At 63.3% G+C, this 105,706-nt stretch carries 103 protein-coding genes and 2 pseudogenes; 68 read left to right on the forward strand and 37 right to left on the reverse strand.

Annotation, left to right across the window (positions count from 1 at the left end; translation table 11 throughout):
- Positions 1–87 precede the first annotated feature (87 nt).
- Both ACFE72_RS08640 and ACFE72_RS08645 read left to right on the forward strand, forming a co-directional pair.
- Positions 88–357 (forward strand): hypothetical protein, encoded by a 270-nt coding sequence (locus ACFE72_RS08640; protein ID WP_375412671.1) that lies wholly within the window; start codon positions 88–90, stop codon positions 355–357.
- Between the two features lie 132 nt (positions 358–489).
- On the forward strand, positions 490–696 hold the full coding sequence (locus ACFE72_RS08645; RefSeq protein WP_375412672.1) for a DUF6494 family protein: 207 nt from the start codon (positions 490–492) through the stop codon (positions 694–696).
- 157 nt (positions 697–853) lie between these two features.
- Here ACFE72_RS08645 and ACFE72_RS08650 read toward each other — a convergent pair whose 3' ends face one another.
- Entirely contained in the window at positions 854–1,546 is a 693-nt protein-coding gene (locus ACFE72_RS08650; protein ID WP_375412673.1) for a DUF1013 domain-containing protein, read from the reverse strand.
- A 201-nt stretch (positions 1,547–1,747) separates the two neighbouring features.
- On the opposite strand from ACFE72_RS08650, the gene ispH reads away from it, so the two are divergent.
- Genes ispH through rnhA form a run of 3 tightly spaced genes read left to right on the forward strand, consistent with a single transcriptional unit; the run spans position 1,748 to position 4,139 of the window.
- Complete coding sequence (gene ispH / locus ACFE72_RS08655) at positions 1,748–2,710, forward strand: 4-hydroxy-3-methylbut-2-enyl diphosphate reductase (RefSeq protein ID WP_375412674.1); 963 nt, start codon at positions 1,748–1,750, stop codon at positions 2,708–2,710.
- Positions 2,711–2,715: 5 nt separating this feature from the next.
- Positions 2,716–3,699: a homoserine kinase gene (locus ACFE72_RS08660; RefSeq protein WP_375412675.1), complete on the forward strand. Its 984-nt coding sequence runs from the start codon at positions 2,716–2,718 to the stop codon at positions 3,697–3,699.
- Positions 3,696–4,139, forward strand: coding sequence for a ribonuclease HI (gene rnhA, locus ACFE72_RS08665; protein ID WP_375412676.1), 444 nt, complete (start codon positions 3,696–3,698; stop codon positions 4,137–4,139). The genes ACFE72_RS08660 and rnhA overlap by 4 nt, the downstream gene beginning before the upstream one ends.
- A 14-nt stretch (positions 4,140–4,153) precedes the next feature.
- Here rnhA and ACFE72_RS08670 read toward each other — a convergent pair whose 3' ends face one another.
- Entirely contained in the window at positions 4,154–5,923 is a 1,770-nt protein-coding gene (locus ACFE72_RS08670; protein ID WP_375412677.1) for a flavin-containing monooxygenase, read from the reverse strand.
- A gap of 34 nt (positions 5,924–5,957) precedes the next feature.
- Positions 5,958–6,620 carry a DNA-3-methyladenine glycosylase family protein gene (locus ACFE72_RS08675; protein ID WP_375412678.1) on the reverse strand — a complete coding sequence of 221 codons (663 nt, stop codon included), beginning with the start codon at positions 6,618–6,620 and terminating at the stop codon, positions 5,958–5,960.
- Between the two features lie 282 nt (positions 6,621–6,902).
- On the opposite strand from ACFE72_RS08675, the gene gluQRS reads away from it, so the two are divergent.
- Positions 6,903–7,775 carry a tRNA glutamyl-Q(34) synthetase GluQRS gene (gene gluQRS / locus ACFE72_RS08680; RefSeq protein WP_375412679.1) on the forward strand — a complete coding sequence of 291 codons (873 nt, stop codon included), beginning with the start codon at positions 6,903–6,905 and terminating at the stop codon, positions 7,773–7,775.
- A 106-nt stretch (positions 7,776–7,881) separates the two neighbouring features.
- A complete protein-coding gene (locus ACFE72_RS08685; RefSeq protein WP_375412680.1) occupies positions 7,882–9,120 on the forward strand; it encodes an ATP-binding protein in 1,239 nt (412 codons plus the stop codon).
- Here the strand turns inward: ACFE72_RS08685 and ACFE72_RS08690 are convergent.
- On the reverse strand, positions 9,047–9,907 hold the full coding sequence (locus ACFE72_RS08690; protein ID WP_375412768.1) for a YihY/virulence factor BrkB family protein: 861 nt from the start codon (positions 9,905–9,907) through the stop codon (positions 9,047–9,049). The two genes, ACFE72_RS08685 and ACFE72_RS08690, sit on opposite strands and share 74 nt — an antisense overlap.
- Positions 9,908–10,076: 169 nt before the next feature.
- Here ACFE72_RS08690 and ACFE72_RS08695 point away from each other — a divergent pair, with 169 nt between their 5' ends.
- The 6 genes from ACFE72_RS08695 (at position 10,077) to ACFE72_RS08720 (ending at position 14,326) form a co-directional block, all read left to right on the forward strand.
- Positions 10,077–10,271, forward strand: coding sequence for a twin transmembrane helix small protein (locus ACFE72_RS08695; protein WP_375412681.1), 195 nt, complete (start codon positions 10,077–10,079; stop codon positions 10,269–10,271).
- A gap of 111 nt (positions 10,272–10,382) precedes the next feature.
- The gene (locus ACFE72_RS08700) at positions 10,383–10,955 is read left to right on the forward strand and encodes a cob(I)yrinic acid a,c-diamide adenosyltransferase (protein ID WP_375412682.1); all 573 of its coding nucleotides are present in this window, start codon (positions 10,383–10,385) and stop codon (positions 10,953–10,955) included.
- Positions 10,956–11,281: 326 nt separating this feature from the next.
- Positions 11,282–12,031, forward strand: coding sequence for an electron transfer flavoprotein subunit beta/FixA family protein (locus ACFE72_RS08705; RefSeq protein WP_375412683.1), 750 nt, complete (start codon positions 11,282–11,284; stop codon positions 12,029–12,031).
- Complete coding sequence (locus ACFE72_RS08710; RefSeq protein WP_375412684.1) at positions 12,032–12,982, forward strand: electron transfer flavoprotein subunit alpha/FixB family protein; 951 nt, start codon at positions 12,032–12,034, stop codon at positions 12,980–12,982.
- A 104-nt stretch (positions 12,983–13,086) separates the two neighbouring features.
- Positions 13,087–13,968: a 3-hydroxybutyryl-CoA dehydrogenase gene (locus ACFE72_RS08715; RefSeq protein ID WP_375412685.1), complete on the forward strand. Its 882-nt coding sequence runs from the start codon at positions 13,087–13,089 to the stop codon at positions 13,966–13,968.
- A 163-nt stretch (positions 13,969–14,131) separates the two neighbouring features.
- Positions 14,132–14,326, forward strand: a complete 195-nt coding sequence (locus ACFE72_RS08720; RefSeq protein ID WP_375412686.1) for a hypothetical protein — start codon at positions 14,132–14,134, stop codon at positions 14,324–14,326.
- 45 nt (positions 14,327–14,371) lie between these two features.
- Here ACFE72_RS08720 and ACFE72_RS08725 read toward each other — a convergent pair whose 3' ends face one another.
- Complete coding sequence (locus ACFE72_RS08725) at positions 14,372–15,046, reverse strand: TlpA family protein disulfide reductase (protein WP_375412687.1); 675 nt, start codon at positions 15,044–15,046, stop codon at positions 14,372–14,374.
- A 94-nt stretch (positions 15,047–15,140) separates the two neighbouring features.
- Here ACFE72_RS08725 and argH point away from each other — a divergent pair, with 94 nt between their 5' ends.
- The 3 genes from argH (at position 15,141) to lysA (ending at position 18,174) form a co-directional block, all read left to right on the forward strand.
- Positions 15,141–16,538, forward strand: a complete 1,398-nt coding sequence (gene argH / locus ACFE72_RS08730) for an argininosuccinate lyase (RefSeq protein WP_375412688.1) — start codon at positions 15,141–15,143, stop codon at positions 16,536–16,538.
- A 90-nt stretch (positions 16,539–16,628) separates the two neighbouring features.
- The gene (locus ACFE72_RS08735) at positions 16,629–16,901 is read left to right on the forward strand and encodes a lipoprotein (RefSeq protein WP_375412689.1); all 273 of its coding nucleotides are present in this window, start codon (positions 16,629–16,631) and stop codon (positions 16,899–16,901) included.
- Positions 16,902–16,908: 7 nt separating this feature from the next.
- Positions 16,909–18,174, forward strand: coding sequence for a diaminopimelate decarboxylase (gene lysA, locus ACFE72_RS08740; protein WP_375412690.1), 1,266 nt, complete (start codon positions 16,909–16,911; stop codon positions 18,172–18,174).
- A gap of 351 nt (positions 18,175–18,525) precedes the next feature.
- On the opposite strand, the gene ACFE72_RS08745 is transcribed toward lysA, so the two are convergent.
- Complete coding sequence (locus tag ACFE72_RS08745) at positions 18,526–19,497, reverse strand: NAD(P)-dependent oxidoreductase (protein ID WP_375412691.1); 972 nt, start codon at positions 19,495–19,497, stop codon at positions 18,526–18,528.
- A gap of 131 nt (positions 19,498–19,628) precedes the next feature.
- The gene (locus ACFE72_RS08750) at positions 19,629–20,009 is read right to left on the reverse strand and encodes a carboxymuconolactone decarboxylase family protein (RefSeq protein ID WP_375412692.1); all 381 of its coding nucleotides are present in this window, start codon (positions 20,007–20,009) and stop codon (positions 19,629–19,631) included.
- Positions 20,010–20,169: 160 nt separating this feature from the next.
- Between ACFE72_RS08750 and ACFE72_RS08755 the strand changes: the two genes are divergently transcribed.
- Together ACFE72_RS08755 and ACFE72_RS08760 are read left to right on the forward strand one after the other, a co-directional pair.
- Positions 20,170–22,743, forward strand: coding sequence for a TIGR02302 family protein (locus ACFE72_RS08755; RefSeq protein ID WP_375412693.1), 2,574 nt, complete (start codon positions 20,170–20,172; stop codon positions 22,741–22,743).
- A gap of 113 nt (positions 22,744–22,856) precedes the next feature.
- Positions 22,857–23,486, forward strand: a complete 630-nt coding sequence (locus tag ACFE72_RS08760; protein WP_375412694.1) for a glutathione S-transferase family protein — start codon at positions 22,857–22,859, stop codon at positions 23,484–23,486.
- Here the strand turns inward: ACFE72_RS08760 and metH are convergent.
- Positions 23,483–27,352 (reverse strand): methionine synthase, encoded by a 3,870-nt coding sequence (gene metH, locus ACFE72_RS08765; protein ID WP_375412695.1) that lies wholly within the window; start codon positions 27,350–27,352, stop codon positions 23,483–23,485. The two genes, ACFE72_RS08760 and metH, sit on opposite strands and share 4 nt — an antisense overlap.
- Before the next feature lie 6 nt (positions 27,353–27,358).
- On the reverse strand, positions 27,359–28,279 hold the full coding sequence (gene metF, locus ACFE72_RS08770; RefSeq protein ID WP_375412696.1) for a methylenetetrahydrofolate reductase [NAD(P)H]: 921 nt from the start codon (positions 28,277–28,279) through the stop codon (positions 27,359–27,361).
- Between the two features lie 414 nt (positions 28,280–28,693).
- On the opposite strand from metF, the gene ACFE72_RS08775 reads away from it, so the two are divergent.
- Positions 28,694–29,713: an LLM class flavin-dependent oxidoreductase gene (locus ACFE72_RS08775; RefSeq protein ID WP_375412697.1), complete on the forward strand. Its 1,020-nt coding sequence runs from the start codon at positions 28,694–28,696 to the stop codon at positions 29,711–29,713.
- Between the two features lie 157 nt (positions 29,714–29,870).
- Here ACFE72_RS08775 and ACFE72_RS08780 read toward each other — a convergent pair whose 3' ends face one another.
- Both ACFE72_RS08780 and ACFE72_RS08785 read right to left on the reverse strand, forming a co-directional pair.
- Positions 29,871–30,731, reverse strand: a complete 861-nt coding sequence (locus ACFE72_RS08780; protein ID WP_375412698.1) for a prephenate dehydratase — start codon at positions 30,729–30,731, stop codon at positions 29,871–29,873.
- Positions 30,732–30,750: 19 nt separating this feature from the next.
- Complete coding sequence (locus tag ACFE72_RS08785; RefSeq protein WP_375412699.1) at positions 30,751–31,491, reverse strand: 3-deoxy-manno-octulosonate cytidylyltransferase; 741 nt, start codon at positions 31,489–31,491, stop codon at positions 30,751–30,753.
- Positions 31,492–31,691: 200 nt separating this feature from the next.
- Here ACFE72_RS08785 and ACFE72_RS08790 point away from each other — a divergent pair, with 200 nt between their 5' ends.
- From ACFE72_RS08790 to ACFE72_RS08825, 8 genes are all read left to right on the forward strand, one after another.
- A complete protein-coding gene (locus ACFE72_RS08790; protein WP_375412700.1) occupies positions 31,692–32,243 on the forward strand; it encodes a c-type cytochrome in 552 nt (183 codons plus the stop codon).
- 213 nt (positions 32,244–32,456) lie between these two features.
- Complete coding sequence (locus ACFE72_RS08795; protein WP_375412701.1) at positions 32,457–34,355, forward strand: extracellular solute-binding protein; 1,899 nt, start codon at positions 32,457–32,459, stop codon at positions 34,353–34,355.
- A 14-nt stretch (positions 34,356–34,369) separates the two neighbouring features.
- Positions 34,370–36,247: an extracellular solute-binding protein gene (locus tag ACFE72_RS08800; protein WP_375412769.1), complete on the forward strand. Its 1,878-nt coding sequence runs from the start codon at positions 34,370–34,372 to the stop codon at positions 36,245–36,247.
- A gap of 1 nt (position 36,248) precedes the next feature.
- Positions 36,249–37,358 (forward strand): microcin C ABC transporter permease YejB, encoded by a 1,110-nt coding sequence (locus ACFE72_RS08805; RefSeq protein WP_375412702.1) that lies wholly within the window; start codon positions 36,249–36,251, stop codon positions 37,356–37,358.
- Positions 37,358–38,536, forward strand: a complete 1,179-nt coding sequence (locus ACFE72_RS08810) for an ABC transporter permease (RefSeq protein ID WP_375412703.1) — start codon at positions 37,358–37,360, stop codon at positions 38,534–38,536. The genes ACFE72_RS08805 and ACFE72_RS08810 overlap by 1 nt, the downstream gene beginning before the upstream one ends.
- A 35-nt stretch (positions 38,537–38,571) precedes the next feature.
- Positions 38,572–38,799 carry a hypothetical protein gene (locus tag ACFE72_RS08815; RefSeq protein WP_375412704.1) on the forward strand — a complete coding sequence of 76 codons (228 nt, stop codon included), beginning with the start codon at positions 38,572–38,574 and terminating at the stop codon, positions 38,797–38,799.
- A complete protein-coding gene (locus ACFE72_RS08820; RefSeq protein WP_375412705.1) occupies positions 38,792–39,265 on the forward strand; it encodes a type II toxin-antitoxin system VapC family toxin in 474 nt (157 codons plus the stop codon). The genes ACFE72_RS08815 and ACFE72_RS08820 overlap by 8 nt, the downstream gene beginning before the upstream one ends.
- The gene (locus ACFE72_RS08825) at positions 39,265–40,899 is read left to right on the forward strand and encodes an ABC transporter ATP-binding protein (protein ID WP_375412706.1); all 1,635 of its coding nucleotides are present in this window, start codon (positions 39,265–39,267) and stop codon (positions 40,897–40,899) included. The genes ACFE72_RS08820 and ACFE72_RS08825 overlap by 1 nt, the downstream gene beginning before the upstream one ends.
- A 27-nt stretch (positions 40,900–40,926) precedes the next feature.
- On the opposite strand, the gene ACFE72_RS08830 is transcribed toward ACFE72_RS08825, so the two are convergent.
- Both ACFE72_RS08830 and ACFE72_RS08835 read right to left on the reverse strand, forming a co-directional pair.
- Positions 40,927–41,769, reverse strand: a complete 843-nt coding sequence (locus ACFE72_RS08830) for a C40 family peptidase (RefSeq protein WP_375412707.1) — start codon at positions 41,767–41,769, stop codon at positions 40,927–40,929.
- Positions 41,762–43,144 (reverse strand): M17 family metallopeptidase, encoded by a 1,383-nt coding sequence (locus tag ACFE72_RS08835; protein ID WP_375412708.1) that lies wholly within the window; start codon positions 43,142–43,144, stop codon positions 41,762–41,764. Before ACFE72_RS08835 ends, ACFE72_RS08830 begins: the two co-directional genes overlap by 8 nt.
- A gap of 130 nt (positions 43,145–43,274) precedes the next feature.
- Between ACFE72_RS08835 and ACFE72_RS08840 the strand changes: the two genes are divergently transcribed.
- Positions 43,275–44,084: a tetratricopeptide repeat protein gene (locus ACFE72_RS08840; protein WP_375412709.1), complete on the forward strand. Its 810-nt coding sequence runs from the start codon at positions 43,275–43,277 to the stop codon at positions 44,082–44,084.
- 418 nt (positions 44,085–44,502) lie between these two features.
- On the opposite strand, the gene ACFE72_RS08845 is transcribed toward ACFE72_RS08840, so the two are convergent.
- The 10 genes from ACFE72_RS08845 to ACFE72_RS08890 form a co-directional block, all read right to left on the reverse strand.
- A complete protein-coding gene (locus ACFE72_RS08845) occupies positions 44,503–45,477 on the reverse strand; it encodes a type II secretion system F family protein (protein ID WP_375412710.1) in 975 nt (324 codons plus the stop codon).
- 9 nt (positions 45,478–45,486) lie between these two features.
- Positions 45,487–46,461 carry a type II secretion system F family protein gene (locus ACFE72_RS08850; RefSeq protein WP_375412711.1) on the reverse strand — a complete coding sequence of 325 codons (975 nt, stop codon included), beginning with the start codon at positions 46,459–46,461 and terminating at the stop codon, positions 45,487–45,489.
- Between the two features lie 11 nt (positions 46,462–46,472).
- On the reverse strand, positions 46,473–47,930 hold the full coding sequence (locus tag ACFE72_RS08855; protein ID WP_375412712.1) for a CpaF family protein: 1,458 nt from the start codon (positions 47,928–47,930) through the stop codon (positions 46,473–46,475).
- Positions 47,931–47,951: 21 nt separating this feature from the next.
- Entirely contained in the window at positions 47,952–49,220 is a 1,269-nt protein-coding gene (locus ACFE72_RS08860; RefSeq protein ID WP_375412713.1) for a CpaE family protein, read from the reverse strand.
- A complete protein-coding gene (locus ACFE72_RS08865; RefSeq protein WP_375412714.1) occupies positions 49,217–49,960 on the reverse strand; it encodes a CpaD family pilus assembly protein in 744 nt (247 codons plus the stop codon). Before ACFE72_RS08865 ends, ACFE72_RS08860 begins: the two co-directional genes overlap by 4 nt.
- Positions 49,961–49,980: 20 nt before the next feature.
- Positions 49,981–51,462 carry a type II and III secretion system protein family protein gene (locus tag ACFE72_RS08870; protein WP_375412715.1) on the reverse strand — a complete coding sequence of 494 codons (1,482 nt, stop codon included), beginning with the start codon at positions 51,460–51,462 and terminating at the stop codon, positions 49,981–49,983.
- Between the two features lie 14 nt (positions 51,463–51,476).
- A complete protein-coding gene (cpaB, locus tag ACFE72_RS08875) occupies positions 51,477–52,265 on the reverse strand; it encodes a Flp pilus assembly protein CpaB (protein ID WP_375412716.1) in 789 nt (262 codons plus the stop codon).
- A 128-nt stretch (positions 52,266–52,393) separates the two neighbouring features.
- Positions 52,394–52,918, reverse strand: a complete 525-nt coding sequence (locus ACFE72_RS08880; RefSeq protein ID WP_375412717.1) for a prepilin peptidase — start codon at positions 52,916–52,918, stop codon at positions 52,394–52,396.
- 87 nt (positions 52,919–53,005) lie between these two features.
- On the reverse strand, positions 53,006–53,149 hold the full coding sequence (locus ACFE72_RS08885; RefSeq protein ID WP_375412718.1) for a hypothetical protein: 144 nt from the start codon (positions 53,147–53,149) through the stop codon (positions 53,006–53,008).
- Positions 53,150–53,222: 73 nt separating this feature from the next.
- Entirely contained in the window at positions 53,223–53,387 is a 165-nt protein-coding gene (locus ACFE72_RS08890; RefSeq protein ID WP_375412719.1) for a Flp family type IVb pilin, read from the reverse strand.
- A gap of 289 nt (positions 53,388–53,676) precedes the next feature.
- Between ACFE72_RS08890 and ACFE72_RS08895 the strand changes: the two genes are divergently transcribed.
- The 4 genes from ACFE72_RS08895 (at position 53,677) to ACFE72_RS08910 (ending at position 56,472) form a co-directional block, all read left to right on the forward strand.
- A complete protein-coding gene (locus ACFE72_RS08895; protein ID WP_375412720.1) occupies positions 53,677–54,504 on the forward strand; it encodes a sterol desaturase family protein in 828 nt (275 codons plus the stop codon).
- 130 nt (positions 54,505–54,634) lie between these two features.
- Positions 54,635–55,135 (forward strand): pilus assembly protein N-terminal domain-containing protein, encoded by a 501-nt coding sequence (locus tag ACFE72_RS08900; RefSeq protein ID WP_375412721.1) that lies wholly within the window; start codon positions 54,635–54,637, stop codon positions 55,133–55,135.
- 165 nt (positions 55,136–55,300) lie between these two features.
- Complete coding sequence (locus ACFE72_RS08905; RefSeq protein WP_375412722.1) at positions 55,301–55,843, forward strand: TadE/TadG family type IV pilus assembly protein; 543 nt, start codon at positions 55,301–55,303, stop codon at positions 55,841–55,843.
- Between the two features lie 17 nt (positions 55,844–55,860).
- Positions 55,861–56,472 carry a TadE/TadG family type IV pilus assembly protein gene (locus ACFE72_RS08910; RefSeq protein ID WP_375412723.1) on the forward strand — a complete coding sequence of 204 codons (612 nt, stop codon included), beginning with the start codon at positions 55,861–55,863 and terminating at the stop codon, positions 56,470–56,472.
- A 122-nt stretch (positions 56,473–56,594) separates the two neighbouring features.
- Here ACFE72_RS08910 and ACFE72_RS08915 read toward each other — a convergent pair whose 3' ends face one another.
- From ACFE72_RS08915 to ACFE72_RS08925, 3 genes are all read right to left on the reverse strand, one after another.
- Positions 56,595–56,807 carry a cold-shock protein gene (locus ACFE72_RS08915; RefSeq protein WP_011474122.1) on the reverse strand — a complete coding sequence of 71 codons (213 nt, stop codon included), beginning with the start codon at positions 56,805–56,807 and terminating at the stop codon, positions 56,595–56,597.
- 268 nt (positions 56,808–57,075) lie between these two features.
- Positions 57,076–57,357: a translation initiation factor IF-1 gene (gene infA, locus ACFE72_RS08920; protein ID WP_143575210.1), complete on the reverse strand. Its 282-nt coding sequence runs from the start codon at positions 57,355–57,357 to the stop codon at positions 57,076–57,078.
- Between the two features lie 24 nt (positions 57,358–57,381).
- Positions 57,382–58,872, reverse strand: a complete 1,491-nt coding sequence (locus tag ACFE72_RS08925) for a DEAD/DEAH box helicase (protein ID WP_375412724.1) — start codon at positions 58,870–58,872, stop codon at positions 57,382–57,384.
- Positions 58,873–59,370: 498 nt separating this feature from the next.
- Between ACFE72_RS08925 and urtA the strand changes: the two genes are divergently transcribed.
- The 14 genes from urtA to ACFE72_RS08995 all read left to right on the forward strand — a co-directional run bounded on the left by urtA (position 59,371) and on the right by ACFE72_RS08995 (position 73,326).
- A complete protein-coding gene (gene urtA / locus ACFE72_RS08930) occupies positions 59,371–60,693 on the forward strand; it encodes an urea ABC transporter substrate-binding protein (RefSeq protein ID WP_375412725.1) in 1,323 nt (440 codons plus the stop codon).
- 151 nt (positions 60,694–60,844) lie between these two features.
- Positions 60,845–62,458 (forward strand): urea ABC transporter permease subunit UrtB, encoded by a 1,614-nt coding sequence (urtB, locus tag ACFE72_RS08935; protein WP_375412726.1) that lies wholly within the window; start codon positions 60,845–60,847, stop codon positions 62,456–62,458.
- 196 nt (positions 62,459–62,654) lie between these two features.
- The gene (gene urtC / locus ACFE72_RS08940; RefSeq protein WP_375412727.1) at positions 62,655–63,824 is read left to right on the forward strand and encodes an urea ABC transporter permease subunit UrtC; all 1,170 of its coding nucleotides are present in this window, start codon (positions 62,655–62,657) and stop codon (positions 63,822–63,824) included.
- A gap of 4 nt (positions 63,825–63,828) precedes the next feature.
- Positions 63,829–64,590: an urea ABC transporter ATP-binding protein UrtD gene (gene urtD / locus ACFE72_RS08945; RefSeq protein WP_375412728.1), complete on the forward strand. Its 762-nt coding sequence runs from the start codon at positions 63,829–63,831 to the stop codon at positions 64,588–64,590.
- Positions 64,591–64,669: 79 nt separating this feature from the next.
- Positions 64,670–65,365 (forward strand): urea ABC transporter ATP-binding subunit UrtE, encoded by a 696-nt coding sequence (gene urtE, locus ACFE72_RS08950; protein WP_375412729.1) that lies wholly within the window; start codon positions 64,670–64,672, stop codon positions 65,363–65,365.
- A gap of 121 nt (positions 65,366–65,486) precedes the next feature.
- Positions 65,487–66,308 (forward strand): urease accessory protein UreD, encoded by an 822-nt coding sequence (locus tag ACFE72_RS08955; RefSeq protein WP_375412730.1) that lies wholly within the window; start codon positions 65,487–65,489, stop codon positions 66,306–66,308.
- A gap of 24 nt (positions 66,309–66,332) precedes the next feature.
- Complete coding sequence (locus tag ACFE72_RS08960) at positions 66,333–66,635, forward strand: urease subunit gamma (protein ID WP_375412731.1); 303 nt, start codon at positions 66,333–66,335, stop codon at positions 66,633–66,635.
- Between the two features lie 130 nt (positions 66,636–66,765).
- Positions 66,766–67,071, forward strand: a complete 306-nt coding sequence (locus tag ACFE72_RS08965) for an urease subunit beta (RefSeq protein WP_375412732.1) — start codon at positions 66,766–66,768, stop codon at positions 67,069–67,071.
- A complete protein-coding gene (ureC, locus tag ACFE72_RS08970; RefSeq protein WP_375412733.1) occupies positions 67,071–68,786 on the forward strand; it encodes an urease subunit alpha in 1,716 nt (571 codons plus the stop codon). The genes ACFE72_RS08965 and ureC overlap by 1 nt, the downstream gene beginning before the upstream one ends.
- Before the next feature lie 229 nt (positions 68,787–69,015).
- Entirely contained in the window at positions 69,016–69,315 is a 300-nt protein-coding gene (locus ACFE72_RS08975) for a putative quinol monooxygenase (RefSeq protein WP_375412734.1), read from the forward strand.
- A gap of 28 nt (positions 69,316–69,343) precedes the next feature.
- A complete protein-coding gene (locus tag ACFE72_RS08980) occupies positions 69,344–69,874 on the forward strand; it encodes an urease accessory protein UreE (RefSeq protein WP_375412735.1) in 531 nt (176 codons plus the stop codon).
- Entirely contained in the window at positions 69,861–70,604 is a 744-nt protein-coding gene (locus tag ACFE72_RS08985; RefSeq protein ID WP_375412736.1) for an urease accessory protein UreF, read from the forward strand. Before ACFE72_RS08980 ends, ACFE72_RS08985 begins: the two co-directional genes overlap by 14 nt.
- Before the next feature lie 156 nt (positions 70,605–70,760).
- Complete coding sequence (ureG, locus tag ACFE72_RS08990) at positions 70,761–71,390, forward strand: urease accessory protein UreG (protein ID WP_375412737.1); 630 nt, start codon at positions 70,761–70,763, stop codon at positions 71,388–71,390.
- A gap of 277 nt (positions 71,391–71,667) precedes the next feature.
- Positions 71,668–73,326 carry an HWE histidine kinase domain-containing protein gene (locus tag ACFE72_RS08995; protein ID WP_375412738.1) on the forward strand — a complete coding sequence of 553 codons (1,659 nt, stop codon included), beginning with the start codon at positions 71,668–71,670 and terminating at the stop codon, positions 73,324–73,326.
- 109 nt (positions 73,327–73,435) lie between these two features.
- Here the strand turns inward: ACFE72_RS08995 and ACFE72_RS09000 are convergent, their stop codons facing one another.
- On the reverse strand, positions 73,436–73,984 hold the full coding sequence (locus ACFE72_RS09000; protein WP_375412739.1) for a sigma-70 family RNA polymerase sigma factor: 549 nt from the start codon (positions 73,982–73,984) through the stop codon (positions 73,436–73,438).
- Positions 73,984–74,202 (reverse strand): NepR family anti-sigma factor, encoded by a 219-nt coding sequence (locus tag ACFE72_RS09005; RefSeq protein WP_375412740.1) that lies wholly within the window; start codon positions 74,200–74,202, stop codon positions 73,984–73,986. The genes ACFE72_RS09000 and ACFE72_RS09005 overlap by 1 nt, the downstream gene beginning before the upstream one ends.
- A 217-nt stretch (positions 74,203–74,419) precedes the next feature.
- Here ACFE72_RS09005 and ACFE72_RS09010 point away from each other — a divergent pair, with 217 nt between their 5' ends.
- Together ACFE72_RS09010 and ACFE72_RS09015 are read left to right on the forward strand one after the other, a co-directional pair.
- Positions 74,420–75,226, forward strand: a complete 807-nt coding sequence (locus ACFE72_RS09010) for a response regulator (protein ID WP_375412741.1) — start codon at positions 74,420–74,422, stop codon at positions 75,224–75,226.
- Positions 75,227–75,608: 382 nt separating this feature from the next.
- Complete coding sequence (locus tag ACFE72_RS09015; protein WP_375412742.1) at positions 75,609–75,926, forward strand: hypothetical protein; 318 nt, start codon at positions 75,609–75,611, stop codon at positions 75,924–75,926.
- Positions 75,927–75,961: 35 nt separating this feature from the next.
- On the opposite strand, the pseudogene ACFE72_RS09020 reads toward ACFE72_RS09015, so the two are convergent.
- Positions 75,962–76,498 (reverse strand): annotated as a pseudogene (locus tag ACFE72_RS09020) (AI-2E family transporter); the annotation flags it as partial.
- An 86-nt stretch (positions 76,499–76,584) separates the two neighbouring features.
- Here ACFE72_RS09020 and ACFE72_RS09025 point away from each other — a divergent pair.
- The 3 genes from ACFE72_RS09025 to ACFE72_RS09035 all read left to right on the forward strand — a co-directional run bounded on the left by ACFE72_RS09025 (position 76,585) and on the right by ACFE72_RS09035 (position 78,377).
- Entirely contained in the window at positions 76,585–77,331 is a 747-nt protein-coding gene (locus ACFE72_RS09025; protein ID WP_375412743.1) for a L,D-transpeptidase, read from the forward strand.
- A 24-nt stretch (positions 77,332–77,355) separates the two neighbouring features.
- Complete coding sequence (locus ACFE72_RS09030; RefSeq protein ID WP_375412744.1) at positions 77,356–78,030, forward strand: DUF2865 domain-containing protein; 675 nt, start codon at positions 77,356–77,358, stop codon at positions 78,028–78,030.
- 191 nt (positions 78,031–78,221) lie between these two features.
- Complete coding sequence (locus ACFE72_RS09035) at positions 78,222–78,377, forward strand: Thivi_2564 family membrane protein (protein ID WP_375412745.1); 156 nt, start codon at positions 78,222–78,224, stop codon at positions 78,375–78,377.
- Positions 78,378–78,421: 44 nt separating this feature from the next.
- Here ACFE72_RS09035 and ACFE72_RS09040 read toward each other — a convergent pair whose 3' ends face one another.
- The 3 genes from ACFE72_RS09040 to cysD all read right to left on the reverse strand — a co-directional run bounded on the left by ACFE72_RS09040 (position 78,422) and on the right by cysD (position 83,711).
- Entirely contained in the window at positions 78,422–80,584 is a 2,163-nt protein-coding gene (locus tag ACFE72_RS09040; protein ID WP_375412746.1) for a malate synthase G, read from the reverse strand.
- A 231-nt stretch (positions 80,585–80,815) separates the two neighbouring features.
- A complete protein-coding gene (gene cysC / locus ACFE72_RS09045) occupies positions 80,816–82,732 on the reverse strand; it encodes an adenylyl-sulfate kinase (protein WP_375412747.1) in 1,917 nt (638 codons plus the stop codon).
- A 151-nt stretch (positions 82,733–82,883) separates the two neighbouring features.
- Positions 82,884–83,711, reverse strand: a complete 828-nt coding sequence (gene cysD, locus ACFE72_RS09050; RefSeq protein WP_375412770.1) for a sulfate adenylyltransferase subunit CysD — start codon at positions 83,709–83,711, stop codon at positions 82,884–82,886.
- Positions 83,712–83,926: 215 nt separating this feature from the next.
- On the opposite strand from cysD, the gene cysG reads away from it, so the two are divergent.
- The 12 genes from cysG to ACFE72_RS09110 all read left to right on the forward strand — a co-directional run bounded on the left by cysG (position 83,927) and on the right by ACFE72_RS09110 (position 95,307).
- The gene (gene cysG, locus ACFE72_RS09055; protein ID WP_375412748.1) at positions 83,927–85,360 is read left to right on the forward strand and encodes a siroheme synthase CysG; all 1,434 of its coding nucleotides are present in this window, start codon (positions 83,927–83,929) and stop codon (positions 85,358–85,360) included.
- Positions 85,357–85,671, forward strand: coding sequence for a DUF2849 domain-containing protein (locus tag ACFE72_RS09060; RefSeq protein ID WP_375412749.1), 315 nt, complete (start codon positions 85,357–85,359; stop codon positions 85,669–85,671). Before cysG ends, ACFE72_RS09060 begins: the two co-directional genes overlap by 4 nt.
- An 11-nt stretch (positions 85,672–85,682) precedes the next feature.
- Complete coding sequence (locus tag ACFE72_RS09065) at positions 85,683–87,338, forward strand: nitrite/sulfite reductase (RefSeq protein WP_375412750.1); 1,656 nt, start codon at positions 85,683–85,685, stop codon at positions 87,336–87,338.
- Entirely contained in the window at positions 87,325–87,840 is a 516-nt protein-coding gene (locus tag ACFE72_RS09070) for a DUF934 domain-containing protein (RefSeq protein ID WP_375412751.1), read from the forward strand. Before ACFE72_RS09065 ends, ACFE72_RS09070 begins: the two co-directional genes overlap by 14 nt.
- Entirely contained in the window at positions 87,837–88,577 is a 741-nt protein-coding gene (locus tag ACFE72_RS09075) for a phosphoadenylyl-sulfate reductase (protein WP_375412752.1), read from the forward strand. The genes ACFE72_RS09070 and ACFE72_RS09075 overlap by 4 nt, the downstream gene beginning before the upstream one ends.
- A gap of 115 nt (positions 88,578–88,692) precedes the next feature.
- Positions 88,693–89,682, forward strand: coding sequence for a sulfate ABC transporter substrate-binding protein (locus ACFE72_RS09080; RefSeq protein ID WP_375412753.1), 990 nt, complete (start codon positions 88,693–88,695; stop codon positions 89,680–89,682).
- Between the two features lie 56 nt (positions 89,683–89,738).
- Entirely contained in the window at positions 89,739–90,545 is an 807-nt protein-coding gene (cysT, locus tag ACFE72_RS09085) for a sulfate ABC transporter permease subunit CysT (protein ID WP_375412771.1), read from the forward strand.
- Between the two features lie 148 nt (positions 90,546–90,693).
- Positions 90,694–91,557 carry a sulfate ABC transporter permease subunit CysW gene (cysW, locus tag ACFE72_RS09090; RefSeq protein ID WP_375412754.1) on the forward strand — a complete coding sequence of 288 codons (864 nt, stop codon included), beginning with the start codon at positions 90,694–90,696 and terminating at the stop codon, positions 91,555–91,557.
- Positions 91,550–92,590, forward strand: coding sequence for a sulfate/molybdate ABC transporter ATP-binding protein (locus tag ACFE72_RS09095; protein WP_375412755.1), 1,041 nt, complete (start codon positions 91,550–91,552; stop codon positions 92,588–92,590). Before cysW ends, ACFE72_RS09095 begins: the two co-directional genes overlap by 8 nt.
- Before the next feature lie 180 nt (positions 92,591–92,770).
- Positions 92,771–93,274, forward strand: coding sequence for a CAP domain-containing protein (locus tag ACFE72_RS09100; protein ID WP_375412756.1), 504 nt, complete (start codon positions 92,771–92,773; stop codon positions 93,272–93,274).
- Positions 93,275–93,345: 71 nt separating this feature from the next.
- Positions 93,346–94,500, forward strand: a complete 1,155-nt coding sequence (locus ACFE72_RS09105) for a patatin-like phospholipase family protein (RefSeq protein WP_375412757.1) — start codon at positions 93,346–93,348, stop codon at positions 94,498–94,500.
- An 18-nt stretch (positions 94,501–94,518) separates the two neighbouring features.
- Complete coding sequence (locus ACFE72_RS09110) at positions 94,519–95,307, forward strand: 3-hydroxybutyrate dehydrogenase (protein WP_375412758.1); 789 nt, start codon at positions 94,519–94,521, stop codon at positions 95,305–95,307.
- A 68-nt stretch (positions 95,308–95,375) separates the two neighbouring features.
- Here ACFE72_RS09110 and ACFE72_RS09115 read toward each other — a convergent pair whose 3' ends face one another.
- On the reverse strand, positions 95,376–96,764 hold the full coding sequence (locus ACFE72_RS09115) for a lipopolysaccharide biosynthesis protein (protein WP_375412759.1): 1,389 nt from the start codon (positions 96,762–96,764) through the stop codon (positions 95,376–95,378).
- A 192-nt stretch (positions 96,765–96,956) separates the two neighbouring features.
- Positions 96,957–97,793, reverse strand: coding sequence for a protein-disulfide reductase DsbD domain-containing protein (locus ACFE72_RS09120; RefSeq protein WP_375412760.1), 837 nt, complete (start codon positions 97,791–97,793; stop codon positions 96,957–96,959).
- A gap of 131 nt (positions 97,794–97,924) precedes the next feature.
- On the opposite strand from ACFE72_RS09120, the gene ACFE72_RS09125 reads away from it, so the two are divergent.
- Positions 97,925–98,575: a YqgE/AlgH family protein gene (locus tag ACFE72_RS09125; protein WP_375412761.1), complete on the forward strand. Its 651-nt coding sequence runs from the start codon at positions 97,925–97,927 to the stop codon at positions 98,573–98,575.
- Positions 98,576–98,732: 157 nt separating this feature from the next.
- Here the strand turns inward: ACFE72_RS09125 and ACFE72_RS09130 are convergent, their stop codons facing one another.
- Entirely contained in the window at positions 98,733–101,606 is a 2,874-nt protein-coding gene (locus tag ACFE72_RS09130) for an EAL domain-containing protein (RefSeq protein WP_375412762.1), read from the reverse strand.
- 117 nt (positions 101,607–101,723) lie between these two features.
- Entirely contained in the window at positions 101,724–102,722 is a 999-nt protein-coding gene (locus ACFE72_RS09135) for an NAD(P)H-quinone oxidoreductase (RefSeq protein ID WP_375412763.1), read from the reverse strand.
- A gap of 77 nt (positions 102,723–102,799) precedes the next feature.
- Between ACFE72_RS09135 and ACFE72_RS09140 the strand changes: the two genes are divergently transcribed.
- The 3 genes from ACFE72_RS09140 (at position 102,800) to ACFE72_RS09150 (ending at position 104,945) form a co-directional block, all read left to right on the forward strand.
- Positions 102,800–102,991, forward strand: coding sequence for a DUF1192 domain-containing protein (locus ACFE72_RS09140; RefSeq protein WP_375412764.1), 192 nt, complete (start codon positions 102,800–102,802; stop codon positions 102,989–102,991).
- Positions 102,992–103,420: 429 nt separating this feature from the next.
- Positions 103,421–103,930 carry a DUF1465 family protein gene (locus tag ACFE72_RS09145; RefSeq protein ID WP_375412765.1) on the forward strand — a complete coding sequence of 170 codons (510 nt, stop codon included), beginning with the start codon at positions 103,421–103,423 and terminating at the stop codon, positions 103,928–103,930.
- 181 nt (positions 103,931–104,111) lie between these two features.
- The gene (locus ACFE72_RS09150) at positions 104,112–104,945 is read left to right on the forward strand and encodes an EamA family transporter (RefSeq protein ID WP_375412766.1); all 834 of its coding nucleotides are present in this window, start codon (positions 104,112–104,114) and stop codon (positions 104,943–104,945) included.
- Positions 104,946–105,025: 80 nt separating this feature from the next.
- Here the strand turns inward: ACFE72_RS09150 and rpmE are convergent, their stop codons facing one another.
- Entirely contained in the window at positions 105,026–105,253 is a 228-nt protein-coding gene (rpmE, locus tag ACFE72_RS09155) for a 50S ribosomal protein L31 (protein ID WP_375412767.1), read from the reverse strand.
- A 162-nt stretch (positions 105,254–105,415) separates the two neighbouring features.
- Between rpmE and ACFE72_RS09160 the strand changes: the two are divergent.
- Positions 105,416–105,706 (forward strand): annotated as a pseudogene (locus ACFE72_RS09160) (ABC transporter); the annotation flags it as partial.

A 105,706-nucleotide genomic window follows, 5' to 3' on the forward strand; every position in this document is an offset into this window, starting at 1 on the left:
TGCCATGCGCTACGTCCACTTAAATCGAACCGGACAGCCGTGGGTCAAGCCCGGCAATGACGAACTTAGAACGAACGGAAACTACCAATGCAGCCGAAGTCTGCGATACGCTATATTGCCCTCACACTCGCCGCGCTCGCGCTCGGCGCGTGCGCTTCCCGCAACGAAGTCCCCGTCTCGAGCCTGGGCGAGGACGACGACGCCATCTGCCGCGCCAACAACGTCGCGGCCGGCTCGTCCGAATACGTGGCCTGCCGCAAGAACCGCGACGTGCAGCGCGGCAACGCGGCTGCAAAGGCCGATCGCACCCAGCGGAACATGAGCGAGACCATGATCAACACGCCGTACAAGCCGTAGCCGGAAAGGGCGCGTATTTTCCGAAGCTCGTCATGCCCGGGCTTGTCCCGGGCATCCACGTCTTAATATCATCAGGCAAGAAAGACGTGGATGGCCGGGACAAGCCCGGCCATGACGGATAGGGAGCCCATCATGAATGAAGACACCTTCAACAGCAGCCTGCGCGGATTCTTGAAAAAAGTCGGCATCACCTCGCAGCGCGAGATCGAAAAAGCGGTGCGCGACGCCTTGGCCTCCGGCCGCCTCAAGGGCCACGAAAAACTCCCCGCCAAGATGGTGCTAACGCTCGGCGGGGTGGACCTCACGCATGAGATCACGGCGGAGATAGAACTCGGCTAGAAGACTGCTCGATCATCGCCATCTTCGCAAAAAGCCGTCATTGCCGGGCTTGACCCGCGTATGATGAAATGTGTGAATCCAGTAGGGCTTGACCCGGCAATCCACGTCTTCATGCTTAAGGGAAGCCGGGACGTCGATGCCCGGCACGACAGGAGCGCTATTCCTCGTTCTTCTTGCCGCCAATCGTCTTCAGCTTGGCGAACACCGCGTCGACATTGAGGTCGTCGCGCTGTTTTTCGGTCGGCTCGAATTCTACCTCCTTGCGCGCGGTGGTTTCGGAGGCCGGCAGCAACGTCGCGCCGCCATAGGCCTGGTCGGTCGGCTTTTCCTTGGCCGCGCGCTGCACTTCGAAATCGAGTTCGATCTGCGAGCACAGGCCGAGGGTCACCGGGTCCATCGGCGTCAGCGTCGAGGCATTCCAGTGGGTGCGGTCGCGCACGCTGGCGATGGTGGTCTTGGTGGTGCCGACCAGCCGCATGATCTGGCTGTCCTTCAATTCCGGATGGTTGCGCACCAGCCACAGGATCGCGCTCGGCCGCTCGTGGCGGCGCGACACCGGCGTATAGCGCGGACCTTTCTTCTTGGCCGCGGGCGGCAGCGCCACCTTGCTCTCGCCCAGCCTCAAACGGTAGTTCGGATCCTTTTCGCCCTTTTCGATCTCGTCGCGGGTGAGCTGCCCGGTCGAAATCGGGTCCATGCCCTTGATGCCCTGGGCCGCATCGCCATCGGCGATGGCGCGGATTTCCAAGGGGTGCATTTTGGTGAAATCGGCAACCTGGTCGAATGACAGCGCGGTATTGTCGACCAGCCACACGGCCGTCGCCTTCGGCATCAGCGGTGCATTGCTCATGGCAAATCTCCTTTGCGCTTCGCCCGCCTGTTTTCAGGCGAAGCCGGTATTTTCGTCGGTAAAGACGGGAATTGCGCTCTATATAAGCCGTCCCGGCCGGGCGGCGCAATGGTTTGCTGCTCGGCCTTGACAGCGCCCAAAAGCCGTCCCAAGTCCTTAATTATTGCCCTTATTCGGGGTAATCCGGCCCGGAATTCCCCAATGTCAGTCAAACCGTCCCTTAAAATCGTGCTTTGCTCGCCGCGCGGCTTCTGTGCCGGCGTGGTGCGGGCGATCGACACCGTGGAGCGCGCGCTCACGATCTACGGCGCTCCGGTCTATGTCCGTCACGAAATAGTTCATAACAAATATGTGGTGGACAGTTTGCGGACCAAGGGCGCGATTTTCGTCGAGGAACTGGCTGAAATTCCTGACAATACCAACGCCCCGGTGGTGTTTTCCGCCCATGGGGTTCCCAAGTCGGTTCCTGCCGACGCCCGCGCCCGCAATTTCTTCTCGCTGGACGCCACCTGCCCCCTGGTCACCAAGGTTCACCGCGAGGCCGCGATCCATTTCAAGCGCGGCCGCGAAATCCTGCTGATCGGGCATTCGCATCACCCGGAGGTGGTCGGCACGCTCGGGCAACTGCCCCCCGGCACCGTGACGCTGATCGAAACCGCGCATGACGCCGCGACCTTCACGCCGAAGGATCCGAACAACCTTGCCTTTGTCACCCAGACCACCCTGTCGATCGACGATACCGCCGAGATCGTGGCGATGCTGAAGGAGCGTTTTCCGAATATCTCCGGGCCGCACAAGGAAGACATCTGCTACGCCACCACCAACCGCCAGCTCGCGGTGAAAAAGGTGGCCCCGGTGGTCGATGCCTTGATCGTGGTCGGCGCGCCGAATTCGTCGAATTCGCAGCGCCTGCGCGAAGTCGCCGAGCGCGAAGGCTGCCCGGTTTCGGTGTTGGCGCAGCGCGCTTCCGATCTCGACTGGTCGAGGTTCGAAGGCATCAAGACGCTCGGCATCACCGCGGGGGCGTCGGCGCCGGAAGTGATCGTCGAGGAGATCATGGGTGCGTTCGCCGAGCGTTATGAACTGCATGTGGAGACGGTCTCGGCCGCGGAAGAGAATGAATTCTTTCCGCTGCCGCGCTCGCTGCGGCCCGACGCGGCATAACCGCCATGGCGGTGTATACCGACGTCACCGCCGACGAGCTTGCGGAATTCCTCGAAGGTTACGATATCGGCGAGCTGCTGTCCTACAAGGGCATTGCCGAAGGCGTCGAGAATTCCAATTTCCTGCTGCATACCCGCGCGGGAACTTTCATTCTCACACTGTACGAAAAGCGCGTCGCCAAAGGCGACCTGCCGTTTTTTTTGAAGCTGATGACCCATCTGGCGGCGCACGGAATTGATTGTCCGCAGCCGCTAAAGGACAATTCCGGCAAGACGCTGGGCATGCTGGCCGGGCGGCCTGCGGCGATCATCAACTTCCTGGAAGGCGTCTGGCCGCGCAAACCCAATGCCGCGCACTGCGCGGGCGTCGGGCAGGCGCTTGCGAAAATGCACCTTGCCGGGCGCGATTTTCCGATGTCGCGCGCCAACGCCTTATCGGTGGCGGGCTGGCGGCCGCTGTTCGATTCCGCCGCATCGCGTGCCGACGAACTGCAGCACGGACTGCGCGCGTTTCTCGGCGCCGAGCTCGACCATCTGGAAAGCAATATCTGGCCGGAGAATCTCCCGCAGGGCATTATCCATGCCGATCTCTTCCCCGACAACGTGTTCTTTCTCGGCGAAAAGCTGTCGGGCATCATCGATTTCACCTTCGCCTGCAATGATATGCTGGCCTACGACGTCGCGATCTGTCTCAACGCCTGGTGCTTCGAAAGCGATCATTCCTTCAACGTCACGAAGGCCCGCGCATTTCTCAATGCCTATTCGCGCGAGCGCGAACTCTCCGCCGCCGAGCGGGAGGCGCTGCCGTTGCTGGCCCGTGGTGCGGCGATGCGGTTCCTGCTGACGCGGCTGGTGGACGTCCTCAACGTTCCGCCAGGTGCGCTGGTGCGGCCGAAGGATCCGCTGGAATATGTCCGCAAGCTGCGCTTCCAGCAGGGCGTCGCCAGCATCCGCGATTACGGCGTCGAAGCCTCGGGACTGGTGGCGTGAGTTCGTCCCCGTCCGTTATCATCCATACCGACGGCGCGTGCTCGGGCAATCCGGGGCCGGGCGGCTGGGGCGCGATCCTGAAATCCGGCGGCGTCGAGAAGGAGCTCAAGGGCGGCGAGGCGCATACTACCAACAACCGCATGGAGCTGATGGCGGCGATTTCCGCGCTGGAGGCGCTGAAGAAGCCGTGCAGCGTCGATCTCTACACCGACAGCCAGTATGTCCGACAGGGCATCACCGGCTGGATTCACGGCTGGAAGAAAAACGGCTGGCGCACCTCGGACAAGAAGCCGGTCAAGAATGTCGACCTGTGGCAGCGGCTGGATGCGGCGCTGCATCAGCATCAGGTGCGATGGCACTGGGTCAGGGGCCACGCCGGCCATGACGAAAACGAACGCGCCGACCAACTGGCGCGGGATGGACTGGCGGCGGTCAGGTAGAACCGCGCCCGTGCTTAAAGCAATCCTTCCTCGACGGCCTTGATCTGCAGCGCAAGGTATTTCGAATTGATCCGGCACTGCGCCAGGCTGCCGGCGATGAACCACAGGCCAGGCTGCGCGGTGCGGGTGTACATGTTGCGCAGTTCCTGGTTGTCGCCGAAATTCCAGATCGGGCCGACGCGCTCGGCAACCTCGTCGCCGAACAGCTTGCGCACCAGATGCTGCTGGCCTTTGTAGCCGGTTGCCAGAACGACCAGATCGGCGGGCAAGGTTTCGCCATCCTTCATTCTGGCGCCTTCGGCGACAAATCCGTCGATGTCGGAAAACTGCGCCAGTTTTATTTCGCCGCTGACGACCAGATCGGAACACCCGACATTGAAATAGTAGCCGCCACCGCGGGTGAGATATTTGAACTGCCAGCCGGTGCCGTCCTCGCCGTAGTCGAGCTTGAAGCCCTTGGCCCGCAAGCCGTCGAGCAGATCCTTGTCGAGTTCCTTCGAGCGGTCGGTAATCGACTGATGGCTTTTCCGCGCAAGGGATAACGGCATCGAGGTCGCGATCAGGTCGTTATCCTCCAGCGTTCCCTGGTTGTAAGCCTCGTAGGCCAGTTGTGCCGACGGTTCGATGTTGGTGACCAGCGTGGGACTGCGTTGAACCAGCGTGACCTCGACGCCGCTCGAATAAAGATCCTGCGCGATGTCGTGGCCGCTGTTGCCGGTTCCGATCACCAGCGCGCGCCTGCCCTTCCAGTTCTCGCCGTCGTCGTACTGGCTGGAATGCAGGATCGTTCCGGAAAAGTTTTTCAGCGAAGGAATCTCGGGCAGGTTCGGGATGCCGCTGACGCCGGTAGCCAGCACGACGTGCTTTGGATGCAGGGTGCGCGCGGTGCCGTCGCTCCGGCGCAGCGCCACCGACCAGCGCTGTTTTTCCTGGTCCCAGGCGCCGCTCACCAGTTCGGTCGAGGTCCAGTAGTTGAGCTCCATGCTTTCCACATAGGCCTCGAACCAGTTGGCGAGCTTGTCCTTGGGGATGTAGGTCGGCCAGTTCGGCGGAAACGGCATATAGGGAAGGTGGTTGACCTGGACCTGGTTGTGCAGCGTCAGTGCGTGGTAGCGATTGCGCCAGTTGTCGCCGATGCGCGCCCCGCGATCGACGATCAGCGCGTCGATTTGCAACTGCCTGCATCGTGCGGCGATGGTCAGCCCGGCCTGTCCGCCGCCGACCACCAGCACGGCCGGATCGCGATCGGCATAGCCGGCGGCGGATTTTCGCAAGTCGAGCCAGTTGGGTCCGCGAAAATCGCGCGAATAGGACCGGCCGCGCGGCCGCGCGGTTCCGAGCTGCTCCTCGAAGCCCTTTAACTCGTCCAGCGTCGTCAGCAGCGTCCACGCCTTCAGCGCGCCGCCGTCGTTGGCGTCCGGGATCAGCCGCACGATGCCGCTGCCGCGGCCCTGCGCGGTCTCGAATTTGAAGATCGCCTCGATCGACGGCGTGCCCGCGCGGCTCACGCGGCGCGGCGCGGCGCGGTTCGGATCGATCCGCAAACCGGTTGGCCGGGCGGCGCCGGTCCGCGCGCTCAACTCGCGCAGGATCGGACCGGCGCCGGTAACCGTTCGCAATTCCCACGTCAGCGCCAGTACATCGCGCCAGTGACTGTCTGGATGGAACAGGGTTTTCAGTTCGCCGTCGCCGCGCTTTGCGAGTGCGCTTTCGAACCGTGCCAGCCAGTCATTCGCGGCCGCAACCAGATCTTCGGCCGCGACGTCTTTTGTTCTATCCAGCATTTGCGCCCTCGCGCCGGCGTTTCCCTGGCGAAACCTATACCTTTTTTTCGGTCCCCGCGATCACGCCGTCGCGTCGTTTCAATACTTTATAATAGGCCCACCACAGATGCGCGGCGGCACCCCGCAGCGGACGCCACGGCTCGGCTAGCTCCGCCATCTGTTTTGCGGTCGGCCGGGTCTTGAGGCCGAGCCCCGTTTTGACCGCTTCCTGCACGGCGAGGTCGCCCGCGGGCCATGCGTCGCCATGTCCTAGGCAAAACAGCAGATAGACGTCGGCGGTCCACGGCCCAATGCCATGCAACCGTGTCAGCGTCGCATGCGCGGCGTCGGCGTCCTCCTCCGCCAGCACCTCGAGATTGAGACGCTCGGCGGCAAGCTCGCGCGCCAGATTTTTCAGCGTCTTGATCTTGGCGGCCGACAGTCCGAGACGGCCAAGACGATCGGCGCGGGCGCGGCGCAGCGCATCGTGATGAAACGGATCGAACGCCGCCGAGACCCGGCCCCAGATCGCGGCGGCGCTCGCGGTGGAGAGTTGCTGGCCGCAGACGATCGCGGCCAGTCCGGCAAAACCCGGCTGGCGCTGTCGCAGCGCCGGCATGCCCGCGCGTTCGAGTATCGGCTGCAATCGCGGATCCTGCCCGACCAAAGCATGGATGGCGTTGTCGAGGTCGGCCTGGCTGTTGAGGTGGACGGTCATGTAGCCTTCTGCGTCATGCCCGGGCTCGACCCGATCCAAGCGTCCTGCGCGGGCTTGACCCGCGCATCCATCTACTGTCGTAAAGACTCTTTCGAGAAGATAGGTTGCCGGGTCAAGCCCTACTGGATGCACACATCTCGCCGTCATTGCCGGGCTTGACCCGGCAACCCATCCCCTTCGAAACGACTCTTCCGAAGATGGATGGATACGCGGGTCAAGCCCGCGTATGACGGGATGTGTGAATCCAGCAGGGTCAAGCCCGGCCATGACGAGTTCCGGTCGATGCCGACACCCGTTTTTCGTTTTGCGCCCAGCCCGAATGGCTATCTTCACCTCGGCCATGCACTCTCGGCGCTGTTGAATTTCGATGCCGCGCGGAGCTGCGGCGGCACTTTCCTGTTGCGGATCGAGGATATCGACGCGACGCGATGCCGGCCGGAATTCGAGGCTGCGATTGCCGAAGACCTCGCCTGGCTCGGCATCGCGTGGCAGGCGCCGGCGCGGCGGCAGTCCGAGCACCTGGCTGACTATCGGGATGCGATACAGCGGCTTGCCGCCCAGGACCTGGTCTATCCCAGTTTCGAAAGCCGCGCCGAGATTGCCCGGCTGGTGGCGCAAAGGGAAGCAAACGGACGCTGGCCGCGCGATCCGGATGGCGCGCCGCTCTATCCCGGCACGGCAAAATTGTTGTCGGCGGGGGAGCGTCCGGGGCTGCCCGAGTCGGGCGCGCCCTACGCACTGCGGCTCGACATGGCTGCGGCGCGCGCGCGGGCCGGCGAACTCGCCTGGATCGAGCAGGGCGAAGGTCCGAATCGCGAAACCGGCACGGTGGCCGCGAATCCGCAAGCCTGGGGCGATATCGTCCTCGCGCGCAAGGAGACACCGACCAGTTATCACCTTTCGGTGGTGATCGACGACGCGCTGCAGGGCGTCACCGATGTGATGCGCGGGCAGGACTTGTTCTGGTCGACCTCTGTCCATCGCCTGCTCCAGCAACTGCTCGATTTGCCGCAGCCGGTTTACCGGCACCACCGGCTGATGCGCGATTCCGGCGGGCGGAAGCTTTCGAAGTCGACGGCGGCCACCGGATTGCGGGAACTCCGCGCCCGCGGCGTGACCCCGGCCGAGATCCGCCGGCTCGTCGGCCTGGCTTGATTTTCCTGAACTCTGACGCAGCCGGATCGCAAGCCGAAAGGCGCCTGTGCGTGACTCTTCCGGGCTGGCCGTGGCATGCTGGAGCCGGGACGGGGGTGGAAGGATCATGGCGCGCAAATCGCGTTCACCGCGCAGCGCAGGATTGCCAAAAAAGCGCACGCCGAAACGCGGGGCGAAGGCCGCGCGTCGGCGGCGGGCGAACCGCGGCGCGTCGAATATGGTCGAGACGGCGCTGGCCGCCTTCGCGCACGAGGTGCGCACGCCGCTCACCGGAATTCTGGCCGTCAGCGATCTTCTGGCAACATCCGGTCTCGACGAGCGTGAGCGGCGCTGGGTCGACACCATCAAGGCCGGCGCCGAACATCTGGCGAGGCTTGCGACCTTGTTCGTCGATGCCGCGCGAAGCGGCAACTCCGGGCTCGGTGTGCGGCAGGACTTTTTCGATTTGCACGCCCTGGCGCGCAACGCCGGCGATTCGCTCGCGGGGCGCGCCGCCGCCAGGGGCCTGCAATCGTCGGTCGTAATTTCAAAGAAACTCCCGGCCTTCGTGATCGGCGACCCGGTCGGGCTGCGCGCGGCGCTGGAAAACCTCGTCGACAACGCGGTGAAATTCACCGAAGCGGGCAGCGTCGCGTTGAAGGTCGCGCCGGCACCGGCGCCGAAGGGTAAGGCCGGCGTCGCCTTCGCGGTATCCGACAGCGGCATCGGTCTGTCGCTGACCGAAATCAAGCGCCTGTTCCGGCCGTTCTCACAGGCCAATGTCAGTATCGCGTCGCGCTTCGGCGGCGCCGGTCTTGGATTGTCCTCGGTCAAGCACCTGGCGCGCGCGATGGGCGGCGATATCGTGGTCAAGCAGCGGCGCGGCGGCGGCACCACTTTTGCGCTGACGGTGGTTCTGTCGCGCGCCCAGGGTCCGGTGACCATCATGTCCGGCGCCGGCGCCGACGAATCGCCGGTTCAAATGCAGGCCTTGCGCATCCTCAGCGTCGAGGACAATCCGTTCGGCCGCGTGGTGCTGAACGCCATCCTCACCGAGCTCGGCCATAGCGCGGAATTCGTCGGACGCGGCGAGGCTGCAACGGCGCGCATCCGCGAAGGCGCCTTCGACGCGGTGCTGATGGACATGGTGCTGCCCGGCATCGACGGCATCGAGGCGATCAAGCGGATTCGCGCGCTTGATGCGCCGCTCGGGCGCATCGCGATCATCGGCATTTCGGGACGCGGCGATGACGAAGCGGCCTCGCGCGCCGCCGGCGCCGATACCTTTCTGGTCAAGCCTGTTTCTCCGCGGGCGCTAGCGACTGCGCTGCTTGAAGCGACACGCCGTGCGGCAGCCGCGACTTGATGATGGCCGCGTTCAATTCGCCGCCATACACGAAGATCGCGGCGATGAAATACAGAAACACCAGCGCGATGATGACGGACGCCAGCCCGGCATACATGGTGACGTAGTTGTTGGCGAAGCGCGCCAGATATTGTCCGAACACGATGCCCGATACCAGCGATCCCACCACCGTGAAGACGATGCCGGGCAGGATCTGCAGGAAGCTGCGGCGTCCCGCCGGAAGCCAGGCGTGCAGAACGAACAGCGCGATGACCAGTGCGGCAATGGTAACGCCGTAACGCGTGACGTTGACAAAATGTTCGTTGGTTTCCACGATCAGCGGAATGTGGCGCCGCGCCGCTTCCAGCATCAACGGCCCGAGCACGATCAGCAGCGCCATCGCCAGCGACGTGAACGCCGCGATCAGCGTATAGCCGATCGATTCCAGCCGCAGCCAGTACCAGCGCCGCGGCTCGATCACGGCATAGGCGCGATTGAGCGCAACCCTCAGGCTCTCGACGCCGTTGGAGGCAAAGTACACCGCAAGCAGGACGCCGATGGTCAACGCATCGCCGCGCGTGGTGGTGAGGACGTCATGGATCTCGCCGGACAGCGCGTCGGCGACCTGGAGTGGCCAGACCTGCAGCATCAGGCCTGCGGCCTGGTCGGCAAGGTCCTTGGAACCGAAAAATCCGGCCAGCGACGTCAGCACGATCAGAAACGGGAACAGCGCCATCAGCGTGGACAGCGCGATATGGCTGGCGATTGCCCAGCCGTCATCGGCAAGAAACGTATAAAAGGCGTCCATGACCACCAGATAGACGGTGCGAATCTGTCTCACATTTCACCTTGCCTCGGAGCGGCAGAGGCTCGGCCTCCGATGAGCCTACCATCTGATATTACTGGACAAAAAGCCAGATCGTTGCACCTGAATGTGGGCGATGGCGCGAGCCCGCGCACGATGTTATGTACCGCCGATGGCAACATTCTTAAGCTCGATTCTCCTGCCTGTCGCGGCCGGCGCCGTGGCGCTGGTGCTGCTGCTCGGCCTGCTCAACATGATGCGCGGCGGATCGCCGAACCGGTCGCAGAAACTGATGCGGCTGCGCGTGCTGCTGCAATTCGTCGCAATCGTCATCACCATGCTCGCGGTCTGGGCGATGGGGCGGTGATTCGTGAGGCGGGTTAGGCGCGAAAGCGCCGTAACCCACCAAAACGAGTTGCGATATGGAAACACGGTGGGTGACGCCCCTTCGGCGCTAACCCAGCTACGGGGGTGAGCCATGGTCGTTCTCAATCGAATCTACACCCGCACCGGCGACGACGGCACCACGGCGCTCGGCAGCGGCGAACGCCGGAAAAAGTATGATCGCCGCGTCGATGCCTATGGCACGCTCGACGAGGTCAACGCCACCATCGGTCTGGTGCGCCTGCACACCGCGGACGATGCGGCGCTGGATCCGGTGCTGGGCCGCATCCAGAACGACCTGTTCGACGTCGAGGCGGACCTCTGTCTGGCCGAGAAGGGGCCGGGCGGCGCACGGTTGACCGTCACCGACGCCCAGGTCGACTGGCTTGAAGGCGAGATTGACCGGTTTAATGTCGAATTAGAGCCGCTGCGCTCCTTCATCCTGCCGGGAGGCAGTCCGGGGGCGGCCTATCTGCATCTGGCACGTACGGTGTGCCGGCGTGCCGAGCGCATCATGGTGGAACTGGCGGACCAGCCCGGCGAGCATGTCACGCCGCCTTCGCTGAAATACGTCAACCGGCTGTCCGATTTTCTGTTCGTTGCCGGCCGCTACGCCAACGGCAAGGGCGCGCGGGACGTGCTCTGGGCGCCGGGCCAGAACCGCTGAAAACAGGCAGTTTCGTCATGCGCGGGCTTGACCCGCGTATCCATCAGGAACGAAAGAATCTCCAAGAAGATGGATTGCGGGCTCAACCGCTACCATATGCACACATCTCGGCCGTCATTGCCGGGCTTGATCCGGCAATCCGTCCTTTAAAAGAGTCTTCCAAAGGTGATGGATACGCGGGCCAAGCCCGCGTATGACGAGATGTGTGAATCCACCGGGGTCAAGCCCGGCAATGACGGTGAATTCGCGCGTTGACCCCGCATGTCCGGAGCTTTAGGTTCCGCGGCCACATGAGATAAACCCAAGCTGATGACGAAAGAGGATCGATGAAGGTTCTGGTGCCGGTAAAGCGGGTGGTCGATTACAACGTCAAGGTCCGCGTCAAGAGCGACGGAACCGGCGTTGAACTCAATAACGTCAAAATGTCGATGAATCCGTTTGACGAAATCGCCGTCGAGGAAGCTTTGCGCCTGCGCGAGGCCGGCAAGGCGACCGAGGTGGTGGTGGTGTCGATCGGCGCCGCCCAGGCGTCGGAAACCATCCGCACCGGTCTGGCCATGGGCGCCGACCGCGGCATCCTGGTCAAGGCCGAGGGCAATGTCGAGCCGCTGGCGGTGGCAAAGATCCTGAAAGCCATCGTGGATGAAGAAAAGCCCGGCCTGGTCATCCTCGGCAAGCAGGCGATCGATGACGACAGCAACCAGACCGGCCAGATGCTGGCGGCGCTGCTGGGATGGTCGCAGGCGACCTTCGCGTCCAAACTCGAAGTCGATGGTTCCGATTTCAATGTGACGCGCGAAGTGGACGGCGGGCTGCAGACGCTGAAACTGAAGGGACCGGCCATCGTAACGACCGACTTGCGGCTGAACGAGCCGCGCTACGCCAGCCTGCCCAACATCATGAAGGCGAAGAAGAAGCCGATCGCCGACAAGAATGCCTCCGATTACGGCGTCGATCTCGCGCCGCATCTGGAGATTCTCAAAACATCCGAACCGCCCGGCCGCAAGGGAGGCGTCAAGGTCAAGGACGTCGCCGAACTGGTATCGAAGCTCAAGAATGAAGCCGGGGTTCTCTAGATGACCACGCTGTTGATTGCCGAACACGACCACGAGTCCTTGAAGGACGCCACCAACAAGGCGCTGACCGCTGCAAGCGAACTTGGCGCCGAAGTCCACATCCTCGTCGCCGGCGGCGGCGAGGGTACCAAGGCCGCGGCCGAGGCTGCATCGAAGCTCAAGGGGGTGACAAAAGTTCTGCTGGCCGAAGGCCCCGCCTACGCCCACGACCTTGCCGAGCCGCTGGCCGCGCTGATTGTGGCACTTGCCCCCGGTTATGATGCATTCGTCGCGCCTGCAACCTCGCGCTTCAAAAACGTAATGCCCCGCGTCGCCGCGCTGCTCGACGTGATGCAGGTGTCGGAGATCATCAAGGTGGTTTCGCCCGACACGTTCGAGCGGCCGATCTATGCCGGCAACGCGATCCAGACCGTCAAATCCAAGGACGCCAAGAAGGTCATCACCGTCCGGACCTCCACCTTCGCCGCGGCCGGGGAGGGCGGCAGCGCATCGGTCGAGAACGCGGCATCAGCGGACGATCCCGGCCTTTCCAGTTTCGTCGGCGAGGAAGTCGCCAAGAGCGATCGTCCCGAACTGACCTCGGCGAAGATCATCGTGTCCGGTGGCCGCGCCATGCAGAGCCGCGAAAATTTCGCCAAATATATCGAACCGCTGGCCGACAGGCTCGGCGCCGGCGTCGGCGCCTCGCGCGCCGCGGTGGATGCCGGCTACGCGCCGAACGACTGGCAGGTCGGGCAGACCGGCAAGGTGGTGGCGCCGGAACTTTATGTGGCGGTCGGCATATCGGGTGCGATCCAGCATCTGGCCGGCATGAAGGACTCGAAGGTGATCGTCGCCATTAACAAGGACGAGGACGCGCCGATTTTTCAGATCGCCGATTACGGTTTGGTCGCCGACCTCTATCAGGCGGTCCCCGAACTGACCGAAGCGCTGGCGAAATTGGGAAAGTAGCGGAGAGACAGACATCGGCAGGATGAAGGGATGCCAGCCGGTGTTGTTATGCGAAGACAGAGCCGTCCGCGATCTGCGCGGCGTCGGCATTTCGGTGGGATGAAATGGCGGGTATGATCAAGAAGGTCGGTGTGATCGGTTCGGGCCAGATGGGCAACGGCATCGCGCATGTGGCGGCGCTGGCCGGCTTCCGCGTGGTGCTCAACGACGTCTCCGCCGACCGCCTGAAGTCGGGGATGGCCACCATCAACGGCAATTTGTCGCGCCAGGTATCGAAGAAGATCATCACCGAGGACGCGAAAAAGCAGGCGCTGGACAACATCGTGTCGGCGGGGTCGATGGACGGGCTTGCCGATTGCGATCTGGTGATCGAGAGCGCGGTCGAAAAGGAAGAAACCAAGCGCAAGATTTTTCATGATGTGTGCGCGGTGTTGAAAGCCGACGCCATCATCGCCTCCAACACCTCTTCGATCCCCATTACGCGGCTGGCCGCGGCTACCGACCGTCCGGAAAAATTCATCGGCATTCACTTCATGAATCCGGTGCCGCTGATGGAGCTGGTCGAACTGATCCGCGGCATCAACACCGACGACGCGACCTTCGAGGCGACCAAGGAATTCGTCAACCGGCTCGGCAAGACCATTGCGGTTTCCGAGGATTTCCCGGCCTTCATCGTCAACCGCATCCTGCTGCCGATGATCAACGAAGCGATCTACACGCTGTATGAAGGCGTCGGCAATGTCGAGGCGATCGACGCCGCCATGAAGCTCGGCGCGCACCATCCGATGGGGCCGCTCGAGCTGGCCGATTTCATCGGCCTCGATACCTGCCTGTCGATCATGCAGGTGCTGCACGAGGGGCTGGCGGATTCCAAATATCGGCCGTGTCCGCTGCTGGTGAAATATGTCGAGGCCGGCTGGCTGGGGCGCAAGACCCAGCGCGGCTTCTACGACTACCGCGGCGAAAAACCGGTGCCGACGAGGTAGGTTTTGCGCCAGCCGTAACATCGCAGCGCGGTTAGCCGATCCCGTGCGCCTTTGCTCGTTGCGCCGCCGCGGACGGGCCCGTTAAGCCGCCCTGCAAATTCCTGCGAATTGCGTTTTTTTTAACCCTCGCTACCTATTCTGCGCGGCGACGGAGAGTTTGCTGATGGACATGAGTTTGGTAAGCGCGGCGCTGACCGCGCAGGCGGGCAACACCCAGATGCAGATTGCCGCGACCATCATGAAGAACAACGCCGATGCGGAGAAATCTGCGGTCCTGACGCTATTGGGCGCAGGCGAGCCATCGTCGCAGGCCAATCTCGCCGCCGGCGTCGGAGGCAATCTCGACATTTCGGTTTGAGCGCTATCGGGATTCGGACGCGGTGCGGCGTTCATCGTGCCGGCGCTACCCCGCCGTCGCCGCGTTGATCAGCTTGAGCGCATCCTCGCTGTCCCATTCGGCGGGACCGGCGATGTTGCCGATTTCGCAGCCTTGGCCGTCGATGAGCACCGAGGTGGGCATGCCCAGCGCGAGGCCGATGCTCTTAAGGTCCTGAAATACCTTGGCTTTCGAATCGGTATAATAGCCGAGCCTGGTCAGGTTGCCGTCCTGCAGAAATGCCTTCGGCTTCTCGGGATTGCGGGTGTCGATGTTGACCGCGACCACCGCGAACTTCTCGCCGCCGAGCTTGCCCTGCAGATTGTCCAGCGCAGGCATCTCCTTCCGGCACGGCACGCACCAGGTTGCCCAAAGGTTCAACAGCACCGTGCGTCCCTTCCAATCCGACAGCTTCTTCGGCTGGCCGTTGCCGTCCGTGAACGTCAGATCCGGCATCTGCAGCGGTTTTGTCGCCATGGCGAGTGCGGCGACCTCGCCTTTGGCCAGCGGCGCGATCTTCTTCGACAGCTCGACCGCGGAGGCGCAGGGCGCATCTGCCAGCGCCGCGCGCTTCAGCCCGGTAATGCCGTAGACGCCGGCGAAGCCGATCGCGCAGCCGACGGAAATCGCGCCGAGCGCAATGGGAATACGCCGGAAAATGGAGCGGCCTGGCGGGAAAGCGTCGGGCATATCGTTTGTCATCCAGTATAAGATACGGCTATGCAAGGATTGGGTGCAGCCGGTTGCGCGCCCGACTGAATCCCCTGACGGCAAGCATGATCATGAGCGGCACAGCATGAGCAACAAGATGTGGGGCGGTCGGTTTTCCGAGCGTCCCGACGCGATCATGGAGGAAATCAACGTCTCCATCGACGTTGACCGCCACCTGTACGCCCAGGACATTGCCGCGTCCAAAGCGCACGCCGCCATGCTGGCCGCGCAGGGCATACTCACGGCGAACGATGCGAAAAATATTACGCGCGGTCTAGACACGATTTTGTCAGAAATCGCCAGGGGGTCGTTCGATTTCAAGCGCGCGCTCGAAGATATTCATATGAACGTCGAAAGCCGACTCGGCGAACTGATCGGACCCGCCGCGGGAAGGCTGCATACCGCGCGCTCGCGCAACGATCAGGTGGCGACCGACTTCCGGCTCTATGTGCGCGACACGATCGACGAGACCGACGCGGCGCTGGCGGTGTTCCAGCGCGCGCTGGTGCAACGGGCGCTCGAACATGCCGACACCGTGATGCCGGGATTCACGCATTTACAGACCGCGCAGCCGGTGACGTTCGGCCATCATCTCCTCGCCTATGTCGAGATGGCGGCGCGGGATCGCGGCCGCCTTGCCGATGCGCGCAAGCGGCTGAACGAATCGCCGCTCGGGGCGGCGGCGCTGGCCGGCACCTCGTTTCCGATCGATCGCGATGCTACCGCACGCGCGCTCGGCTTCGACCGGCCGATGGCCAACTCGCTCGACGCGGTGTCGGATCGCGACTTCGTGCTGGAAACATTGTCGGCGGCCGCGATCGCCTCGGTGCATCTGTCGCGGTTCGCCGAGGAGATCGTGATCTGGACGTCGCCGCTGGTCGGGCTGGTGCGCCTGTCGGACAAATTCACCACCGGCTCATCGATCATGCCGCAAAAGCGCAACCCCGACGCCGCCGAACTGGTGCGCGCCAAGACCGGCCGCGTCATCGGCGCGCTCACGGCGCTGTTGATCGTGATGAAGGGTCTGCCGTTGGCCTACCAAAAAGACATGCAGGAAGACAAACAAGGCGCCATGGAAGCGTTCGGCGCGCTGTCGCTGGCGATCCGGGCCATGGCCGGCATGGTCATGGATCTCGTGCCGGACGAGGCGCGGATGAAATTGGCCGCCGGTGAGGGATATGCTACCGCCACGGATCTGGCCGACTGGCTGGTGCGGACGCTGAAAATGCCGTTCCGCGACGCCCATCATGTGACCGGGCGGATCGTCGCGGCGGCCTCGAAAGACGGTGTGGCGCTGCATCAACTGCCGCTCAAGGCGATGCAGGCGATCGAGCCGAAAATCACCGCCGAGGCGCTGGCGGTGCTGTCGGTGGAGGCTTCGGTGAAAAGCCGCACTTCTTACGGCGGCACCGCACCGAAAAACGTCCGGATCCAGGCCAAGGCGTGGCTCAAGCGGCTGGAAAAAGAGCGAAAATTGGGCTGAGCGGCGAAATTCGCTGATCTTTCATCCAGCTTCAGGCCTCGCCAGAACCGGTCAATCTTTGTATGGTGTCGCCAAATTGGGGATATCGCCGTGAATCGCGTTTCAGGCCCGGGACCTTCAAGGTGGGCAGTCATTCTGTTGGCCACCGCAGTGCTGGCGCTGGCCGGCTGCGGCCGCAAGGGCCCGCTCGATCCGCCGCCGGGCGCGGCGGCGCTTTCGGCTGCGCCGGAGATCGATACCGAGGAGCGTGCGGCGGCCAAGGGAAGTGTATTCGATCCGTCCTATGGGGCCGATGCGCCGCCGAAAGCCCCCAAGGGCACCAAACGATCGTTCGTCCTCGACCCCCTGCTGAATTCCGACTGAGCCCGTCATGAACCACTTCGACTATCGCAACGGCGTGCTGCACGCCGAGGCGGTCAATCTTTCGACCCTGGCGGACGCCGTCGGCACGCCGTTCTATTGCTATTCGACCGCGACCCTGGAGCGCCACTACAGGGTCTTCGCCGATTCCTTCGCGGACGTGGAGTCGCTGGTCTGCTACTCGCTGAAGGCGAACTCGAACCAGTCGGTGCTGCGCACGCTGGCAGGGCTCGGCGCCGGCGCCGACGTGGTTTCGGGCGGCGAACTCAAGCGCGCGCGTGCCGCCGGCATTCCGGCCGACAAGATCGTGTTTTCCGGAGTAGGCAAAACCGAAGCCGAACTGCGTCAGGCGCTGGCGGAAGACGTCCTCTGCATCAATGTCGAATCCGAGCCCGAGCTCGAGCTGCTGTCGCGGCTGGCGGTCGAAACCGGCCGCACCGCGCGGGTGTCGATAAGGGTCAATCCCGACGTTGATTCCGGTACGCATGCAAAAATCTCGACCGGAAAATCCGAGAACAAGTTCGGCATTCCGCTTGCGCAGGCGCGCGCGGTCTATGCGCGCGCCGCGAGGCTGCCGGGCATCGAGATCACCGGTGTCGACGTGCATATCGGCAGCCAGATCACCGACCTCGCCCCGCTGGAAGCCGCGTTCAGAATTCTCAGCCAGTTCGTGAACACGCTGCGCGCCGAGGGCCACACCATCTCGCATATCGATTTCGGCGGCGGGCTCGGGATTCCCTATCATCTCGACCGGACGGCGCCGCCGGCGCCCGCGGCCTATGCCGAAATGGTCAAACGCCTCACCCACAATCTCGGCTGCACGCTGATGTTCGAGCCGGGACGGATGATCGTCGGCAATGCCGGGATTCTCGTCAGCCGCGTGATCCACGTCAAGCATGGCGACGCGAAAAATTTCGTCGTCATCGATGCGGCCATGAACGACCTGATCCGCCCGACGCTGTATGAGGCGCATCACGACGTCCTGCCGGTGCGCCAGGCGGCAGGCAACGCGTCCATGATCATCGCCGACGTGGTCGGACCGGTCTGCGAAACCGGCGATTACCTGGCACTGGGACGAACCATGCCCGAGCCGAAGTCCGGCGACCTGCTTGCGATCATGACCGCGGGCGCCTATGGCGCGGTGCAGTCCGGCACCTACAACACCCGCGCGCTTGTGCCGGAAGTGCTGGTCAAGGACGATCAGTACGCGGTGGTCCGCCCCCGCGTCGAGATCGATGCGATCATTGCGATGGATAAAGTGGCGCCGTGGTTGTGACGCGTGTCCCGGACGCGGCATTCTTGATGCCGCTCCCGCAGAGCGGGGACCGTCACCCGCGCCGGCGTCTGGTATGGTCCATGACGGCGCGGTCTACGTCATGCTCGGCACAAGGCCGGGCAGCATGTTCTACGTCATGGCCGGGCTTGTCCCGGCCATCCACGTCTTTGCCCCACATCGGAAAGAAAGACGTGGATGCCCGGCACACGGCCGGGCATGACGGCGTGTTGGCGTCGTAGCGCTGCGCAGCGCCGCATCACGCCGGGACATGAGAGGCCCGTCATTGCCGGGCCTGATCCGGCATCCATCCCGCTAGGCAAAAACCTTTTCGAAGAGTGATGGATACGCGGGTCAGGCCCGCGTATGACGCGGCGGGGTATGGGGTGCGATGGATACGCGGGTCGAGCCCGCGGTTGGCTCCTCCGCCGCCCGTGCTTTCGTCCCTCCCACCACGACGCCCGCGGCCTGTTCGATCGGCTTGATCGCCGACGTAAAGTCCGACTCCGCTCCCATGTCGCCGATTACCACTTCCCATAGCCGCCCGACCGCTTCGGCGACTTCCATCGACAGCCCCAGCGATTTCATCTCGTCAAGGCAGAGCCGGACGTCCTTCACCATCAACCCCGTCGCGAAACCGAAATCGAAGCTGCGCGGCAGGACCGAACGCGGGAATTTGTCGCGGCTCGCCGTGTTCATGCCCGATCCCGCATTGATCACGTCGATCATGACGGCCGGGTCGAGGCCCGCCTTGACGCCCATCACCACGGCTTCGCAGGTGGCGACCAGGGCGGTGGCCGACAAAAGGTTGTTCGCAAGCTTCATGGTCTGCGCCGAGCCGGGTTTTTCGCCGATGAAGAATACGCGGCCGATCACCTCCAGCGCCGGTTTTGCCGCTTCGTAATCTGCGTGCGGACCCGATACCATCACCGCCAGCGTGCCCTTCTCGGCGCCGCCGACGCCGCCGCTGACCGGGCTGTCGAGCTGTGCGATGCTGCGCTTCGCCAGCAGGCCATGAATCCGTACCGCCATCTGCGAGCCGACGGTGGAGAGATCGACGAAGCGCTTGACGCGCGCGCCTTCGATCACGCCGTTCGCGCCGGTTGCGACCTCGAGCGAGGCCTGCAGCGACGGCAGGCTTGCCAGCACGGTTTCGGCGCGGTCGGCGACGTCCTTTGGCGAGGACGCCGCCGCGGCGCCGAGCGCAATTATTTGATCAGCGGCCTCCCTGCGCTGGTCGTACACGACAAGTCCGTGCCCAGCCTCGATGAGGCGCCGAGCCATGGGGAAACCCATCTTGCCGAGTCCGACGAATCCGATGTCCATGATGATGTGTCCTGGCAGGGTGGGCAAAGGCGCGTCAGCGCCGGGCCGACCATCGTAAAAATAAACTCGGAACGGTGGGTAGGCTTTGCTTTGCCCACCCCGCGCGCGACCCCTCGCAAGGAGGGTTCACCTCAGTTCTTCTCCATTTCCGCAAATACCTCGCGCGCGATTCTAAAACTGTCGACGCCGGCGGGAATGCCGGCGTAGCAGGCGACCTGCATGAAGACCTCGCGGATTTCGTCCTTGCTGACGCCGTTGACCAGCGCGCCCTTGATGTGCACGCGCAATTCATGCGGCCGGTTCAGGATCGAGATCATGGCGAGGTTGAGCATGCTGCGGGTCTTGCGCGGCAATTCCTCGCGGCCCCAGATCGCGCCCCAGCAAAATTCGGTGACCAGTTCCTGGAACGGCTTGTTGAAATCGTCGGCGTTCTTCAGGGCGTTCGAGACGTAGGCCTCGCCCAGCACCGCCTTGCGAATCTCCAGCCCCTTGTCGTGTGTTTTCTGGTCCATGACGTTTCCTTTTGTTGGGTCATGACCGACGTTATGAGGTTGAACGGCTTCCGTCACGCCTTCGTGTTATGCGCGTTTTGGGGTGTGGGTTGTGCGTTGCGACACGTGCCTCATTGCCGCCGCTGTGCTAGGGTGCTGTTTCGGCAACCCGGAGAGTTTGTTGAACGGCGCGACCCCCGACCCGACAAAGCCAGCCCGCGACGCCGATGCCGAGTCCCGGCTGCGGCTGACGCAGGCGCTGCGGCGGTCAGAATTCGCCATCGCGTGGGAGCGGATCTGGCCGCATCTGGCGCGGCTTTTGACCGTCGCCGGGCTGTTTCTGGTGCTGTCTTGGTGCGGATTGTGGCTGGCGCTGCCGGCGACGGGGCGGGCCATCGGGCTCGGGCTGTTTGCGGTGCTGGCGCTGGCCGCGCTGTTTCCCCTGTTTAAGTTCCGCTGGCCCGGCCGCGAAGAGGCCTTAAGCCGGCTCGACCGCGGCACCGGCATCCGTCACAGGCCCGCAACCGCGCTGACCGATACGCTGGCGACCCAGGATCCGGTGTCGCAAGCGCTGTGGCGGGTGCAGCGCGAGCGCACCCTGGCCTCGATCAAACGCATCCGGGCCGGCCGGCCATCGCCGCGACTGACGATCCACGATCCCTGGGCGCTGCGCGCCCTGATCGCGGTGATGATGGTTGCAACCTTCGTTGCGGCGGGTGACGAGCGCGCCAGCCGCGTCGCCGCGGGGTTCAATTGGGACGGCGTGCTGGCGCCTGCCAACATCCGGATCGACGCCTGGGTGACGCCGCCGGTCTATACCGGCAAGCCGCCGGTGATCCTGTCGGCCAACAAGGAGGCCGCAGCGCCGGACGCCGGACCATTGCCGGTGCCGGCGGGCTCGACGCTGATCGTGCGCTCCAGCGGCGGCAATCTCGATGTGGTGGCGGGCGGCGGTCTGACCGAGGCCGCGCCGACCGAGCAGGCGCCCAAGGGCACCAATGAGCGGCATTTCACGATTGCCGGCGACGGCACCGCGCACGTCCGGGCGCCCTCGGGCCGGCCGCAATGGAAGTTCAGCGCGATTCCAGACCGCGCGCCGATCATCGCGCTGGCGAAAGATCCCGAGCGTCAGGCGCGCGGCTCGTTGCAGATGTCCTACAAAATCGAGGACGACTACGGCGTCACCGAAGCGCAGGCGCGCTTCACTGTCCGGACCGGCGAAGCCGGGAAGGGCAGCGCTGCCCGGCCGCTGTTCGATCCGCCGACCTTCGCGCTGGTGCTGCCGAACGCGCGAACCCGCAACGGCATCGGCCAAACCGTCAAGGATCTCAGCGAGGACCCCTACGCCGGCGCCGACGTTACCTTGGCGCTCACGGCAAAGGACGAGGCCGGCAACGAGGGCAAGAGCGAGCCTTTCAACATGCGGCTGCCGGAGCGTCTGTTCACCAAGCCGTTGGCGCGGGCGCTGATCGAGCAGCGCCGCACCCTGGCGCTCGATGCCAACCAGAATTCGCAGGTCTATACCGCGCTCGACGCGCTGATGATCGCGCCTGAATTGTTCACACCCGAGGCCGGGCAATATCTCGGCCTCTTTAGCGTCGCAAGGCAGCTTGATGCCGCCCGTACCGATGACGCGCTGCGTGCGGTCGTCGCCAGTCTGTGGTCGCTGGCGGTCACCATCGAGGACGGCAACATCAGCGACGTCGACAAGGCGTTGCGCGCGGCTCAGGAAGCGCTCAAGCAGGCGCTGGAGCGCGGCGCCAGCGACGAGGAGATCAAGAAGCTCACCGAGAACCTTCGCGCCGCGCTCGACAAGTTCCTGCAACAGCTTGCGGAGCAGATGCGTAACAATCCCCAGCAACTGGCGCGGCCGCTCGATCCCAACACCAGGACGCTCAGTCAGCAGGATCTGAAGAACATGCTCGATCGCATGGAGCGGCTGTCGCGCTCCGGCGACAAGGACGCCGCCAAGCAGCTGCTCGAACAGCTTCAGCAGATGCTGGAAAACCTGCAGATGGCGCAGCCGGGCCAGAACGACGGCGACATGGAGCAGGCGCTGAACGAACTCGGCGACATGATTCGCAAGCAGCAGCAGTTGCGCGACAAGACGTTCAAGCAGGGCCAGGATTCCCGGCGCGACCGCATGCGCGGCAACAAGCAGGGTGACCAGAGCATGAGCGACCTGCAGCAGGATCAGCAGGGCCTGCGCGATCGGCTGAAGAAGTTGCAGCAAGAGCTGGCCAAGCGCGGCATGGGACAGAAGGGTCAGCAGGGCCAGAAAGGTCAGCAGGGCCAGAAAGGTCAGCAAGGTCAGGACGGCGACCAGGGGCCGGGCGATCAGGGCGACGGCGAGGACAATCTCGGCGACGCTGATTCTGCCATGGGCGATGCCGATGGCCGGCTCGGCGAAGGCAACGCCGACGGTGCCGTGGGCTCGCAAGGCAAGGCGCTGGAGGCGTTGCGCAAGGGCGCCCAGGATCTCGCACAGGCGATGCAGCAGGGTGACGGCGAGGGACAGGACGACGGTCCCGGCAACCGCGCCGGCCGCCAGCAGAGCGGCGGCCGTGACAGCGATCCCCTGGGACGGCCGCTGCACGGGCGCGATTTCGGCGACGATCTGACGGTGAAGATCCCCGGCGAAATCGACGTCCAGCGGGTGCGCCGCATCCTCGAAGAACTGCGCCGCCGCCTTGGCGATCCGCAGCGCCCGCAGATCGAACTCGATTACATCGAGCGGCTGCTGAAGGATTACTGAGACTTGCAACAGCGTCCTGCGCGGGCGTGACCCGCGTATGACGAGATATGTGAATCTGGCAGAGTCGACCCGGCAATGATGACGGGCAGAGAGGCACGGCACCGTTAAAACGCATGATCCTGATCGGACAATATGATTCCCCCTTTGTGCGGCGCGTAGCAATTGCGCTGCGGCTTTACGGCCTTGATTTCGAGCACCGGCAGTGGTCGACATTCGGCGATGCGGACAGGATCGCGCCCTACAATCCGCTGCGGCGGGTGCCGACTCTGGTGCTCGACGATGGCGAGGTCCTGATCGAAAGCGCGGCAATCCTCGATCATCTCGACGAGACGATCGGCCCCTCGCGCGCGATGATCGCGGAGCGTGGTCCGCGCCGCCGCGAGGCGCTGAAAGTATGCGCGCTGGCAACCGGGCTCGGCGACAAAGCGGTGAGCCTCGTTTACGAGCGGCTGCTGCACCGGGAGAAATCCGATGTCTGGATGAAACGATGTGAAACGCAGATCGCCGGCGTGCTTGACGCGCTTGAGGCGGACCGCGCCGGACGCCGGTTCGCGTTCTGGTTCGGAGACGAGATCGGTCACGCCGATATCGCGGTGGCCTGCGTGATCCGCTTTATGCAGGAAGCGCATTCCGGCGTGTTCGACGCCGGGCGATGGCCGGCACTGGCTGCCCACGCCGGGCGTTGCGAGGCGCTGCCGCCATTTCAGGAGATCGCGCAGCCGTTCTCCGCGCCGGGTGACTAGCCCGCCCGTACCGTCTTCTTGCGGTAGGCAAGATGCACCGCGCAATTGCAGCCGGGCGGATGTGACGCAACGTCGTTGGCGGGTTCGGGCACCACCGCCGCCGGCGCCAGCGTCGGCATTGCCGCATTCGCCGCGCTGTCCCCGGCCGGAATGTAATTCAGCACCGGCGCCAGCCAGCGTTCGGCCTCCGCCACGCTCCAGCCTTTTCGCGCGGCGTAATCCTCGACCTGATCGCGCTCGATCTTGCCGACGCCGAAATAATAGCTCTCGGGGTTCGAGAAATAGAGCCCGGACACCGACGAGCCCGGCCACATCGCAAAACTCTCGGTCAGAACCACGCCCGCGCTGGCTTCGGCGTCGAGCAGGGCGAACAGCGTGGCCTTTTCGGTATGATCGGGCTGGGCGGGATAGCCGGGCGCCGGGCGAATGCCGGCATATTGTTCCAGGATCAGCGCGTCCGGCGCGAGCGTCTCGTCGGGCGCGTAGCCCCAGAATTCCTTGCGCACGCGCTGATGCATCCGCTCGGCAAACGCCTCGGCAAGCCGATCCGCGAGCGCCTTGCACAGGATCGACGAATAGTCGTCATTGGCGCTCTTGAAGCGGTCGGCGACCACGTCCTCGCCGATCCCCGCGGTGACGACGAATGCGCCGATATAGTCCGGCACGCCGCTTAAGACCGGCGCGATGAAATCCGACAGCGCGGTATTGAAGCGGCCTTCGCGTTTGTCGAGCTGCTGGCGCAGGGTATGGAAAGTCGCGATCCGCTCTTTGCGCGCGTCGTCGGCGTAGACGATGATGTCGTCGCCGCTCGAATTGGCCGGCCAGAAGCCAATGGTGGCCCGAGCCTTGAACCAGTTTTCCTTGACGATGAGCTCGAGCATCTTGCGAGCATCGTCATAGAGCGACCGCGCGACTTCGCCGACCTTGGAATCGTCGAGGATGGCGGGAAAACGCCCGGTCAACTCCCAGGTCTGGAAGAACGGCGTCCAGTCGATATAGTCGGCAAGTTCGGCCAGATCATAATCGCGGAACGTCTTGATGCCGAAGAAGGCGGGCCTGCTCGGCGGGATTTTGGCGAAATCGATCGGAACGGCGTTGGCGCGGGCATCGGCGAGCTTCAGCCGCTTCTTGTCCGCCTGGGCACGAAAATGCGCCGCGGAAATTTTTGCGTAATCGGCGCGCACCTCGCCTGCATAGGCCTCGCGCCGCCCCGGCGACATCAGCGCCGACGCCACGCCGACGGCGCGGCTGGCATCGTTGACGTGCACCACCGGCCCGCCGGTATATTTGGGATCGATCTTCACCGCGGTGTGGACGCGGCTGGTGGTGGCGCCGCCGATCAGCAGCGGCACGTTCAATCCCTGACGCTGCAATTCGCCGGCAAGGAAACTCATCTCATCGAGCGACGGCGTAATCAGACCGGAGAGGCCGATGATATCGGCGCCTTCGGCCCTTGCGGTCTCGATGATTTTCGCGGCCGGCACCATGACGCCGAGGTCGATCACCTCGAAATTATTACATTGCAGCACAATGCCGACGATGTTCTTGCCGATGTCGTGAACGTCGCCCTTCACGGTGGCGAGCACGATCTTGCCGGCGGAGTTGCGGCCGTCGCCGGCGATGCCGTTGGCGAGGTTGCGCGCTTTCTCCTCTTCCATGAACGGCATCAGATAGGCGACCGCCTGCTTCATCACGCGCGCGGATTTCACTACCTGCGGCAAAAACATCTTGCCGTCGCCGAACAGGTCGCCGACCACGTTCATGCCGGCCATCAGCGGCCCTTCGATCACGTTGAGCGGCCGTTCCGCGAGTTTGCGGGCATCTTCGGTGTCGGCTTCGATGAATTCGGTGATGCCGTGCACCAGCGCGTGGCTGAGCCGCTTGTCGACCGGCCACTCGCGCCAGGCCAGATCCTGCTCCCTGGCCAGCTTCTCCTTGCCGCGGAATTTTTCCGCCAGCGCCAGCAGCCGTTCCGAGGCGCCGGGGTCGCGGTTGAGAATGACGTCTTCGCACACCTGCCGCAACTCGGGGTCGATGTCGTCATAGACGACCATCTGGCCCGCGTTGACGATGCCCATGTCCATGCCGGCTTTGATGGCGTGATAGAGAAACACCGAATGCATCGCCTCGCGCACCGGCTCGTTGCCGCGGAACGAGAACGAAAGGTTGGAAACGCCGCCGGAGATATGTGCATGCGGCAGGTTCTGGCGGATCCAGCGCGTCGCCTCGATGAAGTCGACGCCGTAATTGTTGTGCTCTTCGAGCCCGGTCGCGATCGCAAAGATGTTCGGATCGAAGATGATGTCTTCGGGCGGGAAGTTCAGTTGGCCGACCAGAATGTCGTAGGCGCGCTTGCAGATTTCGGTCTTGCGCGCGAACGTATCCGCCTGGCCGGCCTCGTCGAACGCCATCACGACCACGGCCGCGCCGTGACGCCTGGCGATTTCAGCCTCCTGGATGAATTTCGTCTCGCCCTCCTTCATGGAGATCGAATTCACTACCGGCTTGCCCTGAACGCATTTCAACCCGGCTTCGATCACCGCGAATTTCGAGGAGTCCACCATCACGGGCACGCGGGCGATATCCGGCTCGGCGGCGACGAGGTTGAGGAATGTCACCATCGCGGCTTCGGAGTCCAGCAGCCCTTCGTCCATGTTGACGTCGATGATCTGCGCGCCGTTCGCGACCTGGTCGCGCGCCACCGCCAACGCTGCGGTGTAGTCGCCCGCGGTGATCAGTTTTCGGAATTTCGCCGAACCGGTGACGTTGGTGCGCTCGCCGACGTTGACGAAGGGGATCGCCGGCGTCAGTTCGAATGGCTCGAGGCCTGACAGCCTCAAGCGAGGCTCGATTACGGGGATAACACGCGGCTTGTGCGGCGCGACGGCGGCGGCGATTGCGGCGATATGATCCGGCGTGGTGCCGCAGCAGCCGCCGACGATGTTGACGAGACCGCTGGCCGCGAACTCGCTGATCAGTCCGGCCATGAATTCCGGGCTTTCGTCGTAGCCGCCGAATTCGTTCGGCAAGCCGGCATTGGGATAGGCGCAGACCAGCGTATCGGCGACGCGGCCGATATCGGCGATATGGGCGCGCAAATCTTCGGCGCCGAGCGCGCAGTTGAAGCCGACCGTGACCGGCCCCGCGTGGCGCACCGAATTCCAGAACGCTTCGGGCAATTGCCCCGAAAGCAGGCGGCCGGATTTGTCGGTGATGGTGCCGGAAATCATCACCGGGACGTCGATGCCGCGGGCTTCGGTGATTTCGGCGATCGCATACAGCGCCGCTTTGGCATTGAGCGTATCGAAGATGGTTTCGACCAGCAGCAGGTCGGCGCCGCCGTCGAGCAGACCGTTGATCTGCTCGCCATAGGCGGTACGCAGGTCGTCAAAGGTCACGGCGCGAAAGCCGGGGCTGGAAACGTCCGGCGAGATCGACGCGGTGCGGTTGGTCGGTCCGATGGCGCCGGCGACGAAACGGGGCCTGCCGTCCTCGGCGCTGACGCGCAGGGCGGCGGCGCGCGCGCGCTTGGCGCCCTCGAGGTTCATCTCGTAGGCGATGCCGGAGAGGTCGTAATCCGCCTGCGCGATCGAGGTCGAGGAAAACGTGTTGGTGGCGACGATATCGGCGCCGGCGCGCAGGTAAGCCGCATGGATGTCTTCGATCGCCTTCGGCTGCGTCAGGATCAACAGATCGTTGTTGCCGCGCAAGTCACGATGAAAGTCCTTGAACCGTTCGCCGCGAAATGCCGCTTCGTCATATTCCAGCGCCTGGATCATGGTGCCCATGGCGCCGTCGAGCACCAGAATGCGCTGACGCGCCAGCGCGATCAGTTCGGTTCGCTTCGGAGAAGCCGGTACGGTCATCTGAACTCACGCGGCTTTCTGTGCGCCATTGGGGCGAATACCCAATAGATGACTGATCGCGAATACAAGATCGGCGCGGTTCATGGTGTAGAAATGAAAGGTGTCGACGCCGCGCTTGGCGAGCTTCTGGACCTGGCCGGCCGCAACGGTGGCAGCCACCAGCTTGCGGGTCTCGGCGTCGTCGTCGAGGCCGTCGAACTTCTGCGCCAGCCAATCCGGCATGCTGGCGCCGGTCCGCTTGGCGAAACTGGCGGCCTGCTTGAAGTTCTGCACCGGCAGGATTCCCGGCACGATCGGAATATCGATCCCGCGCGCGCGGACGCGGTCGAGATAGCGGAAATACAGGTCGTTATCGAAGAAGAACTGGGTGATGGCGCGGGTGGCGCCGGCATCGACTTTGGCCTTGAGCATGTCGATGTCGGCTTCGAAGCTTGGGCTTTCGGGATGCCGCTCCGGATAGGCCGACACCGTCACCTCGATATCGCCATAGCGGCGCTTGATCGACGCGACGAGATCGGCCGAACTGCGGTAACCGTCAGGGTGCGGCGCGTAGCTGCCGCCGAGCCCGCCGACGGGATCGCCGCGCAGCGCCACGATGTGGCGGACGCCGACTTGGTGGTATCGCGACACCACGTCATCGACGTCGGCGCATGGCGCATCGACGCAGGTGAGGTGGGCAGCCGGCGTCAGGCCGGTTTCGGCCAGAATGCGGGCGATGGTCGAATGGGTACGCTCGCGGGTCGAACCGCCGGCGCCGTAGGTCACCGACACGAAATTGGGAAGCAACGGCGCAAGGCGGGTGATCGTATCCCAGAGATTGCGCTCCATCTCCTCGGTCTTGGGCGGAAAGAATTCGAAGGAGATGGCAGGGCGTTTTTGCGCCGAAGGATGCGCCGGCGGCGATGGGGATACCGAAATCTCAGTCATGGCGCCTCAACTCCACTCCGGCTGCGCAAGCGCTTCACGCAAAGCTGCAAGGTGCCAGAATAAGCCAACCCGGCCCACTGAAACAGCCCATTGAATGTCATTTTTTATGGGAAATGGCCCACTAAGGAGCTTTAAGGAAGGAACAGGGGCGGCATTCGGCCAAGAAGATGGGCACGTTTACCGAGACGATGATTTCCATAATAACCGAATATATCAATGAATGTCCTCGATTTTGGCGGTTTGTGTGGGATCTGGCCGTATTTATAAGATGGGCAAACTTGGTTCAGGGGTCGATCATAAAAACAGTGTCCCACGATCCGTTTGTGATGATCGCGTTTGGCTGCCGCAGCAAATGCGTTCCTGATCTGCGGTCGGACCCTTTGTCCGCTGCCTCCAACACATTACTTTAATGCCATGATCCCTCTTTCCGTTCTCGATTTGTCGGTGGTCACCACCGGCACCAAGCCGGCCGCGGCGCTACGCAACAGCATCGATCTGGCGGTTCACGCCGAGCGCCTTGGCTATGTCCGCTACTGGCTGGCCGAACATCACAACCTTGCATCGGTTGCAAGCCCGGCGCCTGACCTCATGATCGGACAGATCGCCGCCGTGACCAGCCGCATCCACGTCGGTTCCGGCGGCGTGATGCTGCCTAACCATGCGCCGCTGATGGTCGCCGAACGGTTCAAGATGCTGGAGGCACTGTTTCCAGGCCGGATCGATCTCGGCCTCGGCCGCGCGCCGGGCACCGACGGCGCCACCGCCCACGCGCTGCGCAGCCGGCTCGACCGCCGCGAGGGCGACGATTTCCTGGAACGGCTGCATGAACTGACATTGTGGGAGACGCGGGAGTTTCCGCCCGGCCATCCCTACAACCATGTGGTGGCGATGCCGGACGACACTCCGCTGCCGCCGATCTGGCTGCTCGGCTCCAGTGACTACAGCTCGGAACTCGCAGCCCAGGTGGGAATGGGTTTTGCGTTCGCGCATCACTTCGCGTCCTACGACGCCGTCGACGCACTGACGAATTATCGCACCCGCTTCAAGCCGTCGCGCTGGCGGGCCAAGCCCCATGGCATTCTCGCGGTCGCCGTGGTTGCCGCCGACAGCGATGCCGAGGCCGAACAACTGGCCTTGTCGATGGATCTCAATCGGCTCCGCCGCGACCGCGGCCAATATCTGCCGCTGCCAAGCCTGGAAGAGGCGCGGGCCTACCCTTATACCGATGCGGAGCGCGTTTTGATCGCGCGCAATCGTTCGCGGCTGTTCGTCGGCAGCCCTGCGACGGTGATGCAGAAACTGCAGCCCATGATCGCAGCGAGCCAAGCCGATGAACTGATGATCATCACCGCGGTCTACGACCACGACGCGCGCAAGCGGTCGTATAGCCTGCTGGCGGACGCGTTCGAGCTGGGCAAACAGGCGGCGGCCTAATGGTTCTCGTGCTCCGGACGCAGCGCTGCGCATAGCCCTTGCGACGCGCTGAGCCGGGGCCGCCACGGGGCTGGTGTTTGGTGCGGTCCCCGGCTCTGCGGAGCGGCACGGTCGCGATGCTTCGCATCGCCTTGGAAGGCCGCGCCCGCGGCGCGGGTCACTCCGCCTTCTCCGCAAACGTGGCGCGGAAGGGGTGAGCCGGATAGACCCCGACAATGCGCAATTCCTTTGAAAAGAACTTCAACTCCTCCAGCGCAAACGCCAGCTTCCTGTCCTCGGGATGGCCATCGACGTCGGCATAAAACTGGGTGGCGAAGAAATTGCCGTCCACCATGTAGCTTTCCAGCTTGGTCATGTTGACGCCGTTGGTGGCGAAACCGCCCATCGCCTTGTAGAGCGCGGCGGGCAGGTTGCGCACCCGGAACACAAAGGTGGTGACCAGCGGTCCGGAGCCTTGCTTCGCCCATTCTTCCGTTCGCGCCAGCACCACAAAGCGCGTCGTGTTGTGGGTTTCGTCCTCGACGTCGTCCGCCAGTATGTCGAGGCCGTAAATGCGGGCGGCGAGGCGTGAGGCGATCGCGGCACAACTGTTGTCGCCGCGTTCGGCGACAATCCGCGCGCTTCCCGCGGTATCGGCGGCGACCACCGGCTTGATGCCGAGCTTGCGGATGATGCGGCGGCACTGGCCGAGCGCATGGACGTGGCTCTCGACGGTCTTGATATCGGCGAGCCTGGCGCCACGCGGCGCCATCAATTGATGGCGGATCGGCAAGAACCATTCTCCGACGATGAACAGGCCGGACGCCGGCAACAAATGATGAATGTCGGCGACGCGTCCGGCGACCGAATTTTCGATCGGAATCATGCCGAGGTCAGCCTCTCCGGAAGAGATCGCGGCCAGCGCGTCCTCGAAGGTGGCGCAGGGCAACGGTTCGGCATCCGGATAGGCCTCGACGATGGCGAGATGCGAGTTCGCGCCGGGCTCGCCCTGGAATGCAATTGTGTTGGCTTTGGTCATGGCGCCTTGTAGCAGCCGCTCAGCTTTGCGCCAGTAGACGGCGTGCGGTTTGCAGATCGTCCGGAGTGTCGACGCCGCGCGGCACCGTATCCACGATGGTTACGTCGATCCGCATGCCGGCCTCGGTCGCCCGGAGTTGTTCCAGCTTTTCCTGCTGTTCCAGCGCGGACGGGCGCAGCGTGACGAAACGCTGCAGCGCTTCGCGGCGATAGGCATAGAGTCCGACGTGGTGGTAGCGGGGTCCCTCGCCCCAGGGAGCGGTGGCGCGGGTAAAGTACAGCGCGCGCAGCCGGCGATGGCTGACCGGGGAACCGACCACCTTCACCACGTTGGGGTTGGTGCTTTCCTCGTCGGTATGGATTTGCGCCGCCAGCGTCGCGATGTCGACCGCGGGATCACGAAGCGGCCCGAGCACGGCGCGGATATTGTCCGGCCGGATGGTCGGAAAATCTCCCTGCAGATTGATGATGATTTCGGTCAGGCCGCCGGGATCGAGCCTGCCGAGCGCCTCGTAGATCCGATCCGAGCCGGAAGGATGATCGGCTGAGGTCATCACCGCCTCGCCGCCGTGGATTTCTACCGCCTCGGCGATGTCGGGTGTGTCGGTGGCGACCGCCACCCGGCCGATATCGGCGGCTTCGGCCCGGCGCAGCACATGGACGATCATCGGCAGTCCGGCGATTTCCAGCAACGGTTTGCCAGGCAGCCGTGTGGAAGCCATGCGGGCGGGAATCAGCACCAGAATGCGGGGTTCGGTCATGGGGGTTGAACCCGGCTAAGTGATGGGGAATTGATGGGGATTGGTCGAAAGTTCGGGCGTTTATACGGGTTGCCAGAGCGCGGGCAAACCGATATCTGATCGCTGCTGAAGGTGCAGCGCGAAAGCCTGATTCCTGCCGCCTATCCTTGGCCGCTCAGTTGGCCGCAACGTCGAAATTCCGGCCTGGAGCCTGATCGAAAATGGACTCCTTCGAACTCAATAAGATCCTCGGCGCCGTCCTGGCCACCTGCCTCGTTCTGCTGGTGTCGAGTTTTACTGCAGGCGCGGTTTTTGCCCCCAAGAAGCTCGAAAAACCTGGCTATGACATCGCCGTGAAGGAAGACGATCACGCCGGCGGGGCCAAGGAAGCTGCGGCACCGTCGGAGCCGATCGAGAAGCTGCTGCAGACGGCTTCTGCCGAAAGGGGCGTGGCTGCCGCGAAGAAATGCGCGGCCTGCCATACCTTCGAAAAAAGCGGCCCCAACCGCGTCGGCCCGAACCTGTTCGGCACCGTCAACGAAAAGAAGGGCGAAGGTAAAGGCGGGTTTAATTTCTCCGCGGCCATGAAGCAAAAGGGCGGCACCTGGACCTTCGACGATTTGAACAAGTTCATTGCCAGCCCGAAGGGCTTCATTCCTGGCACGGCGATGGGCTTCGCCGGCATCCAGAAGGACAGCGAGCGCGCCGACGTGATCGCCTACCTCGCGACGCTGGCCGACACCCCGGTGCCGCTGCCGACGGCGGCGAAATAGCACCGTTCGCGGCCCATGAATTCTTCGTTCTCAACGGCCAGGTTCGCCTGGCCGTTTTCGTTTGCCGGGAAACCGGCGCTTCATATGCGCGTTATCGGGACGTTTCGCCGCAGCGGGGTCGGTCGCGGGCTGGTAAAAAGCAACATAATCGGTCGAATCCTCGCCTTATATTGCGGCTCTAGTCGCGGTCGGCAGCATCAGGAAATTCTTCAATTGGCCATTACCCGACGACGTCTTCTTCAGAGCACGGCTTTTGCCGCCGCCGTTCCGGCCTTTGCCGCAGCAACCGGCCTGCAAACGGCGGGCACGGCCCGCGCGCAGGCGGCAACCGGCGAGGCGGCGTGGCGGCATGCGTTGTCGCTGTTCGGCGACATCAAATATCCGGTGGACTTCCAGCGCTTCGATTACGTCAATCCGGACGCGCCGAAGGGCGGCGTCGCACGCTCGATATCGATCGGCACGTTCGATAATTTCAACCTCGCCGTGGCGGGTGTGAAGGGGTCGATCGCGCCGGCGGTCGGGCTGATCTATGAAGCGCTGATGGCCCGTTCACAGGACGAGGTCATCACCTATTACGGATTGCTGGCCGAAGCGGCGTCGCATCCGGACGACTTTTCATGGGTCAAGTACCGGCTGCGCAAGGAGGCGCGCTGGCACGACGGTAGGCCGGTAACCCCGGAAGACGTGGTGTTCTCGATCGATACCTTGAAAAAATACAGCCCGATGTACTCCTCTTATTACCGCCATGTCGTCAAGACCGAGAAGACCGGTGAGCGCGAGGTCACGTTTACGTTCGACCAGCCCGGAAACCGTGAACTGCCGACCATCGTCGGTGAATTGACCGTGCTGCCGAAGCATTGGTGGGAGGGCACCGACAGCGAAGGCCGCAAGCGCGATATCTCGGCGACGACGCTGGAAAAGCCGCTCGGCTCCGGCCCCTACCGGATCAAGGATTTTGTCGCCGGCCGTTCGGTCGCGGTCGAGCGGGTCAGGGATTACTGGGGTGCAAAGCTGCCGGTGCGGATCGGCGAGAATAATTTCGACGAACTGCGTTTCGAATTCTTCCGGGACAATCTTGTCGCGCTCGAAGCCTTCAAGGCCGACCAGGCGGACTGGATCGCCGAGAATTCCGCGAAACAGTGGGCGACCGCATATGATTTTCCAGCGGTCAACGAAAAACGCGTCGTCAGGGAGGAATTTCCGATCAACGATTCCGGACGGATGCAGGGGTTCGCGTTCAACCTGCGCCGCGACGCCTTCAAGGATTCGAGGTTGCGCCGCGCCTTCAACTACGCCTTCGATTTCGAGGAGATGAACAAGCAGTTGTTCTACGGGCAGTACAAGCGGATCAACAGTTATTTCGAAGGCACCGAGCTCGCCTGCTCGGGCCTGCCGCAGGGCGACGAACTGCAGATTCTCGAAACCGTGCGCGACAAGGTGCCGGCCGAGGTCTTCACGACGCCTTATGCCAATCCGGTGGGCGGCAACCCGGAAGCGGTGCGCGGCAATCTGCGCGAAAGCGCCAAGCTGCTGAAGGACGCCGGGTTCGAGGTGCGCGAGCGCAAGCTGGTCGATCCCTCCGGCAAACCGGTTAGCGTCGAGATTCTGGTGCAGGATCCGTCGGCCGAGCGTATCGCGTTGTTCTACAAGCCGTCGCTGGAACGCATCGGGGTGACGGCTTCGATCCGCACCGTGGACGATGCGCAGTACCAGAACCGGCTGCGCAGCTTCGATTTCGACATGATTATCGACCAATGGGGACAGTCGCTGTCTCCCGGCAACGAGCAGCGGGAGTTTTGGGGATCGCAGGCCGCGGACAAGCCGGGCGCGCGCAACACCATCGGCATCAGGAATCCCGCCATCGACGAACTGATCGACAAGGTGATCTTTGCAAAGGATCGCACGACGCTGCTGGCCACGACCAGGGCGCTCGATCGCGTGCTGCTTTGGAATTTCTACGTCGTGCCGCAGTTCACCTATGGCTTTTCGCGCTATGCGCGGTGGGACCGCTTCAGCCACGCCGAGCCGCTGCCGAAATACGGCCGGTCCGGCCTGCCGGCGCTGTGGTGGTACGATGCCGACAAAGCCGCCAGGATCGGCAGACGGTCTTGAGCGATCCGGCGCGCCTGGCGCAGTTTACCCGACGGCGTGTGCTCGGTTTCGGCGCCGGTGCGATCGGCGCAACCTGGCTGCGGCCGGCGATGGCGGTCGATGCCGGTGCCGAGGTTCACGGTCTTTCGGTGTTCGGCGATCTGAAATATCCGCCGGACTTTCATCACTTCGACTACGTCAATCCGGTCGCTCCGAAAGGCGGACTGTTTTCAATGATCCCGTCGGTGCGGGCCTACAATCAGTCCTACCAGACCTTCAATTCGCTCAACGCCTTTATTCTGAAAGGCGAGGGCGCCCAGGGCATGGACCTGACCTTTGCGGCGCTGATGGCGCGTGCGGGCGACGAGCCGGACGCGATGTACGGCCTGGCCGCCAAATCCGTGCAGATATCGGCGGACAAGCTGGTCTACCGCTTCACGCTGCGCCCCGAAGCAAGATTTCACGACGGCAGCAGGCTCACCGCGCACGACGCCGCCTTTTCGCTCACGACGCTCAAAACCAACGGGCATCCGCTGATCCTGCAGCAGATGCGCGATATGGTGAAGGCCGAGGCATCGGACGATGCGACCCTGGTCGTTACTTTTGCCGAGAAGCGGGCGCGTGACGTGCCGCTTTATATTGCCGGCCTGCCGATCTTCTCGAAAGCCTATTATGCGACGCGGCCGTTCGACGAATCCACGCTCGAGATTCCGCTCGGAAGCGGACCGTACAAGATAGGAAAATTCGAGGCCAACCGCTACATCGAGTTCGAACGCGTCAAGGACTGGTGGGCCGCCGATCTTCCGGTTGCGCGCGGCCTGTATAATTTCGACACGGTGCGCTACGAATTCTACCGCGACCGCGACGTGGCGTTCGAGGGCTTTACCGCCAAGAATTATCTGTTCCGCGAAGAGTTCACCGCGCGGGTGTGGGCGACGCGCTACGATTTCCCCGCCGTCAAGGACGGCCGCGTCAAGCGCGAAATCCTGCCCGACGAAACGCCGTCGGGCGCGCAGGGCTGGTTCATCAACACCCGCCGCGAGAAATTCCAGGACCCGCGGGTGCGCGAGGCGCTGACCTCTGCTTTCGATTTCGAATGGACCAACAAGACCATCATGTACGGCGCCTACGCGCGCACCCATTCGGTGTTCCAGAATTCCGACATGATGGCCGGCGGGCTGCCGTCGCCGGAAGAAGTCAAATTGCTGGAGCCGTTTCACGGCCAGGTGCCTAATGAGGTGTTCGGCGCGCCGTTCGTGCCGCCGGTGTCCGACGGATCCGGACAGGACCGTACATTGTTGCGCAAGGCATCGCAGCTCCTGCAGGACGCGGGCCTGGTCATCAAGGACGGCAAGCGGCTGTTGCCGAACGGCGAGGTTTTCAGGATCGAATTTCTTGCCGATGAACCCTCGATCCAGCCGCATCACGCGCCCTATATCAAAAATCTCGGCACGCTCGGAATCGAGGCCAGTTTGCGCCTGGTCGACCCGGTGCAATACCGCGCGCGGCTGGAAGATTTCGACTTCGATATGACCATCCAGCGCTTCAGCATGTCGGCGACGCCGGGGGACGGCATGCGTCCGTTCTTTTCCTCGCAGGCGGCCAGGACCAAGGGTTCCTACAACCTCGCCGGCATCGCCAGTCCCGCGATCGACGCGCTGATCGAGAAAATCCTCGGCGCCGACAATCGCGCCGAGCTGACGGTCGCGTGCCGCGCGTTCGACCGCGTATTCCGCGCCGGGCGCTACTGGGTGCCGCAGTGGTATCGCACCAGCCACCCGCTCGCCTATTGGGACGTGTTCGACCATCCGGTGAAGTTGCCGCGCTATCCGATCGACGCGTCGAGCATCGGCGAGCGGGTCCTGTGGTGGTCTGATCCCGACAAGGCGGCGAAGCTCGAGCAGGTGAAATAGCATGAGCGCATACATCGCGCGCCGCATTTTCCTGATGATCCCCACCTTGCTGGGGATTTTGTTCGTCTCCTTTGTGGTGGTGCAATTCGCCCCCGGCGGCCCGGTCGAGCGCGTCATCGCGCAGCTCAGCGGCGCGGATACCGGCGGCGCGTCGCGGGTATCGGGATCGTCCGGCGGCGATTTCGGCGCGCGGACGCAGATGGGCGCGTCGGGAGATGCGGTGAATTCGAAATACCGCGGCGCGCAGGGCCTCGATCCGGATTTCGTCAAGAGCCTCGAAAAGCAATTCGGCTTCGACAAGCCGGCGCCGGAACGTTTCGCGCTGATGCTGTGGAATTTCTCCCGGTTCGATTTCGGCAAAAGCTATTTCCGCGATGTCAGCGTGCTGCAGCTGATCAAGGAGAAGCTGCCGGTGTCGATGTCGCTCGGCGTCTGGATGACGCTGCTGACCTATCTGATCTCGATTCCGCTCGGTATCCGCAAGGCGGTACAGGACGGATCGAGGTTCGATACCTGGACCTCGGCAGTGATCATCGTAGGTTTTGCGATCCCCGGCTTCCTGTTCGCGATCCTGTTGATCATCCTGTTCGCCGGCGGTTCGTTCATGAGCATCTTCCCGCTGCGGGGGCTTACGTCGGACGGCTGGGGCCAGTTCCCATGGTACTGGAAAATTCTGGACTATTTCTGGCACATCTCGCTGCCGCTGATCTCCATGGTGCTCGGCGCCTTCGCCACCATGACGCTGCTGACCAAGAATTCGTTTCTCGACGAGATCCGCAAGCAGTATGTCATGACCGCGCGGGCCAAGGGCTGCAGCGAACGCCAGGTGCTGTATAACCATATCTTCCGCAACGCCATGCTGATCGTCATTGCCGGCTTTCCCGGCGCGTTCATCCACGCGTTCTTCTCGGGTTCGCTGCTGATCGAGACCATCTTTTCGCTGGATGGATTGGGCCTGCTCGGTTTCGAGAGCGTGCTCAACCGCGACTATCCGGTGGTGTTCGGCACGCTGTTCATCTTTTCACTGGTCGGCCTCGTCGTGAATCTGGTTTCCGACCTGGCCTATATGTGGATCGATCCGCGGATCGATTTCGAGGCGCGGGAAGTCTGATGACACTCACCGCGCCGCCGCCGATCGAGACCACGACGCTGTCGCCGCTCGGCGAGGCGGCGCCGCCGTCACGCCGGCCGCTCGGTATTTCGCCGCTCAATCAGCGCCGTTGGCAGAACTTCAAGTCGAACCGCCGCGGCTACTGGTCGTTCTGGATTTTCCTGCTGCTGTTCGTGGTTTCATTGTTCGCCGAACTGATCGCCAACGACCGTCCGTTCTTCCTCAAGTTCGACGGGCGCCTGTATTGGCCGGCGTTCATCAGTTACTCCGAGACGACGTTCGGCGGCGATTTCGAGACCGCCGCCGACTACCGCGACCCTTATCTGCAGAAGCTGATCAAGGCCAAGGGCGGCACCATCATCTGGCCGCTGATCCGCTATTCCTACGACACCCACAATCTCGACCTGCCGACCCCGGCGCCGTCGAAGCCGACCTGGATGCTGACCGAAGCGCAATGCAGGGAGGTGGTCGAGCGCAAGGGCCTCAAGAGCTGCCGCGATCTCGAATACAACTGGCTCGGCACCGACGACCAGGGCCGCGACGTGGTGGCGCGGCTGATCTACGGCTTTCGCATCTCGGTGCTGTTCGGCCTTGCGCTGACGATCATTTCGTCCGTTATCGGCGTCGCCGCCGGGGGCGTGCAAGGCTATTTCGGCGGCTGGGTCGATCTCGGTTTCCAGCGCTTTATCGAAATCTGGAGCTCCATTCCCTCGCTGTATCTGCTCTTGATCCTGTCGTCGGTATTGGTGCCCGGATTCTTCGTCCTGCTCGGTATCCTCCTGCTGTTTTCCTGGGTGTCGCTGGTAGGACTGGTTCGCGCCGAATTCCTGCGCGGACGGAATTTCGAATATATTCAGGCGGCCCGCGCGCTCGGCGTCTCCAACGCCGTCATCATGTTCCGGCACCTGCTGCCCAACGCGATGGTGGCGACCATGACCTTCCTGCCGTTCATCGTTTCATCCTCGGTGATGACGCTGACGGCACTGGATTTCCTCGGTTTTGGACTGCCGCCGGGCTCGCCGTCGCTCGGCGAACTCTTGTCGCAGGGCAAGGCCAACGTGCAGGCGCCGTGGCTCGGCTTCACCGGCTTCTTTGCGGTCGCAATCATGCTGTCGCTCCTGATCTTTATCGGCGAAGCGGTGCGCGACGCCTTCGATCCGCGCAAGACGTTCAGGTAGATTTGTGGTAAGATTCGAAGAGATAAAGGTGCGCCATGAACAGGACCGTTCGCGAACATTATCCGGCTTCGAAGCTTCCAGATGACTTGCGGGGCAGCGTCGATCCTTCCTCGACCGTGACTGTCATTGTCGCCGAGGAGGAACAGCGACCTGAGAAAGTGATGAGCCTTGAGGAAATCTTCTCTTTAGAAGGCTTTCGACGCCGCTCGGCCGAAGAAATCGATGGAGACGTCCGGAAAATGCGAGACGAATGGGATGACTGAAGTTCCCGACGGCATTATCTATCTCGATACTAATTTCTTCATTAAGGCAGTTGAAGGTACGAAAGAGACTGCGGCGCCGGCGCAAAAATTGATTGAGATTCTTCGACAACGGCGGGATCGGGTGGCCGTTACAAGCGAAATTACCTTTGCTGAAGTTCTTGCTCCGTCCCGGCGGGTCGATGCGCTGAGCCCGGGCATCAAACGGCGCGCTTATCTCGATCTGCTTCTTTGGAGCAACTTAATCGGATTAATTCCTGTTAGTCGGAGTATTTTGATCGAGACGGCTGATTTGCGCGGCGTCACTCCCCTTAAGCTACCTGATGCGGTTCACCTTACGTCGGCGATACAGAGTGGATGCCGCTTTTTCGTCTCGACAGATAAGGATTTCAGCAGATTGCCCACGGGGATGGTGCGGGTGAACTTTGATGAAGAAAGCCTGTCTCGCTTGATCCGAGAACTTTCCTGATGGACGCCATCAACCAGCCCTTGCTCGACGTGCGCGATCTGTCGGTGGCGTTCCACCAGCCCAGCGGCACCTCCCTCGCGGTCGATCGTATTTCGTTCGAGATCAGGCGCGGCGAGTGCGTGGCGCTGGTCGGCGAGTCCGGGTCGGGAAAATCGGTCAGCGCGCTGTCGATCCTCAAGCTGCTGCCCTATCCCACCGCGTCGCATCCCTCCGGCTACGTCCGCTTCAAGGGCCGCGAGCTGCTGACCCTGTCCGAGCGCGAGATCCGCGGCATCCGCGGCAACGATATTTCGATCATCTTCCAGGAGCCGATGACCTCGCTCAATCCGCTGCACACCATCGAAGCACAGATCGGCGAGATCCTGCAGTTGCACAGCGGCCTTTGCGGTTCGACGGCGCGGGCGCGGACGCTGCAACTGCTGACCCAGGTCGGCATTCCCGAGCCGGAGACGCGGCTGGCCAGCTATCCGCATCAACTGTCCGGCGGCCAGCGCCAGCGGGTGATGATCGCGATGGCGCTTGCCAACGAGCCGGATTTGCTGATCGCGGACGAGCCGACCACGGCGCTGGACGTCACGGTGCAGGCGCAGATCCTGGCCCTGCTGGCGGATATCCGCGCGCGGCTCGGCATGAGCCTGCTGTTCATCACCCATGACCTCGGCATCGTGCGCCGCATCGCCGACGTCGTCTGTGTCATGAACAACGGCAAGATCGTCGAGCAGGGGCCGGTGGAGCAGGTCTTTACGGCGCCGAAGCATCCGTATACCCGCGCGCTGCTCGCTGCCGAGCCGAAGCCGGATCCGGCGCCGCCGCGGCCGGATTCGCCGGTGGTGATGTCGACCGACGACCTGAAAGTATGGTTTCCGGTCAAGCGCGGCCTGCTGCGCTCGACGGTCGGACACATCAAGGCGGTCGACGGGGTCAGCCTTTCGGTGCGTCAGGGTGAGACGCTCGGCGTGGTCGGCGAGTCCGGCTCGGGCAAGACCACGCTCGGGCTGGCGCTGCTGCGGCTGATTTCCTCCAATGGTCCGATCGTGTTTCTGGGCAAGGACATCCAGGGCCTGCGCTTCAAGGCGATGCGGCCGTTCCGCCGCGACATGCAGATCGTGTTTCAGGATCCCTTCGGTGCGCTGAGCCCGCGCATGTCGGTCGGCGATATCATCGCCGAAGGACTTTCCGTGCATCAGCCCGGGCTGTCGCACGACGCGCGGGAAGCGCGCGTGATCACGGCGCTGAACGACGTCGGCATGGATCCGGCGACGCGGTTCCGGTATCCGCATGAATTCTCCGGCGGCCAGCGCCAGCGCATCAGCATTGCGCGCGCGGCGGTGCTGGAGCCGCATTTCGTCGTGCTGGACGAGCCGACCTCGGCCCTCGACATGCTGTTCCAGGCGCAGATGGTCGATCTCTTGCGGGAACTGCAGCGCAAGCGCGATCTCACCTACATGTTCATCTCGCACGACCTGCGCGTCGTGGCCTCCCTGGCGAGCCATCTGATCGTGATGCGCCATGGCAAGGTGGTCGAGGAAGGGCCGGCGTCGGAGCTGTTCAAAAATCCGAAGACCGATTACACCCGCGCGCTGTTCGCCGCCGCATTCCGGATCGAGGCCGCGCCCGGTGCGGTCGCGGAGTAGTACGAATGAAGAGCATAGCTTCTGCTCCTATAATCGTCTGATGCTCGTCACTTCGCTGCCCGTGGCCTTGATGCGTGCAATCGCATCTTGCGTGTTCTCGACCGCCGTTGCCATGTGGTGCGCATTGGCGTGAACGATGGTTTCGGTGTCGCGCACGATCGCGACATGACCTTCCCAGAAGATCAGATCGCCGCGCTGCAGTTGTCTCGACTCCGATGGCGACAATGCCCGCCCCAACGCCGCCTCCTGCATGTCGCTGTCGCGCGGACAGCCGGTGCCGGCGGCGTTGAGCGCGATCTGCACCAGGCCGGAGCAATCGATGCCGAGGCTGGTCTTGCCGCCCCACAGATAAGGCGTTCCGGCAAACCTTTCGGCGACGGCGACGAAATCGCTCTGATGGACACCGAGTGCGCCGAGATGCTGTCGCGGCACATGGCGGCCGTCATGCGTGACGGCGAATTCACCGTGGTTGCGCGTGACTGCAATTGTCGCGCCCAGCGGCAACATGTCGGCTGGCGGCAGTTTGATTGAAGGGCCGGGGAACGCGAATGTCAGTACGGCGGTGACTTTATGCGTCGGCACAGCAGCGAGCCGCGCCATCGCGCGATCGGGCAGCCAGCCGACATAGCCGTCGCCGTTCAACTGCCCCCAGGCCCAGCCCTCGCCGTTGCGTTCATAGATCGTGACGCGCTCGCCCTTCAAAGCCTGCGTCGCCAGTTCCGCATCCGAAGCTGGATCGCGGCGCATCGGCGCGATGCTATCGATGATTTCGAGATCCTCGCCGGCGACGAAGCGTGCGGCGCTGACCTTTCCTTCCAGATATTTCGCGGCCAGATCCGGCCGCGCCGGCGTCAGGCGCGGGTCATCCATAGCGCTGGCTCAGCAGTTTATAGATCGCGCGCGCGGCCTGGCACTCACCGCCCTCCGGACGGCCCGGCTTGGCCGAAGGCGTCCAGCCGTAGATGTCCACGTGCAGCCAGCTCTTTGCAGCCCCGACAAAGCGCTGCAGGAACAGCGCGCAGGTGATCGAGCCCGCAAACGCTCCCGACGGCGCGTTATTGATATCGGCGACCTTGGAATCCAGCCAGCTGTCGTAGGGCGGCCACAGCGGCAATCGCCACAGCGGATCGTTCTCCGTCTTGGCGTGAGCTGTGACCTCCAGCGCCAGCCTTTCGTCGTTGGTATAAAAAGGCGGCAGATCCGGACCCAGCGCCACCCGTGCCGCACCGGTCAGGGTCCCCAGGTCGATCAACAGATCGGGTTTCTCCTCGTCGGCAAGCGCCAGCGCGTCGGCCAGCACCAGCCGGCCTTCGGCGTCGGTGTTGCCGATCTCCACCGTGACGCCCTTGCGCGACCGAAAGATATCGAGCGGACGGAAGGCATTGCCGGCCACCGCATTCTCCACCGCCGGGATCAGCACCCGCAGCCGGACCTTGAGCCTGGCATCCATCACCATCGACGCCAGCGCCAGCGCGTTGGCGGCACCGCCCATGTCCTTCTTCATGATCAGCATGCCGGCGGACGGTTTCAGGTCGAGCCCGCCGGTGTCGAAGCAGACGCCCTTGCCGACCAGCGTCACCTTGGGATGCGCGGGATCGCCCCAGGAAAAATCGATTAGCCGCGGCGCGCGCGGCGATGCCATGCCGACCGCATGAATCAGCGGAAAATTCCGCCGCACAAGGTCGTCGCCGACGATGCAATCGAAATCCGCGCCGTATCGGCCTGCAAGATCCTGCGCCGCCAGCGCCAGTTCCTCGGGCCCCATGTCGTTGGCGGGCGTATTGATGAGGTCGCGCGCAAACGCCGCCGCTTCCGCCATGCGCGTGATGTCGGCGATGTCGACGCCGTCGGGGGGCACCAGTCTGACGCTCGGGGCCTTGTTCTTGCGATAGCGGCCGAACCGGTAACTGCCGAGCGCAAATGCGAGCGCTGCAAGGCGCATGTCGTGCGGCGCATTGGCGAAGCGGTAGACGCCCGGAGGCAGCAGACCCGGCAACTGGCCGGGCCGGAACAGGTCGCGCCATGGAGCGGCGTCATCCTCCAGTCCGAACAGGACCTGCGCGATCCGGCCGTCGGCGGCCGGCAGGGTCAGGCATTTTCCCGGCTTGGCCGCAAAACCATTGGCTTGCGCGAACTGCCGCGCCTGCGCGGGCAAGGCCGCGCCGATCGCATCCCACGTCGTCTTGGTGACGAAGGTAATCGGAATGGCTGTGGTTGCCGGCGCGGTTTCAAAGGCGGAATGCATGCGGTCTGGTCTCGTTGCAGCGGGCAGGGCGCGGGCCGACCGGGCCATTAACCGGCCGTTAGGGTTAACGGTTTATTGCTTGACGCGTTCGGCTCGATCGATGCGCCGGCTATTGATGAGTTAAAGTGCCATGCGTCAGCAGTCCAGTCTTGCCCGGCTCCTCGCCTCCGCAGCCGTGATCACGATTTTGGCCGCTGGCCTTGGCGGCTGTCAGACCATGGCTGACATCACCGGATCGGCCGCATCTTCAAAGGCCGACACAAGCCCCGACGGCGATCCGCGCCGCGCCGCCGAGGTCTATGGCGAACGCTATCGCGCCAATCCCAAGGATGCCGATGCGGCCCTGCGCTACGGCCAGGCGCTCCGCGCCACCGGACAGCGCTCCCAGGCCGCCGCCGTGCTCGAGCAGGCCACCATCGCCCATCCCGGCGACAAGACGCTGCTGGCCGGCTACGGCCGCGCGCTGGCCGATAACGGCAATTTCAAGCAGGCGTTCGACGTGCTCGGCCGCGCCCATTCGCCCGAAAACCCGGATTGGCGGATTCTCTCGGTGCAGGGAACCGCGCTGGATCAACTTGGCCGCCATGATGAAGCCCGCCGCTATTATGCCAGCGCGCTGAAAATCGTGCCGGAAGAGCCTTCGGTGCTGTCCAATCTCGGCATGTCGTATGTGTTGTCCAAGGATCTGCCGAAGGCCGAGGAGAACTTGCGCCGCGCTTACGGCAGTGCCAGGGCCGACACGCGGGTGCGGCAGAATCTGGGACTGGTGGTCGGCCTGCAGGGCCGCTTCGCCGAGGCCGAAACCATCGTCAAGGCCGATCTGCCGCCCGACGAGGCGGCCGCGAATGTCGCCTATCTGAAGCAGATGCTCAGCCGCAAGGACAATCCGCGCGCGGGCGCGGCGGCCATTCCGGTGGCGGCGCTCAACCGCCCGGATTGAACCCGATTGGGACGAGCCCGGCCATGACGGTGTGTTGGCGTCGCAGCGCAGTGTAGCGCCGCATCACGCCGGGACACGAGAGGCCGTCATTGCCGGAGTTTGACCCGGCAATCCATTCGTCTTCGCAAAATCTTTTGCCAAGAGCGATGGATAAGCCGGTCAAGCCAGCGGTTGACGCGGCGTGTATTGCGGCGTCTTGCAATATCGTGCTCCACGGGGCGCGTTCCCCGGACGCAGCGCAGCGCGCAGCCCTTGCGGAGCGGTGCGCTGCAGAGCCGGGGTTCCGGTTGCTTGCGACTCCAACCCTTCGAAACAACTCTTCCGAAGATGGATGGATACGCGGGTCCAGCCCGCGTATGACGGGATGTGTGCATCCAGTAGGGACGAGCCCGGCCATGACGAACCGGGGCTTCGCGCCTTACTGCATTGCGGCGACCTTGATGCCGGTCGGCCCGAGGATGACCACGAACAGCACCGGCAGGAAGAACAGGATCATCGGCACCGTCAGTTTCGGCGGCAGCGCTGCCGCCTTCTTCTCGGCTTCGTTCATGCGCATGTCGCGATTTTCCTGGGCCATCACGCGCAGGCTCTGGCCCAGCGGCGTGCCGTAACGTTCCGACTGCTGCAAGGCGAGACAGACTGATTTCACGCCTTCCAGGCCGGTGCGCTTGGCCAGGTTCTCATAGGCGACCTTGCGGTCCTGCAGATAAGACAGCTCGGCCGTGGTGAGGGTGAACTCTTCGGACAGCGCCACCGACTGCGACCCGATCTCGACGCTGACCTTGCGGAACGCGACTTCGATCGACATGCCGGATTCGATGCAGATCAGCAGCAGATCGAGCGCATCCGGGAAAGCCCGTTTGATCGAAAGCTGGCGTTTCGAGATCGCGTTCTTCAGGAACAGCATCGGCGCCTGCAGGCCGAAATAGGCGGCGCCAATGCACATGCCGATCTTTACCGGCGTCGATTTCTCCATGTGGGAGATCACGAAAACATAGAGCACCGAGCCCGCCAGAAACAGGATCGGCGTCACCATGCGGAAGAACAGAAAGGTGACGTAGGGCGCGTGCCCGCGATAGCCCGCCATGATCAGCTTGTCGCGCGCGGCTTCCTGCGCCACCCATTTTCCGAGGTTGAAGTCTTCCACCACCTTGGAGACGAGTTGCTTCGGCGCCTGACGCAGCGAAACCTTTTCAGTCTTGGAAAGACGATCGCGCTCCCGCTGCCGGAGCCGCTCGCGCTCGCTGGCGACGGCCTTCATGCGTTTGGCCAGGCCCTCGCCGGCGAACAGCGGCATGATCAGCGTGTACGCGGTGGCGCTGGCGGCAATGGCGGCAAACAGCATGGTCATGAACCGCGCGTCGTGAAGCTTTGTGACCAGGAACTCAATCATGCGGCACCGTCAGAAATCGAAATTGATCATTTTCTTCATCACGAAGATGCCGCAGGACATCCACACCACGCAGCCGGCCAGCATCAACTGACCGGTCGGATGCGTCCACAGCAGCGAGATATAGTCCGGGGTCGACAGGTACACGAGCAGCATGACGATCGGCGGCAGCGAGCCGATGATGCCGGCGGATGCCTTGGCTTCCATCGACATGGCTTGAATCTTCTCGGCCATCTTCTTGCGGTCGCGCAGCACCTTGGACAGGTTGCCCAGCGCCTCGGACAGGTTGCCGCCGGATTTCTGCTGGATCGCGATCACGATCCCGAAGAAGTTGGCTTCCGGCACCGGCATCCGTTCGAACAGGCGCGAACAGGCCTCGCCGAGCGGCATGCCGATCGCCTGGGTTTCGATGATCGCGATGAATTCGCTTTTGAGCGGCTCAGGTGCGTCGGCCGCAACCACCTTGATCGATTCGAACAGCGGCAGACCGGCCTTGATGCCGCGAACGATGACGTCGACGGCGTCCGGCAGCGCTTTAAGGAAATTCTTTTCCCGGCGTTTCTTGAGATAACCGAGGATCCAGCGCGGCAGGCCGAATCCGGCGGCGAATGCAAGGCCGAGGGCGGCGATCATTCCGCCGCCGAAAAACAGCGCGATGGCGGCGCACGCCATCCCGAGAATGCCCGAGATGATCATGAATTTCTTCGGCGTCCAGTCCAGGCCGGCCTGGGTGAGGCGAATACCGAGCGAGACTTTCTTTTCTTTCTGCCGGCGGGCCTCGACCTCCTTCATGGACCCTTCGACCTGTTCGCGGCGCGAGCGCTGCGCCTTGTCGGTCTGGCGCGCCACAGGCTCGGATCGGGCAACCGAGGCGCGGCGGGCTTCCGCCTTCCTTTCTCCGGACAGCAGCGGATAAAGGAAGACCCAGGCCAGCCCGCCGACGGCGGTGGCTCCCAAAAAGGCGAATGCGAGCGTCTGCATGTTCATGGCCGTCGTCCCTAGACCTCCACGATGACCTCAGCAGCGTCGATCGCGGCCGCCAGCCGTTTTTCCTCGCCGTAATAGCGCGCGCGGTCCCAGAACCGGGGCCGGCCGATACCGGTCGAGCGGTGCCGGCCGATGATGTTGCCGTTGGCGTCCTCGCCGATCATGTCGTAGAGAAACAGGTCCTGGGTGATGATGGTGTCGCCTTCCATTCCCATCACTTCGGTGATGTGGGTGATGCGGCGTGAGCCGTCGCGCAGCCGGGCGGCCTGGATAATGACGTCGATCGAGGCGCAGATCATTTCGCGAATGGTGCGTGAGGGCAGCGAGAAACCGCCCATCGTGATCATCGATTCGCAGCGCGACAACGCCTCGCGGGGGTTGTTGGCGTGCAACGTTCCCATCGATCCGTCGTGGCCGGTATTCATGGCCTGCAGCAGGTCGAACGCTTCCGGTCCGCGGACTTCGCCGACGATGATGCGCTCCGGGCGCATGCGCAGGCAGTTGCGCACCAGTTCGCGCATCGTGACCTGGCCTTCGCCCTCGATGTTGGGAGGGCGGGTTTCCAGGCGCACCACGTGCGGCTGCTGCAGTTGCAGTTCCGCAGCGTCCTCGCAGGTTATGACCCGCTCGTCGTGGTCGATATAGTTGGTCATGCAGTTCAGCAAGGTGGTCTTGCCGGAGCCGGTGCCGCCGGAAATCAGAACGTTGGCGCGGCAGCGCCCGATAATCTGCAGGATCTCCGCGCCTTCCGGCGTGATCGCCCCGAATTTGACAAGCTGATCGAGGGTCAGCTTGTCCTTCTTGAACTTGCGGATGGTGAGCGCGGGTCCGTCGATCGCCAGCGGCGGGACGATAGCGTTGACGCGCGAACCGTCGGCCAGGCGGGCGTCGCAGATAGGGGAGGATTCATCGACGCGGCGGCCGACCTGGCTGACGATGCGCTGGCAGATGTTCAGCAGTTGCTGGTTGTCGCGGAAACGGATACCGGTGCGCTGGATACGGCCGGCGACTTCGATGAAGACCGTGCCGGCGCCGTTGACCATGATGTCGGAGATGTCGTCGCGCGACAACAGCGGCTCGAGCGGGCCGTAGCCGAGAACGTCGTTGCAGATATCGTCGAGCAATTCCTCCTGCTCGGCGATCGACATCACGATGTTCTTGATCGCGATGATCTCGTTGACGATATCGCGGATTTCCTCGCGTGCGGATTCGCCGTCGAGCTTGGCGAGCTGCGCGAGGTCGATCGCTTCGATTAGCGCGCCGAAGATCGTCGCCTTGACCTGATAATAGTTGTCGGAGCGCCGTGCTTCGATCGAAGGCGGCGGCGCCGACCGTGCCGGCGCCAGCGGCGGCGACAAGACCGCGAGCGAAGAATCGCGCGAAGCCGCAGCGCCGGAAGCCGGCTCCAGCGCGGCGGCGGGCTTCATCGCCCTGCTATCGGTATCTGCTCCGCTACGCTTACCAAACACGACGGCACTCCACGCGATGACTTATTTCTTCCGCAGCTTGTCGAGCAGCGGCGACAGGAACGAGCCGCGCGATTTCTTGGTTTCGCCGCGGCCGGTCAGCCGCTGCGCGATCTGAAGGAACATCTCGCTGGTGCGATGACCGGCGGCGATTTCCGCGATCATCTGGCCGTTATTGGCGGCCGACCCGAACATTTGCGGGTCGAACGGAATGGTTGCGATCGGCTGGCTTTCGATCGCCTTGGCGAACTCGCTGGAATTGATTTCCGGCCGCTTCGGCACCCCCACCTGGTTGAGGCAATACAGCGGGCTGCGGTCGTTCGGTCGCGAGGATTTCAGCATGTCGAACATGTTCTTGGTGTTGCGCAGATTGGCGAGGTCGGGCGTCGCGACGATCAGGATGTCGTCGGCGCCGACCAGCGCGCGTCTGGTCCATCCCGACCATTGATGCGGAACGTCGAGCACGATGCAGGGCATGGTCGTGCGCAGGGTATCGAAGATCGAGTCGAAGGCTTCGGCGCCGAAATCGTACACCCGCTCCAGGGTCGCCGGCGCCGCCAGCAGGCTGAGATGATCGGTGCATTTCGACAGCAGGCGGTCGACGAAGGCCGTATCGACGCGGTCCGGCGAGAATACCGCGTCGGCGATGCCCTGCGGCGGATCCTGATTGTAGTCGAGCCCGGCGGTGCCGAATGCGAGGTCGAGGTCGGCGACCACGGAATCCAGCGCCAGGTCGCGCGCAATCGCCCAGGCGACGTTGTGGGCGACGGTGGATGCGCCGACGCCGCCCTTGGCGCCGACGATGGCGATGATGCGGCCGACCGCCTTGGCTTCCGGCGCCGAAAACAGGCCGCAGATCGAGCGCACCACGTCCAGGGTGTTGACCGGCGCGATGACGTAGTCGCTGACGCCACGGCGTACCAGCTCACGATACAGCGTGACGTCGTTGACGCGGCCGATGACGACGACGCGCGTTCCGGCGTCGCAGACCGTGGCGAGTTGATCGAGCCCGGCAAGAATATCGCTGCGGCCCTCGGTTTCCAGGATGATGACGTTCGGCGTGGGCGCGGTGCGGTAGGCCTCGGTCGCAGCCGCCATGCCGCCCATCTGAATCTTGAGATGGGCCTTGCCGAGGCGGCGGTCTTCGCCAGCCGATTGCACGGCCGCGGCGGTTTCCACCGTGTCGCAAAAAGCCTGCACCGACACGCGCGGCGCCGGCGCGATGTGATCGTCGGCCGCCGCCGGCGTGACCGCCGGCTGTTGTTCGGGATTTTGACGCGCGTAGCTGATCATTTGCCTGTATCGCTGAGTTTGGCCTTGTCGGTTTCCGGATAGGTCGTCGTGGTCGGCGTGCCCCTCTTGTATTTTTCGTAAGCGTTGACGCGCCGTTGCGTATAAGGCGGCGTTTCGGACCGCGGCTGCACGAGATCGGACGGATTGTCGACCATCGCCGCCATGTTGCGCTGATAGGCGCAGCCGAAATTGTAGTAGGGCTTGTTTTCCAAATAGCTGGGGTTATTGACCGAAGGCCCGAGATCCTCCGGCCACAGCCCGCAGGGGCCGGCCACCGCCGCGATCTTCGCGTAGTTCAGTCGGATCGTCGAAAGCTGGCGCGGATCGTCCGGATGATAGTTGCGCACGATGATCCCGCGCGGAGGCACGCCGGCCGCGGCAAGCATTGCGCGAACCTCGCGGAATGTATCGGCGGCGGCGCGCGCATTCGGCGTACCGGTCGGCACGTCGGCATTGATCGCGCCGGTGCCTTCGCGGAGCCAGGTTTGCGCCAGCCCCATCACATCGGTCCGCTGCGAAGCCGAAAGGCCGCCCCGCGAATTGCCGACGAAGATATCGATCGAACGGTTGGCTTCCTGGATCGCGATCGGATGACGCTGGCGATAATCGTTCGGGACGACGCTCGCGGTTGCCACCACTTCGTCGGTATGGGTGCATGCGCCCAGCGTCATCGACAGACCGATCAGCGCGCCCCCCAGGCGGAGGGTGCGATTACGGACGGCGGGTGATCTTGTGGTCATCGTTTGAGTCCTCGCCCGCCTCAGTCGGTGATAAAGCCGTAGGTGCCGCGGTAATTCCTGGCCGGTTCGACGCGGCCCGGCACCCCGTAGATGCGGTTGATGCTGCCGAGCAGATCCGCTTGCGGGTCCGACGCATCCGCAAACCCGTCATCGGGACGGGATAGATCCTTCTGCGCCACCGCCCGGACGATATAGGGCGTCACCAGCACCATCAGTTCGGTCTGGCTGTTGACGTAGTCCCGGCTCCGGAACAACGAACCGAGAACCGGCAATTGCGCGAGGCCGGGCAGCCCGTTGATCGCCTGCTTGGTCTGCTCCTGAATGAGGCCCGCCATCGCCATCGCGCCGCCCGATGGAATTTCCAGCGTCGTTTCGGCGCGGCGGGTCCTGATCGAAGGCACCGTCAGCGAGTTGCCGACCGCTTGGGTCAGGGTAATGGCGTTTTCGTTCGAGAGTTCGGAAACCTCGGTCATCACCCGCAGGCTGATGCGGCCTTCGCTCAGTACCACCGGCGTGAAGTTGAGCGAAATGCCGAACTTCTTGAAGCTGATCTGGGTGGTGCAGACATGCGTGACGGGGTCGCAGGAATACCCGGCGGGGACTGGAAATTCCCCGCCCGCGATGAAGGTCGCTGACTCGCCGGAGATCGCCGTGAGATTGGGTTCCGCCAGCGTCCGCACCACGCCGGCGCTTTCCATCGCGCGGATGGTGGCTTGCACCGACGGGACCTGAATGCCCCCGACCGTCGACGTGCCGATGGCGGAAGTCAGCGCGTTGCCGGTCAGCGTGCGGCCATAGGCCGTAAACGGATTGGCGTTGCTGAAATTCACGACCGCGGTGCCGTAGTTCAGGTTGGCGGTGAGATCGATGCCCAATTGCTTAATGATGGTGCGCGCCACCTCCGCGACGGTGACTTTCAGCATCACCTGGTCGCGGCCCCGTATCGCGATGCTGTTGACGACCTTTTCGATGCCGCCGACCAGCCGCGCGGCGAGGTCGCCGGCCTGCTGCACCTCGACCGGACTGGATACCGAGCCGGACAGCACGACGCCGTCGTTCACGCCTTCGATCTGGATATCCGCGTTGGGCAGGATCTGCCGCATCGCGGCGCGGATGCCGTTGAGGTCACGCTTGACCGCGATGTCGTAGGCGGCGATCTGCTGGCCCGCGGCGTCGAAGAAGACGATGTTGGTCTGGCCGACCGTGGCGCCGATGATGTAGGCGCGCTGCGCCGTTCGCACCACCGCATTGGCGATTTTCGGATCGGCGACCAGGACGTCCTTGATGTCGCGCGGCAGGTCGATCACGATCGATTTGCCGACGCCGAGCGCAAGAAAGCGGGCATTCATCTGCCCCTCGGCGGCAACCGGCGCGGCGGTTCGGTAATCGGCGGCCGCCGCCGGGGTGAGGACGGGATTGATCGTAAACGCCGTGATCGCCGAGAACGACAGGGCGCGGGCCATCACCGCCCGCATCGATCGCTGATTTCCCCTGCGCTTCATATCATGCGTCCTTGTCACTTCGGTGTCGTTGTCTGGCTCGGAACGCCGTAGCGAACGACATTGACGTTGTCGCCGCGCTTGACGGCCTCGACGTTCTTCTCCGGCGCGTTGAGATCGGCGATGCTGCGCAGTGCGAGCGACAGCGTGCCGCTCTGGCGGGCGCGCGCCAGCGTTTCCGATTGTTCCGGCTTCAGTTCGAGCGTGACGGTCTTGCCGATCACGCTGTTCTGGCCGTCCTTTTCCTTCGGCGCCTGATCGATGGCGAGGACGCGAATATTGGTGAGGATGATTTCCGAGGTGACGATATCCGGCGCCCCCCTTTGGTCCGGATTCTTGTCGCGCTTCGAGAGAATGACGTCGACCCGGTCGTTCGGGAGGATAAAACCGCCGGCGCCGGTTTCCGGCGAAATTTCGGTGGAGATGGCGCGCATGCCGGCCGGCAGCATCGCGGCCATGAAGCCGGAGCCATTGGCCTTGACCAGCTTCGGCTCGCGGATCGGCTCGCCGGTGAGGAAGGGCGCGCGGGCGATCGAGCCCATCACGTCCTTGATCCCCTCGGGACGCTCGGTGCGGCGGATGAAATTGCTGCTAGCGGTCGTGGCCGGCCAAGTCTGCCATTGTACATCCTCGGCGGTGACGGACTGGCCGAGGCCGATGTCGTTCTTCGCGACCAGCACGTCCACGGTCTGCAGTTGAATGGTCGGCTGTGCCGGTGCCTGGGGATCGGAGCCGGCTGCAAGATATGCGGCAACGCCGCCGGCACCGACAGCGATGGTCAGGACGACAATGCGTGCGGTATTCATACGCTTTCAACTTTCCACATTACGCTGCGACGCTTCCGCCGCCGTGATGGGAGTTGACCAGCTATTCGTCAAAGCATGGTTAATGAGGCGTATCTAAATCGCGTTAACGAGAAGTTTCGCGCGAACGATCAATGGACCGCGAAGCGCGTGAGGTCGACCGCCTTGATCCAGTCGGTTTCGGGATAGATCATCAGCGCGCCGATGGCGAGCGCGATACCATAGGGGATGCCGCTTTCCTTGGCATGCAGCTTGAGCAGCCAGGCCTGCCCGCCGAGCGAACAGGGCAGCGGCCATTGACGGAACTGCAGCAGCAGCAGGGTGAGCGCGCCGCCGAACAGCGAAGCATAGACCAGATAGTCAAGCAGGTGGCCAAAGCCGAACCAGAGCGCGGCCCCGGCTGCAACCTTGGCGTCGCCGCCGCCGATCCAGCCCAGCGCAAAACAGGCGAACGCCACCGTGAGAACGGCGGCGCCGGCGCCGGCATGGGAGAGAATGTCGTGCAGTCCCATGCCGCTCAACACGGCAAGGCCGAGGAAGCCGCCGAGCAGGGCGAGCGACACCCGGTTGGAGATTGTCATGGTGAAAAGATCGCTTGCGGCGGCGAACGCCATCAGGGCCGGAAACAGCAAAAGGCGCGCGACGTCGAGGATCATGGGGCGTTGGCCGTGCAGGCACGAGTTCGGAAAGGTGCCTTCCAGAGTCTAGCCGGCAGATGTGAACAATCGGGAAACGCGCGCGCGTCACCAGATCGCGGCGATCCGGACGGCCAGCATGAGTACCGCCAGGCCCAGCGCCGTGCAGACGATCCGGGCGGCTGCGCTGCCCCGATCGTCTTGCGGCAGGCTGCGCGCGCGCGCGGCAGCGCGGGTCGGAATTTTGCTCATATCGGCAGCAACAAAGCCAGCCAACAAAAAAGGCCCCGGGATCGCCGAAGCCCTTGATGCTGTAAGGAGCCGCTTACTTCAGCGACGTGTTGATCGCCGTAAACTTGGTGTTCAGGTTGGTGCCGAGGCCGTTCACGATCGCGATGATTGCGAGTGAAATGCCGGCTGCGATCAGTCCGTATTCGATGGCGGTGGCGCCGGACTCATCCTTTACGAAACGCGCAATAAGGTTCTTCATAGGTAACTCCATGTGTACACGTGGCTTCGAACTTAAGGTTGGTCTCGCCGGCGTTCTCAGCACCGTGACCATGGTGCCACCCTAGAATCGGAGAATTGCAGCGCAGTTAATTCGATTGTGTAAAACCGGCTCAAACCGGCTCTTCTTAAGCACAGTAAATTTAGTTTTAAGGAGTCGCGTAAAACGCGACGCGGCCTGCCTTTATTATAAAGCGGGGTTCACCGGCCAGGTTCACCGGTCCTTAAGCGCGAGCGGGTAACTCTGGGGCCCTGATCAGGTGAGGCCGCGAATGTCCAGTTTACCCCTCGAAATAGTCGAGATGTTCGGCCAGACGATTGCCAAGGTGGTGCCGATCACCGGCGTGCTGGCGCTGGTGTTTTCCCTGCTGTCCTATTTCTGGGCCTGCAATCCGGGAGCGCCGTGGTGGCGCAAGCGCGAGATCGTGACCGACGTCTGTTACTGGTTCTTCGTACCCTTGATCACGCGCGTGGTGCGGATCGGGCTGCTGGTGGTCGGCGCCGCCGCGGTTTTCAAGATCCATGACGCCGACGAGCTGATCGCGTTTTACGACAATGGACACGGCCCCTTGTCCGAGCTGCCGCTGTGGATCCAGGCCGCGATTTTCCTGATCCTGTCCGACTTCATGCTCTATTGGCTGCACCGGATGTATCACGGGGGGGAATTCTGGAAGTATCACGCCATCCATCATTCGTCCGAGGATCTGGACTGGATTTCGGCGGCGCGGTTTCACCCCGTAAACCTTTTTCTGGGAACGGTGGCGGTGGACGTCATCCTGTTGATGGCCGGTATCTCGCCGAACATCATGCTGTGGGTCGGGCCGTTCACGACCTTCCATTCGGCGTTCGTTCACGCCAACCTGAACTGGACGCTCGGTCCGTTCAAATATGTGCTGGCGACCCCGGTGTTCCACCGCTGGCACCACACCTCGCTGGACGAAGGCGGCAACACCAATTTTGCCGGGACGTTTCCGGTCTGGGATCTGCTGTTCGGAACGTTCCGGATGCCGGAAGGCGCGCTTCCCGACAATTACGGCGTGCACGATCAGGCCATTCCGTCCGAAATCGGCGGCCAACTGGCCTATCCGTTCCGGCAATAGGCCAGAAGGCGGCGGGCCTTTCTCCGGCCCGTTTGCAGTTCATTCATCAATTAACGTCAGATTTGCCATGTCGGGCGCCGGCTCCGCTGCGTATCGCTTTTGCCGGCTTGTTCATGCCCCGGGGTACAGTATGTCGGTCCGTTCCTTGCGCATCGCCTTGCGCGCGTATTTCCTGTTCCGGTCGTTGGCGATCGGAATCCTGCTGGTTCCGGCAAGCGCTTTTGCCGCCGGTTCCGGTACCCCCATCCCGGTCCATATCGATCAGGCCAAGCTCGTCAGGCTGCCCGAGCGCGCCGCAACCATCATCGTCGGAAACCCGCTGATCGCGGACATCACCCTGCAGCCCGGCGGCATCATCATCGTGACCGGCAAGAGCTACGGCGCGACCAATTTCGTCGCGATGGACCGCAACGGCGAGGTGTTGGTCGACCGCATCATCATGGTCGAAAGCGCGGCCGACCCGATCGTCACCGTCTACCGCGGAGTCGAGCGCGAGTCATACAGCTGCATGCCGATCTGCCAGCCGCGCATCACGCTGGGCGACAGCGAGAAATTCCTCAAAGGCGTGCTCGACCAGGCCGGCGCGCTGAGCGGTCAGGCCGCGGGCGCGGCCGCGTCCAAGCCGCAGTGACGATTATTCGGCCCGGCGGGGCCCGCCTCGATTCGTGCTCAGGACGCCTTGCCGAAAAAGGTTAATGCGCGGTCAACAGAGCGGTGCATTCCGCCGCGATTCCACGAAACACTTCGACAATCAGTTTCGGGTAATAATTGTTTGTTTCCCGCCGAGGATGGATCGATGTCATCGCCCGCGCCTTCAGCCGTCGTCAGAAGAACGTTGCGCCGCTTCCGCCGCAACCGGCGCGGATCGGCCGCCGTCGAGTTCGCGCTGGTGGCGCCGGTATTTTTCGCGCTGCTGTTCGCGATCATCGAAACCGCCATTGTATTTTTCGCAGGCCAGGTTCTCGAGACGGTGACGCAGGATTCCGCGCGGATGATCATGACCGGCCAGGCGCAAAGCGCCGGCTACAGCCAGGGCCAATTCAAGACCTATGTATGCGGCAAGATCACCGTGCTGTTCGATTGCGTCAACGGACTCTCGATCGACGTGCAGAGCTATCCGGGCTTTAGCGGCGTCTCGATCAGCGACCCGATCGATTCCGGCAAGAATTTCGTGCCGCCCAACAATTACAACGCGGGCGGTCCCGGCGATATCGTGGTTGTACGGCTGTTCTATCAATGGCCGTTGTTCGTGACCGGCCTCGGCTACAACATCTCGAATTTATCCGGCAGCAAGCGATTGCTGACCGCGACGGCCGCGTTCCGTAACGAGCCTTACTAGAGGCGAACGACAGCACCATGCCGATATCACAGCTATGGTCTTGCCTGCGGCGTTCCGCCGCCGCTCTGCCGAACGACTGCCGCGGCGTGGCGGCGACCGAGTTCGTCATGATCGTCCCGTTGATGCTGACGATGTTTTTCGGGGTCGTCGAATTTTCATCCGGCGTGGCCGTCGACCGCAAGGTGACGCTGGTGGCGCGGACGCTTTCCGACCTCACGTCGCAATCGACGACGGTGACCGATGCCGATCTCAGCAACTTCTTTGCGGCAAGCGCGGGGATACTGACGCCGTATTCGGCGACGCCGACCCAATCGACGATCACCGAACTGTACGTCGATCCCTCGACGCTTAAAGCCAGGGTGCAGTGGAGCAAGGCATCGACCATCAACTCGTCGGGCTCCGTCGTGCTGGGATCGTCGAGCCATCTGCCAAGCGACATCATAGCGATTCCCGCAGCCCTCGCGGTGGGCGGGACTTATCTGATCTGGAGCGAGGTCAGCTACAAATACGTGCCGGCGGTCGGCTATGTGATGGCTAAGGCCGGCATCACCTTAAGCGACCTGACCTATACCCGTCCGCGCCAATCCAACTGCGTCATGTACAAGACGACGGTTTGCACCACGCTGTGAATTCAACGCCGCCGCTGCGGTCGACCGCCGCCGCTGCACCCAAATAAAAAGGCCGCGCAGCGAGCGCGGCCTTCATTTTTCTCCGGCAAAATCCCGCAAGCGCGCGCTTGGACGAGACCTGTCTAGCCGGCGGCGCGCAGATTGTCGGCCGAAGACTTGCCGGAACGGCGATCTGCGACGATCTCGTAAGAGATCTTCTGGCCTTCACGTAGCGTTCCAAGTCCGGCCCGCTCGACGGCGCTGATGTGCACGAACACGTCGTTGCCGCCGTCATCCGGCTGAATGAAACCAAAGCCCTTGGTCGCGTTAAACCACTTCACGGTTCCCATGCTCACGGGGGTAGTCCCTTCTCAAGATAGATATAGTCGAAGCCCACTTGCGATGGGCTGGTGAGATCGAATTTTTGGAAGGGTCGTCAGCGTCTAAACCGGCTGTACCGGTGGATAGCTAATGTCGTCCGGCCGAAAATCGATGGCTCATATTATGCGAAGCCGACCCCCAAAACAATCCTGACGGGCGCGATTTTTGATAGTGCCCGTTGGGGTTGGGGAGCCGGCGCTGATATGATTTTGTCACGCGGCTTCGCATTGTTGGAAAATTCGCCTACCTGCGGCGGAATTGACCGCGCGGCGGTGCACCGCGCGGGGCGCCGCCGCCCGGCCGCTCGTCCTTGTGACGGAAGATCAGACGGCCCTTCTCCAGATCGTAAGGCGACATTTCGATCGTCACCCGGTCGCCCGCGAGTGTCTTGATGCGGTTCTTTTTCATCTTGCCTGCGGTATAGGCGACGATTTCATGTCCGGCATCGAGCTGCACGCGGTAGCGCGCATCGGGAAGGATTTCGGTGACCAGTCCTTCGAACTGGATCAGCTCTTCTTTAGCCATGGTGTTCTCCAGATCGATCGCCGATTAGCGTGGCCGGTGGGTGCGGTTGGGTTGGGTATTCGGACGGCTTTCGCGATGCAAAAAGGCGACGCCCTGCATCCCTTCGGCCTTGGCAGTCAGGGTCTTGGCACTCTGGGTCTTGGCGGGTTGAGTCCTTGCGGGTTGCGCAGTGCCGCCGTGGGCCTTGCCGCCATGCGGACGCGGCGGCTCGTGGCGGCTGGCTTGCGGTGCGGCGCCGTGTCCCCCCGGACGGCGGCGGCGAGGCCCGTTGGCGCCGGGCGCCGCTTCACTGGTTCGGCCACCGCGGCCGTGCGGCGCGGATCGGGCGCCGCGATGCTGCGATGGCGCCGGCGCCGTCTCGCGATGACCCGGCGTGCGCCGGTCTTCCTTCGGCAGCGTAATGCGGATCAGTTTCTCGATGTCGCGCAAGTAGGCGTTCTCCTCTCCGGCGACCAGCGAGATGGCGACGCCGTCCGCGCCGGCGCGCGCGGTGCGGCCGATGCGGTGGACATAAGTCTCCGGAACATTCGGAAGGTCGAAATTCACCACATGGCTGATGCCCTCGACATCGATGCCGCGGGCGGCAATGTCGGTGGCCACCAGCGTGCGGATTTCGCCGGTGCGGAATGCGGCGAGCACGCGCTCGCGGTGGTTCTGTGACTTGTTGCCGTGAATGGCGTCGGAGGTGATGCCAGCGCGTTCGAGACCCTTCACCACCTTGTCGGCGCCATGCTTGGTGCGGGTAAAGATCAGCGCGCGGTTGACCTGCTCCTGCTTCAGGATCTGCGCCAGCAATGCGGGCTTGGCCGAATGGTCGACCTGAATGATGCGCTGGGTGATGCGCTCGACCGTGGACGCCACCGGCGTCACCGCCACGCGCGCCGGATCGCGCAGCATCTGTTCGGCGAGTTCGGCGATATCCTTTGGCATCGTCGCCGAGAAGAACAGCGTCTGCCGCTTGACCGGGAGCTTCGATACGATCTTCCGGATGTCGTTGATGAAGCCCATGTCGAGCATGCGATCGGCTTCATCGAGCACGAGAAACTCGACCTGACCCAGTTTAAGACCGTTGCTCTGCACGAGATCGAGCAGGCGGCCGGGCGTGGCGACCATCACCTCGACGCCCTGCATGACGGAACGGACCTGGCGTCCCATCGGCACGCCGCCGATCGCCAGCGCCGACGTCAGCCGCATGTGGCGGCCATAGGCGTTAAAGCTTTCGAGGATCTGCCCAGACAGCTCGCGCGTCGGGCTCAGCACCAGCACGCGGCAGGCTTTCGGCTGCGGCCTGATGCGGTTCTCGAGGATGCGGTGCAGGAGGGGGAGGGCAAAGGCCGCGGTCTTGCCGGTGCCGGTCTGGGCGATACCGACGACGTCACGGCCGGTAAGGGCTAACGGGATGGTTTGGACTTGGATAGGGGTGGGCGTGAGGTAGTTCTCTTCCTTGAGCGCACGCGAAATTGGATCGGCGAGGCCGAAGTCCTGAAAGGAGGTCAAAAGTCTGGTTCTTTCCATATGTGAAAGCAGGCGCCCGGCGGGTTCAGCCAGGAGCGCGCGCGAGTGTCTGAGACACCCGCGTGTTTGGGGCGTCGGTTTTGGTTAGCTGAAGGGGCAAGCCAGAAACCGTTGGACGGGCTCAGAACACGCGGCTCGCAATGACCTGATGATTCTCAAGGTCGTAGCGCTGATATGGAACACGAACGCGGCGCTTTCAAGGTGAATTATGAAAAGCTGGGGTAGTTGCTGCGATCTGGTTTCTGAGCCTGCCAAAAGTTTAGACAAATTGTTTCTATTGACCTGTAAATAGGCACCTGACGATGCGGCAATCATTTTTATAGTCTAAAATTTAGGCACCCGCCAGCCAAAATGCCGGTCCCGTTCTGGATTCTTGAGAGAATCCATGCGCTTACTCCCTTCGTGGACCGTGGCACGCTTCTTGCGATTCCGTTAACGCAGGCGGCCGTGGGGCCGTTTCGCAGCGTCTTTACGTCTGCGTCAGGGAGATGACAGCACATGATCAACAATTTGACTTATGCCATAGCGAAACCGATGAGCCGGCGCCGTTGGCTGGCGGCAACTGCCGGCCTGGTTTTGGGCTTGGCCACGTTCGCAACCGCAAAAGCGGCTGACGATACCATCAAGGTCGGCGTCCTGCACTCGCTCTCGGGCACCATGGCCATCAGCGAAACCACGCTGAAGGACACGGTGCTGTTCCTGATCGACGAGCAGAACAAGAAGGGCGGTGTTCTCGGCAAGAAGCTTGAGGCGGTCGTGGTCGACCCGGCGTCGAACTGGCCGCTGTTTGCGGAAAAGGCGCGTGAACTGATCACCAAGGACAAGGTTTCGGTGGTGTTCGGCTGCTGGACGTCGGTGTCGCGCAAATCCGTGCTGCCCGTGTTCAAGGAATTGAACTCGATCCTGTTCTATCCCGTGCAGTATGAGGGCGAAGAGAGCGAGCGCAACGTGTTCTACACCGGTGCGGCGCCCAACCAGCAAGCGATCCCCGCGGTCGACTATCTCGCCAAGGAAGAAAAGGTGAAGCGCTGGGTGCTGGCGGGTACCGACTACGTCTATCCGCGCACCACCAACAAGATCCTCGAGGCCTACCTGAAGTCGAAGGGCGTCGCGCAGGAAGACATCATGATCAACTACACCCCGTTCGGTCATTCCGACTGGCAGACGATCGTGGCTGACATCAAGAAGTTCGGCTCGGCCGGCAAAAAGACCGCGGTGGTTTCCACCATCAACGGCGACGCCAACGTTCCGTTCTACAAGGAGCTCGGCAACCAGGGCATCAAGGCGACCGACATCCCGGTGGTCGCATTCTCGGTGGGTGAGGAAGAACTCGCCGGCATCGACACCAAGCCGCTGCTCGGCCATCTCGCCGCCTGGAACTACTTCCAGTCGATCAAGACGCCGGAGAACGACAAGTTCATCAAGGCCTGGCAGGCCTACACCAAGAACCCGAAGCGCGTCACCAACGATCCGATGGAAGCGCATGTGATCGGCTTCGAGATGTGGGTCAAGGCGGTAGAGAAGGCCAAGTCGGTCGACGCCGACAAGGTGATCGACGCGCTGCCCGGCATCGAGGCCAAGAACCTGACCGGCGGCACCTCGAAGATGCTTCCGAACCATCACATCACCAAGCCGGTGTTCATCGGCGAAATCAAGGCCGACGGCCAGTTCGATGTGGTGTGGAAGACCCCTGGCCTGGTGGCCGGCGATGCATGGTCGAAGGAGCTCGACGGCTCCAAGGACCTGATCGGCGACTGGGTCGGCAAGAAGTGCGGCAACTACAACACCAAGACCGAGAAGTGCGGCGGCCAGGGTTCCTGATCTGAAGCGTCATTGCGAGCCAAGCGAAGCAATCCAGAGCAGCAAAGCAAGACTGGATCCTTCGTCGCTTCGCTTCTCGCACTGACGGCCTGCAACATCTAAAGGCGGCGATGTTCGCCGCCTTCTCTCTACCTCTGCCGGGGTCGCATCAGTGCTCACCAGATTCTCTGAACGCTTCCGCGCGTTCGCATTCGCCATCCTGCTGATTGCCGTCTCGGCCGTCCCGGCGCTGGCGGGTCCGTTCGAGGATGCGGTCGCGCTCTTCGCCAACGACTCATTTTCCGACACCGCCGAAGCGACCGGCGCGGTGGCCACGTCCGGCAATCCGCTGGCCTATCCCATCATCAGCGCGCTGCAGGACGGCCGCTTGATAGCTGATCCGGCAAGCAAAAAGGTTTTCGTCAAGCAATCCGACGGCAAGATCATCGAGGCCGCCACCGGCGCCACCGTCGCCGGTGTGCCGGACGGCGCAGGCGCCGTGCGTCTCAACAACAGGCTGCGCCGCGTCGTCGAGGCGGCGCTGGGGGGATTGACGCTGCTGTCGCCGGAGCCGGCCAAGCGGGTCCAGGCCGCGCAATCGGTGTTCAAGACCCACGACGAGACGATGCTGCCGATCATCGATGGCGCGCTGGCAAAGGAAACCAGCAAGGCCGCGAAGCTGGCCTTTACCGAGGCGCGCGCGGCGATCCTGCTGTTCAAGCCCGATGCGACGGAGGCCGAAAAGCTGGAGTCCATCGCAGTCATCAAAACGCGGGGCGATCAGGAGGCGCTGGCGCTGCTGACCGGGCTGTCCGGCGACCAGCCCCTGACGGTCGCGCGCGCCGCGGCCGCCGCGACGTCGGCGATCCAGAACAATCTTGCGCTGTGGTCCACCGTGCAAAACGCCTGGTACGGAATTTCGCTCGGTTCGGTTCTGCTGCTGGCGGCGATCGGCCTTGCCATCACCTTCGGCGTGATGGGCGTGATCAACATGGCCCATGGCGAGATGGTGATGATCGGGGCCTACGTCACGTTCGTGGTGCAGGAAACCATCCGAACCCGCTATCCCGGGCTGTTCGACGTTTCGCTGCTGATGGCGGTGCCACTGGCTTTCATCGTGGCGGGCTCGATAGGCATCCTGATCGAACGCAGCATCATCCGATTCCTCTATGGCCGTCCGCTGGAAACCCTGCTGGCCACCTGGGGCCTGTCGCTGGTTCTCCAGCAGGCGGTGCGTACCATGTTCGGACCCACCAATCGCGAGGTCGGCAATCCTTCCTGGATGAGCGGCGCGTTCGAGATCGGGCAGATCACCATCACCTATAACCGGCTCTGGATTCTGTGCTTTACGTTGGCGGTGTTCGCAATCCTGCTGGCCATGCTGCGCTACACCAGCCTCGGGCTCGAGATGCGCGCGGTGACGCAAAACCGGCGGATGGCGGCGTCGATGGGAATTGCGACCTCGCGCGTCGATGCGTTGACCTTCGGCCTCGGCTCCGGCATCGCGGGCATTGCCGGGGTAGCGCTGTCGCAGATCGACAATGTCAGTCCCAACCTCGGCCAGAGCTACATCATCGACAGCTTCATGGTGGTGGTGTTCGGCGGCGTGGGTAATCTGTGGGGCACGCTGGTGGGCGCATTCACGCTGGGCATCGCCAACAAGTTCCTCGAGCCGGTCGCCGGCGCCGTGCTCGGCAAGATCGCCATTCTCGTTCTTATCATCCTGTTCATCCAGAAACGCCCGCGCGGCCTGTTCGCGCTCAAGGGGCGCTCGGTGGAAGCATGACGATGGTCGGATCATACTCCCCGTCGTCCCCGCGCAGGCGGGGACCCATAACCACCGATGAGCTTGGTCTGGCACGTTCGTGCCGCATGCGGCGATACTTTCCGCGCCACAGGGGACGGGGGTTATGGGTCCCAGCCTGCGCGGGGACGACGGCGGAGAATGTGGCGCCCGCGCGCCATGACCCGGAAGTGCGCCCATGACCCCGCACATCCTCACGCGCTCGCTGGACCGCAGCGCCACCGTCTTCATCCTGATCGTCGCCGCGGCCGGCGTGCTGTTGCCGCTATCCAACCTGCTGTTGCCTGTAGGCTCGATGTTTCAGGTCCCGACCTATCTGGTGGCGCTGTTCGGCAAATATGTCTGCTACGCCATCCTGGCGCTGTCGATCGACCTGATCTGGGGCTATTGCGGCATTCTCTCGCTCGGCCACGGCGCCTTCTTCGCGCTCGGCGGCTATGCGATGGGCATGTATCTGATGCGCCAGATCGGCAGCCGCGGCGTCTATGGCAATCCCCTGCTGCCGGACTTCATGGTGTTCCTGAACTATCCGAAGCTGCCGTGGTACTGGCACGGTTTTGATATGTTCTGGTTCGCGGCGCTGATGGTGATTGTGGTGCCGGGAGTGCTGGCCTTCTGCTTCGGCTGGCTGGCGTTTCGCTCCCGGGTCACGGGCGTCTATCTGTCGATCATTACGCAGGCAATGACCTATGCGCTGCTGCTGGGATTCTTCCGCAACGATTTCGGCTTCGGCGGCAATAACGGTCTGACCGACTTCAAGGACATTCTCGGCTTCAACGTGCAGGCCGACGGCACCCGCGACGCGCTGTTCGCGCTGAGTTGCATGGCGCTGATCGTCGGATTCCTGATCTGCCGCGCTGTGGTGACCTCCAAACTCGGCAAGGTGCTGATCGCGGTGCGCGACGCCGAATCGCGCACCCGGTTTCTCGGCTACCGCGTCGAATCCTACAAGCTGTTCGTATTTACGCTGTCGGCCTGCATGGCCGGCGTCGCCGGCGCGCTCTACGTACCGCAGGTCGGCATCATCAATCCCGGCGAGTTCGCGCCCGGAAATTCCATCGAGGCGGTAATCTGGGTCGCGGTCGGCGGCCGCGGCACGCTGACCGGCGCGGCATTGGGCGCCGTGGTCGTCAACTACGCCAAGACGGTATTCACGTCGGGTCCGCTGGCGCCGTACTGGCTGTTCATGCTGGGAGCGCTGTTCATCCTGGTCACGCTGCTGTTGCCGAAGGGCATTATCGGCACTTTCAACGCCTGGTGGGAGCCCTACAAGGTGCAGCGCATTTCCGCAGCCGCCGAGAGCGCGACGCTCGAAGACGGCATCGGCGAACCGAACCCGGCGGAGTGAGCGCATGAACGTCATGGACACCCGTGCCACTTCCGCGATGCTGTATCTCGACGGCGTGCACGTCTCGTTCGATGGTTTTCACGCCATCAACAATCTGTCGCTGACGCTCGCTCCCGGCGAGATGCGCGCCATCATCGGTCCCAACGGCGCCGGCAAGACCACGATGATGGACATCATCACCGGCAAGACCAAGCCCGACGAAGGCGACGTGCTGTTCGACGGCACCACCGATCTCACCCGGCTCGATGAGACGCGGATCGCCGAACTCGGCATCGGGCGGAAATTCCAGAAGCCGACGGTGTTCGAAAGCCAGACCATCGAGGACAATCTGCTGCTGGCGCTCAACGTCGACCATCGGGTGCGGGGTACGCTGTTCTGGCGCGAAACCAAAGCCGAATCCGAGCGCATCGAGCGCGTGCTGGAAACCATTCGCCTGACCGATGCCCGTCATCGGCTGGCTGGAAGCCTTTCCCACGGCCAGAAACAATGGCTCGAGATCGGCATGTTGCTGGCGCAGGATCCGAAATTGCTGCTGGTCGACGAGCCCGTCGCCGGCATGACCGACGTCGAAACCCATCAGACCGCCGAACTGCTCAAGGAAATCAACAAGGACAAGACCATCATGGTGGTCGAGCACGACATGACCTTCGTGCGCGAGCTTGGCGTCAAGGTGACGTGCCTGCACGAAGGCACGGTGCTGGCGGAGGGATCCATCGACGAAGTATCGTCGAACGATCGGGTGATCGAAGTATATCTGGGAAGGTAGGGCGAGTGCCGAATCGCGAATTTTTGTCCAACCATTCGCTGCTCGCCATTGACTGCCCGCCCTCACGAGGACGTGCGACATGCTCAATGTAGACAACATCAGCCTCTATTACGGCGCGGCGCAGGCGCTGCGCGGCGTCTCGATTGCCGCCGAGCGCGGCAAGGTGACCTGCGTGCTCGGCCGCAACGGCGTCGGCAAGACCAGCCTGCTGCGCGCCATGGTCGGCCAATATCCCATCGCCTCGGGCTTGATCACCTTCGACGGCACCGATATTTCGCATCTGCGGCCCTATGAGCGGGCGCGGCGCGGCATCGGCTTCGTGCCGCAGGGCCGGGAGATTTTTCCGCTGCTGACGGTCGAGGAAAATCTCAAGACCGGATTCGGCCCGCTGAAGCGCCACGACCGCAATATTCCCGACGACGTGTTCTCGCTATTTCCGGTGCTGCAATCGATGCTCGGCCGTCGCGGCGGCGACCTCTCCGGCGGCCAGCAACAGCAGCTCGCCATCGGCCGTGCGCTGGTGATGCGGCCAAAACTGCTGCTGCTCGATGAGCCGACCGAGGGCATCCAGCCGTCGATCATCAAGGACATCGGCCGGGCGATCTCCTACCTGCGCAGCCTCGGCACCATGGCGATCGTGCTGGTCGAACAATATCTCGACTTTGCCTGCGAGCTTGGCGACAACTTCGCGGTAATGGACCGCGGCGTCGTTAAATATGCCTGCGACCGCTCCACGCTCGATCCCGGCGAGATCAGCCGCCAGATGGCGCTGTAGCAATACACCGCCGTCGTTCCGGAAGCCGCGCAGCGGCTGTCCGGAATCCATTATAATAGTGCAGCGGTCGTGGATTCCGGATTCGCGCTTCGCGCTCGGAATGATGAACGGAAGGACCAAGATGACAACGGCCACGGAGGTTTTTGCGGCCAACCGTGCGGTCGGCGCGGTGGCGTTCGATGTGGCGTCGGCCGATGGCGTCACGCGCCGGAGGCGGCTGCACGAATCCGGTTCGTTGCGGGTGCGGTTTCCGTCGCCGGAAGCCGAGGGGCTTTCGGCGGTATTCGTCAACACCGCCGGCGGTATTGCGGGCGGCGATCGTTTTGAGTTCGACATCTCGGTCGGCGACGGCGCGCGCCTTACGGTGACGACGGCCGCGGCGGAGAAAATCTATCGCTCCCACGGACCCGCGGCGCAGCTCGCTATCGCGCTTCGCGCAGCGGCGGATTCCCATCTGGTCTGGCTGCCGCAGGAAACCATCCTGTTTGACCAGGCGCGGGTATCGCGCAAGATCGACATCGATCTGGCACGAAGCGCGTCGCTGCTATTGTGCGAAATCGTGGTGTTCGGCCGCGCCGCGATGGGCGAGAAGATGCTGGCCGGGAGCTTTATCGATCGCTGGCGCGTAAGGCGCGGCGGCCGGCTGGTGTTCGCGGAAACCGTGCGGCTCGACGGCGACATCGGTGAGAAGCTTGGCCGACCCGCCATCGCAAAAGGCGGGGTCGCCATCGGAACCGCGCTGATCCTGCCCGGCGATGAGGCGGTGGTGAGGCGAATTCGCGAGGCCTCGGAATCGTTCGGCGGCGAGGTTGGCGTGTCCTGCTGGAACGGCTTTGCAATGGCACGTTTCTGTGCCCAAGATGCGGCAAAACTCCGCGCCGACATGGTGGCGGTGCTCGGCCGTGCCGGCGGTCCGGCGCTGCCGCGGCTGTGGCTTAATTAGGTCCGGCGACGACAGAGTGGTTACATGAATCTCTCCCCCCGCGAAAAGGACAAGCTTCTGATCTCGATGGCGGCGATGGTGGCGCGGCGGCGGCTGGAGCGCGGCGTCAAGCTCAACCACCCCGAAGCGATCGCGATCATTTCGGATTTCATCGTCGAAGGTGCGCGGGACGGCCGCACTGTCGCCGAACTGATGAAAACAGGCGCCGAGGTCCTCACCCGCGCGCAGTGCATGGACGGCATCGCCGAGATGATTCACGATATCCAGGTGGAAGCGACATTTCCGGACGGCACCAAGCTGGTGACGGTGCACGAGCCGATCCGGTGACATTGACTGGACATTCAAGTTCGTCATGCCCGGGCTCGTGCCGGGCATCCGCGTCTTTCTTTCGGACGCAAGGCAAGACGTGGATGGCCGGGACAAGCCTGGCCATGGTGCCGAAACTGGCGAGGCATGCATGATTCCCGGTGAACTCTTCATCAAGGACGGCGAGATCGAACTCAATGCCGGTCGCAAGACCGTGACCTTGACCGTGGCCAATACCGGCGATCGTCCGATCCAGGTCGGCTCGCACTATCATTTCTCCGAAACCAATCCGGCGCTGAGGTTTGACCGCAGGAAAGCGCGCGGCATGCGGCTCGACATCGCCGCCGGCACCGCTGTGCGGTTCGAGCCGGGGCAGACGCGCGATGTGCAACTGGTGGCGCTGGCCGGCAAAAGGGCGGTCTATGGCTTCCGCGGCGACGTGATGGGAAAGCTCTGATGGCCGTGAAAATCAAACGCTCCGTCTATGCCGACATGTTCGGACCCACCACCGGCGACCGGGTGCGGCTGGCCGATACCGACCTGATCATCGAGGTGGAAAAGGATTTCACGACCTATGGCGAGGAAGTGAAATTCGGCGGCGGCAAGGTTATCCGCGACGGCATGGGGCAAAGCCAGGTGACCAACAAGCAGGGCGCCGCCGACACCGTGATCACCAATGCGCTGATCCTGGATACCTGGGGTATCGTCAAGGCCGACGTCGCCATCAAGGATGGTCTTATCAGCGCCATCGGCAAGGCCGGCAATCCCGACATCCAGCCCGGAGTAACGATCATCATCGGCCCCGGCACGGACGTGATCGCCGGCGAGGGCAAGATCCTCACCGCCGGCGGGTTCGACAGCCACATTCATTTCATCTGCCCGCAGCAGATCGAGCACGCGCTGATGAGCGGCGTCACCTCGATGCTCGGCGGCGGCACCGGCCCGTCGCACGGCACCTTCGCGACCACCTGCACGCCCGGCCCGTGGCACATGGGACGCATGATCCAGTCATTCGATGCGTTTCCGGTCAATCTCGGCATTTCCGGCAAGGGCAATGCATCGCGCCCGGCCGCGCTTGAGGAAATGATCAAGGCCGGCGCCTGCGCGCTGAAATTGCACGAAGACTGGGGCACCACGCCGGCGGCGATCGACAACTGCCTGTCGGTCGCCGACGATTACGACGTGCAGGTCATGATCCATTCCGACACGCTGAACGAATCCGGCTTTGTCGAGGACACCGTCAAGGCCTTCAAGGGCCGCACCATCCACGCCTTCCATACCGAAGGCGCCGGCGGCGGCCATGCCCCCGACATCATCAAGATCGCCGGATTGAAGAACGTGCTGCCGTCGTCGACCAACCCGACCCGGCCGTTCACGCGAAACACCATCGACGAGCATCTCGACATGCTGATGGTGTGCCACCATCTCGATCCGTCGATCGCCGAAGATCTGGCGTTTGCGGAAAGCCGCATCCGCAAGGAAACGATTGCTGCGGAAGACATCCTGCACGATCTCGGCGCGCTGTCGATGATGTCGTCGGACTCGCAGGCCATGGGCCGGCTGGGCGAGGTCATCATCCGCACCTGGCAGACCGCCGACAAGATGAAGAAGCAGCGCGGGCAGCTTGCCCAGGACAAGGGCGGTGCTAACGATAATTTCCGCGTCAAGCGCTACATCGCGAAATACACCATCAACCCCGCGATCGCCCATGGCGTCTCGAAGCTGATCGGTTCGGTGGAAAAGGGCAAGCTTGCCGACCTCGTGCTGTGGTCGCCCGCCTTCTTCGGCGTCAAGCCGGATTGCATCATCAAGGGCGGCTCCATCGTGGCGGCGCCAATGGGCGACCCGAACGCGTCGATCCCGACGCCGCAGCCGGTGCATTACCGGCCGATGTTCGCGGCCTTCGGCAAATCGCTGACCGCGTCCTCCGTAGTGTTTACCTCAAAGGCGGCTGTTACCTCGGGGCTGGCGAAAAAACTCGGCATCGAGAAGACGCTGTATGCGGTACAGAACACTCGCGGCAAAATCTCCAAGAAGAGCATGATCCACAACGATGCAACGCCCGACATCGAGGTCGATCCCGAAACCTACGAAGTCCGCGCCGACGGCGAATTGCTGACCTGCGCGCCCGCCGAGGTGCTGCCGATGGCGCAGCGGTATTTCATGTTTTGAGTGTGCGCTTCCGGGCGCCGCGCAGCGGGCCGCTCTTCGCGGCCTGTGCGCCGCAGCGCCGGGGCCCAGCTTGCCTGCTGTAGAAGAAACCGGCGTCTCCCGGTTCTGCGAAGCCATGAAGGATGCCGCATCGCGCCAGCGCATGAAACTAAACGCTTCAATATAGTTCGATCAGACATTAAGGTCGGTCCGCCAGATCAAAGCATAACAGGACCACCGGGAGGATTTTGTGATCTACGTCGTCGCCACGCTCACCATCAAGCCGGAAACACGCGCGGAGCTGATTGCCGCCGCCAAGACCGTCATCGGAATTACCCGCAAGGAGAAGGGATGCATCCTGTACGACCTGCACGAAAGCACCACGGATCCGGCGCGCTTCGTGTTCGTCGAACAGTGGGAGACGATGGAAGACCTGATGGCCCACGGCGGCAATGAACATATGAAGCCGTGGCGCAAGGTGGTGAAGGAATGCATGAGCGCGCCGACCAGGATCGAAATCATCACGCCGGAAAAGGTCGACGTGCGATGACGGATACAAGCGGTGGCACGGTGCGCGCATGATCCGGGCCACGCGCGTATTGCCGCGCCACCATTGGAAGGAGGCTGCGGCCGATACCGTCGTGCTCGGTTTCGACGATCGCCATCGTCGGCGAATGGCGATGACCGGCACGCGGGGCCTGGAATTCCTGCTCGATCTGGAAAGCGCCGTCGCGCTGCGCGGCGGCGATGCGCTGGTGCTGCAGGACGGCCGCCTGATCGAAGTGGTCGCAGCACCTGAGCCGCTGGCCGAAATCCGCGCCACTGGTCCGCTGCATCTGGCCCGCGTCGCCTGGCATCTCGGCAACCGTCATTTGCCGGCGCAGTTCACGGCAAAAGGCTTGCGCATCCGCCGCGATCACGTGATCGAAGCCATGGTGAAGGGGCTCGGCGCGCGCGTGATCGAAATCGAAGCGCCATTCGATCCGGAAGGCGGCGCCTATGCCGGCGGCGGCCACGCGGCGCATGATCAGCGCGACCATCCTCACCACGATGCACATGGCGGACACGGTCATCATCACGGGCATTCCCATGCTCATGACCCCAACTAAACCGATGGAATTCACGCCGCTTGCGGATCCGGCGGCGCAGCCGTCCGCCGGCCAAGCGGCGGCGCTGTACCGGCTGATGACGTGGTTGTCGCCGGCGTTTCCGGTCGGCGCCTTCTCTTATTCGAGCGGCATCGAATGGGCGGTGGAGGCCGGCGATATCGTCGATGTGACCACGCTGCGGGAATGGCTGGCGTCGATGCTCGCGGAGGGTCCCGGATTTTGCGACGGCGTATTTCTTGCGCATGCGCACCGCGCGGCGGCCGTCTCGGACGATGCGACCCTGCGCGGGGTGGCGGAGCTTGCGTCGGCGTTGGCGCCGTCGTGTGAGCGCCATCTGGAAACGGCGGCGCAGGGCCGCGCCTTCGTCGAAATCGCGCGCGCGGCGTGGAATTGCGATGGCCTCGACCGCCTGATCGCGGCCTGCGAGGGCGCGATCGTCTATCCCGTCGCGGTCGGCATCGTCAGCGCGGCGCATGCGATCCCGCTGGCATTGACGTTGCACGCGTTTCTGCATGCGCTGACCTCGAACTGGATTTCCGCGGGCTCCCGGCTCGTGCCACTGGGGCAAACCGACAGCCAGCGTGCGCTGGCGGCGCTGGAGCCGGACGTGGCGGCAGTCGTAAAACACGCGCTGAGCGCCACGCTGGACGATCTCGGCAGCGCCACCTTTCGCGCCGATCTCGCCAGCATGCGCCATGAGACGCAGTATACGAGGCTGTTTCGGTCATGACGAACGGCCGCGCCACATCTTCGTCGTCCATACGCTTTGTCGTCAATGCTGCGGAAGGCGACAGCAGTCCTTTTGAACGTCCCGTCTTCACTGCAGCCATCGGTGATCATGGGTCTCCGCCTTCGCGGGGACGACAGTAATAGAAAGACCCCTGACATGCCCAACCCACACGGCCCGCTCCGCGTCGGCATCGGCGGCCCCGTCGGCTCCGGTAAGACCGCGTTGATGGATTTGCTCTGCAAGACCATGCGCGACCGCTACGACATCGCCGCCATCACCAACGACATCTACACCAGATGGGACGCCGAATTTCTGGTGCGCTCGGGATCGCTGACGCCGGATCGGATCGCCGGCGTCGAAACCGGCGGTTGCCCGCACACCGCGATCCGCGAGGACGCCTCGATGAATCTCGCCGCGGTGGCCGACATGCGCGCGAAGTTTCCCGATCTCGACATGGTGCTGATCGAATCCGGCGGCGACAATCTCGCCGCCACGTTCTCGCCTGAACTGGCGGATCTGACGATCTACGTCATCGACGTCGCAGCAGGAGATAAGATCCCGTCGAAAGGCGGCCCCGGCATCACCCGGTCTGACCTCCTTGTCATCAACAAGATCGATCTCGCGCCGCATGTCGGCGCCTCGCTGGAGAAAATGGACGCCGATGCCAGGCGGATGCGCGGCGAGCGGCCCTTTGTCATGACCAACCTGAAAAAGAGCGCAGGCCTGGATCGCATCATCCAGTTTATCGAAATCAAAGGCGGCCTCGGTGCCGCCAAGGCCATTTAAAAGCTTGTAAACGGGTCATCCATGTCGGATGCCGCGCTCATCCGTTGAGTTAATTCCGCGGCTGTGGAACAAAAATTGATGCCGTGCGCTTAGCGTCCCTCAAGGCTCTGCCGGTGTGAGCGCCGGGCAGCGCTTATCCCTAACCGCGGTTGTGAACCGATGGCCGCTTCTCCATTATCCCGCGCAACGTCGTTCCGGCGGGCCTGGCATCGTCCGTCGTTCAGCCCGAGGGGCGCGCCGCGAACGGCAGATATTCGTCTCATATCCGAGTAAGCGAGTGGTTCGGCTGGGTTTCATCATAGGTCTGGTGGCGCTGCTCGGGGTTCTGCTCTCCGGCTTTGCGGCTTATCGCGTCCACAATCAGGAACTGACGCTTGACTCGATCGCGCTGGCGCGTGCGATCGACATCCACGCCAGCCTGGTTCAGGACCGGCTTACCGAGCGCGAACTGCTCGCGCGGGTCGCCTCGGGGTTATTCCGCTCGCCCTCGGTGATGAAGGCGAACATGCTGCAGCCGCTGCGGTCCTCGATCTATGCCTTCAAGACGGATTTCCTGGTCGCGGGCTGGATCGCCCGGCTGCAACCCAATGAACTGGGTTCGGCGCGCGACGAACTTGCAAGCGCAGGCTTTCCGAACCCGGCCATCCGCAATTCCGACGATTCGGAATTGGATAAAGGTTCGCTCGACCAGCCGATCAATGTCCTGATGGACGTCGAGCCGCGCAACGCGCAGACCATGGGGTTTCCGGGCCGTTCCTTCGACGCGGATTCCGTGCTGGGACCGATGCTGGCGCGAGCCATGGCCGGGGGCAAGCCGGTGGCTTCCGATCCGCTTCCGCTGCTGCGTCCGGATGGTCGGACGGGGCTGGTGCTGGCGGCCCCGGTCTTGCAGGACGGCAGTGACCAGCCTGCCGGGTTCGTAACGTTTTCCTATGAGTTGGCGCCGCTGCTGCTGACCAATGACGATCTGTCGCTGTTCTCGGTGGTGCTCAAGGATCCGCGCCGCGACAACGGCGAACTGATCGCCGACGATCGGGGCAATATCACATCCAGGACCGCCACCGGCAACAGTCCGGCGCCATCGATCAGCCGAACGGTGACCTTCGGCGACCGCGACTGGTCGCTGGGCTATTATGCCAAGACCAATGCGGCAAAGCGCGCGCAGCAAATGGCGGGCATCGTGGCCGCGATCGGCATTGCACTGACCAGCATCGTCTGCGGACTTTTCGGCTATGTCGCCTACAACAATTTGCGGCTTCGCCGCGAAATCCAGGTCCGGATCGGGTTCGAGCGCCGCCTGACCGCGGTGATCGACGAACTCAATCATCGCGTGAAGAACATCCTGGCGGTGATTCAATCGATCGTGACGCGCACGTTGCGCCACGGCTCCGACATCGACACCGCGCGCGAACTGTTGATCGGCCGCATCCACGCCATGTCGAACGTGGTGTCGCTGCTGAGCGAGAGCCAGTGGCAGGGCGTCAAGCTGAAGGGATTGTTCGAGTCGCGCGCGATTCCCCACGCCGATCGCATCGCGGTTTCAGGCCCCGACATCGACGTCAGCGCGCGCGCCGCGCAAAGCCTGTCGCTGTTGTTTTTCGAACTGGCGTCGCATTCCGACGAAGGGCTTTCGCTGGTCGGCAAGCACCCAACGATCGTTGCCAAGTGGAAAGTGATCGGAGAGGGCCCGGAGTCGACGTTTCACTTCTGCTGGGAGGAATCCAATACCAGTGCGGCGACCCGGCGTGCCGACAGCGATTTCGGGATCATCCTGCTTGACCGCGTCGCGCCGGAGGCGCTGGGCGGCACGGCCAAGCGGTATTTCACCGAGGCGAGCTATGTGTATGAACTCACGGCGCCGATGGAAACCGTGGTGGACATGACAGAACGCGATCGAACCGAAGCGCTGTCAGCACCGATCCAGCAGGACTCCTAGAAGGCCGGAACCGGCAAAACGGCGCGGTGCCGGATTTTGCGCGGAGGCGCATGCCGCCACGACGGGGTTCGGAAACGATGGATTGCAAATTGGCGATGACGCGACGCTGTCAGCCGCCGCTGCCGCCGATCACCGCGCGGACGGTATCGTCAGGACCGAAATCTTCCGCGCCGTCCACATAGAGCAGGGCGCTGAGTTTCGAACGCGCGCGGTTGACGCGGCTCTTGATGGTACCGACGGCGCAGCCGCAGATGGCGGCGGCGTCCTCATAAGAAAAGCCGGACGCGCCGACGAGAATCAGGGCTTCGCGCTGGTCCTGCGGCAGCTTGTCCAGCGCCGCACGAAACTCTTCGAATTCCAGATGCGCATTCTGTGCCGGCTGTGTCTTCAAGGTTTTGGCATAGCTGCCGTCGGCGTCCTCCACCTCGCGCCGCCGCTTGCGGTAATCGGAACGGAACAGGTTGCGCAGAATGGTGAACAACCACGCCGGAAGATTGGAGCCGGGCTGGAACGAGTCGATGTTGGCGAGCGCGCGCAGCAGCGTTTCCTGGACCAGGTCGTCGGCCCGGTCGCCGTTGCCGCTGAGCGAAATCGCGAACGCACGCAGGCTGGGAACGGCCGCCAGGATATCGTCGCGTAGCGAATTGGTGAGAGGCATTACTCCCTCCCGTCAGTCTTGGCTGTGTGATGCCCCCCGCCCTCGGGGGAATCCAGCTTGCGGATCAGATCCGCAAAGCGATCCGGCACACCCTGACGCACGACGTCGTCATACATGGCACGCAACTGGTGGCCAATTCGAGATTGAATCTCGGCGTTAAGACCACCCTGCTTGCCCGGGCCGGGACCTTTGCTCATTTGAGACTTCGCATCTTTCATGACCTGATCCACATTTCCCCGAACGGTTAAGCTGTAAATTCAATGAATTTTGCTTGATTTTGAAGCCTCGGCGGCATCTCTAGGGTTCCTAATTCCAACGGATCGCAAAAGTTCCGAAAAAAGGGAACTTTAGTCCGGGTTGAGCGTAAACAGAAACCTGTGGGGAACTGGCCACCCCCTACTGCTCGTTTTGGCCGCTATGAAGAATGGAGTGGGGATGTCCCGATCACAGCTCGTTGCTGAACATTTACCGTTGTTGCGGCGCTACGCCCGGGCTTTGACGGGAAATCAGGCGTCAGGCGATGCCTATGTTGGGGCGATGCTGGAAGCCCTGTTGCAGGACCAGTCGCTGCTCGATGAGCAACATGGCCCCCGCGTCGGACTGTTCAGGCTATTCACGCAGATCTGGAATTCGGTGTCCCTTAACGATAATGCCGAGGTGATCCCGCTGTCGACGCCGTCGGAGCGCCGGCTGTCCAACATCACCCCGCTGCCGCGTCAGGCGTTCCTGCTGCTCTCATTGGAGGGCTTCTCGGAAGAAGAAGTTGCCTTCATTCTCGGAATCACAGTGGCCGAAACCCGCAAGCTCGCAGATACAGCCGGCCGCGAAATGGCTGCGGAAATTGCCACCGACGTCCTCATCATCGAGGACGAAACCTTCATCGCGATGGATCTGGAAAGTCTCGTAAAGAACCTCGGCCACAACGTCATCGGCGTGGCGCGCACCCATTCCGATGCGATCGCGCTGGCGAAAAACCGCAAGCCGGGCCTGATCCTGGCCGATATCCAGTTAGCCGATGGCAGCTCCGGTCTGGATGCGGTCAACGAACTGTTGCGGACCTTTGAGGTGCCGGTGGTATTCATCACCGCCTATCCCGAACGCTTCCTTACCGGCGAGCGGCCGGAACCGGCGTTCCTGATCTCGAAACCGTTCCAGCCTGCGATGGTGTCCGCCGTTGCCAGTCAGGCGCTGTTCTTTCAGCGCAACTCGCGCAATCGTCCGCCAAGGGCCGCGGCAAGCTGAGGCTCGCCGACACAGACGCGACAAACAATTAACGCCGCAACTGCCAGGGCACGTTGCGGCGTTTTTGCGTTGGCGATTTTGGAAAAAAAGCAGGGCGCGGCTGGCATCACCACAGCCGCGCCCCACGTCGCCGGTCAATTGGGGCAGGGGAATAACCGGCTGTGGTAACTACCTACGAGGCTCGGAATCGTTCCGAGATGTAAAAATATTCTCGTACACAGTTAAGTGATAAGGGCGCTCTGAACCCCGGCACAACACCCGCGTTGGGTCGTTGTTGCGACGACGCAAAAGTTTATAGGCGGGCAGGGCCATGTCTCAGGTGACTTCAGCAATTTTAGGCGCCGTCGCGGTTTCGCTGACGTTAGGCGCGGCTCAGCTTGCTTTGGGCAGCGACCTCAACAGTCATCGGCAGCCGGCTGCGGCGCTTGAGGCGGCCGTCAACCGCCAAGCCAAGGCCGATCGCGGGGGCGCACCTGCGATCATTCTGAAAAGCCAGACTGTTTCGGTCAACGTCGATGGCATTTCAGATACCTCCATCCTGCTGCGCGTGCCGGTCGGCGCGTCCCGCGAGGAAGCGCGTAACGCACCGGCCCCTGTTGTGAACAACCAGCCCGTGGCGCGAACGGTTGCGTGTGAGCCGGTCGTCAGTGTTCTGACCGAAGTTGCCCGACAGCTTCAGCCCGGCCGTTGCGTGACCTGAAGGCCGCTCGGATAAGGCTCGCCCCGGCGTTGCGGCTAGCTAAAATTCTGACCACTCGAGGTGACAACCCCCTGGTCCGACGGCAGTTGCGGTGCATCGTTTCGGAAGCAAATGCTCCTTAAGAACGAGGGCGACAATCAACAAGGGTGGCGACAGGAAGCCGCCCGGCGGTCCCCACATCCAGGTCCAGAACGCCGCGCGATTAGCACCGCCAGGGCGTTTAGCTGCAGACGCCGGCCGATGATGGTCGGTGTGACAAAATGCCCCTCCAGAAATGTCAGCCCTACAAAGGCCAGCGGCGCCAGCATGGCGCCGCTCAACGTCGAGAACGACATGATGCCGACTGCGGCGAGTATAACGAATGTCACCACCGGTCCGATGATCGGAAAGAAATTTAGCGTGGCCGCAAGCGCTCCGAGCCCGGCCGGGTTGGGCATCCCCGTTACCGCGCAAATGATCCCCGCTGCGATGCCGACGCCAAGATTGATTGCAGTGACCGTCAGCAGATAGCCGCCGAGGCTGCCTTCGATCTCGTTAAGGATCTTCAGCGTACGCAGCCGGGATTCGTGATCGATGCGACGCCCCCTTGCGGAACTACCCGGCATCGGCCGCGTTTGTTGTGCAGTATCACCGATGCACGCATCGAACGGGGCAAGTCATGGCACAATTTTTCGCACACCGCAGACACGCGTTCAGCCTTATCGTCGCGGCGGCGCTGATGGCATCGACTGGCGCTTCGGCGCAGGTTCTGGGGTATGCAGCCGGGTCATCGAGCGCGTTCCCCACTGATGGCATGACCCTGGCGACGCCGGATGACGAGGGCAACGGCCCGGTCCCGGAGCGACTGCGCCGTGCGGTGGTCAATTTCGAGACGCGCGAGGCGCCCGGCACCGTCATCATCGATACCGGTAATACGGCGCTCTACTATGTGCTCGGTCAAAACCGCGCCATTCGCTATGGCGTCGGCGTCGGCCGCGATGGATTCACCTGGTCGGGCGTGCAGACCATCAGCCGCAAGGCCGAATGGCCGGATTGGCATCCGCCGACCGAAATGATTGCGCGCCAGCCCTATTTGCCGCGCTTCATGGCAGGCGGCCCCGGTAATCCGCTCGGCGCGCGGGCCATGTATCTCGGGTCCAGCGTCTATCGCATCCATGGCACCAACGATCCATCAACGATCGGAAAGTTCGTTTCCAGCGGCTGCATTCGGCTGACCAATGAGGACGTGACCGACCTGTTCAGCCGGGTCGATGTCGGCACCAAGGTTGTCGTGCTGCCGAAGAATTCGCCTCATTTCGAGGCAAAGGGAACGATTACCGTGCGCCCGACGGCGGCTGTCGCGCCGCGTCCGGTTGCCCGATCGGACCGCCAGGCGATGAACCTTTCAACCTCGACGCTATACTAGACTAGATAGCCGGGGGCGCTGAGCATGAACAGGAAATTACGTTACCGACGGGGCATCAGTGCGTTGTTGGCGATCTGCCTGCTCGGCGCTGCGCCGGCGGCGCAGGCCCGTGACTTCATCGCGGCGCTGTTCGGGGCGTTTTCGGACAACCCGGCGCTGGCGCCGGCGCTACCCGCCCCTTCGATGGCACTGCCCTTCGCCAGCGATGGAAACCACGCAGCCGAACCCGCGCGTCCCCACATTTCGTATTCCGGCGCCGGCGGCGGGGGCAGTCAGGCCTATTGCGTGCGCACCTGCGACGGACGCTATTTTCCGATCACCGCGGGCGATGGCCAAAGCCGCGCGGCGTCCTGCAACAGCTTCTGTCCCGCCAGCGAGACCAAGGTAGTATATGGCAGCAGCATCGACCACGCCGCCACCGAAAACGGAAAATCCTATTCCGAACTGCCGAACGCGTTCCGCTATCGCAACGAAATCGTTGCAGGCTGCACCTGTAACGGCAAGGATCAGCTTGGCTTGGCGGCGATCAGGATCGAAGACGACGCGACGCTGCGCAAGGGCGACATCGTCGCGGGCGCAAATGGCCTGGTAGTCGCCGCCCGCGCCTCGGACCGGCGCGGTGCATCGCTGAACTTCTCCCCCGCCTCTGCCTCGGTGCGCGCCAGATATCAGCGTTTGCCCGTTGTGGCGTCGGAGTAATCAGCTATTCGGTGAATAGCGACGGGCTGCGCCGCCTTCATCCGGCGGGGCATGCTCTGGATAGCCAGCAGGGGCATGATCTTATATAACGGCATGGATCAAACACGTTCCCCTGATGGAACCCCCCGGTTCCAGACGCGTTGTGATGAGATCGCGCTGGTCGCGTCGATTACACCGGTGGGGGACCTGAAATGCTGGTAGGCGTCCTGATCACGTTTCTCGTGGTCATTCTCATTCTGTATCTGATCAATCTGCTGCCATTGGACGGCCGCGCCAAGCAGATCGCGCGCGTGGTGGTGATCATCCTCGGCGTTATTTCGCTGCTGAAATATATCGCGGTGTTTTAGCGAGGCGCAGCGGCGTAAAACCCCACAGCGCGCTCGGGACACGATCACCTCGCCGCTTTGGCTTCGCGCCGCCGCGCGGTCAAAATGTATTCTGTATAGCCGTTTGGCTGATCGCGACCCTTGAAGATGAGATCGCAGGCGGCCTGGAACGCGACGCCGTCGAAACCGGGCGCCATCGGGCGGTACGACGGATCGCCGGCATTCTGCTTATCCACCACCACCGCCATCCGCTTCAGCGATTCCATCACTTGATCCGCCGAGATGACGCCGTGATGCAGCCAGTTCGCCAGATGCTGGCTTGAAATGCGCAAGGTGGCGCGGTCTTCCATCAGGCCGACGTCATGAATATCGGGCACTTTCGAGCAGCCGACGCCCTGATCGATCCAGCGCACCACATAGCCCAAGATACCCTGGCAGTTGTTGTCAATCTCCTGCTTCACATCGTCGGGCGCCCAGTTCGACTGCGACACCGGGATGGTAAGGATATCCGACAGCTTTGCGCGCGGGCCGCCTTGCGCCAGCTCCTGCTGCCGCACCTGCACGTTGACCTGGTGATAGTGCAGCGCATGCAGGGTCGCCGCGGTGGGTGAGGGCACCCACGCGGTGGTGGCGCCGGCCTGCGGATGCGCGAGCTTTTGTGAAATCATGTCCGCCATCTTGTCCGGTGCGGCCCACATGCCCTTGCCGATCTGGGCATGGCCCGGCAACCCGTCGATCAGGCCGATGTCGACGTTCCAGTCCTCATAGGCCTTGATCCAGGGCGTCGACTTCATGTCGTTCTTGCGGATCATCGGGCCGGCTTCCATCGAGGTGTGAATCTCGTCGCCGGTGCGGTCGAGAAAGCCGGTGTTGATGAAGCAGATGCGCTTCGAAGCATTCTGGATGCAGGCCTTGAGGTTGACCGTGGTGCGGCGCTCCTCATCCATGATGCCGACTTTCAGGGTGTTCTCCGACAGCGACAACATCGCTTCGACCCGGCCGAACAGCTCGCAGGTAAGCGCCACCTCGTCGGGACCGTGCATCTTCGGTTTGACGATGTAGACCGAGCCGGTGCGGCTGTTGCGCGTTTTCGTGCCGCCCTTGAGATCGTGGATCGCGAGCAGGCCGGCGACGGCCGCGTCGAGGATACCTTCCGGCATTTCTTCGCCGGCGCCGTCGAGCACCGCGTCGGTGAACATGTGATGGCCGACATTGCGCATCAGCAGCAGACTGCGTCCATGCAGCCTGAGTTCTCCGCCGCCCGGCGTTGTGTAGACCCGGTCGGGATTGAGCGCGCGCTTCAAGGTCTTTCCGCCCTTTTCGAAATCGGCGGACAGCGTGCCGTTCATCAGGCCGAGCGTATTGCGATAGATCAGCACCTTGTCGTCCGCGTCCACCGCCGCGACGCTGTCTTCCATGTCGAGGATGGTGGAGACGGCCGATTCCAGGACCATGTCGGCAACCCCGGCCGGATCGTCCTTGCCGATGGGATGACCGCGATCGATCCTGACCTCGATATGCAGGCCGTTGTTGACCAGCAGGACCGCAGTCGGCGCCGCGGCGTCGCCTTGAAACCCTGCGAACTGCGCGTTGGATTTCAGCGCGGTGGCGTTACCGCTCTTAAGTTTGACCGCAAGCTGGCCGGCGATGACGCTGTAGGCCGTGACATCGGTATGGCTTGCGGTCGCCAGCGGTACGGCGGAATCGAGGAACGCCTTGGCTTTCGCGATCACCTTGGCGCCGCGGGCCTTGTTGAAACCTGCGGCCCCTTCGCCGGTCTCGTGCGGGATGGCGTCGGTACCGTACAGCGCATCGTACAGGCTGCCCCAGCGCGCATTGGCCGCGTTCAGCGCGTAGCGGGCATTGGTGAGCGGCACCACCAGTTGAGGCCCGCATATTTTGCCGATTTCCTCGTCGACATCGGCAGTTCCGACTTCGTGCGTCGACGGCTCGGGCTGCAGATAGCCGATCTCTTTGAGGAACGCGGTGTAGGCGTTCATGTCGAACGTCCTGCCCGTGTGAGCGCGATGCCAGCGGTCGATCTTCGCCTGCAGCGTATCGCGCACGTCGAGCAGTTCGCGGTTTTTCGGCGCGAGGTCGCGGAGGATGGCGGCAAGCCCGGCCCAGAACGCGTCCGCTGCGATCCCGGTCCCGGGGGTGGCTTCCTCGGCAATGAAATCAAACAGGACGGGAGCGATCTTCAGTCCGTGGGCATCGATACGGTTCATGGTGGGAGTTTTCTCAGGCGAAAGGCGCTCGCACGCCGTTTCAGGGATAAACAGGCAAAAAAGCGCGCCACAAGGCGGCGCATCAGGGCCTTTTAGAACAGGATGGCGTACGGGGTAAACTGGAAACGCTGCGAAACTCAGCCGTCGTCCGCGCCTTCGCGGGGGACGAGTCGCGGAGATATGGTTGCGATGATGTCGCTAGAGCGCGTTCTGGTAGCGTGCGGCAAATCGTCAAATATTCGCCGCCAGATCAACGGGTTCGTCGAACAGAATGCCGGTGCCGGCGAGCATCCGCCCGATGTCGTCGACGGCATCGGAAACCGAGCGCGTCGAAGTGTCGATGGTCAACTCACTCGCCGCCGGTGCTTGATAATCCCGACCGATCCCGGTGAAATTATTCAGCCCGCCGGCGCGTGCCTTGGCATAATGGCCCTTGGGATCGCGGCATTCGCAGACCTCCACCGGCGTTGCGACATAAATCTCGCGGAACGCGGGTTCGGCGATGCGGCGCGCCGCCCCGCGATCTTCCGCCGATGGCGAAACCGCGGCCACGATTGCGATATGGCCATTGCGCGCCAGATGCGTCGCGACTTCGGCGAGGCGCCGGATGTTCTCGGCACGGTCCTGCGCGGAAAAGCCGAGATCGCCGTTGAGGCCGGCGCGCAGCGTATCGCCATCGAGCAGGATCGGCGAGCCGCCCTGGCCGAACAGCCTGCGCTCGAGTGCGCGGGCCAGCGTCGATTTCCCGGAACCGGGCAGGCCGGTCAGCCAGACCACCGCGCCGGCATGGCGGTATCGCGCGGAACGCTCGTCGGGACGCAAAGCCGATTCAACCGGCACGATATCGACCGGGATTGCTCGCTGCCCGGCATCGACCGACAGCACCAGCCCGCCGCCGGCGATGCGGCCGTTGACCTCAATCACCAGCCGGCCGGTGCGCGGGTTGTCGGTATAGGGATCGGCCGCCAGCGCATGCGCCAGCGAGATGTCGATCTCGCCGACATGATTGCGGGCGATAGCGGTGGTCTCGACGCTTGCGAGTTCGCCGGGATCGACCGCCTTCTCGATGGCGACGACGCTGGCGCGGGCTTCCTTGGTGCCGAGCCGGACCAGGATCGAGGCGCCCGACACCAGCGGCCTGTCGTGCAGCCAGAAAATGCGCGCGCGGATCCGCCGCGTGTCGCGCGGCGCCGAGGCAACATGTGCGATGACATCGCCACGCTCCACAAACAGCTCGCGGTCGAGCGTGATGCCGACCGAGCGTCCGGCAGTCTGGCGGCCCGGGACCGGCGTCGCCGGCCAGCTCTCGACCGTCTTGATCTTTGCGATCTTGGCCGACGGCATGATGACGATTTCATCGCCGGCGTTCAAACCGCCGGATTCGATTCGTCCGGCGATGATGCGGCGGTCGTCGAATTTGTAGATCGCCTGCACCGGCAGCCGCAGCGCAAGCGCTTGCAGCGGCCGTGCCGGCTCCAGCGCGTCCAGCGCTTCGACCACGGTCGGCCCGTGGAACCATGCGATCCGCGGCGTGCGTTCCGCAACGCCATCGCCATCGCGCGCCGAAATCGGGATTACGCCCCTGGGCGCAATGCCGAGGCCGATCAGGTGGGCGGTGATTTCGGCGCTGATGGCGTCGAACCGCGCTTCGCTGAAATCGACGCGGTCCATCTTGTTGACTACCACCGCAACCTGTTTGACGCCGAGTAGATGCAGCAGATAGCCGTGCCGTCGGGTCTGGTCGCGCACGCCTTCCAGCGCGTCGATGATCAGCACCGCGCCGTCGGCCTGCGACGCGCCGGTGATCATGTTGCGCAAAAATTCGGCGTGGCCGGGTGCGTCGATCAGCACGACATCACGCGAGCGGGTGCGGAAGCGGATCTGGGTGGTGTCGATGGTGATGCCCTGGTCGCGCTCGGTCTGCAGTGCATCCAGCAGGAACGACCATTCGAACGGCATGCCGCGCCGCGCGCTGACGGCTTTCAGCATTTCGAGCTTGCCGTCGGGCAGGCTGCCGGTCTCGTACAGCAGCCGTCCGACCAGTGTGGACTTGCCGTGGTCGACATGGCCGACGATGACGATGCGAACCTGTTGGCGCGTGGTGCCGCTCGGGGTCGCCTGGGCGGTTTTGGAGAGCATCATGTTCATGGCGGCACTCACTTGCTGTCATTGCGGGCTGACGGTTCGGCGCGGAGCGCCGCCCGATGAGCGGCTCGGCGCAGCAGTCCGTCGTTCCGTTTGCTTGTGGGCTGAACCATGGATTGCTTCGCTTCGCTCGCAATGACGAATTAGGGAACTCTCAAAGATAGCCGGCGACGCGCAGCCGCTCGAAGGCGTCTTCGGTCTCGTGATCCAGCGCGCGTCCGGAACGTTCCGGCACTTTGGTGCTGTTCAGCTCATGGAGGATTTCGTCGATGTCGGATGCATCGGAGGCGACCGGACTGGTGATGTCGGCGTCGCCAAGCGAGCGATAACGCATGCCGTTCTGCGACAGATACAGCGGGATGATCGGAATATGTTCACGCTTGGTGTAGGCCCAGATATCGGCCTCGGTCCAGTGCAGGATCGGATGGATGCGCAAGTGCGCGCCCGGCGGCGGCGAGGCGTTGAACTGGTCCCAGAATTCCGGCGGCTGGTCGCGCACGTCCCATCCGCCCTCGATGCCGCGCGGCGAGAACACCCGCTCCTTGGCGCGGGTGGCTTCCTCGTCGCGTCGGATGCCGGCGATCAGCCCATCGAAGCCGTATTTTGTCAGCGCGAGTTTCAACCCCTCGGTCTTGCGCGCGGCCGATCGCGCCGCCGGCGGCAAGGTTGAATCCACCGCGTCGATCGGCGGGCAGGGCTCGATCTTGAGATCCAGCTCCCACTCCTTGCCGTAGCGATCGCGGAACGCATACATCTCGGGAAATTTCTTTCCCGTATCGACATGCAGCGCCGGAAACGGCACGCGGCCGAAGAAGGCCTTGCGCGCCAGCCAGATCATCACATTGGAGTCCTTGCCCAGCGACCACAGCAGCGCCAGCTTCTTCAGCCGCGCGAACGCTTCCCGGAAAATGTAGATGCTCTGCGCTTCCAGCGCGTCGAGGTGGTCCATAGCGCCAGACGCTTCGGGGTGCGATATTTGCATGGCCTCTGCGTGGCGGGGCTCCGGCGCGCCGCGCACCTCGTGCATCCGGCCGGCGTGATCGAGAAGGGTCATCTCTGCCGCTTGAGGTTAGAGGAAGAAAATTCTATAGGTCCATCGCAACAGAGAAGAAATAATTTTCTCTTTGCAAGGCTTGCAACAGACATAAATAGAAAATAATTCTAGTCAACCCCCGGGTGGCCGGGACAGGAGTGTTCATGCGCTTTCTGCCGGTATTCCTCGATCTGCAGGCCGGTTCCATCTTACTCGTTGGCGGTGGCGAACTGGTGCGGGCAAAGCTGCGCCTGCTGCTCTCGGCGGGCGCACATATTCGCTGGCATGCGACCGACGGCCGGCACGATGTGACCGGATTGGATGCCGTCGATGCGGCGCGGATCGAGCGCGCCGAAGGCGATCCGCGAACAGCCGATCTGTCGGGCGTGATCGCGATCCTTTGCGCCGGCGCCGGCGACATCGGGCCGGCGATGTCGTCACGCGCCAAGGCGCTCGGTCTGCCCGTGAATGTAATGGACGACCTCCAGCACTCGACGTTTATTTTTCCGGCGATTGTCGATCGCGGCGATGTGGTGGTCGCGGTCGGCACCGGCGGCGCTTCGCCGGTGGTGGCGCGCCGGGTGCGCGAGCGCATCGAGGCGGTGCTGCCGGCCCGGATCGGCGATCTTGCAAGCTTTATCGGCCGGCGGCGCAAGGCCATGCACGGCCGGATTCCGGAATTCGCGCTGCGGCGCCGGTTCTGGGAGCGCATTGTCGATGGCCCGATCGGCGCGCTGGTGCTCGCAGGCCGCGGTGATGAGGCCGAAGCGGCGCTGAAGCATATTGCCGACCCGTCGGCTTTCGCCGGCGCACCGGCAGGCCGCGCAGAAGGCAGGGTAACGCTGGTCGGAGCCGGCCCCGGAGATCCGGATCTGCTCACCGTCAAGGCGTTACGTGCGCTGCAGGATGCCGACGTCATCTTTTACGACGAACTGGTCGCACCGGAAATTCTCGATCGCGCCCGCCGCGATGCTGCGCGGGTTCCGGTCGGGCGTCGCGTCGGAAAACCCGGCATCGGCCAGGATGCCATCAACAGGCTTTTGATTGACGCGGCGAAGTCCGGCCAGCGCGCAGTGCGGCTGAAGGGCGGCGACCCGTTCATCTTCGGCAGGGGCGGCGAGGAAATCGAAGCGCTGCGCAAGGCCGACGTCGCCTATTCGGTGATTCCCGGGATCACCGCCGGGCTTGGCGCCGCCGCGCAATCCGAAGTGCCGCTGACCTTCCGCAACGAGGCGTTGCGCATCACCTTTCTCACCGCGCACAAGGCCAGGGATGCTGAAACCGTCGACTGGAGCACGCTGACCGACGTCAAGATGACGGTCGTGGTTTACATGGGCATGACCGCGGCGCCATCGATCCGCGCTGGCCTTTTGGCGGCAGGCCGCTCGCCGCAGACGCCGGTCGGCGTATTCGCGCGCGCGACCCGGCCGGATTCGCAAGCCGTGGCCGGCACCCTGAATGAATTGCCGGCGCTGGTGCAGCGCATCGACAGCGGTCCTGCCATCCTCGTCATCGGCGACGTCGTCGCGCATTCGACGCCATGGCGCGACGCCGGCCTCGATTCCCTCCTCTCGAACTTTCTGGTAGCCGCCGAATGACCTCCCCGCTCGAACAGAAAAAGATCAGGATTGCCGGCCCCTCGGTGGTCACCGCCAACCGCACCTGGGACGGCATCGTGATCTATCGCACCGCGAAGGCCTGGTCCGCCGATCTGTCGGATGCGGCGATCGTCCGCACGTCGGATGCTGCGCGCGCCTTGCTCGCCGAAGCGGTTGCCGACGATGTCGGCGCGATCGGCGCCTACATCGCGCCGGTAGAGGTCGACGACAGCGGCACGGTCAAACCCGGCAATCTGCGCGAACATATCCGCCGCCAGGGCGTCACCGCCGGCATTCCGATTCCGGCATAGGCCATCGCACCATGTATGCTTACGACGAACTCGACCGCACGCTGATCAACGAGCGCGTCTGCGAATTCCGCGATCAGGTGAAACGCCGGTTGTCCGGCGAACTCACCGAAGACGAGTTCAAGATGCTGCGGCTGCAGAACGGCGTCTATCTGCAACTGCACGCCTACATGTTCCGGGTGGCGATCCCCTACGGCACGCTGTCGTCGAAGCAATTGCACCGGCTGGCGCATGTGGCGCGGCGCTACGATCGCGGCTACGGCCATTTCACCACGCGGCAGAACATCCAGTTCAACTGGATCAAATTGGCCGATCTGCCGGATGCGCTGGCCGATCTCGCCGAGGTCGGCATCCACGCCATGCAGACTTCAGGCAACAACACCCGCAACGTCACCTCGGATCAATGGGCCGGCGTCGCCCCCGGTGAGGTCGAGGATCCGCGCATCTGGTCCGAATTGCTGCGGCAGTACACAACGCTGCACCCGGAATTCTCGTTCCTGCCGCGCAAGTTCAAATTCGCGATCACGGCGTCCGCGCATGATCGCGCCGCGATCAAGGTGCACGACATCGGGCTGCGGCTGCACAAGAACGGCGCCGGCGAGACCGGCTTTGAGGTGCTGGTCGGCGGCGGGCTCGGCCGTACGCCGTTCATCGGCAAGACCATCAGACCGTTTGTGGCCGGGCGCGATCTGTTGAGCTACGTCGAGGCGATCCTGCGCGTCTACAACCAGTACGGCCGCCGCGACAATATCTACAAGGCGCGCATCAAGATCCTGGTGCACGAACTCGGCATTGAAAAATTCGCCCAGGAGGTCGAGGACGAGTGGCGGCAAATGGGCGACAGCGCGCTGACGCTGGACGAGGCCGTGGTCGAGGACATCCGCTCGCGCTTTTCCTATCCGGCCTACGAAAAACTTGCGCACATGCCGGACGAGCTGAAGAAAGCCGCGCATGATCCCCAGTTCGAGGCGTGGCGCAAGAATTCGGTAGCGCCCCACAAGGTGCCGGGCTACGCGATCGTCACCTTGTCCCTGAAACCCGTCGGCGGGCCGCCCGGCGACGCCACCGCGGACCAGATGGATGCGATCGCCGATCTCGCCGACAAGTACTCGTTCGGCGAAATCCGCGTCGGCCATGAGCAGAACCTGGCGCTGCCCCATGTCGCCAAGCGCCATCTGCCGGCGCTGTGGCGCGCGCTTGATAAAATCGGCGTTGCGACGCCGAACGTCAATCTGGTCACCGACATCATCGCCTGTCCGGGACTGGATTACTGCTCGCTGGCCAACGCGCGCTCGATTCCGATCGCGCAGGAATTGACCCGCCGTTTCGCCAATCACGACGTCGCCAACCTGATCGGAAGGCTGCACGTCAACATTTCCGGCTGCATCAATGCCTGCGGGCATCATCACGTCGGCCATATCGGCATTCTCGGCGTCGAGAAGAACGGCGAGGAATTCTACCAGATCACCATCGGCGGCCGCGCCGACGAGCATGCCGAGGTCGGCACCTTGATCGGACCGTCGGTGCCATATGCCGAGGTCGCCGACGTGGTCGAGGATATCGTTGAAGCTTATCTGGCGCTGCGCGCGTGGCCCGACGAATTGTTCGTCGACGCCGTCAAGCGGCTCGGCGTCGAACCATTCAGGGAGCGCGTCTATGCCACTCGTTAAACACGGAAAAATCACCCGTGACGCGTTCGTCCATGTCGACGACGCCGCCGAGATTCCCGGCGATGGCCCGGTATTGATTTCCGCGGCGCGGTTGCTTGCCGACGCCGGAATACTGTCGCGGCGGCTCGGCAAGCTCGGAGTGATCTGGCCGAACAATCGGGACGTCGACGAGCTCGTGCCGTACCTCGGCCGGCTTGCAATGGTGGCGCTGGTGTTCCCGACCTTCCGGGATGGCCGGGCCTACAGCCAGGCGCGGCTGCTGCGCGAGCGGCACGACTATCGCGGCGAACTGCGCGCGACCGGGCAGGTGTTGCGCGATCAATTCGTGTTCATGCTGCGCGCCGGCTTCGATGCGCTCGAGGTGAAAAAAGACGGCGATGCGGAGGCCTTCGCCAGTACGATAAAGCGCTACTCGGTGTTTTATCAGCCCACCGGCGACGGCCGCGCCACCGCGCTGCACCGGCGGATGCAGCAGCGTCATTCGGAAAGCGCCAGCCAGTGAGCACGCTCGCCCATCGAACGGCAGCGGAGCGGACGCCGCCGGCCGATGAATTTCCGTCGGCCGAGGCGCTTGATCGCCTGCTGCGCGACGCGGCGCCGCAGCAAATCGTCGCGGCGGCGTTGCGCGCGGTCGGCCGCGACCGTCTTGCCCTGGTGTCTTCGTTCGGAACCGAATCCGCAGCACTGCTGAAGGTGGTGGCCGATGTCGATCCGGCTATCCCGGTGATCTTTCTCGATACCGGCTGGCTGTTTGCGGAAACGCTGGCCTATCGCGACGCGCTGATCGCGGCGCTGGGGCTGCGCGATGTCCGTTCCATCAAGCCGTCGGATGCAACGCTCGATCACGCCGATCCCGATCGCGACCTGTGGTTCTCCGATCCGGACGCGTGCTGCCGGATCAGAAAGGTCGAGCCGCTGGCGCGCGCGCTGGCGCCGTTCGATGCGTGGATCAACGGGCGCAAGCGCTTTCAGGGCCGCGCCCGCGCGGCGATTGCCGTTGTCGAGGAAGACGGCATACGCTTGAAATTCAATCCGTTCGCGAACATCTCCCGCGAGCACGTCGCGGCGATTTATGCGGACGCAAAACTGCCGCCGCATCCGCTTACGGCGTCACGATATCTGTCGGTCGGATGCATGCCATGTACCAGCCGGACCGAGCTGGACGAAGACGCCCGCGCCGGCCGCTGGCGCGGGAGATCGAAGACGGAATGCGGCATCCATACGATGAAGATTTCATAGGATATTGATTCTGCCGCGTTGCAAACAAGGAAACGTGGTTTCGTTGACTTGGGGCCGGTTTGTCCCGAGTTATGGACGCGCAGACGATGCTTTCATCGAGCCGATGGAGATCAGGATGATCCGCCGTATTCTTGTCGTCGTTGCCGCCCTGGTCTGGGCCGGCGCGGCTTATGCCGCCGATATATCGCTGCTCAACGTATCTTACGATCCGACCCGCGAGCTGTATGTCGATTTCAACAAGGCGTTCAGCGCCGCCTATCAAAAGCAAACCGGCAAGAGCGTCGAAATCAAACAATCGCATGGCGGCTCCGGCTCGCAGGCGCGCGCGGTGATCGACGGCCTCAAGGCCGATATCGTCACCCTGGCGCTCGCCTATGATATCGATGCCATTGCGGGCAAGGGCCTGCTGCCTGCCGACTGGCAAAAGCGCCTGCCGCTTAATGCCTCGCCCTATACGTCGACCATCGTTTTCCTGGTGCGCAAGGGTAATCCGAAAAGCATCAGGGATTGGGACGATCTGGTCAAGCCGGGCGTCAGCGTGATCACGCCGAATCCCAAAACCTCCGGAGGCGCGCGCTGGAATTATCTCGCCGCCTGGGGCTATGCGCAAAAGAAATTCGGCTCCGCGGACAAGGCCAAGAAATTCGTAGCCGATCTTTACCAGAATGTGCCGGTGCTCGACACCGGCGCGCGCGGCTCGACCGTGACCTTTGTGGAGCGCGGCGTCGGCGACGTGCTGCTGGCATGGGAGAACGAGGCGTTTCTCGCGCAGCGCGAATTCGGCAAGGACAAGTTCGAGATCGTGTCGCCGCCGCTCTCGATTCTGGCGGAGCCCCCGATTGCCGTGGTCGATGCGGTTGCGGATAAAAAGGGCACGCGCGAAGTTGCGGAAGCCTATCTGAAGTACTGGTATACAAAGGAAGGTCAGGAAATTGCCGCACGCAATTCCTATCGTCCGCGCGATCCGGAGATCGCCAGGGAATACGAGGCGTCCTTCGCCAAGGTGGAACTGTTCACGATCGACGACGCGTTCGGCGGCTGGACCAAGGCGCAGAAGGAGCACTTCGGCGAAGGCGGCGTTTTCGACCAGATTTACAAGAACTGATCCGACCAGGGTTTTCAGGGGGCATTGTGAGCGCAGCGCCGGGACGACGCAGCACCTTGCCGGGATTCGGTCTCACCATGGGACTGACCCTGACGTGGCTGTCGATCATCGTCCTGATCCCGCTCGCCGGGCTATTCCTCAAAACGTTCGAGCTGAGCCTTGACCAGTTCTGGGTCATCGTCACCAGCCGTCGCACCCTTAACGCATTGAAGCTGTCGTTCGGCCTCGCGTTTGCCGCCGCGCTCGTCAATCTGGCGATGGGGATGATCATCGTCTGGGCGCTGGTGCGCTACCGGTTTCCGGCGCGCCGGTTGTTCGACGCCATCGTCGATATCCCCTTCGCGCTGCCGACCGCGGTCGCCGGGGTCGCGCTGACATCGCTATTTGCCCAGAAAGGCTGGCTCGGCGCGCCATTGGCCGAACTCGGCATCAAGGTGGCGTTCACGCCGGTCGGAATCTTCATCGCGATGATTTTCATCGGCATTCCATTCGTGGTGCGCACGGTGCAGCCGGTACTGATCGACCTCGACGCCGAGATCGAGGAAGCCGCCGCCAGCCTCGGCGCCAACCGCTGGCACACGGTTTCAAAAGTGATCCTGCCCAGCCTGATACCGGCGATGCTGACCGGCTTCGCGCTGGCGTTCGCACGGGCGGTCGGCGAATACGGCTCGGTCATCTTCATTGCCGGCAATCTGCCGAATGTGTCCGAGATCGCGCCGCTGCTGATCGTGATCCGGCTGTCGGAATTCCGCTATGCCGATGCCACCGCGATTGCCGTTGTCATGCTGGTCGCCGCCTTCCTGATCATTTTCGCCGTCAACCGAATCCAGCGCTGGGCGCAGACGCGCATTCCGGCGCATTGAGAATTTTGAGGATGCGCACCAAACATAAGGACCGTCATTCCGGCTCAGGCGCGCGGCGACCGAGCCCGGAATTCATAACCGCCCTCGTGCGGATGGATTCCGGGCCTGCGCCAGGTGACGCGTCCCGGAATGACGAAGGTAGAGCGGTATGACCGAGGTCCAACCCCTGTCATTGCCCGCCCGAGCCGACACCCGCACCGAGCCCCGGCTCGTTCGCTTCACCCTCATCGCCATCGCGATAACCTTCCTTACCGTGTTCGTGGTGCTGCCGCTGGTGGTAGTGTTCGCGCAGGCGTTCTCCAAGGGAATAGGCGCCTATTTTTCGGCGCTCGCCGATCCCGAGGCGCTGTCGGCCATCCAGCTGACGCTGCTGGTTGCTGCGATTTCCGTCAGCCTCAACCTGGTATTCGGGGTCATCGCCGCCTGGGCCATCACCAAGTTCGAATTCGCCGGCAAGACGTTCTTGATCTCGCTGATCGACTTGCCGTTTTCCGTAAGCCCGGTGATTTCCGGCCTGGTCTTCGTGCTGCTGTTCGGCGCGCAGGGATATTGGGGACCGTGGATGCAGGCGCACGACATGCAGGTGCTGTTCGCGGTGCCCGGCATCGCATTGGCGACCACCTTCGTGACCTTTCCGTTCGTGGCGCGGGCGCTGATTCCGCTGATGCATGAACAAGGTACGTTGGAGGAGGAAGCCGCGATATCGCTCGGCGCCTCCGGCCTGCAGACCTTCTTCCGCGTCACTTTGCCCAATATCAAATGGGGCGTATTGTATGGCGTGTTATTATGTAACGCACGCGCGATGGGCGAATTCGGCGCGGTGTCGGTGGTATCCGGGCACATTCGCGGTGAAACCAACACCATGCCCCTGCTGGTTGAAATTCTCTATAACGAATACCAATTCGTTTCATCATTCGCGATCGCCTCGCTGCTTGCGATGCTGGCGCTGATCACGCTGGTCATGAAAGCGATTCTCGAACGGCACCTGGACCAGGAACTCGTCGGTGATTGAAGTTCGCAACATCGTAAAAAAGTTCGGCGCGTTTGCAGCGCTCGACGACGTCGACCTCAAGGTCGGCAATGGCGAGCTGCTGGCGCTGCTGGGGCCGTCGGGCTCGGGCAAGACCACGCTGCTGCGCATCATCGCGGGCCTGGACTGGCCGGATTCCGGCGCGGTTTCGTTCGACGGCGAAGACGCGTTGGCGCAAGGCGCCAGCGAGCGCCATGTCGGCTTCGTATTCCAGCACTACGCGCTGTTCCGGCACATGACGGTGTTCGAGAACGTCGCGTTCGGACTGCGCGTGCAGCCCCGCGCCATTCGCAAGGACGAGGCCGGCATTCGTGCGCGGGTAACGGAGCTGCTCGACCTCGTGCAGCTCGACTGGCTCTCCAATCGCTATCCCAGCCAGTTGTCCGGCGGCCAGCGCCAGCGTATCGCGCTGGCACGGGCGCTGGCGATCGAGCCGCGCATCCTGCTGCTGGACGAGCCGTTCGGCGCCCTCGACGCCAAGGTCCGCAAGGAACTGCGGCAGTGGCTGCGCACGCTGCACGAGGAGATCAACGTCACCTCGATCTTCGTTACCCACGACCAGGAAGAGGCGCTGGAAGTCGCCAACCGCGTGGTGGTGATGGACAAGGGCCGCATCGAGCAGATCGGCACGCCCGGGGAGGTCTACGACCAGCCGGCGACCGCCTTCGTGCATGGCTTCATCGGCGAGTCCATCGTGCTGCCGGTGCAGGTGGACGAAGGCCACGTGCGGCTCGATGGCAAGGTGCTCAACATCGCCTCCGACGGCGCCAAATGCGGGCCGTCCAACCTGTTCGTGCGCCGCCATGACATGCAGATCGGGCCGGTCGGCAGCGGCGTGCTGGAGGGCGCGGTGCGCCGGGTGCGCACGTTCGGCCCAACCCAGCGCGCCGAAGTCGCACTTTCGTCCGGCAACGGCGCCACGCTGATCGAGATCGACGCGCCGCGCGACCGCAAACTGCGGACGGGCGACATGATCGGCTTGCATCCGAGACGGTACCGGATTTTCGCGGCCTAGGACCAGGCCGGTCCTCGTCATGCCGGCCCGGTGCCGGGCATCCACGTCCACCCCCTGTCAACAGAGCAAGACGCGGATGGCCGGGACGAGCCCGGCGATGACGAAATAACCATTCTGCCGTCCGTTCACCATTCAGCCATGGTTGGCATGCAACAACTGCAGCCGATCTGGGGGATTTTAATGACACGGGCGATTGCCATTCTCGGGCTGTTGGCGCTTGGCGGGTGCGCCGCGGAGGCTCCCGTCGTCGAGCAGCCGACCATGTATCTGAGCATGGCCAACGGCGGCGCCACGCTCGATCCGCAAGCCGCGGCGTCGATGATCTCGCTGTACCGGCAGAACAACGGCCTCGGCGGCGTGGCGGTCGATCCGGCGCTGATGAAGCTCGCGGAATCGCAGTCGCAGGCGATGGCAAGCCGTAATAAGCTCGACCACGACGTGAAGGGACCGCTGGCAAAGCGCCTGAACGCGGGGGGATATCCGGCCACCCTGGCGGTGGAAAACGTATCCGCGGGCTATCACACGCTGGCTGAAGCTTTTTCCGGCTGGCGGGATTCCCCGCCGCACCGGGCCAATATGCTGAAAAACGGGGTCACGAAACTAGGCATCGCGGCGAGCTATGCGCCGAATACCAAATACAAGGTATTCTGGACGCTGATCATGGCATCGACCGAGCAGCGCTGACTGTCCAACTTCATCGGTTGACGGCGACGGCATCTGCCGTCACGTTGCTGTTTTGCACTGCGGTATAACCGATGACCGATGAGACGATCCGGGTCCAGCCCGACGCCGGCATGCCGGCCGATGCCTGTCCCGTTCTGGTGCTTCAGGGCGGCGGCGCGCTTGGCTCCTATCAGGTCGGCGCGTTCGAGGCGCTGTGCGAATGCAACTTTGCGCCGCAATGGGTCGCCGGCATTTCGATCGGGGCGATCAATGCCGCACTGATCGCCGGCAACACGCCCGAAAACCGCCACCAGCGGCTGAGCGCGTTCTGGGACCGGATGTCGTCGCAGGCGACTTGGCCCGCAGTTCCATGGCTCTCGGGCGAAGGTTCGCGCACGGCGGTGACTGAATGGAACGCCGGCGTCATCATGCTGGCCGGCGTACCCGGTTTTTTCAAGCCGCGGTTTCCGCCGCTGCCCTTTCAGTCCGCGGACGATCTGACGGCTTTGAGTTTCTACGACACCGAGCCGTTGCGCGAGACGCTGAAGGAAATGGTCGATTTCGACCTCATCAACAGCAAGGAGGGGGTGCGGATCAGCGTCGGCGCGGTCAACGTCGCGACCGGCGCGCAGATGTATTTCGACAACAAAGGCGACATGCCCACCGTCATCGGTCCCGAACATATCATGGCCTCGGCAGCACTGCCGCCGGGATTTCCCGCGGTGCGGATCGGCGATGATTATTTCTGGGACGGCGGCCTGATCTCCAATACGCCGCTCGACCACGTGCTGAAACACAAGGGACAGGACAACCTTCTGGTCTTCCAGCTCGACCTGTTCAGCGCCGCCGGCGTCCTGCCGACCTCGCTGGGCGAGATCGCCGAACGCGAAAAGGACATTCGCTTCGCCAGCCGGACCGAGATCAATACCAAAAAGAACAGGACTCTCTACAACGCCGGGCAGCTTCCTCCGTCCGGCCGCAGCGTTGCCGGAACTGAAAGTCCGGTCGCCCCGTCGGAAGGCATGGTCACGGTGGTCCATCTGACCTACCACAGTGCGCTGCCCGAGGTTGCTTCGCGCGATTACAATTTTTCACCGCTGGCGGTTGCCGAGCACCGCCGCGCCGGCCGGCGCGATATCGAGCGCGCCATGCGCGACCAGGACTGGCTTCGCTTGCCGCAGAACGACGAACCGATGGCGGTGTACGTATTGACGCAAGACGACAAAGACCCCCTGAAGCGGGCATAGCAGAGCAGGAGCTGATAGATGGGTATATTGACAGGCAAGACCGCGGTAGTGACAGGATCGACCAGCGGCATCGGCCTCGCTTATGCACGCGCGTTCGCCGGCGCCGGCGCCAATATCGTGCTCAACGGCATGGGCGCGCCCGCCGACATCGAGAAAGAGCGCGCGGCGATCGAATCCGACTTCAAGGTCAAGGCGGTCCACTCACCGGCCGACATGACAAAGCCCGCGGAAATCGCCGCCATGGTGGCGCTTGGCGAAAGCACGTTCGGATCGGTCGATGTGCTGGTCAACAATGCCGGCATCCAGTTCGTCGCCCCGATCGAGGAATTCCCGGTCGAGAAGTGGGACGCGATCATCGCCATCAACCTGTCGTCGGCATTTCACGGCATCCGCGCCGCCGTGCCGGGCATGAAGAAGCGCGGCTGGGGCCGCATCATCAATACCGCGTCCGCGCATTCGCTGGTCGCCTCGCCGTTCAAGTCCGCCTATATCTCCGCCAAGCACGGCATCGCCGGGCTGAGCAAGACCGTGGCGCTGGAGCTTGCGACCTTCAAGATCACCTGCAACTGCATTTCGCCGGGCTATGTCTGGACGCCGCTGGTCGAGAAGCAGATTCCCGACACCATGAAGGCGCGCAACCTGACCAAGGAGCAGGTGATCCACGACGTGCTGCTGGAAGCCCAGCCGACCAAACAGTTCGTCACCCCCGAGCAGGTGGCGGCGCTGGCGCTGTTTTTATGCGGCGACGACGCCGCCCAGATCACCGGCGCCAACCTGTCGATCGACGGCGGCTGGACCGCGGGGTAGGCAGCGCGCAGGGCGGGATGAGCGAAGCGCTTCCGCCCTCGCTCGTCGCGCCACCGGGGATGGGGTCGCTAACCCGCCTTACGGTTTTTCCCGAACGCCAGCACGTGCAGGCCGAGCCGCCGTCGCACGATCCAGAACAGCAGCGCGGTTTCGAACGCCAGCGCCATCGAGGTCGCGGCTGCGGCGCCATGGCCGCCGAACCGCGGAATCAAGATCACGCACAACACCACATTGACGACGAAGGCCGACGCGTAGGCCAGCGCGCAGACGTGCTGGTGGCCGAGCATGTTGAGCAGGCGTTCCACCGGCCCGATCGCCGAGCGCACCACGAGACCGATGGCGGCGATGAACATGATGTCGGTACCCACGACGAATTGCGGCCCGAACAGCCACAGCAGGGGCTTGGCGAATGCCAGCAGAACCGCGGTCGCGGCCACCGACGGCCAGAATGTCCATTGGATCGCGTGCGCGACATAGGCCGCAAGCCGCGCCTTGTCGCCGGCGGCATGATATTCGGCAAAGCGGTGTGCGGTGGTCGCCGACATCGCGTAGTGAATGAACGACACCAGCGCCAGCGTCTTCACCACTGCGAAGTAAACCCCGACCTCCTCGGAGGAACGGAACTGCTGCAGCAGCAATACGTCGGTGTAGGACAGCAGCAGATAGAAGCCTTCGACCATCAGGATCGGCAGCGACACCGCGAGCCAGCCGCGGAAGTCGTAGGATTTCGGGCCGGCTTCGATGGTCTCGCCGAGGCGGCGATTGAGCGCGATCATCTGGCCGGCCATGGCGATCCACACCGCCGCCGCACTTGCCAGCATCGCGGCGGAGGCGTCGAGATGGAAGCCGAGCGCGAAGGACCCTGCGGTAAAACCGATGATCAGCGACTGCCGCACCACGAATTGCGGCATCAGCCCGAGCCGCATCCAGTCATGCGCGCGCGAGATACCGTCCTGGGTGTTGGCGACGACGAAGGCCGGCAGCGTTGCGCAGCCGATCATCAGCGGCACCACGGCGCCGGTTTCGATCCAGGGCGACAGCAGTTTGACGACGAAGGCGAGCAGCGCCGAAACCACCGACGACACGACGAATGTCATCCAGCGGCTGCCGGTCAGGAAGCCGCGCAGCAGATGATGGCTGCCGCTGGCGCGATATTCGGGAATGAGTTTTTGCGCCGATACCGAGATGCCGAAATCCATCATACTGCCGAGCAGCAGCACCCAGGTCCAGACATAGACATAGACGCCGTAATCGGCGCCGCCCATCCACCGCGCCAGCAGGATCTGCGACAGATACGCCAGCGCGGCGCTGACGATACGGATCATGAAGATGGTGCCGGCAAGGCGTTTGGTCAGCGAGGCGTCGCCGGAGCCGCCAACGACACGGCCGAACATCGCGCGCAGCCGCGCAACAGCGCCCGCATTGTGTGGGGTGGATTGCGCGTCGGTCACGGCCACGGAGAAATCCTCATTGCCGCATCAGGCGCGGCGATGATTTCGGAATATCAACGATTCGTTAAGATTCGGTTGGGCTCAACTTTCGTCATTCCGGGATGCGCCTCTTGGCGCGGGCCCGGAATCCATAATCCCAATCGTGGTTAGGGATTCCGAGTCCACGCGAAGACGCGTGTCCCGGAATGACCCTTCGGGTCAATTCAAATTCACATTGAACTCGTAGGACCGGTCGGCGCCGACCAGCGTCAGCTTCAGCGCGGCGCCGTCGGGGCTGGCGCCCGGTGGCAGGCCTTCGAGATCGAATGCGAAGCGCTTGATTCCCGGCGGTCCATGGTCGAGCAATTTCGGCACCGGCAGCGCCCAGTCCGGGGTCGGGCCTTCGACGAACAGATTGACGTCGCTGCCGTCGGGTGCGGCGACCTCGACGACCATCCCGGTATTGCCGTCGCGCTTGACGTCCCGGATGGTGATCGGGTTGGGATCGCCGATCGTGGCCGGTTTCGGCACGCTGTCGAGCGCCGCGAACAGCGCCTGGTCCTCGGTGCTGGCCACGCTGGTGAAGGCGAGTTCGGCGCGGGCCTCGACCGGGATGCAGATTTTTTCGCATACCGCGTAACTGATCTCGGCGCGCAGCGTCACCGGCCTGTCGGCGTTTTTTGCGACGATCCGCAGCGGCAGCACCACCTGCCTCTGATAGCCCAGCGAGGTGCCGCCGGCGCCGTCTGCAAATTTCATCGGCGCCGGCCACAAAATGGTCACGGCCTCCACATTGTCCGACTTGGCAAAGTCGAATCGCGGCGGCACGCCGGAATCGCCGGGATTTCGCCAATAGGTATGCCAGCCCGGCTGCAGCTGGAACGCGATGCCGCCCATCAGCACCGCGCCGCTGCGCGATCCCGCCAGCAGCCGGACCGCGGAGTGGCCGTCCTTGAGCCAGGGCGAGGAATCCTGCGCCAGCACCGGCAGCGTGGCGCAGGACGCAATGATGGCGGCGAAACCGAACGCGGCGCGAGTGGGAACCATGACCGTCATCAAACGTATCTACAGCCAAGCGTATCGGCAAACCATTGAAATGCTTGTGATCCGTTCCGGTCCGGCGCGACTTGATTGACAGCACGGCCACCCGATATCAGGATAAGCGCCACCATGAGAGTCTCGCGCTGATGGACCCGACACGCAAACGGCCGCTTGGCGGCCGACGCAAGACCGCCGATGCGGATAAGGACGAGTCCGGCCGCGGTTATCTTGACGGCCAGATGCTGATCGCGATGCCGGTGATGGAAGATCCGCGCTTTGCGCATTCGGTGATCTATCTCTGCGCGCATTCGTCCGAAGGCGCCATGGGCATCGTCGTCAACCGCCCGGCGGGCAGCATCGATTTTCCGGAATTGCTGGTGCAGCTCGACATCATCCAGAAGGCCGATCAGATCAGGCTGCCGGAAAACGCCGGCAGCATGAAGGTCTTGCGCGGCGGCCCCATGGATACCGGCCGCGGCTTCGTGCTGCACTCCAGCGACTTCTTCATTCAGGACGCGACGCTGCCGATCGACGACCAGATCTGCCTGACGGCGACCGTCGATATTTTGAAGGCGATCGCCAAGGGCGCGGGTCCGAAGCACGCGATCCTGGCGCTCGGCTACGCCGGCTGGGCGCCGGGACAGCTTGAAACCGAAATTCAGCATAATGGCTGGCTGCATTGCGACGCCGACCCGGACCTGATTTTCGGCCGCGACATCGAGGAAAAATACCTCCGCGCGCTGCGCAAGATCGGCATCGATCCCGGCATGCTGTCGAACGAAGCAGGGCACGCTTAAACAATGTTGGTGTCGTCCCCGCTCGAAGGCGGGGACCCATAACCACCGTAGTCGGTGATCGGTGAGATGGTCTCACCCATCTTCCGTTTAAATCGAAAATCCTGTGGCTATGGGGCCCGCCTGCGCGGGGACGACAGCCAAAAGCTTGTCGCGTGTGTCAGCTCGCCGCTTCCAGCCGCTCTTCGGTCAAGAGCCGCATCGCGGCGTCGGCGTCCATCGGCTCGCCGAACGCGAAACCTTGCGCGTATTCGCAGCCCAACTGGTACAGCTCCACCGCATCCGAATCGGTCTCGGCGCCTTCGGCGACCACGTCCATGCCGAGGTCGTGGGCGAGTGCGATGATCGATTTGAGGATCACCGGCCGCGTGCCGCGGCTGGTGGTGCGCACGAAGGACTGGTCGATCTTGATGGTGTCGAACGGAAAGCGCTGCAGGTAGGCAAGCGACGAGTGCCCGGTGCCGAAATCATCCAGCGACAATCCGGTGCCGAGTTCGCGGATCCGGTGCAGCATCTGCGCGGCATGCTCCGGATTTTCCATCACCAGCGATTCGGTCAATTCCAGCTTCAGCGTGCCGCGCGCCACCGAGGAGCGCGACAGCACGGTGCGGATGTCGTGGATCAGATCGTGCCGCAGCAACTGCCGCGACGAGACGTTGACGCTGGCGAAGATCGGCTCGCGCGAGCGCATCGCGCGCTGCCAGATGGAAAGCTGCCGCGCGGTCTGGTCCATCACGAACATGCCGAGGTCGACGATCAGCCCGATTTCCTCGGCGATGGTGATGAATTCCTGCGGCGCCATGCGTCCGAGCTTCGGATGATCCCAGCGCGCCAGCGCCTCGAAGCCGGCGATGGAGCGATCCTCCAGCCGCACGATCGGCTGGTACAAAATGGTGATTTCCTCGCGCTCGATGGCGCGGCGAAGCTCGGATTCCAGCGTCAGCCGGTCGGTCTTGCGCGCGCGCATCGCCGGCTTGTAGACGTCGATGCGATCGCCGCCGATGCGCTTGGAATGATACATCGCAAGCTCGGCGTCCTTGATGATCTCCTCGGATAGCTGCGTCTGCGGGTCAGAGAGCGCAAGTCCGATCGAGGCGGTAAGGAAAATCTCGCGGTCGTTGAAGGCGATCGGGGCGCGGATGGTCTTGCGGATGGTTTCGGCAAAGGCGGTGATCTTGGCCTGATCCTGCTCCGACATCAGGATCAGGCCGAACTGGTCGCCGGCCAGCCGCGCCAGCGTATCCTGCGGTTTGAGGATGCGGGTCAGCCGCCGCGCCAAAGTCAGCAGGATGGAATCGCCGACCGAGATGCCGACGGAATCGTTGACCTGCTTGAAGCGGTCGAGGTCGATCACCATCAAGGTCGGCCTCAGGCTCGGCATGGTTTTCGCGAAATTCGCCACCGCGCCGAGGCGGTCGATGAACAGTTTCCGGTTCGGCAGCCCGGTGAGATTGTCATGCACCGAATCGTGCAGCAGCCGCTCCTCGGCGTTCTTGGCTTCGGTGACGTCGGTTAGCGTACCGACCACGCGCGATACTTCGCCGTCGGAGCCGACCACGGGGCGAGCCTTCAGCGCGAACCACATGAAATGACCGTCCGGCGTGCGTAAGCGAAAATCCTGCACCAGCCGGCCGCGGCGCTGATCCAGCACGCTATCGAGCGCCGCGCGAAAGCGGTCCTGATCGAGCGGGTGCAATACCTCCAGCCATTTCGCCGCCGGGCCTTCCAGCGTGCCGCGTTTCAGGCCGAGCAATGCCTCGGTTTCGGGGCTGGTGAAGACCTTGTCCGCAGCGACGTCCCAGTCCCAGACCAAATCGCCGGAGCCGGTCAGCGCCAGCGCGCGGCGTTCGATATCGGAGACGATGCCGGTGGTCATGCCGCCGCCGGCGAAGGCGTGCTGCATCACCGTGAATCCGATCAGCATCACGATCAGCACCAGCCCGCCGAGCAATGCGGGGCCGACGATATCGTTGGTGACGCTGCCCGCCACCGTCATGCCGGCGGCGACGACCCAGACCACCAGCAGGAACCAGGTCGGGATCAGCAGCACCGCTCGATCGAAACCGTGGGTGGAAAGGTAGACGATCAGCGCAAAACCGGCGACCGCGATCAGCACCAGCGATATCCGCGCAATGCCGGACGCAACCGCCGGGTCGAACAGCGCCAGCGCCACCAGCGACGCCAGGAACGCGAGCCAGCCCACGGTGATGTGGGAATAGCGCACGTGCCAGCGGCTCAAATTGAGATAGGCGAACAGGAATACCAGCAGCGTCGCGGCCAGAATCGCCTCGCCGGCCGCGCGCCAGACCCGCTCGGCATTGTTCGACATGTCGAGCACCTTGCCCCAGAAGCCGAAATCGACGCCGATATAGACCAGCACCGCCCATGCCAACGCGGCGGCGGCGGGAAACATGATGCTGCCCTTGACCACGAACAGGATGGTCAGCACCAGCGCCAAAAGGCCGGAAATGCCGATCACGATGCCCTGATAGAGCGTGAAGGAGTTGACCTTGTCCTTGTAGGCTTCGGGCTCCCACAGATAGAGCTGCGGCAGCTTGTCGGTGCGCAACTCCACGACGTAGGTGACGACCGCGCCGGGATCGAGCGTGATCCGGAACACGTCGGCGGTCGGGCTGTCCTGCTTCTCCGGACGATCGCCGGTCGACGGGGTGATGGTGGCGATGCGCGACAGTCCGAGATCGGGCCACAGCAGGCCGGACGAGACGATGCGATAATGCGGGGCAACGATCAGGCGATCGAGCTGATCGTCGGTGTTGTTGGCGAGCGCGAACACCACCCAGTTCTGTCCGCCCTCGCGCGCCCGCACTTCGATGCGGCGGACAATGCCGTCGGTGCCGGGCGCCGTCGAAACCTGGATACGGTCGGTGTCGTTGCGCTGATGATCGAGCACCGCGGTGAGATCGATGGCAGGCGCGTCGCTGCGGACGCTGACGGCGTCGATGGCGCGCGCCGGCGGCGCCGCAAACATCATGAGGCCCAGCGCGAGCGGCGCAAGGCACCTGATCAGACGCAAAGTCAGTTCTCCCCGATCAACGCCGCCGAACCGGCAAGGCGGTCCGGCGTTGCGCGATAAATGACATGAATGCGAGGAAAATCAAAGGGTTTCCGGTTGCGGATCGTGTCGGTGCCGTTAGACCGTCAACACAATTTTGCCAATATGTTCGCTGCTTTCCATGCGCCGGTGCGCGTCGCACGCCTGGTGCAGCGGAAATGTACTGTCCATCAACGGCTTTACGCGGCCCTCGCATATCAGCGGCATCACCCTGGCTTCGATGGCGGCGACCATCGCCGCCTTGTCGGCATTGCTGCGCGGACGCAGCGTGGAGCCGGTGTGATGCAGGCGTTTCACCATCAGCTTGGCAAAATTGACGGTGGCCTTGGGGCCGCCGAGGAACGCGATCTGCACCACCCGTCCGTCGATCGCCGCCGCCTCGTAATTGCGCTCGATGTAATCGCCGCCGACCATGTCGAGGATGACATTGGCGCCGGCCCCCGATGTCGCCGTCTTCACCTCGGCGACGAAGTCCGCGGTCTTGTAGTTGATGGCGCGGTCGGCGCCGAGCTTCACGCACGCCTCGGCCTTGTCCTGGGAGCCGACGGTGACGATCACGTTCGAGCCGAACGCCTTTGCGAGCTGGATCGCCATGGTGCCGATGCCCGACGAGCCGCCATGGATCAGCAGCGTCTCACCCGGGGCAAGCCCGCCGCGCTCGAACACATTGTGCCACACCGTCATCAGCGTTTCCGGCGTGGCGCCGGCCTCCGGCATCGACAGCGTCGCCGGCACCGCGATGGCCTGGGCATCCTGCGCGATGCAATATTGCGCGTAGCCGCCGCCGGCCACCAGCGACATCACCCGGTCGCCGAGCTTGTGTTTGGCAGCACCTTCGCCGAGCGCCACGACCTCGCCGGATATTTCGAGGCCGGGCAAATCGCTGGCGCCGGGCGGCGGCGGATAGGCGCCGGAGCGCTGTGCCACATCGGGACGGTTGACGCCGGCTGCATGAACCCGGATCAGGATCTGGTCTCGCCCGGGCACCGGTACCGCGCGGGTTTCGGGCACCAGCACCTCCGGACCGCCGGGTTTGCTGATGGCGACGACGGTCATTTGCGCGGGCAGCTTTTCCATGATTTTTCCTGACAAAAGCGCGAAAATGTCTTGAAGCCCGACCTGATTAGCCAGACTAACGTCTTGGAGCAAGACACATGGCCACCGAGGATGACGACAAACCGCGAAAGAAAATCACTCACGAGATCGGGCAGGATCTGTATCTGCTCTCCGTCGAGGAGCTCGCCGAGCGCATCGCGCTGCTCACCTCCGAGATCGAGCGGTTGAAGGAAGCGACGGCGAAAAAGCGCTCGTCCAAGGATGCGGCGGACCGGTTTTTCAAATCCTGAGAACCAGACACCGCACCGTGCCCGCCTGCGGGGAAGATGGCGGAGAGGTTGGCCGTCTCCTGCTCGGCCAATGGCCGACATGGCAAACCGCGCTTAAACAAATTCGTTCGTTTACGATTGATTAAGCTTTCTCGCGTATTACCAGCATTGTCCTGGTTTGGACACCGAGTGGCTCCTGTCACTCTGTTTGACGCCTCCCTGTTATCAACTTCAAAAGCCGCCGGAAACGGCGGCTCTTTTTTTGCGCCGGCTTTGCCGCGCAATGGGACGTCGGCGGGTTCGCGCCGGAGAGCGCGCTGCGGAACAACGAAGGCTGGAAACCATATTAGGCGTTGTGACTCGACTCTCAGCGCCCGGCGCGCAATGATTTGTTCATCATAAGCCGGCGACCCAAACCGGCCGCGTAAACAGTGGCGTGAGGCGTTAACCATGTCGGATCGTGCAAGCGAAAGCGGTCTCGTGCAGTTCAGCGAACGGCTGACCAATTCCGCGGCCTTTGGCACGCTGTTCCGCGACGGCATGGATCTGGTCGAGGAAACCGCGGCCTATCTCGACGGCATCGGCCGCACCGAAGCCAAGGCGCTCGACCGCGCCGTCAGTTTGACCTACGCCACCGAAAGCATGCGGCTGACCACGCGGCTGATGCAGCTCGCGTCATGGCTGCTGCTGCACCGTGCGGTCAAGGAAGGCGAAATGACGCTGACCCAGGCCAATCGCGAAAAGACCAAGGTCAAGCTTTCCGCCGCAGATCCCGGCGCCGCCGACACGGTCGGGAAACTGCCCCAGCAATTGCAGCACCTGATCGCCCGCTCCATGACGCTGCAGGCGAAAGTCCGCCGCCTCGACACCACCATCCACGCGCCGGCGACGGAACGCGCCGCGATCGGCAATCCGCTGGTGCCCCAGCTCAACCGTCTCAAGGCCGCGTTCGAGCGGTAGTCATTGTTCGACAAACTCGGCGTCGTCCCCGCGCAGGCGGGGCCCCATACTCCGTATCATCCATGTTCTGGATGACGCCAGTATCCTCGTTGAAGCAACGTGCTCACAACGAAGGCCAGGGGTTATGGGTCCCCGCCTTCGCAGGGACGACAGGTGGTGATGCTGTGACGACGAGGTAGTTTTGCTCTCTCCCTTCTCCATCGCCATGGTCCTGCTCGCCGCGCTCCTGCATGCGAGCTGGAATGCGCTGCTGCGCGGCGGGCTCGATCGCGCGCGGTCGATGGCGATGATGAATGCGACGCTCGGCATCGCCGGCCTGGTCCTGCTCGCGATCGCCGGACTTCCGGCCGCGGCAAGCTGGATCTATGTGGTCGCATCGGGCGTGCTGCACTGGATTTACGTGGCGCTGCTGCTGGTGACCTATCGCAGCGGCGACCTCGGCGAAACCTACCCGGTGGCGCGCGGATCGTCCCCGGCGCTGGTCGCGCTCGGCGGCAGCTTGTTCGCCGGCGAGTGGATGAACCTGATCGGCATCGTCGGCATCGGCCTCGTCTGCGGCGGCATCTTCATGCTCGCGGCGGCAAAGGGGCGATTGCGCCACATGAACTTGCCCTGGGCGCTGGCGACCGGCGTCAGCATCGCGGCCTACACCGTCGTCGACGGCATCGGCGTGCGGGCATCCGGCAATTGGGCCGGCTATACCGCGGCGGTGTTCGCGTTCTTCATCGCGATGCCGCTGTGGTTCCTGGCGCGATCCGGAGCGGGGTTTTTCAAGGCCCCCGCCACCGAAGTGGCCAAGGCCGTCGGCGGCGGCGTGATCTCGATCCTGGCCTACGGCGCCATCATCTGGGCGATGCAGGCAAGCCCGATGGGCGCGGTGTCGGCGCTGCGCGAAACCAGCGTGGTATTTGCGGCGTTGCTCGGGGCTGCGTTTCTCGGCGAGCGGCTCACGGCGCAGCGCATCGTCGCGTGCTGCATCATCGCGGCGGGCGCGGTAGTGGTGGGGTGGCATTAACCGTCATTGCGAGGAGCGAAGCGGACGAAACCATGCAGACCGCTGGTTTCCGGATTGCTTCGCTCGCAATGACGGCGTGCTCACTCCTTCTTCAAAAACCCGGAAAACTTCTTCTGGAATCGGGAGACGCGGCCGCCGCGGTCGAGCATCTGCTGGGCGCCGCCGGTCCAGGCCGGGTGCGACTTGGAGTCGATGTCGAGGTTGAGCTTGTCGCCTTCCTTGCCCCAGGTCGAGCGCGTCTGGTATTCGGTGCCGTCGGTCATCACGACCGTAATGGTATGATAATTCGGGTGAATTTCGGCTTTCATGGCGTATCCTTCGGCGCGCCGGCGCCCGCAAACTCAATGGCAATGGACGGATTTGGCCGCTCTATAACGTAAGCGGGCTGCCAAAACAAGGTCCGGACGGCATTTGCCAGCACGGCCTGCGGGGCCTATCTGGAAGCGTTATAAATCGGATGATCCAGATTCATGCGTGCGGCCGAACAGCTTGAAAATGCGCCGATCAACACTCTCGGAATGCCGGAAAACCCGGCGGCCGAGCCGTCCTCCGTCGAAGCGGGCTTGACGCGGGCGCCGGGCCAAAGCCGCGCGAAACTGCGTCCGCTGCTGGCGCTGGCGCCGTATGTGGCGCGCTATCGCGGCCGCGCGTTTCTTGCGCTGATCGCGCTGACCGTCGCGGCGCTGACCACGCTGCTGGTGCCGGTCGCGGTGCGGCGCATGATCGACTTCGGGTTCAGCCCCGAAGGCATTGCCATGATC

Origin of the sequence: uncultured Bradyrhizobium sp. (genome assembly GCF_964252615.1) — a bacterium.
GTDB lineage: Bacteria > Pseudomonadota > Alphaproteobacteria > Rhizobiales > Xanthobacteraceae > Bradyrhizobium.

Bases quoted from the DNA above. Each gene is read 5' to 3' on its own strand.
- ACFE72_RS08640 (WP_375412671.1), top strand. From the start codon at position 88: ATGCAGCCGAAGTCTGCGATACGCTATATTGCCCTCACACTCGCCGCG.
- ACFE72_RS08645 (WP_375412672.1), top strand. From the start codon at position 490: ATGAATGAAGACACCTTCAACAGCAGCCTGCGCGGATTCTTGAAAAAA.
- ACFE72_RS08650 (WP_375412673.1), bottom strand. From the start codon at position 1,546: ATGAGCAATGCACCGCTGATGCCGAAGGCGACGGCCGTGTGGCTGGTC.
- ispH (WP_375412674.1), top strand. From the start codon at position 1,748: ATGTCAGTCAAACCGTCCCTTAAAATCGTGCTTTGCTCGCCGCGCGGC.
- ACFE72_RS08660 (WP_375412675.1), top strand. From the start codon at position 2,716: ATGGCGGTGTATACCGACGTCACCGCCGACGAGCTTGCGGAATTCCTC.
- ACFE72_RS08670 (WP_375412677.1), bottom strand. From the start codon at position 5,923: ATGCTGGATAGAACAAAAGACGTCGCGGCCGAAGATCTGGTTGCGGCC.
- ACFE72_RS08675 (WP_375412678.1), bottom strand. From the start codon at position 6,620: ATGACCGTCCACCTCAACAGCCAGGCCGACCTCGACAACGCCATCCAT.
- gluQRS (WP_375412679.1), top strand. From the start codon at position 6,903: ATGCCGACACCCGTTTTTCGTTTTGCGCCCAGCCCGAATGGCTATCTT.
- ACFE72_RS08685 (WP_375412680.1), top strand. From the start codon at position 7,882: ATGGCGCGCAAATCGCGTTCACCGCGCAGCGCAGGATTGCCAAAAAAG.
- ACFE72_RS08690 (WP_375412768.1), bottom strand. From the start codon at position 9,907: ATGGACGCCTTTTATACGTTTCTTGCCGATGACGGCTGGGCAATCGCC.
- ACFE72_RS08695 (WP_375412681.1), top strand. From the start codon at position 10,077: ATGGCAACATTCTTAAGCTCGATTCTCCTGCCTGTCGCGGCCGGCGCC.
- ACFE72_RS08700 (WP_375412682.1), top strand. From the start codon at position 10,383: ATGGTCGTTCTCAATCGAATCTACACCCGCACCGGCGACGACGGCACC.
- ACFE72_RS08705 (WP_375412683.1), top strand. From the start codon at position 11,282: ATGAAGGTTCTGGTGCCGGTAAAGCGGGTGGTCGATTACAACGTCAAG.
- ACFE72_RS08710 (WP_375412684.1), top strand. From the start codon at position 12,032: ATGACCACGCTGTTGATTGCCGAACACGACCACGAGTCCTTGAAGGAC.
- ACFE72_RS08715 (WP_375412685.1), top strand. From the start codon at position 13,087: ATGGCGGGTATGATCAAGAAGGTCGGTGTGATCGGTTCGGGCCAGATG.
- ACFE72_RS08720 (WP_375412686.1), top strand. From the start codon at position 14,132: ATGGACATGAGTTTGGTAAGCGCGGCGCTGACCGCGCAGGCGGGCAAC.
- ACFE72_RS08725 (WP_375412687.1), bottom strand. From the start codon at position 15,046: ATGACAAACGATATGCCCGACGCTTTCCCGCCAGGCCGCTCCATTTTC.
- argH (WP_375412688.1), top strand. From the start codon at position 15,141: ATGAGCAACAAGATGTGGGGCGGTCGGTTTTCCGAGCGTCCCGACGCG.
- lysA (WP_375412690.1), top strand. From the start codon at position 16,909: ATGAACCACTTCGACTATCGCAACGGCGTGCTGCACGCCGAGGCGGTC.
- ACFE72_RS08745 (WP_375412691.1), bottom strand. From the start codon at position 19,497: ATGGACATCGGATTCGTCGGACTCGGCAAGATGGGTTTCCCCATGGCT.
- ACFE72_RS08750 (WP_375412692.1), bottom strand. From the start codon at position 20,009: ATGGACCAGAAAACACACGACAAGGGGCTGGAGATTCGCAAGGCGGTG.
- ACFE72_RS08760 (WP_375412694.1), top strand. From the start codon at position 22,857: ATGATCCTGATCGGACAATATGATTCCCCCTTTGTGCGGCGCGTAGCA.
- metH (WP_375412695.1), bottom strand. From the start codon at position 27,352: ATGACCGTACCGGCTTCTCCGAAGCGAACCGAACTGATCGCGCTGGCG.
- metF (WP_375412696.1), bottom strand. From the start codon at position 28,279: ATGACTGAGATTTCGGTATCCCCATCGCCGCCGGCGCATCCTTCGGCG.
- ACFE72_RS08775 (WP_375412697.1), top strand. From the start codon at position 28,694: ATGATCCCTCTTTCCGTTCTCGATTTGTCGGTGGTCACCACCGGCACC.
- ACFE72_RS08780 (WP_375412698.1), bottom strand. From the start codon at position 30,731: ATGACCAAAGCCAACACAATTGCATTCCAGGGCGAGCCCGGCGCGAAC.
- ACFE72_RS08785 (WP_375412699.1), bottom strand. From the start codon at position 31,491: ATGACCGAACCCCGCATTCTGGTGCTGATTCCCGCCCGCATGGCTTCC.
- ACFE72_RS08790 (WP_375412700.1), top strand. From the start codon at position 31,692: ATGGACTCCTTCGAACTCAATAAGATCCTCGGCGCCGTCCTGGCCACC.
- ACFE72_RS08805 (WP_375412702.1), top strand. From the start codon at position 36,249: ATGAGCGCATACATCGCGCGCCGCATTTTCCTGATGATCCCCACCTTG.
- ACFE72_RS08810 (WP_375412703.1), top strand. From the start codon at position 37,358: ATGACACTCACCGCGCCGCCGCCGATCGAGACCACGACGCTGTCGCCG.
- ACFE72_RS08815 (WP_375412704.1), top strand. From the start codon at position 38,572: ATGAACAGGACCGTTCGCGAACATTATCCGGCTTCGAAGCTTCCAGAT.
- ACFE72_RS08820 (WP_375412705.1), top strand. From the start codon at position 38,792: ATGACTGAAGTTCCCGACGGCATTATCTATCTCGATACTAATTTCTTC.
- ACFE72_RS08825 (WP_375412706.1), top strand. From the start codon at position 39,265: ATGGACGCCATCAACCAGCCCTTGCTCGACGTGCGCGATCTGTCGGTG.
- ACFE72_RS08830 (WP_375412707.1), bottom strand. From the start codon at position 41,769: ATGGATGACCCGCGCCTGACGCCGGCGCGGCCGGATCTGGCCGCGAAA.
- ACFE72_RS08835 (WP_375412708.1), bottom strand. From the start codon at position 43,144: ATGCATTCCGCCTTTGAAACCGCGCCGGCAACCACAGCCATTCCGATT.
- ACFE72_RS08840 (WP_375412709.1), top strand. From the start codon at position 43,275: ATGCGTCAGCAGTCCAGTCTTGCCCGGCTCCTCGCCTCCGCAGCCGTG.
- ACFE72_RS08845 (WP_375412710.1), bottom strand. From the start codon at position 45,477: ATGATTGAGTTCCTGGTCACAAAGCTTCACGACGCGCGGTTCATGACC.
- ACFE72_RS08850 (WP_375412711.1), bottom strand. From the start codon at position 46,461: ATGAACATGCAGACGCTCGCATTCGCCTTTTTGGGAGCCACCGCCGTC.
- ACFE72_RS08860 (WP_375412713.1), bottom strand. From the start codon at position 49,220: ATGATCAGCTACGCGCGTCAAAATCCCGAACAACAGCCGGCGGTCACG.
- ACFE72_RS08865 (WP_375412714.1), bottom strand. From the start codon at position 49,960: ATGACCACAAGATCACCCGCCGTCCGTAATCGCACCCTCCGCCTGGGG.
- ACFE72_RS08870 (WP_375412715.1), bottom strand. From the start codon at position 51,462: ATGAAGCGCAGGGGAAATCAGCGATCGATGCGGGCGGTGATGGCCCGC.
- cpaB (WP_375412716.1), bottom strand. From the start codon at position 52,265: ATGAATACCGCACGCATTGTCGTCCTGACCATCGCTGTCGGTGCCGGC.
- ACFE72_RS08880 (WP_375412717.1), bottom strand. From the start codon at position 52,918: ATGATCCTCGACGTCGCGCGCCTTTTGCTGTTTCCGGCCCTGATGGCG.
- ACFE72_RS08885 (WP_375412718.1), bottom strand. From the start codon at position 53,149: ATGAGCAAAATTCCGACCCGCGCTGCCGCGCGCGCGCGCAGCCTGCCG.
- ACFE72_RS08890 (WP_375412719.1), bottom strand. From the start codon at position 53,387: ATGAAGAACCTTATTGCGCGTTTCGTAAAGGATGAGTCCGGCGCCACC.
- ACFE72_RS08895 (WP_375412720.1), top strand. From the start codon at position 53,677: ATGTCCAGTTTACCCCTCGAAATAGTCGAGATGTTCGGCCAGACGATT.
- ACFE72_RS08900 (WP_375412721.1), top strand. From the start codon at position 54,635: ATGTCGGTCCGTTCCTTGCGCATCGCCTTGCGCGCGTATTTCCTGTTC.
- ACFE72_RS08905 (WP_375412722.1), top strand. From the start codon at position 55,301: ATGTCATCGCCCGCGCCTTCAGCCGTCGTCAGAAGAACGTTGCGCCGC.
- ACFE72_RS08910 (WP_375412723.1), top strand. From the start codon at position 55,861: ATGCCGATATCACAGCTATGGTCTTGCCTGCGGCGTTCCGCCGCCGCT.
- infA (WP_143575210.1), bottom strand. From the start codon at position 57,357: ATGGCTAAAGAAGAGCTGATCCAGTTCGAAGGACTGGTCACCGAAATC.
- ACFE72_RS08925 (WP_375412724.1), bottom strand. From the start codon at position 58,872: ATGGAAAGAACCAGACTTTTGACCTCCTTTCAGGACTTCGGCCTCGCC.
- urtA (WP_375412725.1), top strand. From the start codon at position 59,371: ATGATCAACAATTTGACTTATGCCATAGCGAAACCGATGAGCCGGCGC.
- urtC (WP_375412727.1), top strand. From the start codon at position 62,655: ATGACCCCGCACATCCTCACGCGCTCGCTGGACCGCAGCGCCACCGTC.
- urtD (WP_375412728.1), top strand. From the start codon at position 63,829: ATGAACGTCATGGACACCCGTGCCACTTCCGCGATGCTGTATCTCGAC.
- urtE (WP_375412729.1), top strand. From the start codon at position 64,670: ATGCTCAATGTAGACAACATCAGCCTCTATTACGGCGCGGCGCAGGCG.
- ACFE72_RS08955 (WP_375412730.1), top strand. From the start codon at position 65,487: ATGACAACGGCCACGGAGGTTTTTGCGGCCAACCGTGCGGTCGGCGCG.
- ACFE72_RS08960 (WP_375412731.1), top strand. From the start codon at position 66,333: ATGAATCTCTCCCCCCGCGAAAAGGACAAGCTTCTGATCTCGATGGCG.
- ACFE72_RS08965 (WP_375412732.1), top strand. From the start codon at position 66,766: ATGATTCCCGGTGAACTCTTCATCAAGGACGGCGAGATCGAACTCAAT.
- ureC (WP_375412733.1), top strand. From the start codon at position 67,071: ATGGCCGTGAAAATCAAACGCTCCGTCTATGCCGACATGTTCGGACCC.
- ACFE72_RS08980 (WP_375412735.1), top strand. From the start codon at position 69,344: ATGATCCGGGCCACGCGCGTATTGCCGCGCCACCATTGGAAGGAGGCT.
- ACFE72_RS08985 (WP_375412736.1), top strand. From the start codon at position 69,861: ATGACCCCAACTAAACCGATGGAATTCACGCCGCTTGCGGATCCGGCG.
- ureG (WP_375412737.1), top strand. From the start codon at position 70,761: ATGCCCAACCCACACGGCCCGCTCCGCGTCGGCATCGGCGGCCCCGTC.
- ACFE72_RS09000 (WP_375412739.1), bottom strand. From the start codon at position 73,984: ATGCCTCTCACCAATTCGCTACGCGACGATATCCTGGCGGCCGTTCCC.
- ACFE72_RS09005 (WP_375412740.1), bottom strand. From the start codon at position 74,202: ATGAAAGATGCGAAGTCTCAAATGAGCAAAGGTCCCGGCCCGGGCAAG.
- ACFE72_RS09010 (WP_375412741.1), top strand. From the start codon at position 74,420: ATGTCCCGATCACAGCTCGTTGCTGAACATTTACCGTTGTTGCGGCGC.
- ACFE72_RS09025 (WP_375412743.1), top strand. From the start codon at position 76,585: ATGGCACAATTTTTCGCACACCGCAGACACGCGTTCAGCCTTATCGTC.
- ACFE72_RS09030 (WP_375412744.1), top strand. From the start codon at position 77,356: ATGAACAGGAAATTACGTTACCGACGGGGCATCAGTGCGTTGTTGGCG.
- ACFE72_RS09035 (WP_375412745.1), top strand. From the start codon at position 78,222: ATGCTGGTAGGCGTCCTGATCACGTTTCTCGTGGTCATTCTCATTCTG.
- ACFE72_RS09040 (WP_375412746.1), bottom strand. From the start codon at position 80,584: ATGAACCGTATCGATGCCCACGGACTGAAGATCGCTCCCGTCCTGTTT.
- cysC (WP_375412747.1), bottom strand. From the start codon at position 82,732: ATGAACATGATGCTCTCCAAAACCGCCCAGGCGACCCCGAGCGGCACC.
- cysD (WP_375412770.1), bottom strand. From the start codon at position 83,711: ATGCAAATATCGCACCCCGAAGCGTCTGGCGCTATGGACCACCTCGAC.
- cysG (WP_375412748.1), top strand. From the start codon at position 83,927: ATGCGCTTTCTGCCGGTATTCCTCGATCTGCAGGCCGGTTCCATCTTA.
- ACFE72_RS09060 (WP_375412749.1), top strand. From the start codon at position 85,357: ATGACCTCCCCGCTCGAACAGAAAAAGATCAGGATTGCCGGCCCCTCG.
- ACFE72_RS09065 (WP_375412750.1), top strand. From the start codon at position 85,683: ATGTATGCTTACGACGAACTCGACCGCACGCTGATCAACGAGCGCGTC.
- ACFE72_RS09070 (WP_375412751.1), top strand. From the start codon at position 87,325: ATGCCACTCGTTAAACACGGAAAAATCACCCGTGACGCGTTCGTCCAT.
- ACFE72_RS09080 (WP_375412753.1), top strand. From the start codon at position 88,693: ATGATCCGCCGTATTCTTGTCGTCGTTGCCGCCCTGGTCTGGGCCGGC.
- cysW (WP_375412754.1), top strand. From the start codon at position 90,694: ATGACCGAGGTCCAACCCCTGTCATTGCCCGCCCGAGCCGACACCCGC.
- ACFE72_RS09100 (WP_375412756.1), top strand. From the start codon at position 92,771: ATGACACGGGCGATTGCCATTCTCGGGCTGTTGGCGCTTGGCGGGTGC.
- ACFE72_RS09105 (WP_375412757.1), top strand. From the start codon at position 93,346: ATGACCGATGAGACGATCCGGGTCCAGCCCGACGCCGGCATGCCGGCC.
- ACFE72_RS09110 (WP_375412758.1), top strand. From the start codon at position 94,519: ATGGGTATATTGACAGGCAAGACCGCGGTAGTGACAGGATCGACCAGC.
- ACFE72_RS09120 (WP_375412760.1), bottom strand. From the start codon at position 97,793: ATGACGGTCATGGTTCCCACTCGCGCCGCGTTCGGTTTCGCCGCCATC.
- ACFE72_RS09125 (WP_375412761.1), top strand. From the start codon at position 97,925: ATGGACCCGACACGCAAACGGCCGCTTGGCGGCCGACGCAAGACCGCC.
- ACFE72_RS09135 (WP_375412763.1), bottom strand. From the start codon at position 102,722: ATGGAAAAGCTGCCCGCGCAAATGACCGTCGTCGCCATCAGCAAACCC.
- ACFE72_RS09140 (WP_375412764.1), top strand. From the start codon at position 102,800: ATGGCCACCGAGGATGACGACAAACCGCGAAAGAAAATCACTCACGAG.
- ACFE72_RS09145 (WP_375412765.1), top strand. From the start codon at position 103,421: ATGTCGGATCGTGCAAGCGAAAGCGGTCTCGTGCAGTTCAGCGAACGG.
- rpmE (WP_375412767.1), bottom strand. From the start codon at position 105,253: ATGAAAGCCGAAATTCACCCGAATTATCATACCATTACGGTCGTGATG.